The following is a 115,343-nucleotide window of genomic DNA, read 5'->3' on the forward strand; positions in this document are numbered from 1 at the left end:
ACCTGTTCAGGACTTAAGTCTTTCCAAATTAACCGTTTTATCCATTTTTTTACTTCCGGCGTTATTTTCACGGCTTTCTTAGCAAAATGACGACGAGCCAATACCTTCAAATGAGCCTGTTCAGGGCAGTATGTCTGGACTTCTTGATTTCTCTTCAATTCTCTGCTGATGGTCGATGGGCTTCGCTTAAGTGACTCAGCAATGAAAAGCTGTGAAAAACCCGCTTCTCTTAAACTGGAAATCTGGTATCTTTCTGTTTCGGTCAGTTGTGTATAGGCCATAGTGCATTTTCCTTTGGCGAGAAAGATGCCTACTATAGCAACTGACCGCCCTTCTGAAAAATTGCACTTATTAGTCGAATCTGCCAGATTATTATTTTAATAATTTAATTCATTAAATTACAATGATGAATTCGCATTTATATTTTTGATGCTTACTATTTAAAACGAGTTTTCTTTGATAAAATCTGAATTTTATATTCACACATCTCATTAAATAAAAATCGTTTAAAATCAATAAAATATCACCAAATAAATAGAATAAGAATACCGAAAAAATAATATAACCTATTCACATAAGGTTATTGCGTTCAATTTATCACACAGGATGTCAAATGAACCAAAAATAACTAAAACAATTTTATAACCTTTTGATTATAATTACTACCTTATTAAATAAAGGATTATTTAACATTATATTTAAAATTAAAAGCAGCGCTTATTATGATTAAAATCACCATAATAAAATTTTATTAAAATAGTGCGATATCCCTTTTTTCTCTCTATAATGCACTTTTTCTACCATCTATTTACGAGATACAAATATGAAACATTCTCCGTTTCGGCGTTCGTTGTTATTAGCCGGTATTACCATTCCATTGGTCAATTTTGCTTTTCCTGCCTGGGCTGGTGCCATTCCCTCATCCCTACATAAACAACTTGCCGAACTGGAAAACAGCATAAAAGGCCGCTTAGGCGTGGCGCTGATTAATACAGCGAACGGTCAGGAAATTCAGTACCGAGGGGATGAGCGTTTTCCTTTCTGTAGTACTTTCAAGCTGATACTTGTTGCAGCAGTATTGCACAAAAGCATGTCCCAATCAGAATTGTTAGCAAAACATATTCATTATCGTGAGTCCGACTTACTCTCTTATGCTCCCATTGCGCGCAAAAATATACACCAAGGTATGAGCGTCACACAATTATGTGCAGCAACAGTGCAATACAGCGACAACACCGCAGCAAACCTATTGATTAAAGAATTGGGTGGATTAGAGGCTGTGAATCGCTTTGTCCAAGGTATTGGTGATCCTGCATTTCGACTCGATCGCTGTGAACCCGATTTGAACAGTGCCATTCCCGGTGACCTCAGAGATACCACAACACCTGCCGCAATGGCGGCCAGCGTGAAGAAAATCGTGCTTGGAGAGGTGCTTGCAGCTCCACAACGTGAACAATTAATCGCCTGGCTTAAAGGAAATACCACCGGAGATGCCAGTATTCGCGCTGGTGTTCCAGCTGGTTGGGTAGTGGGTGATAAAACCGGTATGGGTGATTATGGCACCACTAATGATGTCGCGGTACTTTGGTCGCCAAAGGGGGTACCTGTAGTTCTGGCAGTTTACTTTACCCAACCTCAGCAAGATGCCGAATCACGCCGTGATGTACTTGCTTCGGCTACGCGGTTGGTGATGGCACATTTGACTTAATTTCTCTTGAAATGCTAAGAGGGTGAATGGCTAAAATTTGTACCCCTTAGCGTTATGTAGTAATGTGCCTACATAAATTAGCTGTCATATCGAGGTGTACCATGTCAATCACAACCTTATCAAGTCGGGAGCTTAATCAGGATGTCAGCAGGGCAAAGAAAGCGGCTAAAAACGGCCCTGTGTTCATCACAGATCGTGGCAAACCGGCTCATGTCCTGCTAACCATTGAGGAATATCAACGAATCACCAAGCAGCGTAGAAACATCGCTGATGCTTTAGCAATGCCCGGTGTTGAAGATATTGAATTCAATCCACCACGTGTCGCTATCAATAGCCGCCCAGCCAATTTCTCATGATGTTTGTTCTTGATACCAATGTTGTCTCCGAACCATAATCCAAGGCACATTATTGCGCTCATGGTTCAACCACCATGTAGTACCGGAATTTACTGGTCGGATCTTGCCGGTAGATACGGCTGTGGCACAGCGGTGTGCCCGGTTGCATGTTCCAGATCCACGCTCAGAGCGTGATGCCCTTATCGCCGCCGCCGCGCTGGTTCATGGTATGACTGTCGTCACACGAAATGTAATTGATTTTGAATTGACCGGTGTGCCAATACTAAATCCCTGGGTTTAAGGATGGTGAAATATTTAAATATGCATGCTGGGTAATGGGTGATAAAACCGGTAATGGTGATTATTTCTCATTAGCCGTCATTTGTCTGATTTTAATATCCGGCCTCTTTTTGATGTCGTACAGCAAAAATTGTTGCTGTTTCACCCTCAATCCGGTACAGGGCGACATAGCCACTACTTCCAAAATCAATAAGCCATTCTCGAAATGCCGGATCCATATCGTCAGCAGGGCGCCCTGCTTCAGGCTGACGTGCCAGCATTTTCACGCCAGCACGTATTGTTTTAATGGCTCGACGAGCAGTGTCTTTGTCTTTTTTAGCAAGAAAACCATAGAGCCGCTGTATATCAGCGAGAGCAGGCGGAGACCAAATCAAACGTGGCATTCAGGTAACTCCGCATCTTCTCCTGCTTCGAGCTTAGCTAACCAGTCGTCCGCTTCTTCAAGTGTCAGGTGTAGTCCATTCTCCTGATACGCTTCCCAGGCACGCAATGCATCCTGTTTGAAAGATTCACGTTTTTCTTCACGCTCTACATAGTCACGTATAGCTTCACGCATTATCCAATGAGCTGAACGATGCCGCACTTTTGCCAAATACTGGATCCGGCTTTTCAAGTTATCATCAAGTTTTACTGAGGTTGCCATTTTCTTCCACCTAAATATTAGAAGGTAATACCTTTTAATACTATATCATGAAATCTCCGCTTTACTACCAAGTAAAGAAAACCTTCGTTCTTCACTTGCTTGGTATGTTAGCTGAATTTGAACGTAATCTAACAAGGGAAAGGACTTAAAGTCGCAGGAGCTAGAGGGAGAAAAGGAGGAAGGCCAAAGGCGCTGTATATCACCGCCACCGCGCTGGTTCATAGTATATACCCGTTATCTTTCAAGTTGTTGGCTGCACTCACTCACCCCAGTCACATAGTTCGCTATGCTCCCGGGGATTCGCTCCCTTGCCGTCGCGATCCATCTTGAAATCCATAGGGTATATATTAACTAGAAAATAAACATGGATATTGATGTATTTATTGAAAATAAAATCAAAACATAATAATATTTATTCTAATCATTGTCATCTATTTTTATCCTGTTTTTATTTACATTATTTTATTCGGATAGAAAAATTTTCATATTTTAACTTTATTGTTTTATAGGTTTTATTTTCAGAGAAATAGACAGGTAATAATTCACGAAAATTAATCAGCTTACTCCCCATTTATATAAAAATAATTAACCATGTAAGTTATAAAAACAGTCCATTATTATTTTTTTGAACTAGACTATGATTGGCACCAATAGATAGAGTTACCTATACGATAATTTAATATATTGATTACATAAGAAAACAATTTAATTAAAGAGGGGTATATGAGCCAAAAAAATGATTTTAAAGCTTTTTCCATTAGTAATAATGCTAATGTAGTGAGTCAAGAAAAATATGAAGAAAATCAGAGTTTGCAGGTAGGATTCCCACCAGAAAATATCTCTACACATGTATTAAATAAGGCGTTACGCCAATCATCAACAATAGCTTCTGTGGTAGCTAATTTTATCGCGACACAATCTGGCGATGATGTTTTGGATGATGGTGATCTAGCTAAACTCACTGCCCAATTAAACCAAGCGTTAAAACAGAAAGTTACAACAGAAATTCCCAGTGCCTCATTGACACAAAAAGGCGTTGTTCAACTGACCAATGAAATTGGCAATAATGACACATTAGCAGTGACACAAAAGCTAGTTCAGGAAATTATCAATTCATTGCGTGAAAATATTGATAGCAAAGTATCCAATAGCCGGAAAATAAATGGTAAAGCATTGACTGAGGATATTAATCTGAATGCAAGTGATGTAGGGGCTTATACTCGAACAGATGTATACACTCGCTCAGAAGTATATACACGAGCAGAAGTAGATAAACTGATTAAAACAGCCAGTGAAATTCCTGTTGGTGCTCCTATTCCTTGGCCGTTAACGCATCCACCTATCGGCTATTTCACTTGTAATGGCTCCGCTTTTAATAAATTACAGTACCCGAAGTTAGCAGAAGCTTATCCTGATGGCAGATTGCCTGATTTAAGAGGCGAATTCATTCGTGGTTGGGATGATGGGCGTGGTGTGGATGCTAAGCGTATAATTTTAACATCTCAAGAGGATGCCATTCAAAAAATTACGGGAACATTTACAACTATCAGAGCTGTTGTTATTAACACCGCAGGAGCATTTTCACTTGGGGATAGTACACATAGAGGTAATACACTTGAAGGGCTCGACTATGGAAGGGTGGTCAATTTCGATTCATCCCTTGTCGCACGCGCAGCAACAGAAACCCGCCCTCGAAATATCGCCTTTAACTACATCGTAAAGGCGGAATAATGATGACCTAAAAATATAAAAGCTCATCAGGTAAGATGGGCTTGCTTATTTTCCAACCATGCTCGAAATTTGGATTGAGCATCATCGCCATATTTGGAAAACCCCAGATGGACAAGAATACGGTTCCGATGCTCTGAAAAAGTAGCTTTCCAGTTCGGTATGTTATTGATGAACAAATTCATCATCAGAACGAGGCACTTCTCCACCTGTCCGGACCAAGATATCCCTGAATGCTTTCATATCAGCAGCTTTGGCACGGTCTGAAAAAAATCGCTCAGTTTCCAGAGCAGAAATTTTTTCCGCAACCGCGATAGCAATAAACTGGTTAACGCTGGTATGATCGCGCTTTGCCACTCTGGTGACTTCCTCTCTCAGGGATTTCGGTAATCGCAGTGGATAGGTTGATGTTTCACTCATTTCTCACTCTCCTAATAGCAATGGCTGGTGTCAGAACCTCAATATTGAACGTTCTAGGTACAGTACCATAGTCGCGTAAATTAAAGGTCACAATGGCATTAGCTCTGCCATTAACCGCTGCTTCCAATACCATTTCATCATTGGGATCACGGAGCATTGGTCGCCATAAATAATGCGTTTTGACCGGCTCAATCAATGCTGCAAGCCCACCAACGAAAACATGAGCCTGCTTCTGAGTTAGGCCCGCCGCAATCCAATGTATAGGCATAGTACACTTTGCCTCATACTCAAAAAATAGCGAGACACTGGCCAGTGACACAATCTTGTTATCTAAGGCTGCCCCTAACAGAGCAGCAGATGCACCACTTGGGCTACGCATGGCAGCTACGATGACATCAGTATCTAAAACGAATCTATTCATACTCTGAAATATATGTCACATCACATACGATGTCAAACTTTCAAAAAGCATAAGTAAAAAAACCTCGTTTTATTAACCATCTCATGCAATCCCTAAAAATCAATGAGTTTGATTAAAGTTAATGGTTAATATAAGTCGGATCGATATTTCATTAGCACCAAACATTAACTGACCTAAAAAGACACAAGAATAATAGCGTTAAGACTTTACCATCATTAAATATTAATAAAGCGCTGTTTTTCAGTCAGTGCTTTGATTCAATAAAAACTCGTAAAGTATTTTGTTTTTCTTCTAAAGCTCATCCAATCCAAATTAAATTCTAATTCCATCTATATTTCTATTTTTCTGATTCGTCAGATTCTGATTATTAAAAACGGCGATATAAAAAATAAGACAAGTATGAAAATGCATTTTGACCATAATGCACTTTATCGATTTTTCACCATAAATACAATTGGTTATAAAATAACATAAATTTTCAGGTATTATATTTCACTCTAAGACTATTGCATTAAATTAATATCCATGAGAATTTATTCCCCGCCGAAATACGGTGGGTTTTGAATATCATTAAATGCATCACAGCATATTTACTTGCTATAAATAGTGTTAATTGATCTCTTCATCTATTCCTCATCTTATTCGGTTATTTACTGTCTATCTCATAATGCTTACTGAAATAGACCATTAATCAGGTTTGGTGCGGTTTAACGTAAGTTTGCACTTCCTGTCATATATAAAGGTAAAAGGTGCCATGAATACTCAACGTAAGCTTGATAAAGTCAGACCGCCCCGAGTTCAGATTACTTATGATGTTGAATTAGGTGACGCGGTCGAGAAAAAAGAATTGCCTTTGGTTATTGGCGTTATTGGGCAATTTGCTGAGCAATCTATTCCCATGCGTGAACGTCGTTTCATGCATGTTGATAAAGATAATTTTAATGCAGTGATGGAAGGTTTATCACCTTCATTGGAATTACAGGTTGAAAGCGCGCTGCCGGGTCAGAGCGGATTTATTAATGTCGATTTGCAATTTAAATCAATGGCTGACTTTAACCCTGAGAATTTAGCGAAACAGATAGAACCGCTTCATCATTTGTTAGAGGTACGCAGCAAACTCAGTGATCTGAAAGGCCGTGCATTGAGCAATGAAAAATTGCGAGACCGTCTGACGGAAATTCTGGCTGAACATGTGGATAAATTACCGCCGGTAAATGAAGAAGCGGAAACCGCCGCCACAGAGAATACAGCAGATGACGTCACCCCGGAAAATAGCAATATCCCGGAAAATAACAATGCACAGTGAGGGCAGTATGGAACAGAGCGTTGTTGAACAACAAGAATTGAAAACGACAGAGACAAGTGGTGATTTTCTTGATCAGATTATTGATAACACGCAGGCCATTCGTCGGGAAGCCGATCGTGATCGGGTAAAAAGCCAGCTCGACCAGTTTCTGGCCGAAGTCACCTCCGGTTCACTGGTGGTTTCCGGCGATTTGGTAAATAGCATTGAGGAACGTATCGCAGCGATTGATGCGCTGATGTCCGCTCAACTGAGTCTGGTATTACATCACCCGCAATTTCAGCGTCTGGAATCTTCCTGGGTAGGGCTTAAAGGATTACTTGACCAAAGCGAAACGGATAATACTCAAATCCGCATGCTGAACGCGACGAAAACTGATTTGATTAAAGATTTTAAATCGGCATCGGATTTCGATCAGTCAATGCTGTTTAAAAATGTGTATGAATATGAATACGGTACCTTTGGTGGTGAACCTTATTCAGCGTTTGTCGGTGATTTTGACTTTGATAACAGCCCGGAAGATCTTTACTTACTGGAACAGATTTCTCATGTGGCAGCAGCAGCCCATGCGCCGTTTATCAGTTCAGTCAATGCGGGCATGTTGGGGCTGAATGATTTTGGTGAACTACCACGTCCGCGTGATTTATCCAAACTGCTTGAAACATCCGACTATCTGCGCTGGAAACGCTTCCGGGAATCTGATGACTCCCGTTATGTCGGCCTGACGTTGCCGCGAGTGATTGGCCGTTTGCCTTACGGTGCAAAAACCATCCCGGTTGAACAGTTCTGTTTCGAAGAGCAGGTAAGGGAAGGAGATAGCAGCAGTTATCTGTGGATTAATGCCGCTTATGCACTAGCCGGGCGTATGGTGGCCGCATTTGAGCAGTATGGTTGGTGTGCGGCGATCCGTGGTGTAGAAGGCGGAGGATTGGTCGAGGCATTGCCAGCGTATCATTATACCTCTGTGTCCGGTGAAAATGTGCTGCAATGCCCGACTGAGGTGGCTATCTCTGATCGCCGTGAAAAAGAGTTAGCAGAATTAGGGTTCATTCCTCTGGTTTATTATAAAGGTACTGACTATGCCGCATTTTTCTCGGTACAGTCACCGAATAAACCAAGGAAATATAATTCTGACCTGGCAAATGCTAACGCGAAATTATCAACCCAATTGCAATACATTATGACAACTTCTCGTTTTGCCCATTATCTGAAAATGATTGTACGTGACAAAGTGGGCAGTTTTATGTCCCGCGGCGAATGTCAATCTTATCTGCAAAACTGGATCAACCAATATATTGTTGGCTCTGATACCGTCGGCGCAGAAATTAAAGCGAGTCACCCATTACGGGAAGCAAGAGTTGATGTCGTTGAAGTCCCCGGCTCACCGGGAACATATCGGGCTGTGGCTTATTTAAGGCCGCATTTCCAATTAGAAGGATTAAGTATGTCTTTACGGTTGGTGGCTGATTTACCACCGTCATCGGCTGCCTGATTTTTCTATTTATTAATATTTATCCTATTTATTACAACTAACTGGAGTAGTTAATTATGAGTTCTTCAATTTTTTTACAAATTGATAGTATTGACGGTGAGAGTACCGACAGCAAACATAAAAAGTGGATTGAGCTGGAACATGTCAATTTTGGTGCATTTAACCATGCACGTATTGCAGACAGTGGTAAACGTAAAATTACCGTTGGCGCAGCGGATTTCCGCACCATTGATTGTGTGAAGGTGATGGATTCCAGCTCGATTAAATTACTGTCTGCCGTGGCGCAAGGTACCGCGATTAAGAAAGTGAAATTGGAAATCTGTACGATTTTCAAAGGGGAAATGCACCCTTACGCGGAAGTGGAAATGGACGAATGTGTCATCTCCGATGTTCATGAAACGTGTTCACGTGGTGGTGAATTCCCACAAGAACAGATTTCTATCACCTATTCCAAAATTAAATGGACATTTACGCCACTCAAAGAAGATGGCACTAAAGGAGATAAGGTGGGGCCGGAAGGTTGGGATCTTATCGAGAATAAAAAACAGTAACAATTACCATTTACTGCCGGTTGAAGGCCGGCAGTTTCTACCGGAAATATATGATGATTCAGCCTTCATTTCTCCATCGTCTGAAAGATGATTATCCACAAGATGAAAAACGGGGTGTCACACTGGTTTGGTCACGTCAGGAAGTTATACAAAGCCTAATCGCCGATTTGAGTATGCTATTTTCATCAAGACCGATTTCTGAAATTTTCCCTTTATTTGGTGAGTTATCGAAATCCGTTTTAAATTATGGCGTTTCTGATGTCATTAATGTGGATATTTCGGATGATGAGCGTATTGATGCACTGAGCAATAATATTTACCAAGCTATTTCCCGATTCGAGCCTCGTTTGCAAGATGTCGTTATTACATTACAGAAAAATACGCCGGAGAATATTACCTTCTGGGTGAAGGGAATTTTCTTCAACGAACAAGTGGTGTTTTCTATCTCATGGAACAGTACCGCATATACCTACTCAATTTCATGGGATAAATAACAAGATGATGTTATTACCACAAAAAATACTGACTTATTATAACCGGGAATTGGGTTATTTAAGGCAATATGGCGCTGCTTTCTCTCAGCGTTTTCCTAAAATTGCTAAACGTCTTGGGTTCGCAGAAGGTGTTTCAGAAGATCCGCATGTAGAACGCCTGGTGGAATCTTTTGCATTCCTGACGGCAAAAATCCATCAGCGGATTGATGAAGATATGCCGGAACTTAGCAACACCATGTTGGAGGTATTAGCGCCACAGTTTCTACGTCAGGTACCGTCGGTATCGTTGGTGCAGTTTCAACAGGACCCATTAGCATCCGGTGTGACTGGGATGATGACGGTAGCGCGGCATACCCCGTTGATTTCTCAACCGGTAGGCGATGTGACCTGTCGTTTCCGCACGGTATATCCGCTGGAGATGTTGCCATTGGATTTAACGCATGCAGAACTGATACCAGACCCTTACGATCGGGACTTTATCTTAACGCTAAGTTTTACCCTGTGGCCGGGCGCCAGCTTTCAGGCGCAACATATCCGGTTGTATTTACATGGCGCACCAGTGCTGACCCATAGTTTGTATGAATTGTTGTCAGCGCAAGTTAAGCAACTGGAATGTCGGTTAGGCGAGCGTACATTCAACCTGAATAACCGGGGTGTTCAGGTAGTGGGCTTTGATCCGCAAGATAACTTATGTGCCGATGATTTATTAATAAACCCGATTCATCACTTATTTCGTGATTATTTCAGTTTCCCAGAAAAGTTTTTATTCCTGGATATTCCGTTACCGGATGCCGGTTTGATCACCCGTTCATCAGGCAAGCTGCAATACCGTTTCCAGCTTAAGGATTGTGTTGCATTGCGCCGTATTGAACGTATGAGTGATAAAGTCAGCAATGAAACCTTCCGGCTAAATTGCGTGCCGATAATTAATCTGTTTTCTCATCAGGCGGAACCCATTATTCCGCTGGAAACAGAGCATGAATATCTGGTTCAACCGGATGCTCGTCGCCCACAAAGTATGGAAGTCTATACCATCGATCAGGTCGAGATTGTCAGCCGTCAACAGGAACAATTAAGTTCCAAACCAGTGCCGTCGTTATTTGGTATTGAACATACACAGTCTGACGAACAGCTCCCATTATTTTGGCAGGCCACGTCACGTCCCTCACTCAGACATAACGATCTGGGAATGAATATGTTCATCGGTTTTTCTGATAGCAGTGGTGAACATCTGAAACCCGAAACCGATGTGGTGAGCCTGAGTTTGACCTGCACTAACCGCGATATACCGCGACAGTTGAGTAACGGTCATCCTGATGGCGATTTCGAATCAGAAAGCGCGCTGCCGGGGGTAAAAATTCTGGGATTGATCCGTCCCCGATTGCCGGTGCGTCCACAACCCAATAGTGCATTGAACTGGCGATTGGTATCGCAACTCAATTTAAACCAAATGTTACTGAGTGGTCCACAGGGTGTTCAGCACTTAAAAGAGGCGCTAGAACTCTACAACTTGCTTGGCGATCCAGCCATATCGCGGTTGATTGCACAACTACAGCAGATTGCTATTGCGCCGGTGAGCGCACGCCTAAATCCCGCCGATCCCCATTCTCTGGCGCGTGGGCTGGAAGTGACATTGACATTTCAGGCGCAAGCAGGCGAGTTTGTTGATTTTTATCTGTTTTGCAGCCTGCTAGAGCGTTTTATTGCCATGTATGCGCCGATTAACAGCTTCACGCAGACCGTAACACAGTTAGAGACGCTTAATAACAGCACTCACCGTTGGCCACGTCGCAGTGGGAGAGTGACATGGCTTTAGAAAATAAGATGCGTTTAGCTGGCGGCCGTTTTTATCAAAATGTACGTCGTTTGCTTAAACGTTGTCGCCAACGTGAAGACGCGATAATCATCCCTGATGATGTGGTGCAATTCAGCTCTGCACTGACATTAGATGCGCCGGAAAGGGAAGTCGAGTCGCTATTACCACCGCAAGAGGGGGATGAGCAGTATCGCATGGCGGTACATCACTTTGGTCTATTAGGAACCCTTGGCGCATTACCGTTGCGTTATACCGAGTGGCTGATTGATAGGCGTTACCGCTATGGCGACGAATCGGCTCAGGCATTTATTGATATTTTTACTCACCGCCTGCTTAGCCTGCGTTTTCAGGCATGGCAGAAATATCGGTTATATATCAATGCCGAATTGCAAAACCATGCAGAGTTACAAACCCATCGGGCTTTACCGGCTGTCATTCCGGCAGTTGCCGGCCAATTGATGGAGAACAAAATAGAGCGCTCTCATCCCGCTTGTGTCGGATTGCTGGCAACACCGGTCCGTTCAATGGTGAATTTGCAACATTTGTTGCAGCGGGAATTTGGTATGGCGGTCAACATCCAGCCCTTTAAAGGGCGCTGGCAATATGTTGAACAGGCGCACTGTTGCTGTTTAGGTCGCAGTTTGCTAGGCGATAACCCGATGTTGGGTCGCGCTTATTGGGATATTCAATCAGGATTTCATATTGAGTTAGGGCCGTTTGCCGCTCGGCAGCGAGCCGCCTTTATGCCGGGAAATGAACAATATCGCAAACTGACACAATGGGTATGGCAATTTGCCGGGCCGTTGCTCTCCTTTTCACTGGAATTGTTGGTACAGCATAGTGGGCAAGACAATATATTAAATGGCAGCCGTCAACTGGGGTGGGATGGTTGTTTGGGCAATACTGGCGAGAGCAATATTCAGCATATCTATCTGGCTGAATGTACAGGCCCCTACGCGGATTAAACAAGAATACAGGTAATAAAAAAATGCTGTTAGGGCAAAAGAATCGTTTTTTACAGGTTATCGGTAGCCTGTCAGACATTGTGGCACTGAGCAAAATAGAGGGTGAAGAGCACCTGTCGCGGCCTTATTCATTTTCTGCTCAGCTCTATTCCAACGCGGACTGGGATAAGCTGGAGTCTCATATCGGTAAGCCATTGGCATTTCGTCTCGGTGAAGCACCGAATCACCGCATTGTGCATGGCATATTGACTGAATTGCAGCAACAAGGTTTCAGCGACGGCCAGTTTTGTTATCAGGCACGTATTGAACCCTGGCTGAAAATGCTGACATTAACGCATAATTTACGTGTCTATCAGCGCATCAGCGTGCCGGATATGGTATGTGATATCTTCCGTAAACGTGGGTTTAACGACGTTGAACTGGCGCTAAAAAGCCGTTATCCGAAGCTTGAATATTGTATGCAATACAAGGAATCAGATTTTGACTTTGTGACACGCCAACTGGAACAAGCTGGAATTTTCTATTTCTTTCGCCATGAAGAGGGGCGTCATGTGCTGGTATTGGCAGATCATCCTTCTGCGTTTATTAACGCGCCTTTAGCGGTATTGCCATATCAATCGAAAGTGGGTGATCAGCAGGGCTATGGGCTACGCGCCTGGCATATTCATCGCACACTGATTCCAGGTACGGCGGAAATGAATGGCTATAACGTTAAAAGTGCCGCGGCAATCAGTGCCAGTGCCAAAGCGAACAGCGGCTATTCTACCAATCCAAAGCTTTCTATCTATGATGATCGACGTCAGGAGGAGCGTAATCAACTGGAAGTACAGGCAACGCTGTGCATGGAACAATGGGAATCACAGTCCTATTACGCACGTGCCGTTAACAGTTATCCCGGTTTGCAAGTAGGGCATCAGTTTACCCTGAAAGGGCACGCCAGTGCCGATGGCCGTTATGCCGTGGGCCACCAGCGATTAAAAGCGGAAAACAACCTGGAGGGAGGCGAATTATTGTTTTCGTCTCAAGTGACCTTATTCCCGGCGAATAAAGCATTTCGCCCGCGTCCTTCTGTTACGCGGCCCTACATTTCCGGCGTATTGTCCGCGCTAGTAGTGGGGCCGACGTCAGAGGAGATCCATACTGATACACAGGGACGCATCAAAATCCAGTTTCACTGGGATAAAGAACATAAAAAAAATGATGACAGTTCTTGTTGGATACGCGTCAGTCAGTTCTGGAATGGCGCAAAGTTTGGTGCGCAATTTGTGCCACGTGTGGGCAGTGAAGTATTGGTGAGTTTTATTGATGGCGACCCAGATAGCCCGCTGGTGACCGGAACGGTTTATAACGGAGTGAAGATGCCACCATTCGCGCTACCGGGGCAGAAAACCCAAAGCGGGATTACGACGCGCAGTAGTGCAAAAGGCACAGTGGAGCAAGGACATCAGTTCTGTTTTGAAGATAAGAAAGGTGAAGAGTTTATTTTGCTTCACTCACAAAAAGATATGCGCCTGAAAGTGAAAAATGATTTTTCGGCGCAGATCGATCGCAACGTGTTATGGGAAATCCAAGAAAAGCGCGATACCCAAATTAAAAAGGGCAATGACACGTTAATTTTGAGCGAAGGCAACGCCTTAACTGAGGTGAAAAAAGGTGACAAAAAACAAACACTGGATCGTGGCAATTTTACCACCACCGTCAGTGCAGGCAGTTATGAGCTTGAGGTATCCAGAGGTAACGCCAAAATCAATGTAGGTCAACAATGCACAATTACGGCAAATCAGGGCATTGAACTGAAAGTCGGTGCCAGCACATTATCGATTACCCCGGCCGGGATCACCATCAAAGCGCCATCTGTTACCGTAGAAGGATCAGGAAAACTGGCGTTGAAGAGCGGTGGCATGGCGGAACTAGCAGGAACCACGGTAAAAGTAGAAGGTAGTGCAATGGCACAATTAAAAGGCGGCATTGTTCAGGTGGATGCGACCGGCATTGCTATGGTGAAAGGCACTCTGACCAAGATTGGTTAATAGCAGGATCAACGAATAATAAGAGTTTGCAATCATGGTTAAATTACGACACTGCCAGCTTTCGCCACAGGCGGAATTGGCACTACAACAACACGCGGCACATGAACAGAATCTATCGGCGCTCAATAAAGAAATATTGTGGCAAGACGCAGTGTGCTACACCATTTTTATGTTGCCTTACACTCAGGCTCTGGAACTGGCACTGACATTTATCTCCTGCGTTTACGAACGTGATCTGATGCAAGGACAACGGGCGTTATTGCAACAAGTGCGACGCTGGCGGGTTGATGGCGGTGATCCGTTGCGTCATGAACTGTTCGAACAGGCGCAAACAGTCGGGTTCGATAATCCAATTTCATGTCTGGTGCTTTCCGTTTTTTGGAGTGAAGGCAGCATGACCACCCCGGGTTTGGAAGCGGTCTATCCACAACCGTGGCAGTCACTGGCGGCATTAGCCGATACGTTGTGCCTGATATTGCATATTTATGGCGAACAACCGGAACGACAAATGCAGTACGTTGAGCAATTTTTTCAACTGGCACATGGTCAACTAAGGCAATTACCACCGTCACAAGATCAGGGACGCAAAAACTATCTGTACTATGAAGCCACATTATCAGGAGAGCAATGATGCCAATGCCAGCCGCTCGTGTGGGTGATATGCATATTTGTCCAATGGTCTCGCCTGCGGTACCGCCGGTGCCACATGTAGGCGGACCGATTATGCCGCCAGGTGTACCGACAGTGCTGATTGGTGGATTACCCGCAGCGACAATAGGCTCAATGCTGGTGTGCGTCGGGCCGCCAGATACAGTTGTCATGGGCAGCCCAACGGTATTGATTGGCGGACGGCCTGCGGCCAGACTCGGCGATCTGTGTGCACATGGCGGCACAATTACCACGGGCTACCCGTTGGTGATTATTGCTTAAAATGGAAGCCACTGTGAACCTAGCCCAAACAGATATCGCGCGTTTTTTACAACCCATTGCTGCTGACAAACCAGCGGGGTGCGATATCGAATACGAACCTATTTTTGAACAGATAAACGCAGCACGCGAAACTGACGACGATTTTCTCCAAGACGACGCATGGGGTTATGAAACTCGTCAGGCTGATTGGATGCGAGTTTCAACGTTGTGCCAAGAGGTGCTGGAAAAACAGAGTAAAGACTTGCAAATAGCCTGCTGGTTAACCCAAGCACAAGGGGAACTGTATGGTCTGGCAGGGATTAGCGGTGGTATCACATTACTTGCCCATCTACTGGAAACTTTTTGGCCGGTACTTTACCCGCCGCTGGATGATACAGAGACAAACAGTGCAGATGCTCGTCTTGGCCGGTTAAGCTGGTTGGATAAGCAATTGGTGAAACAACTAGACAATCTGACACTGACCGATGATGGCAAATTGAGCTTAAGCGTCTGGCAACAAGTGCAATATTTTGAACAACGCGTTGCCGTTAATAGCGAATTACGCAGTGCTTTGATCAGTGATGGCTATTTCGGTATCGCTGAGTGCGACGGTAGTATTCGCGCTACGCCAGTCGAACAATTTAACCAACTACTAGTGCAGGCTGAACAGGTTAGTCAGGCATTAGCAGAACTGCAAAAAATCATGGTGGAACTATTGCCTGATACCGGTAACAGCATGAGTGCCAGTACGCAGCGATTGCAAGATCTGGTGGCCTTAATCGAACGATTTCGTGAAATGGCGGCACCGGGATCAAGCCAAGAATCCAGCAATCGCAATGAAGCAATAGCGTCAGGGGAAGATGCGCCAAACGGCATGAATACGACTTTTTTAACAGAAGATCGGGCGCACCATGAAATGCGCACTATCGCTATAGGACAAATGATCAATATCGCCAATTACTTTCGTCAAAATGAACCTACCAGTCCGGTGCCCTATTTAATTGAACGTGCAGCGCGTTGGGCAAATATGGGCATGGCCGAATGGCTGGAAGAAATGATGTCAGAAAATACCTCCGCGCTACAAGAAATTATGCGCGTGATGAAAGGACCAGAAATAAATAGAGAGCAAAATGAATAACATAAATTTTTATAGCGTCATTAAACGCCGTTTTTTAATATTGACAGTAATTCTCGTAATAAGTGGTTGCAGTCATTCTATCTCCAACGATGAAAAACGCTTACAGGCAATTGAACAAGCCAAACCAGTTTATGCCAGCAATGCCATTCGTTTAAAAATAACTGCGGTTCCGCAACTGAATGTTTTTAATAATATGTCGAACAGTTGCACAATATTAATTGCTCAAGCAGAGAAACGTGAGCAATTAGATAAATTACTGGCTAATCCGGTGTTATTACGCAATTTATTTGCCGGCACCGGTGCAACAGAGCAAATATTACAGTTGGATAATTACGTGATGATGCCGGGGCAATCGGTATCTTTACACATCGATAGAGCGGAACAGGCGCGTTATATCGCATTAATTGCCGGTTACTACCCGATGCCAGATAGTACTCATACACGAGTATTATCACTGCCGCTGCGCCTTGAGCAACACGGTTGGTGGAATAGCGCCTGGAGCGCTGAATTTGTTCCCATGCGCATTAATCTGACGCTAGGACGTTACGCCATTACCCGCAGTGATTTCTCCGCAGGCAACACCGGAGATGAGGTGGTTTTCCCCGGACAACCCGGACAAATAGATTTCCCCGGGCAAACGACAGAATCCAGCAGTAACGAAAGTGTGTTAAGGAAGTAACCCATGTTTGAACATAAACCGATATATTGGTATTCAGGATTATATTTACAACCACAGCACTTTCAAACCCATGAATTGCAACATGAATACTGGCAAGGACGTTATCAGTTACTGACACAGCCTTATGCTTTTGGTGTGGTGAAACTCGCATTCAATCTGGCCGCACTAAGTGATGAAATACTGAGTGTTCATCACGCCGCGTTTATTTTTCCCGATGGTTGTTACGTGGATTGTGATGTCAATGGCGTACTTAGTGCCCGATCATTGCGGGATTGCTGGCCGGTACGTGACAAACCGCAGCGCATCTATGTTGGCCTGCGTATGTTCAGCCACAATCAGAGTAACGTCACCGGCATCACGGATGCCAACGGTGTCGGTAATATCACCAGCCGTTGGGTAACATGGCCGCAAGAACAGCGTATGCGGGATGCTTTTGGCGAGGGGCCGGAAGCAGAAGTGCAACAACTGACCTATAACTTACGTTTTTTCCTACACGATGAGATTGCTCAGGCAACAGGTTATACATTATTACCGGTTGGCCAACTGCATTGCACCAGTGATGGTATTGCGCTGGATAATCGCTATCTACCGCCATGTTTGACGCTCTATGCTGTGCCACCACTGGGCCAGCGCATTGATCAACTGTGTCAGGAGTTAACCGGGCGCGTCCATCAATTGGAAGAGTTGAAACGCCCGCAAACACTGGAAGGGGAAATTTATACCCAAGAAAAAAGCACATTATTGCTGACATTACGAACTCTGGCACGCTATGTCGTACAGTTGCACCATTTTCAGGAAGCGAAAGATGTTCATCCCTTACAGATTTTTGGGCTATTGCGCCAACTGATCAGCGAGCTTTCCTGTTTTACCGATCGTTGCTCCTTTTTAGGTCAATGGAACGGGCAGGAAGAAGTACTGGAGAAATATCAACATCTGGATCTGGCGCTAACTCTTGATAGTTGTGAACGGACAATTGCCGATTTGCTTAATGCACTGGTGCTGGAACCCAATACCGTGATCCCTCTGCAACAGGAAAGCCGTGGTTATTATCATGCAACATTCAATACAACGGGGAGCAACGAACAGCAACGGCTCTATTTGGTGCTGCGTTCTGACAGCTTTACCCATCGCGAGCGTGAAATTCCTGATGATCGCTTAATTAAACTGGCGGCGGCAGAACAGATCGACAACATTATTAACCGCGCTTTGCCCGGTGTACGTCTGTACTACCAGGAAATAGCGCCACATGGTTTACCTAACCGAGCAAATACCTGCTATTTCCGGGTAGAAAACCGCGGTGCATTGTGGCGGCAGGTAGAAGAGAGCAAACGTGTGGCAGTGCACTGGGCAGATGCGCCAGACGATTTACAAACAGAAATCGTTATAGTGAGAGCATCATGATGCAGTTATTGGATTGTTATATTCCAGTATTCACTTGCGTATTGCGCATGATCCAGCAGCAGGTGAATCAAGCGGAAACACTGCGGCAAACCGTATTAGCTGAATTGACACAAGCGCAGAATAGGGCGCGTTTGCAGGGTTATGGGGCGCAAGATATCGAAGAAGCAAATTTCGCCGTGGTGGTTTGGGCAGACGAAGCCATTCTGTGCGCAGGTCAGAAAGAATTGAGTGTTTGGCGCCAATCATCATTGCAGGCTGAGCTTTATGATGCCGAACTGGGCGGAAATACGTTTTTTGATCGTCTTGCTGCATTAGTACCGGATAATTATCCGGTTCGATTGGTCTATGTTTTTTGCCTGCTTGCCGGATTTTATGGTCGTTATGGCAAACGCGATAATTTGGAATTACACAATATTATCCAGCAAGAATTAGATAATCTTCCTGATACGTTGCGTGGTTATCTCTCTTTAGAAAATCACCGATTAATGAATAGATACGATAATAAGTTGAAAAATAAGCGTTCCAATAATAAATGGCGCAGAAAATTAATATTATTCATATCATCTATTATATTAATTTATATTTTCATCACTGTCTATTTATTAAGTATTGGCCGATAAACTCGGAAATTAAACATGAAAAAATTACTTTATGCCATTGGCTGGCTTAGCGTGATGGTTATCCTTTTATTACTCAGTTTAACTATTGCGGTGGCATTCTCATGGCCGACAATAGGTGGCTTGTTATTATTTATTTGCCTACTCCTGCTGTTATTATTGCTGCGTGGGGCAATTACATTCATGCCGCAAATAATGAATAAACTGCTCTGGATAAATAAATTCTGGCGGAAAGGAAATAACCGTCTGGAATATTTACTCTATCAGCACTGGTGGCAGGGAGGATATTTACAAAGTTGGCGTCGATTCCGTTCATTATTACACCGTAACGGCCCTGTTCCACCGTGGTTTCTGGTGGTAGGCGAACGGGGCAATGGTAAACAGAAGTTGTTAACACGCTGCAATGTGGCGCCCATGACGGGGAAAAATCTACCGTCTCTGACAGAAAACACCTTTACCTGTCGCTGGTGGTTCTTCCGCCGGGCAATGTACATGGTCGTTTCCGGCCGTTATACCGAAGGTCAATCCCTGTACCGGCAAGCCTGGTTGTGTCTAATAAGCTGGATCGCCCAGGTCCGAAAACCTGCTGGCGTACTCGTTTGCTTGTCAGTGGAACAGTTGCTCAACAGCGACAATCGAGCGCTCTATATCGCTGCACGTCAGGTACGTGCGCAGTTGGAACCATTACAGATACGTCTGGAACGCCGTTTGCCAATCTGGTTGATCCTTACTCATAGTGAAACATTGCCGGGGTTTGACCATTGGTGCGCCCAACTGTCAGTAGAACAACGTACTGAATTGCTTGGCGATTTTATCGAGCATCATACAGTGGGTAATGTTACCAACGTGCTGGATAAGAGTATGAGCACCATTGTCAACACGTTGAAAATGATGCGCTTTAAGTTGCTCAATCAACAACGGCAGCAACCCAATGCGGAAATCTTAGCGTTACCAGAAACGGTAGCTCAACTGCAACCTGCACTGGATTGTTACTTGAATGCACTGTTTGACCGAGACCATTATCTGGAGCATGGTCTGTTGCGTGGCATGTTTTTTACTGCCGAGCATCAAACCGCTGGCGTTTTCAGCCACCGTTTGCTGGGAGAATCTCTGCCTGATCAAGTTAAACGTAATAATAGCGTACTGCTGACCGGCTGGCGGACATTAACCAAACGCGTATTGGTTAGCCTATTGATTTTGATGCTGGTGTGTGGCGCAGGCAACGCATTGATGACGACCTGGCGTGGTGTTAAGCAACTTGAAAATATCCATGAAGTAGACCCCCTTGAACGGAGTTACTTGCGCTATCAACAAGTTGAGTATTGGTCACAGGAAACTCTGTCACCTCTGCTTTTTTATCCAGTCAGCCATACGCTGGAACAACGGATGGCGCGGCAGTACCAACAACAAGCACCTGTTGACGCATTCAACCCGGAATCGGTAGCGACACACTTGCTAGCACGCTTCCGTAACGCGGGAGCACCACAAAAACAACAGTTGGCTTTACACTGGGCACGCTTTATTAACACTGAACAGGCAATGGTGCATGGCGCTACGCTGGAAACGTTACAGCATATGCCTGCTTATTCAGCCTCACTATTAAGTGGTGGAAATGATCCTTTATCAGCAGAACAACGCGTCGCACTCCGTCTGGCGCAATATCGTCAAGGCAACGCACAGCAAGAATTTGATCAGTGGCGAAATGTCTTGCAGACACTACTGCAAGATAACAATAACTGGCAATGGCTGTTAGCTGACGAACAACCGGCAGGAACACGTTCGCTGACACTGGCTGATTTCTGGCCGCTCGCCAACGATGATACGGCCACAATTAACGCACGTATCCGTGGTGTTTATACCCAAACCGGCGAGCAAGATATTCAGGCAACTTTGGGGGAACTAGCACAAGCTCTTAACAACTCGGAATTTTTTGCTCCTTTACAGCGCTCATTCTATCAACAGTATCAAAATCAGCGCCAATCAGAGTGGTTAGCATTTGCTCAGGCTATGCCTCAAGGAGAAACATTAGTACGAGGCAAGAAAAACTGGCAAGCGTTGGTATTAGCAGCAGGTCAATATGGCAGTCCCTATATCGCCTTTCTGACCCAGTTAGAACATGATTTATCCACGGTAGAAAAGGCGGATCAGCAGTCCTGGTTGCAGGCACAGCAGCGCTTATGGCAACTGCATGGTTATGTGCAAAAAAGTAGTGTGATGCAACGAGTTTCGCTAGGTAACCTCTCTTTACGCCAGCGCATCATGTCATGGCTTGGTATTTCACCGCAGATCTCGGTACGACTGGATGACACTGCGCTGACGCGCTATCGCGCCTACCGGCAAGCAGTGCAGTTAAATAGCCAACGCGAGTTGCTTAGTGATATGGAAACCGAGGTATTGGTTAAAAATGCGCTAAGTAATGAGAAAGGAGAGTTGAATGATAACGGTTTACGCGCATTGTTTAACCGTTTCACCTTGTGGCGCCATGAAACCGAAAGCAAGCAAGACGCAGGAGTAAATGAAACCTTATGGCGGCTCTATCAGGGCGATGCTCATCTGGTACTACGTTACGCCTTCTTAAGTGCCGCCAGCCGCTTGCAAACCCAGTGGGAAAGCAAAGTGATTTGGCCGATGGAAAAATTGAGCAGACAAGAACTGTTTGATGGTCGGGAATTGAACGCGCGTTTGTATGAATACAGTAACGCATTTGTACGGGATACCGCAGAGTATGCTCTGGATATTCGTCCCGAAGGGATTAAGCGTCAGGAAATGGAAGATGTGCTCTTTCCGTTTAGCGATGATTTCATTTTCTATATTAATAACCTTATTCAACCGAATGACCTACTTTCAGCGACATCGGATATTCGCCGTCGCCTGCAAGAGAAACTCGCCTTACTGGAAAGCGGGCAACAACTGGCGACGGCACAACAGGAACCGGAACAAGAACAGAAACCATCGGCGGAAGTGACGATTGTCAGTCAACCGGCGACTGCTAACCAAGGGGCAAAGGTATTGCCAATAGGAAGTTCAGTGACGTTGAGTTGTGATGATGGCGTACAGCAGCTTAAAAGTATGAATTTCAATGACAGCATGACGCTGCATTGGAGCCCAGGAACATGCGGTAAAGTCCAAATTGATGTCTATTTTCCTCGCTTTACATTAAGCAAAAGTTACGTTGGCCCCGATGGTTTGCTGCAATTTATGCACGTTTTTTCCCGCGGTGAACTGACACTGGCAGCACAAGCGTTCCAACAGCGACGCGATGAATTAAGCGCTCTGGGTATCAATAACATCACTGTGCGCTATCAAGTCAGCGGAAGCAAAGCTGTTTCAACACTGTATCAGCAATGGCAGCAACATCAGCAACAACAAACGGCGTTGTTGGAACAACGCAACCGACTGGATAGCCAGTTGTTAAATTTAAGTGAACCAACATTGGCAAAAGGGACCCTTTCTACTTTGCCATCACAGATCACCACCCATTGGAACGAATTAAGGAAACCTAAAAGTGAGTAATTATCTTAAACAGATCGTGAGTAAATTAACGATAGAAGCGCGTCAGTGCCTTGATGAGGCCGCTAATCTGGCAGTACGGCGCACCCATCATGAAGTGGAAATTGAACACCTGCTATTGGCTTTGTTTGAAAAACAGCTTCCGACGATGGAACAAGTGTGTCGCCACGGCGGGATTGATGCCATGACGTTGCTGAATGCCTGCCAGAGATCACTGACACTATTGCGCAGTGGTAATCATCGCTCGCCAGTACTGGCGACCAGCCTAACTGAATGGATGGAACAGACTTGGATGTACGCCAGTACTCATTGGGGCGCATCACAGATTACCGCTCAGGCGTTGATTGTGGCACTGATCATGAATCCGTCACTGCACCATTCGCTGACCTCAGAACTACAACAAGCGTTACAGGGTAACACTGATGGGATAGAACAATGGTTGCGTACACAAGCACATCCGAAACCGCAACAAACTACAACGCCTGTCGGAGATAATACTCAATCTGCGCTGGCACAATACACGCATCACCTGACACAGGCAGCACGTGATAACAAACTCGATCCGGTTTTAGGGCGTGAGCGGGAGATTCGCCAGTTGATTGACGTGCTGTTACGCCGTCGCCAAAACAACCCGTTGTTAACCGGTGAAGCGGGTGTCGGCAAAACCGCGCTGATCGAGGGGCTTGCTCAGCGGATTGTTGATGGCCGTGTACCGAAAGTTTTGGCACAGGCTGAACTATTTACGCTGGATATGGGGTTGCTACAAGCGAGTGCTAGCGTAAAAGGTGAGTTTGAAAGCCGTCTGCAAAAATTATTGGATGAAGTGAAAGGATATCCTACACCCGTGATTCTGTTTATCGATGAAGCGCATACGCTGATTGGCGCAGGCGGCCAAGCCGGGCAAAATGATGCAGCTAATCTGTTGAAGCCCGCGCTGTCACGGGGTGAGTTACGGGCGATTGCGGCAACTACCTGGTCTGAATATAAGAAGTACTTTGAAAAAGACGCAGCGTTAGCACGTCGTTTCCAGTTGATCAAAGTCGAAGAACCTTCGCTAGAACTGGCAATCGCCATGTTGCGCGCCATGACACCTGCAATGGAAAAACATCATGGCGTCAAAGTACTTGCAGAGGCGGTCACGGCAGCCGTTACGTTAGCCAACCGTTATATCACTGGACGTCAGTTGCCGGATAAATCGGTTAGCCTGTTAGATAGCGCCTGTGCCCGCGTTGCCGTTTCACAGACTGACGAACCAGCGCCGATTGAAGATCTGCGTGCCATGCTGACAAACATTGCTAGCGAACAGGAAGCATTGTTACGTGAAGGCGGCCATGAAACTCAGCTACAGAAATTGGCGCAGCGTCAGGCTGAATTGCAGGCATCACTAGAAGCAATTTTGCCGGAATATCATGCTCAACGTCAGTTGGTTAATGACATCCTCGCCTGTAAAGAACACGACGCGCGGCTACCTGTGTTACGTGCAGAACTGCATCAGCGCCATCATCAGCAGGCTTATGTCTTTGATTGTGTTGATGCCGCCTGTGTAGCGGACATTGTTTCCGGTTGGACAGGGATACCCCTTGGTCGAATGGTCGAAAATGAGCGTGATGTGTTGCGTCAGTTAGAAACCCGCCTCGGCCAACGGGTTATCGGGCAAGATCATGCGCTCAGCCAGATAACCCGTCAAATTCGGATTGCTAAAGCACAACTGGCCGATCCGGTCAAACCTACCGGAGTATTTATGCTCGCAGGCCCCTCCGGTGTAGGGAAAACCGAGACCGCCTTAGCGCTAGCTCATGAGTTGTATGGCGGTGAGCATCATCTGATCACGATTAACATGTCGGAATATCAGGAAGCCCATTCGGTTTCTGGCCTGAAAGGTTCTCCTCCAGGCTACGTCGGTTATGGACAAGGGGGTGTATTGACCGAAGCGGTTCGGCGTCAACCTTACAGCGTGGTGCTACTTGATGAAGTGGAGAAAGCTCACCCCGATGTACTGGAGCTGTTCTTTCAAGTGTTCGATAAAGGCATGATGGAAGATGCCGAAGGACAACAGATTAACTTTCGCAATACGTTGATTATACTGACCACGAATGCGGCATCAGATTTGGTAATGCGGGCCGCAATGCACGGAGTAAAAGAGCAGGGGGAAAACCGCACGGCCACCCTGGAAGATATTCAGGAGATTATCCGGCCAGAGCTGCAACGCATATTTACGCCAGCATTTTTAGGCCGTTTGCAGGTTATTCCTTATCTGCCGGTACATGGCGAAGTTCTGCACGCCATTGTCCGCCATAAGCTGAATAAAATTGTCACACGCTATCGTCAATCAACCCAATGTGAATTGCACTATAGCGACACGCTGGTGGATTTTATCGCTGAAGGGTGTCGAATCGCGGAAAGTGGGGCACGTGAAATTGACAACCTGTTAACACAGTTTGTCCTGCCGTTGTTATCAGATCAATTGCTATTAGGTGATGTGCCAGTCAATCAGGATGTCTGGATAGATGTTATAGACGGCCAAATACAGTTACGATCAGACCAAAAGAAATTATAACTATATAATATTATCAACTAAGGGTAGTAAACGCTTATCTCTGCTATTATTATCTTACAATGTAACATCAGTGTTACGAAATGAGATCCCGATGAAAATGAAAAAGATAGTGATCTTCTGGTTTATCTTTACATTGGTCAATTTCGCGCTGGCACTGTTAAACCTACAGGTACGGGATGTGTGGAGTCTGTCATCACTAGTGTGGTTTCCGGCAGGCTTGTTACAAGGCATTTTTTGCGCCAGGGCGCCACGGTACTGGCCTGTCTGGTTAATCACGGGCACCTTGATTTCGCTGACTGCCAGTCAGTGGTATGGAAGGCCAGTAAATGTATCGCTGACCTTTTCCAGCATCAATATGATGATGCTGGTAACAACAGCGCTGATCTGGCAGTTTTTTTACGGTGTCATGTGGGCGCCGAAACGGACAAGGGACATCATTAACCTGACCGTACTCTGTTCGTTAAGTGGAATCATTGAGCGATTTATCGCGAAATGGATACTTCATCTATTTGGTTATCCTACCGACATATCAGTTTCATTACCGATTGTCGTAGGCTCAGTGTTGAGTTATCTACCACTGACATTGTTTGTTATCTACTACATCACCCACGAGAAAAATGGGGTTGGGAACTGGAAAATCCATGGCTTATGGCTGGTGGCCCTATTTGCCATGACAGCATTGTTCATCAGTCCACCACCGGAAGCCGGGAAAATACACTGGCAAGGTATCGCACTGCTGTTTTCCTTTAGTTTGCCGATGCTGCTGGCACTCAGCGGTAATCTGCTGGTATTAAGCAGCTTTTTATCCCTATGTACGGTGGGGATCGTGAGTGCCACCATTTTTGGTCTTGGCCCATTCTCATCCCCGTTAACCAATCTCCAACAAAATGTGCAGATAGCGGCTTGGTACAGTACAGCGTTCACTTTACCCGCGTTGTTATGCTGTAGCTATTTATCTAACATAATCAATGCATTACATCGGCATAAAGCGCGTTTTCTGTTAATGAGAGCCATGCTGGATCAAGAACAGATTAATTGCTTTCGGTTAAGTGCCAACGGACATTTGTACTGGCATCATAATGGTGCTGCCTGGATGCGGTGCGGAAAAGCGCCCGTCTCTTGGTCGCAGTTGATGGCTTGGGTACATCAGGAAGATCGGCATAAAATCGAACAGCTTAAAAATTCAGTCTCGCAAATACCACAGACATTAAAAGTTCGGATTGCCGATGGTAAAGGCGAATTTAACCCCGTCCTTATCGCCTTAATCATCCATGTAGGAGAAGATGCCGGTTTTATTGAAGGAACGATACGTGAAATAAATAGTAAATAAAAAATAGTCAATAATCTGGAGAAATAACCTATGCCCAGACGAGTCATTATTGCCGACGATCATCCGGTATTTTTATTAGGACTACGTACGATACTGGCAACATTGCCGGAGAATTACCAGATTGTGGGGGAAGCCCATGATGTTACTTCACTTTTTTCTCTGCTGGAGGAAAAAGAAGCGGATATGCTGATTACGGATTTCATTATGCCGGGTAATAACCAGATCGACGGTCTGAGGATGATTAGCCGAATACGGGAACAGTATCCGAATTTGCCGATTGTGGTGATTACGATGATCAGCGACCGAAAAATAATAGCTTCATTGATTGACTACAAAGTGAAAGCGATTTTGAACAAAAACAGTTTATCCCATGAACTGGTAAAAGGGTTGTACAGTACAACCGGACGTTATGAACCCTATCTAAGTGAGCAATTTCTCGAATCACCGGACGAAGAAGTTGTAAAAACGCTAACCAGCAAAGAGTTGGAAGTGATTAAACTGTTGGGACAAGGGTTGAGTGTGAATGATATTGCTGCGCGTTTATACCGTACTAAGCAGACGATCAGCGCCCAAAAAATTAGCGCAATGAAAAAGCTCGGGTTAGATAGCGAAGCAGCGCTTTATAATTATTTGCATCAGATTGGATTGGGGCTGTAAACCATGAAGTGCCGGTGCAAAGCATGGCGATGGTTTGCCATATTGGTATTGCTGTTACCGCTATCTGGCTGGAGCCTCAACCTGTTTGAATACCGCAATGCGCAAAAGCTACCTGCAAATGGGCTACCGGTGGAGTTTTATTCAAACATCACTCAAGAATCACAAGAATTTCTGCCTTTTCCCGTTAAAGAATACGGGGGGGGGCTTCCCCCGCGTTTTCCGGCATTAAAAGTTGGTATTCTCTGCTGTATCGGCGCGCCATTGGTGATCCATCGTTGGGACGGCAAGTTGGAAGGGATTTATGCTGATTATCTGCGCTTGATCGAAACTGTGCTGAAAAGACCGGTAGAGGTACGGCTGTTTGGCAACTGGGAATCAGCTTATAAAGCTCTGCAACATGGAGATATCCAACTGTTATCAAATTCCGCTTCATCACAATCAGGAAATGAAGCAAATGACACTTACCCGATTCTGGTACAACCCCTCGCACTAATTATGCGCAAAGAACAAGTGAATATGCCATTTGCCAAAATGAATATTATGGCAGCACCAAGCAGTGATCCAAATGTCATTAAGCAATTACGTAAACATTACCATAGCATTTTGGTGGCGAAGGATCAGCAGGAGGGGATACAGGCAGTCGTGGATGGCGAAATGGATGCCTATCTGGACGGGCAAAGTCAGATTGCCTATTTGCTGGCTTTTCGTCCATTTACCGGGTTGACCTACCGCCGGGATATCTCGTTGGGGGAACGGTATGACTTTCTCGGTCACAACGGTGATGGCATGGTTGAAGCAGTAAATCTGATTCTGACATCCATTCCTCATGCTATCAGAAATAAAGTTTACGAACGTTGGATTTCTGGGCTGGCATTGGGCAGTAATAATGACGCTACAATCTTTTCAGCTCAGGAAAAAGCTTGGATTAAAAAAAATCCGGTCGTCAATGTGGCACTGACTCGTACTGCGCCACCTTATTCCTTTCTGGATAAAAACGGTCAAATCACTGGGCTGGATGTGGACATTTTGCGTCTACTGGGAGAAAAAAGTGGCATCACCTTTAATTTTATGCCAACAGATGGCGCAATCGGCATTAAAAAGTTGTTAGAAAATGGCGAAGCGCAAATGACCTCTATGATCAACACACCCGAACGTAGCCGTTGGCTCTCTTTCAGCCATCCCTATGGTACCGTGGAATGGGTGATGATCACCCGCAATGAGCGCAATACCCCCAATGAGTTTGAACAACTTAAACACCATCGGGTGGCGATTCAGCGTGGTCATGCACTTTCGTCGCTATTGAAGCAATATCCAGATATTTTCGTCGTGGAAGTTGACAGCGTGACACAAGGTATCGATATGGTGCTGGCCGGGGCGGCAGATGCCACTTTTGATAGCCTGATCAGTGCGGATTATCTACAAGCAAGCCATTATGGCGCCAATATTTCTATTCAGTCCTTTAAGGGCTCATTGCAACCGGAACAATACGCCATCATACCGGCCTATCCTCAACTGGTGGACATATTAAATAAAAGCATTGATGCACTGCCACCAAATGAACTGCGGGTATTACGGTTGAAGTGGTTATCGATGGGGAATGTCGCTTCCTATGACGATAATAACATTTCGCCTTGGGTAAAGTTGTGGGGAGGGGCGTTATTTGTGATTGCGCTAAGTTCAATTTTTTGGGGCAGTTATCTTGCTCATCAGATCAAACGACGTAAAACCGCGGAAAGCAACTTACAGAATTTGTTGGCGTACTGGGAAACACTCTTTAATAACATGCCTACGCCCATGTTTGTCTGCGATCCCACCATGTGTATCACGGCGGCTAACCTCTATTTCCAGCATGAAATGGGTTCTGTTGGATCTGAGGTGATTGGCCGTAGTCTTTTTTCCCTATGCTTTTTAAAACCGGTCGATGAGCAAGAGATCAGTCTAATTTTTCTACGCTGTTTGGAAGGTGCTCCTGTCCATTTTTCTGATCGCAACATTGTTATTCAAGGACAGGATAAAGACGTTTATTTGTGGCTCGAAAGTTATAGCAATACTGAAGGCGTTGTTCAGGGAATCATTGGTGGCTGGTTTGATGTGACCGAACGTAAATTGTTGGCGCAAGAACTACGCCAGGAACGTGATAAGGCGGAACTCGCCAGCCTGGAGAAATCAGATTTTCTGGCCCACATGAGCCATGAGATCCGCACTCCGCTACAAGCCATTATCGGTATTCTTGATCTGGAGGTAAAAAAGCAAACTCAGCCATCCACGCCATTACATATCGCTTGGCAGGCTGCCATATCCTTGCAAGGAATCATCGGTGATGTGCTGGATTTCTCCAAGATAGAATCTGGGCGGATGGTGCTGAATCTCAAGCCGGAATCATTGCAGGTGATTCTGGAAAATTGTGTGGCAACTTTTAGCCATCGGGCAAAGGAAAAAGAGTTATTCTTCACCTATCAATTTGATTTGCCGTCTGAATATTATCATCTACTGGACGCAACACGCGTAACTCAAGTCATCAACAACCTGTTGGGCAATGCTATTAAATTTACCGAACAGGGTGGTGTACAGATCAGCGCCAACTATCAGCCTATTCCAGAGAGTCACCAAGATGAAATTACGCTGGTGGTTGCTGATACTGGTTGCGGCATTCCAGAAACCATGTATGAAGCGGTTTTGCTACCCTATGTACAGGTGACACAAAATAATGGTGGTAAAACTGGTACGGGGTTGGGATTACCTATCTCTGTACAGTTAGTTGAATTAATGGGCGGCAATCTGAAAATCACGGGTGCGCCCAATGGTGGCGCACAGGTTACCGTGATGTTACCGCTTACGCGCAGTGTTATTGAAAAGGAGGCGATAAGTGAAAAAACCGAAAATATTGAGACGGAACTTCATGAATCTTTGAATATCTTAGTGGTTGATGATTTACCTGCCAATTTACAGGTGTTGTCATTACAGTTAGCGTCATCGGGCCATCGTATTGCGCTCGCTGAAAGCGGTGAACAGGCCATGAATCTGGTGGAAGAGGGCTATTTCGATATCGTGCTGACAGATTGCCAGATGCCGGTGATGAACGGTTACGAACTGGCTCAGTTGCTGAGAAAACATGAGCGATTACGGCAATTACCGCCATTTATTATTCTGGGATGCACTGCGAACGCATTTTCTACCGAACAGGCTCGTTGTTTGGAAGCGGGAATGAATGGTGTATTAATTAAGCCATTGGTGCAAAGCAAATTGCTGGCAGAAATTACCCGTTATTACCGGCAAATCAATGACAAAACAACGTTAAAATTCGATGAGATTCAAGCGTTGTCTCAACAAGATATGGCTGTAGAACGCCAATTACTCAGCGCAATACAGCAAGGGATGTCGGAAGATATTGCAGAATTGCAACAACAGGAAAACCAGCAATGTCATGAAAAAGTTGTGCATCACGCCCATCGTATGAAAGGCGCTTTTGCGCTGATGCAATATCAGCAAGGAATACGTGTCTGCCTGCGGATTGAAAAAAGCGAACATTGTGATGTGAAAATAATAGCCGTCTTATTAACTCGTGCGGAATATTTTCAACAGCAGATTGAGCAGAAATTGGGGGAATTGCAGGGTTAGAAATCAGATGAAACGACACAAGAAAACCTTGGCTTGAAAAGATAAATGCAATTTTTGTCATCTTAAAAATTGGAAAATACACCATTTTGACGTACATTGCTCTCACATTACACCTAAGGAAGGTATTTTCTATGAATACAGCTACAGTTAGTAACTTTATCCTGACCAGTACATTAACACATGCTGAAAAAACCATTCATGAATACGAAGTTATGAGTTTGAATAACCGAGACTCAGAAGTTTTCTTCAATGCATTGGCCAAACCGGTTCGCTTCAATAAAAAGCTGGCAGATGCCTTCGAAGAACATAATCAACGCATGATCAATAAATGACCGATAATTATTTAAATCTATTATTAGGACAAAATCACTGAGGATTTTGTATGCGCACTTTATATTTTTTCTCTATTTTCTTATTTTTATCTTCTTGTTCAATAAATCTCCCACCTTATGAACGGGAAGCCCGACATTATGTTTATCGCTCTAATGATGATTTTGACCCTAATTTTGGAACACATGTAAATAATTCTATTAAGCTTATGACGCCATTCTTTGAACAATTTTATCGAGAAGGAGTTAAGGATAGAATGAATAACATCAGTTCACATGAATTTGAGCAAAAAATTAATTATTTTAAGAGTGATAATTTAATTCAAGAAATCGGCATGTCTGAAATATTCATTTCACCAAAAGTACACACAAAAGAAATCAACAATAGTCAGATTTCAAATAAGAAGAAAAAAGCATTAATTAACGGAATCATCAATTCTTACGAGGCGGGTTACTATGGCAAGTAAGAAAATTAACTCATGTAGGACTTCACAATCGAAGTCCTTTAGTTGCTATTTAAAGATATGGGTAAGCAAAATTTCTAGTATTGCGATAAACAACATACTGCATCTCAGAACACCCTATGCTATTCTTTCATGTGAAATCATAACGTCCCCAAAATGACACATTAAAACTATTATTAGCTATAATGGATAATTATTAGAACATTATCAACTGAGTTGATATGAATTGCGTTGCTAATTCACTTAATAGACATAGATTTATATACAGTTTATATTATATCTTTCCATCCGTATTTAGGCTAAAACAAGACTGTCATTTAAACCTTCGTTTAACTGACACATCAAAAGTGAGAAAAAAGGTTTATGGCGCAAAAAATTGATGTCCGGGGTATAAAAGTCTCTGTTTTTTCCGACAAACAAGATGACTATATATCGCTATCTGACATCGCTAAGTACAAAGATGGCGACCGCAGTGATTACATTCTGCAAAACTGGATGAGAAACCGCAGTACCATTGAGTTTATCGGTTTGTGGGAACAGCTACATAATCCCGATTTTAATTCCATCGAATTCGATGGATTTAAACATGAAGCGGGCGCAAACAGTTTCTCTCTCACGCCAAAACGCTGGATCACAACTACCAATGCAATAGGGATCATATCGAAAGCGGGCAGATATGGCGGAACCTATGCGCATCGGGATATTGCTTTTGAGTTTGCTTCCTGGATCAGCGCAGAGTTTAAGCTCTATCTATTAAAAGAATTCCAACGGCTCAAACAAGCAGAAAATGAACAGAAAAATCTAGAATGGAATGTTTCACGCACTCTGGCCAAAGTCAACTATCATATTCATACAGAGTCAATAAAAACAAACATTATTCCCGCCTTGGTGCTTAACCCAAAAGCAAGAAACTTTACTTACGCTAATGAGGCCGATATATTGAATCTGGCTTTGTTTGGCAAGACAGCCAGTGACTGGCGTAAAGAGAACCCGGAACTAAAAGGCAATATACGGGACTATGCCACATTGGAACAGCTTGTCGTGTTATCTAATTTAGAAAGCTTCAATGCTGAACTTATCGAGCAGGGCCTCTCTGCAAACGACAGGTTCCAAAAGCTAAATCGCGTTGCGGTCAGTCAAATGAAGATCCTGATAGAAAACAAATCCATTGAAAAACTTAAACAATTAAAATAGGTTGTTCAGATGCCTGTTTGAAATGGCGATGTGTTAATGGTATGGAAGGCTCGACAGGCTTGGCCGAAGCTTAAAACACCTAGTGAATACTATCCACAATCTTGTGGATCGAAAAATAGGATTTAAAGTAGACCGGGCAAAGTACAGAAATTGATACGACGACGGCCAGTGGCAAATTGGTCTTTGGGATTTTTGCCGCGCTGGCCGATGTTCTTTTAAATCTCAGGTTTTCCTATTCCATGAAAAGTAGAAATTGTAGCGGAATCAATACATCTAATCCAAAGGACATACCCGAATAATATGACCATCGGGATCTTCAACGAGGAAAGTACGACCAAAGATTTCAGTGTGGGGTTCCTTCACAATCTTGATATCGGGTTTCTTCTGCCATTCTTCAAATAAGCGATCTACATCTTCTCCAGATGGCAACATAATACCGATCTCAGAAAACCGAGGAGTAGAGGCATCTGGCGTTGTTCCGCCTGACCAAATAGCGAATAGCGCTTCACCGCCGGCGGCAAATGCCACATAACGAGGGCTCGAAAACACCGGTTCAGAATTAAAAAGTGTCTTGTAAAAGGCTGTCGAACGTTCAATATCAGATACGTAAACAAGTTGAAGGTTGGGCTTGGGGGATACTGTCATCATATAATTCTCATCTAAGTTAGATTCAATAAGAGAGTAAAAGTAAATCGTTATATAAATCAATAGGTAACATTTGTTACCGGATTACGCTTATCATTATAATATGATGTTAATTACCTGTATATACATACACGTGTAAAGTGATATGAAAATTCTGGACGATGAAGATGTGCCTAAGATCGGATCTTGTGGAGATAATTTGTATTAGATGGAATTGTTATCATGAAATATGAAAGTTACCTCTTGTGTTTTGGTATTTAAGGATTCGACATCCATATCAAAACCGGTGACTCTCAACCTTTTACCAAAAAAATCTTCCATTCGTACATTCAGGTAGCCTTGGGGTCATTGTTAACGTGGGTCAGACGGTATTCGGTTTTTTCACCCGTTTCTACCAGGACGACTTCTATCATCCAATCACCATCCTCTAACGGACGGAGCAATTTTCCTACTTCATATTTTGGCCCAAACACACCAAAGCTTTTTATCGTGCCAACCGGTACAAACGGTGTCGTTATCATGACCGTTCCTCATTATTAAAATTCATTGATAGTGTAGTATTTTGAGAATATTGTTTCAAGAACGACTTTCGAGAATGCTAACCCCTTGAAATTGTGTACTGTAAATTGGCAGTACAGTGCTTTCTCATAATTAAGTACTATTTTCGCTAATTTAGCCGTTCCCAATACGAAACCTGTTAGCCAATAATTAATTTAATCATAAATATAGCGATTAATAAGATTTTCGAGTAATTCTTGTTGTCCACTTCGATGTTTAGGTTCCTGAACCAATGTTTCTGCATAATGAGCCACTTCATCAAGTGTCATTTTTCCTTCAAGAATATTTCTACCTAGTTCACTATTCCAACCAGAATAACGTTGAGCGACATACTCATCTAATTTACCGTCTACTAATATTTTCACCGCACTCTTTAATGATAAAGCCATAGTATCGATGGCGCCGATATGCCCATAAAATAGATCATCAATATCAATACTTTGACGACGAACTTTCGCGTCGAAATTTAAACCACCCGTCGTAAAACCACCGGCTTTTAAGATTTCATACATTACCAGAGAATTCTCCTCGACACTATTTGGAAATTGATCGGTATCCCAACCCAGTTGAGCATCCCCACGATTGGCATCAATAGAACCAAATATTCCCAATGCAATTGCTGTGGCGACTTCATGTTGAAATGAGTGTCCAGCTAATGTGGCGTGGTTAGCTTCAATATTCACCTTAATTTCATTTTCTAAGCCAAACTGTTTTAGGAAACCATAAACGGTAGCCACATCATAATCATATTGGTGTTTAGTCGGCTCTTGAGGTTTAGGTTCAATTAATAATGTTCCCTGAAAACCAATTTTGTATTTGTAATCCACAACCATTTGCATAAAACGGCCGATTTGTTCTCTTTCTTGACGTAAATCTGTATTGAGCAAACTTTCATAACCTTCACGTCCGCCCCACAGTACATAATTTTCACCACCCAGTTTTTTAGTCATTTGCATAACTTGACAGACTTGTGCTGATGCATAAGCGAAAATATTGAGATCTGGATTAGTTGACGCACCGGCAGCATAACGAGGATGTGTAAAACAGTTTGCCGTTCCCCATAACAATTTAACGCCAGTCTCTGCTTGTTTATCTGCAAGAATATCGGACATGACGTCCAAATTATAAATATATTCTTTTAAACAACAACCTTCAGGGGCAACATCAATATCATGGAAACAATAAAAAGGAATATTGAGCTTGTAGAAAAATTCAAAAGCGACATCAGCTTTAAGCTTAGCCAGTTCTAAAGCGTCACCTCCTGTTTGCCAAAAACGCTCAAATGCCCCAGAACCAAACATATCCGTACCATTCCAACAGAAACTGTGCCAATAGCAGACGGCAAAACGCAGATGATCTTTCATCTTTTTGCCTAAAATAATCTCTTCTGGGTTGTAATGACGAAAAGCTAATGGATTATTACTTTGCCTACCTTCGTAACTAATTCTATTTATTCCCTCAAAATACGGCTGCATATCTGCCTCTATCTAATAGGTATATGTGTGTATAAAATTTTGTTCATCAATGTCGCTATTTTCAATTGCGTTATTTTATTTCTTCATTAAGATTATTGTTAATTGTGTGATTTATCTCATAATTTATCATTAATTTAACCCTGAAAATAGAAAAATAATTATGATTAAGATTGTATAAATCAATAAGGAAATAAATGATGAATAGACGATACCATATAACACTATTATTTAACGCCAATAAAGCTTATGATCGTCAAGTGATAGAAGGGATAGGTGAATATTTACAGGCATTTCAATGTAATTGGGATATCTTCATTGAAGAAGATTTCACCACGAAATTAAATAGTTTGAAAACTTTGCAGAGTGATGGAATTATTGCTGATTTTGATGATATAGAAATCCAGCGTACTTTCAGTCAGTTAGACATTCCTGTTATTGGTGTCGGCGGCTCTTATCACCAAGAAAATCACTATCCTGCGGCTCATTATATTGCGACAAATAACTTCGCTTTAATAGAAAGTGCATTTAATCATTTAAAAGATAAAGGTATTAAACGTTTTGCATTTTATGGTTTACCTCAGACAAGTGGTAAACGATGGGCAATAGAGCGTGAATACGCTTTCCGACAATTAGTCGAAAAAGAAAAATATCAAGGTGTGGTGTATCAAGGAATGGAGACGACACCAGAAAATTGGTTTTACGCACAAAATAGATTAAAAAATTGGATTCAAACTTTACCCCCAAATACAGGCGTTATCGCAGTAACGGATGCCAGAGCTAGACATATTTTAGCCGCATGTGAACATTTAAATATTCCTATTCCTGATAAACTCTGTGTTATAGGCATAGATAATGAAGAAATAGCCCGTTTTCTTTCACGTACTGAGCTCTCTTCCGTTGTGCAAGGTACACAACAAATGGGTTACCAAGCAGCAAAATTGCTTCATCAGCTTTTTAAAGGTTACATTCCTAAAAAATATCATCGCCAATTAATTCCACCTTTAAAGGTTATTGCAAGGCAATCGACAGATTTTCGGGCATTAAATGATCCCGCAGTTATTCAAGCAATGCATTATATTCGTCATAACGCGTGTAAAGGGATAAGAGTTGAACAAGTTATTGATGCTATTGGTATGTCTCGTTCTAATCTTGAAAACCGTTTTAAAAGTGAATTTGGTCAAACAATTCATACTATCATTCATAATGAGAAATTAGGTAAAGTAAAAAATCTTTTAATCCACACCTCTATTTCAATCAGTGAAATTGTTACCGTTTGCGGCTACTCTTCTTTACATTATTTTTACTCCATGTTCAAACGAAATTATAATATGACACCTAAAGAGTATCGAGATAAATATAAAATTACCAAAAAGAATTAAATAAGCCATCCTCAAAAAATAGGATAGCTTTTAATTTAATTAGATATCTTCGCCGTTCATTGCTATGACTTTTTTATACCAATAAAAACTCTTTTTCTTATAACGTACAAAATCCCCATTTCCATTATCATCAACATTGACATAAATAAATCCATATCGTTTACGATATTCACCGGTCGAAAAAGAGACACAATCGATACATCCCCATGCAGTATAACCGAGGATATCAACACCATCGAATAAAATAGATTTTTTAATTTCAGATAGGTGTGATGCTAAATATTCAATACGATAATCATCATTGATAACACTATCTTGAGGTAATTTATCAACGGAACCCAACCCATTTTCAACGATAAAAATAGGTTTCTGATAACGTTCATATAATTCAGATAAACTGTATCGAATACCTATAGGATCAATTTGCCACTCCCATTCAGAGGATTTTAAATAGGGATTGAGTTTTCCTTTTTCAAAGAAGGATAGGGATTGGCTATTTTTTTCTAACATCTCTGTAGATGAAGCGACGATATTACTCATATAATAGCTTATCGCTAAATAATCAGCGCAACCTCCCCGTAACCAATTTAAATCGCCATCTTCAATATGAAGTTCTATCTTTTTTCTTTCCCATTCTTTAATAAGATAAGATGGATAATATCCACGAAGTTGAACATCACTAAAAAGATATTTCTGACGCATAGCTTGTTGTGCATATAAAACATCTTCTGGCTTACAGCTCGCTGGATATAATGGCGACATATGGATCATGCAGCCAATTTTAAAATTAGGATTTATTTCATGGCCTAATTTGACAACTTTTGCACTAGCAACAAATTGATGATGAATAGTCTGATACATAACCTGTTCTGGATTGTCGTAATCCTGATAAATCACACCTGAATTACAATAACCAAATAGTGGATATTGCCAATTTATTTGGTTATTAATTTCATTAAATGTAATCCAATATTTGACTTTATTTTTATATCTTTCCATAACCACCAGGCTAAAATTCATGAAAAAGTCTATTAATTTTCGGTTATACCAACCACCATATTCCTTAACCAAATAATAAGGCATTTCAAAGTGAGATAAGGTAATAATGAGTTCAATATTATATTTCAATAATTCATCAATAAGGCCATCGTAAAACTTTAAGCCGGCTTCGTTAGGTTGTAATTCATCACCATGAGGAAAAATTCTTGACCAAGCAATTGATGTCCTAAAACATTTGAATCCCATTTCTGCAAATAGTGCAATATCATCTTTATAATGGGAATAAAATTTCACACCTTGATGATTAGGATAGATTTTATTTTCCTCAATACCATTAGTTATGACACGATCAACACCGTGCTCTCCTTTTGTCATAACATCAGCAATGCTCATTCCTTTACCATCCTGATTCCAATGACCTTCAACTTGGTTAGCGGCAACCGCGCCGCCCCATAAAAAACCGGTAGGGAATTTATTCTTCATAGGTAACTCCTGATTATTATCTTCATCAAAAATCTATTTTCTTAATTAAAGATAATAGAATTAATTGAGTTATTCTCCAAATAAACAGACCAAATATCATTATTATAACTAATATTTATTTTTTTCTTTTCTTTATAAGAGTTATTTATATTCACCACTAGGGAACCCGATTTGTTCTCGAAAGCAACGGCATTTCCTGACATATTACCTTCTAACTCAACATGTTGCGCATCAGGTAAAATTAAACCCGAAAAATGGCGCATGACATAATACTCTGGATTATATATCACTTTATTTATTCCTTTTGGAATACTTATCATACTATTCTGTTTCCAACCCCAACTACTTTCTTCCCCTGAATGTAGCACCATATTCCAGTAAAAATAACCATTAGCACCATTAGTTAAATAATGTCTGAAAAGTGTAAATACATAATGAGCATATTCCCAACTATTATGACCATCACCACATTCATTTTCAGTTTGATAATATCTTAATTCCGGGTAGCTTTGTACCGTTCTTTGGATAGCATTTTTTCCTTGCCATTGATAACCAACGCCTTTTATATATTTATAGGCGTCTATGTCACGCAATACACAATTTGCATAATCATCATAATCCTGTCCAATTTCTTTAGAGAACTCAGGGGCATTAATAGTACCTAGCCAAATCTCAGTTTTTACATTATTTTGTTCGAATTTCGGTCCGAGATGGTTTTTTATAAAATCTCTTAATTGCTCACCGTTCCATACACAAGAAGGGAACTTTTGATCCGCAGCAACCTCATTCTGAATATGAATTTGATCAATTGAAATGCCTTCTTTCTGATACTCTTCAACAAATTTTACAAAATATAAAGCATATGCATCCTGACTTTGAGCATCACTCTTTAATCTACCAAAATTATAAACTTGATGGGTTTTAAGCCATACCGGAGGGCTCCACGGTGAAGCAGATATTTTTAAATTTGGTTGCCTTTCTAAAGCCTCTTTTATATAGGGAATGAGTAAACGTTTATCTCTTTTAATGGAGAAATTAGCCATACTATAATCATCTTCAATATCGTTTAAACTATACCAAGAAACTGCATAATCACTGGCACCAATAGGCATCCTGGCTAATGTTAATTTACACTCTCCATCCGGTGAAAATAATTTATCTAGCACTACTTTTCTATTTTCTTTATCCAAACTTAATAAAGCTTTCATCCCAAGCTCATTGAAACAACCACCAAAGCCATCTAGTTTTCGACCTCGTTTATTAGTAATAACTAAATTGGCTTTTTCATCTGTTTTTATGATCGATAATCCTTCTTTCCATTGTTCTTTATCATTTGTATAGATAAGTCTAATCATGATTTATTATTTCCCATAAAAGTATCAATTCATTACAATAAATTAAACACAATTATTTTAACATTAGTATTATGTTATTTCACAAAGGGTTTAATTTAATTGTTTTATTTGAGTTTCATCACATATACTCTACCGAAATTATTTTTTTATTATAAACCACCGTGTTAATAATATATACCCTATGGATTTCAAGATGCATCGCGACGGCAAGGGGGGTATAGATGCTTAAATTAAAGGGTGGGATATAAACTACTTTTGAGAAAATAAGCGTAACGTTATGATAGTCTTGATATATTTTCCCTGATATATTGCTAAACCACCTTCAACATCATAAAAAGGAAATTTTATGTCTCTCGTACCATTTAAGCAGGTTGATGTATTCACTCACCGGCCTTTTAAAGGAAATCCCGTTGCCGTTGTCATGGATGCCAAGGGACTCACACCAATACAGATGCAGGCCATTGCTAACTGGACCAATCTTTCCGAGACTACTTTTGTTCTTCCCGTAGAAAACCCTCTAGCAGATTACCATGTACGGATTTTCACTCCCGGCAGTGAACTTCCTTTTGCCGGTCATCCTACGATCGGTACCGCACATGCTCTGCTTGAAGCCGGTTTAATTCAGGCGAGAGAAGGGCGTATTGTGCAGGAATGTGGGGCGGGGCTGATTACATTGAACATTACTGAAATGGAAAGTGGTCATAAATCAATCACCTTCGAACTGCCGGAACCCGCCATCACATTGCTTAGTGCCGAACAGATAGATCGCCTCGAAAGTATTCTGGGTTGCCCGTTAGATCGCGCGTTAACACCGGCACTTATTGATGTCGGAGCTCGCTGGATTGTCGCTCATACTACGGGAGCAGAAGCCGTGCTAGCAGCAGAACCTGATTATGCCAAATTGTGCGAGCATGACACGCAAATGAACATCACCGGGGTTTGTCTGTATGGTGCCTACCGTGAGGGGACAGAAGCTGATATTGAAGTACGATCTTTCGCCCCATCATGCGGTGTCAATGAAGACCCTGTTTGCGGTAGTGGAAATGGTAGTGTTGCCGCATTTATGCGCCACCACAAGGTAGCAATGATTGACGATAAAATCGTTCATTCATCACAAGGCAAAAAACTTGGCCGTCAGGGAAGCATATGGCTCAGCCATTCTGACGGTAAGATTTTTGTCGGCGGTGGTGCTGTGACTTGTATCAATGGCACCATTACGATATAAATTCCGAAAGAGCACTTGCAACGTCGGAAAACATCTGTTTTCCGACAGGGTACGGGGAATGAATCATTAGTAGATCCCTAATTCTTGAGCCTGATTAGCTAGTTCCCTCATAGCCTCCATACTTTCAGCGTTACGCTGCTTTTTATATTCCATCAGATCAGCAAAACGAATATGCCGGTGTCGACCTGTTTTATGGAAAGGAAGACAACCATCTTCCAGAAGTTTAACCATATGAGGTCGCGATACATTCAATATGTTTGCAGCTTCTTGAGTTGTTTCAAGTTTTGTTGAAAGGAACGCAGCAAATTCACGCAACCCCTTTTCGGCTATTTTACTTTCGTGTTTAGCTGGAAGATTTACATCAGAGAAAGTAGAAGTAATCATGTTTAGCACCTGTTAGTCATTTCACTTTAAAAAACTAAACGAAAAACACAACAAACGAAATAAACGCAACGTGACTGTTTTAAGCAGCCTATTCCTCAGAATATTTTAGGAGCATAAATGGAATTAAATCGAATCGGTGATATTGCAGCCTTCGTTGCTGCGGTACGGGCCGGAAGTTATACGCAAGCTGCGGGTTCTATGGGACTTACCCGCTCCGCTATTGGTAAGAGCATTGTGCGCCTGGAGACCCGCTTAGGCGTAAGATTGCTAAACCGAACAACGCGGCGGCTTAGCCTGACAGATGAAGGACGCATTATGTTCGAACGCTGTCGTCAAATTCTTGAAGACCTCGAAGAGGTAGATAACACGATGGCGATGCGCAGGGTAAACCCGACCGGGACGCTGAAATTAACCGCACCGATCTCCTTAGGGAAGCGCCATATTCTTTCCTTGCTAGAAACTTTCCTGAAACGCTGGCCTGAACTACAGGCGGATATTGCCTTTACTGATCGTTATATTGACTTGATCGAGGAAGGATTCGATATTGCCATCCGCATTGGTGAACCGAAAGATGATTCTCGTATCCTTACACGTACCATCGCTACTCAGCGGATGATTACCTGTGCGTCACCGGATTATTTGGCCCGGCGAGGTGTACCTGAAACGCCACAAGCGCTGCATGAGCATGACACCATTTTCTTCCAGAGTGCGGATAGACGCCGCACCTGGCGTTTTGGGACTGCGGAAGAAACCTACGTTTTCGACGGGCCGGGACGTCTAAACATAGATAGCGCGGAAACCATGCTCGAATCAGCGCTGGCAGGGTTCGGTATCATTCATCTACCTAGCTATGTTGTTGGTCGGGATCTTAGTAACGGTAAGCTTATCCCCGTATTGGAAAATTATCATGTTGAACCTGAACCTATCCGAATCATTTATCCAAGTAAAAAGCATCTTTCCCCTCGCATTCGAGGATTTATTGACCTATTGGTAGAGAGCTGGGAAGACGGAGTGCCTTGGGAGTAGCAGGTGAAAGCGCTTTAATGGCAGTGATTATCACCGCCATTAAAGCGCACTGTATGATTACGCGCTTAACTGCTCTAAGGTAGGATAATCGATGTACCCTTCCGGGCCATTAGCATAGAAGAATTCTGGACGCGGCTCATTCAGGGGCGCATCAATTCTCAGGCGCTCAACTAAGTCAGGATTAGCGATAAAGTTTCGTCCGAATGCCACAGCATCAATTAATCCTTTTTCAATCAGTCTCTCCGCTTTCTCGGCAGTATAGGCACCTGCCGCAACAATAACACCGGGGTAAGCCTCGCGAATAGTTTGACGAAATGCTTCGCTGAAAGGTTTTCCTCCAGCCCAGTCAGGCTCAGAAATATGTAGATAAGCCAGATTGCGTCTTGCCAACTCGCGAATCAGGTAAAGTGCTGCTTTTTCCTCATCTTCATAATGACTTAGACCAGTATATGGCCCTAATGGATAGATACGGATGCCAATCCGATCAGAACTCCAACTTTCAATAGCAGCATCCACCACTTCCAAGGCAAAGCGTGCACGATTTTCAATACTGCCACCATATTCATCATCACGCTGATTAGCAGAAGGAGATAAGAACTGATGAATAAGGTAACCATGTGCAGCATGGATTTCCATCATGTCAAAGTTAGCTTCTTGTGCATTGATGGCTGCCTGACGGAAGTCATTGACAATCTGATGAATTTCATCTCTCTCCAAGGCACGCGGCTTAGAGGTGTTAATTCGAATCACATTGCCTTTAGCGTCTCGCACCGAAGTCCGCGCGTTAGCCGATATCGCAGAAGGTGCCACAGGGGCTAGTTGCTCCGGCTGGAGAGAAGAGTGAGACATTCGCCCCGTATGCCATAGTTGCACGTTGCTAAGACCGCCAGCCTGATGAATTCCTTCATTAATTTTTTTCCAGGCACTTATCTGTTCAGGAGTATGCAGCCCCGGTGCGCCTGAATAACCTTTTGCCTGAAATGAAACCTGCGTCGCCTCAGTGATGATCAACCCAGCACTGGCACGTTGACGATAATATTCAGCCATCATTGGCGTGGGAATATCGCCGGGTTCAGTATTTCGTAAGCGAGTGAGCGGCGCCATAAAAATACGATTGGGCGTAGTAATAGCACCTATTTTTAATGGATTAAACAGATGGGGAAACTTCATAAATCCTCCTTTATATGAGACTGAGAAATATCCAGACAAGAAAACGTAATTGCATTATTTTTTGGTGAGAAGAAGGGTAATTGGTAGGAAAGTTAGGTTCAATAGTTTTAATTTGATGCACAAATCCAGGTTATTCATAATGTATTGTTTTAATTGACTTTAATTTCAATTAGGGAGAGTGCGTACCTTAATATGGGAGCGATATTCCCCAAGTTACTAATAATCAAACCTCAGCATTGACTCAATGGCATTAAGTAACATCGGAAGAATTTAATATGAAATTCATCTGATTTCACTGAATAATGAAGGGAAGGGGAATTAAGAGTAGATATATTGAAATAAAGTCAAAGGCTGGCTATAAAATAAAATTACGCGCTTCTGGTTTTCGCTTGGTTTATGAGGTCATGGATAATGTGTTGATTATCGCCGTGGTAGCAGTTGGTAAGCGCGAACGGAGTGAAGCGTATGAACTGGCAAGTAATAGACTAAGATAGGTAAGGAAATGCCAGATACACTGTCGTTAGTTATGATGCAAAATTCAAATGAAGGAGATAAAGATTGTTGAATCTAGTATTAAATTCACAGTTGGCTGCACTCGCTCACCCCGGTCACATCGTTATCTATGCTCCCGGGGATTCACTCCCTTGCCGTCGCGATGCATCTTGAAATCCATAGGGTATATATGTAATTTAGTTATTTATCGTTGGCGAAAATAGGAGTGTTGAACTAAACTCAAATTTTACTTTTGTGAGAGGAAGTTAGCTATGTCTGAAACTCGTTTTTCTGAATCGTTAAACCTGCAATCTCACTGGATGCCATTCAGTGCCAACCGAAATTTCCAACGCGATCCACGCCTTATCGTTGCTGCCGAAGGGCAATGGCTAAAGGACGATAAAGGGCGCCAAATTTATGACAGTCTCTCCGGTCTTTGGACCTGTGGAGCGGGCCATACCCGGACAGAAATTCAGCAAGCTGTCGCTACCCAATTGAGCACCCTCGATTACTCACCAGGCTTTCAGTTCGGTCATCCCTTATCGTTTCAACTGGCAGAAAAAATTGCCAATTTAACACCCGGTGATCTCAACCACGTCTTTTTCACCAGCTCAGGTTCTGAATCTGTAGATACCGTGGTCAAAATGGCACGAGCTTACTGGCGAGTAAAAGGCCAACCCGAGAAAACTAAACTGATTGGCCGTGCACGTGGTTATCACGGTGTCAATATTGCGGGTACCAGTTTGGGGGGGATTGGTAACAACCGCAAAATGTTCGGACAGTTAATGGATGTAGATCACTTACCCCATACATTGCAGAGCGGTATGGCGTTTACACCGGGTATGGCGGAAACCGGCGGCGTGGAATTGGCCAACGAGATGCTCAAGTTGATCGAACTGCATGATGCCTCCAATATTGCGGCAGTTATTGTCGAGCCTGTGTCCAGTTCCGCCGGTGCGATTATTCCGCCCAAAGGGTATCTACAGCGTCTGCGTGAAATTTGTGATCAACATAATATTTTGTTGATTTTTGATGAAGTTATTACTGGTTTTGGTCGCATGGGACGCTGGACTGGCGCTGAATATTTTGGTGTGACGCCAGATCTGCTTAACTTTGCCAAACAAATTACCAATGGCGCCATTCCTCTGGGAGGCGTAGTGGCAAGCAGTGAAATTTATGAGGCCTTTATGTCCCAGCCTCTACCGGAACACTCCGTGGAGTTTAGTCATGGTTATACCTATTCAGCACATCCCGTAGCCTGTGCTGCCGGGTTAGTAACTTTAGATCTGTTGGATAAAGAACATCTTATCCAACGCTCTGCTGAACTTGCTCCTCATTTCGAAATGGCACTTCACTCTCTCACAAACTGCCCAAATGTGACCGACATCCGCAACTGTGGCTTAGTGGGAGCAATTGAATTGGCTGCCCGTGACGGTGATGCCGCTATACGTCCTTTTGATGCCAGCATGGCGCTTTGGAAAGCAGGTTTTTACGTACGCTTTAGCTGTGATACGCTGCAATTCGGGCCTATGTTCAATGCTGAACGAGCCGATTTGGATCGGCTTTTTGACGCCGTTGGGGAAGTATTGCATCACATTGGCTGAGGTGAGGGACGAATAGAAGGGTGACAATGTGCCGTTATAGAAATTTATAACTGACGTAAAATTTAACGCTCACTTGATAGGTGAGCGTTTAGAGATAATGCGAGAAATAATAATGATTCCGAACAACGAATTGGCATGTTGTGGGTGCCGCACTACGTCTGCGCTCTGGCGAAATTGTAACACTTGAGGCAAATGTTGGCCGTATTGCAGTTTGTGCAGAAGCCCATGTGGTATGTGCCGAGAACTGATTTCTGACTATACTTCCTGCTAAATATCAGCGGAATATCACAATAAATTGTAAACTTAAATAATATAATTACGTAATAGTGCAAAAGGGTATATCGACTGGTCAAAAACCAATCCCTTTCGTATTGGATCTTCATGTTCTGAATCTTAAGCCTTCGAGTTAATTTGGTATAACAAGGAGTAGTTATGAAAATATTAAATATTATAATTTTATCTCTATCGTCAGTGATAGCTTCTAATTCTTTAGCCGATGAGATTAGAGCAAGGGATTTAGGCATTCCTTTCTCTGGAGTAACTGGGAAATATAATGCGATTACAGATGTTAGTGGTGTAGAAGTTGGCTATTCAACCATAATAGAAGGCGATGGAAAGCTAGAGGTTGGAAAAGGCCCAATAAGAACAGGCGTGACAGCTATATTGCCAAGAGGAAAGAAATTTAGCCCGGTATTTTCCAGTACATTCTCTTTAAATGGAAATGGAGATATGACAGGCAATCAATGGGTCAAAGAAAGTGGTTTTCTGGAAACGCCAATATTAATAACCAACACTCATAGTGTTGGTGTTGTTAGAGACTCAACAATTAGCTGGATGTTTGATAATAATCTAACATCACCACTAAAAGATGATTTATTTTGGTTATTACCTGTGGTAGCAGAAACGTGGGATGGAATATTAAATGATATAAACGGTATGCATGTAAAAAAAGAACATGTATATCATGCGTTAAATAGTGCTAAATCAGGGCCGATAGAAGAGGGTAATGTTGGCGGCGGAACTGGAATGAACCTTTTTAAGTTTAAGGGAGGCACAGGTACTTCATCAAGAATTCTGGATAAGAAAGATGGCGGATATACTGTTGGCGTTCTCGTTCAAGGCAACTTTGGCGATAGAGATGACTTGATTATTTCTGGAATTCCGGTTGGTAAAGAAATAAAGGATCTCAACCCGATATATCATGGAGACAAGAAAAAAATAAAGGATGCCGGCTCTATAATAGCAGTGGTAGCCACAGATGCACCATTAGCTCCTCACCAATTAGAAAAAATAGCTAAAAGAGTATCTCTTGGGCTTGCAAAAGTAGGTGGGGTAGCCAGGAATACGAGCGGTGAGATATTTATTGCATTTTCAACCGCAAATAATGATGTTTTCTCTAGAAAGGATATAAGAACAATAAAAATGCTGTCAAATGACAAACTAGATCCTTTGTATGAGGCCACAATAAATGCAACAGAAGAAGCAATAATTAATGCTATGATCACCGCAAAAAAAATGGTTGGGAGAAATGGCAATACTTCGTTTTCTATTCCTAAAGATAGAGTTAAAGAGATATTGAAAAAATATAATGTCTTAGTATCACCTGAAATGTAATTTTTTAAACCTCGACTGACCATTTTATGTATATTTAACATGTGTTGGTTGAGGTTAACATGAACAAGGAAGGGTACACAAACTCCAACAAAGTCATCGGTGCCTTCATCGAGAAATGAATATTATGTTTAAAGTCAATCAACACTTTTAATACATAGCCAATAAAGGAAAAATAGGAAATATAATTATTCATGATAAAAGAAAAAACCCCGCTATTTTAAACGGGGCTTGTCAATGTGTTGGAAACATCTAACAAGATCTGTAAGATATTATCTTTTACCTAGGACGCTCATAGTAACCAGCCCATTTATCGCCGTCACACGCTGTAACGTGTCCTTTAAAATACCATGTACTTCCACTATATTTAAATACATTTGCAAAATTATTATAAGGATTAACAACCCACATGGAATTACCCACAATAAGCCTATCAGTAATATACCGATCTCCACACTTGTATGTCGCTCCAGCTGCCGATGCAGTCCCAACTCCTCCAATTAATGCTGTTGCTAATGCCCCAACTGTTAATAATTTCTTGAACATAAAACTCTCCTTAAATAGTTTCAGAATTTACATATTTAAACGTATTAATTACCAAAATCATATGTGATAATGCATGCAAAATATAAATCACCACATCGATGATGTTACAATTTTAAAATTCAAAAACTGCTTATATTTTTCATCCTAGATTGGATTAGGTTGGAAACCTAACTTCCATTTATCATAATAGTACCAGAAATCAAAAAAGCAAATCTAATCTATAAGGATAATTTATTTTCCTATAGTTTTATATGAAACTATCTTTAATGCCAGTATATTTAATTTGTTTTGTATACAATTAGTTTCACGAAAAACTTTTTTATACTTAATTGTTTTCTTATTATTTAGGAAAAATCTTCTATTGGAATATTTTAGAACAACCCATAATCCTACAGAATTAGGGCATGTTATAATGAGTTTAATTTATGAGTAGTAGAGAAAGGTGATACTTCAGGATATTCAGAAAATAATAATCAAATTGCTTAAATACCAAAACATAGTTAAAGTGAATCCGAATTGTCCACCAATTCTCGCAAATATTGAGCCAACTGACTGACAGTTTTCTCACCGGTAGCAGCTTCTACAGTTAAGTTTTCCAGAGTATTGTTGTTATCACGAATGCGAATACCATTACGCCAAAGAAAGCTCATGGTCACGAGAAATGCGGTCCGCTTATTACCGTCATTAAAGATATGACCACGAGCAATCGCTACCCAGTAAGTTGCGGCGAGTTCAAAAAGGTCAGTAACGCCTTCATAGTGAACTCGGTTTTGCACACGATAAATCAATGCCTGCGCTCTACCAGGATCTGCTATCCCGGCAATGCCGGGAAAACGTCGCAGTATGCGATCATGGAAGGCAATAACTTCTTGAGCACTTACCCAAATCATCGGTCAGTCAACGCCGCTATTGTGTGACCATGACGTTGCATCATGGCATCAAACTCGGCATCCAGCTTTGCATTCTGATACACCTCGAATTCCGCTTTACTGATCACTACGGCAGCGCTGCCATCCCGACGGGTGATTTCAACGGGCTCACCATTGACTGCGATATCCAGCACCACAGAAATATTGGCTCTGGCCTGAGTTGAAGTATAGGTTTGCATGGTTATCTCCTTAGGTAGAAGTAGGTGTACACATGCAATGTACATATAAAACGTACATCATTCAACTCACCGTAACACTGGAAAAGGGAGGGATGTCAAAAATCACCTAGTCTATGCGAAGTTGTTTATTGTCTGAGGTTATTTAACATAATATACATTATGCGCACCATGATAGCCAAATAAGAAATAAGTGATGAAAGCGCTTAACAACTAGATAAGATGAAAACGCCTGCGTCGCCGTGATGCAGCAAACTAATATTGAAGACTTTTAAACTTAGAGTAACAATCATCACCATGGACTTATTCTGGAAAATCGAATATATCAACGTCCATCGACTGGTGAATGACGCGTGAAATGAAGATATCGTCATCCTGCAACATGTAATAGATGGAATGCTTCTTGAACTCGAAGCAGCGCATTCCTGCGCATATCCAATCACATTCCCTGCCAATCCAGGGAGATGTGGCTAATAGCTCGAAAGTTCTTTTCAGTTCATCGTGATAACGCCTCGCCTGATTTTGACCAAACTGCTGTATCGTATAACGGGCAATATGAAATATGTCTTCATCAGCCAACTCAGAGAACTTATACATTTAAGTCCTTCGCGGCCATTACAAAAATATCATCCATGCTGTTTTTGCTGACAGAGGAATTCAGACCAGCCAGCACCATTTCACGAACATTCTGAATACGTTGCTCGCGAGCCTCCATCAGGCGCAAAGCATCGCGGACAACTTCGGATGTGTTGCCATAACGACCAGATTGGATCATATCACCAACGAACCCGTTGAAGTGCTCACCAAGGGTAACACTAGTTACTCGTGCCATAAAATTCGTCTCTTCATGTATTACTGAGTAATACAATTATAGCAAGGCATAATAATGATCGCCAACGGACTATGTTTGTACACTGCCCGCTAACCATGCGTGAATACATCGAAAAAAATGGAAAACCTGCCTCCGTTCCTACAGCGACAAACACGCCGGACCGGCACGACGCAGTTTGGACGGGTTTAACACCGAGTTTATCTGTACTAACAGCTCTCAGGTTGTTAAAGGTCGTCTCCGAGTATACCTTATCGTACCTGAGTGATTTTTACTCAACAGGTTTAGAAAGAGGGATCCCTTTTTGTCCCGCGTAGAAGACCACGAGAGTAGCACCCTCTTTACCTGTGTAACCGCGATGAATGCTGTCAACCATCTCCGGTACCACCTCTCCCGCCTTTATAAGGCGTTTTTCGCCACTGGATTTTTTCTCTTCCGTTAACACCCCGTCCAGCACGTAAGCTGCATTGGGTATCGGGTGCTCATGCCAGGCAAGGCTGGTATTTGGCGCAATAGTAATTTTGAGAACTGAAAGCTGAGGAGTGCTTTTAGGGTATCCCTGATAAGGCACGCCATCCCAAGATTTTTCAGTCTCAAGCAATTTTTCAACTTTAATACCAGCAGTATTGCTGCTATGTGCTTGAGTGAAAAACGGAGCAATGAGGAAAGCAAAAGATGTAAAGGCTGATAAAGTTCGAATAGATAGCCGCATATGGGATCCTTGTGCATAGTGCATACAGACGATTTACTTGACCAGTACAAAGGATACGAGTATATATTTTTTCATAATTTTTTTTTATGTATTTGTATTTTCAGCCTCATATTCATTTATCTAGATGGATACCCTAGCTTTATTAAGAAGTTGATTTTTGTTATATATCTTTGTTTTATATCATAATTTATTAAACCAGAAAATATGAATGGAGGAAAAATGAGCAACGTTATCAGAGAAATAAGTGACGCTAATATTGCATATGCAGCAACTTTTGGTGATAAAAAAACCCTTGGTTTACCTGCTGTCAGACGATTTGCCATATTGACGTGTATGGATGCTAGGTTAGATCCAGCAAAATTTGCAGGTTTATCTGAAGGTGACGCTCATATTATTCGTAATGCAGGCGGAAGGGCCAGCGATGATGCTATTCGCTCACTTATCATTTCCTATAAACTTTTTGGAACAAAAGAGTGGTTTGTAATTCACCATACTAATTGTGGGATGGAGCTTTTTACAGACAATATCATGGGCGATCTACTAGAAAGCAGCCTGGAAAGCGCGATAATGACGGAAGAGGGATTTAAAGATGTCGGCAACGGTACAGGATCATCTGAGGGAAAATATATCAAATGGCTTACCATTAACAATCAAGTTGATAGCGTAGTTGAAGATATTCATCGTATTCGTACCCACCCTCTTGTCCCCGCAAATATCTCCATATATGGGTACATATATGATGTGAGGTCAGGAAAATTAATTGAGGTCCCTGAAGCAACAAGCATTGCAGAAAGTGATTGATTTTTCAGAAAATGAGGACGTTCTGGCTAGAATGAATCTATGCTCATCTCCGTTTTTGTAACTATTGATCTGAATTTATGATGAGCTTATTTAAATCTATCGGCATCAATGTGGACAAGGATGTCCATGCCTCAATGAGTTTCCATCAGCACTAATCCTCATCCTCCGTGGGTAAAATAGCATTGGGTAAAGCACTAAAAGTTCCCCAATAGAAGGCGATTAGAGAGATCACTGCTACTGCAACAATATCCCAAGGCGCAGGAATAATGCCTTTACCGCCAAACGTTCCTAAATAGGATAGAATGATCATGGCACTGTAAAAACTAATCAACCACAGGGCCGAGGTTATTTGTTGGCGCAAACTCACTTTGCCTATAGGAACTTTATTTTTGAATAACAAGTAGATAAAGAACAAGACAATTTGTAATCCGAGCAACCAGGAAACGGTTTTCCAACCAGACCAGTAAACAATAAAAGCGGAAATAATAAAAGAAAGCGGGCCAACGAGCGCAAACCATTTAACATAAAAAGGACGTTTTATCTCCCTGGCATTACGGCGTAAGGCAGAAGCGGTTACTGGCGCTAATGCGTAGCTCAAAATTAACGCGGCAGAAACAACACTGATGAGTTTTTCCCATGAAGGAAAAGGCAATGTCCAGAAAACAGAAAGAATAAACGTCAACCAAAGTGCAGGACGTGGTATCCCCGATTTTTCATCAACATGGGTAAACACATTAAATAACGTCCCACTTTTTGCCCAACCATAAACTACACGGGGAGTGGCATTCATATAAATATTCCCGGTACCGCTTGGAGAGATCACCGCATCACATACCACCAAAAAAGCGAGCCACCCCACACCGAGGATTAAGGCTATGTCACGAAACGGCAATGAAAAATATTGCCCAATGTTATTCCAGCCACCGAAGAGTAAATCAGAGGGTATCCCGCCAAGGAAAGCTAACTGTAATAAAACATAAATAACCGTAGACAGTGAAATAGAGAGAATAAGAGCAATAGGAATTGTCTTTTGGGGTTTTTCCACTTCACCAGCGACAGAAATAATGGGCGTTAGACCAAGATAAGCAAAGATAATGCCCCCCGTTGAAACCGCCGCTTCAACACCCGATACCCCAAAAGGAGAAAATCCGTGAACTTGCAGATTACTCGGATTGAAATAATTAAACAGGACAATAATGACGAGCAGCGGAACGATAAACTTGAAAATACTAATAATATTGTTGGATTTCGCAAAGGTTTTCACGCTGTTGTAATTAAGATAAAAGAAAAATGCTAATAAAATAAATTGAACCAGCCAGCCTGTCAGTGTCGGATCACCAGAACCAGGTTGACTCAGAAATGGAAACCACGCCGCCGCATATTGTCGAGCGGCGACGACTTCGATGGCTATTAAGCTGGAAAACGCAATTAAGGTGATGGAACCCATTAAATACCCCATGAGTTCACCGTGAGAAAACACCGGATAACGGATAATGCCACCTGATTTCGGCAGTGCTGCCCCCAGTTCGCAATAAACAATACCAAGTAAGAGCACGGCGATACCGCCAATTACCCAAGAAAAAATCCCTGCCGGTCCCGCAATAACAGACACATGACTGGCCGCAAATAACCAGCCAGAGCCAAAAATAGCCCCTAATCCAATGAAGGTTAAATCCGTGAGTGTTAACTGTTTCTTAAATTTACCCTGCCCTGAACCGGATTTTGGCCGTGAAGAGGCTTCGTATAGCGCCATAATTATTCGCCCTTTTCTGTTTCTTATTTGATATACGTCAACGTGGAGTAACTGCGCGTTTTACAATACTTTCCTACTCATCACCCCATTGATTAATCGAGAAATATTTAACGGATTATGGTCTTGAAGTGCGAGTGGAAGTAAGGATTTGGGATAGTTTTGGAAACAGACCGGGCGCAGAAAACGCCAGATTGCCAGTGTGCCAACTGAAGTCCCTCTTGCATCTGAAGTCGCCGGGTAAGGCCCGCCATGAACCACGGCATCACAGACTTCAACGCCTGTTGGGTAACCATTGACAACCACCCTGCCCGCAATGTTTTGTAATCGTTGACTGAGCTCGTGTGCATTCGCTAATTCATCGTGCTCACCAATCAAGGTAGCGGTAAGCTGCCCCTGCAAACAGTCAATTGCGTGTAAAAGCTGATATTGGCTTTCGACTTCGACCACAATAGCAACAGGACCAAAAACCTCCTCTTGTAACAGGGCATTTTTATTCAACAACAAAGCAATATCTGCGTGATACAACATCGCACTTGCCTGATTTTCATGATGTTCGCCAATGGCTAACTGGGTCATTAAAGGTTCATCATCCAATTGATGAATACCTTTTTGGTAGTTGAGTAATGTGCCTTGGTTCAGCATGGACTGTGCCGGTCGAAACGTGATCTCCTGCGTCAAGTGAGTAATAAATTGATCAAATTCTGGTGAACGAATACCCAAGATTATTCCTGGCTTGGTACAAAACTGCCCGCTACCTAATGTGAATGAATTTGCCAATTCTTGGGCGATCTGTTTTCCTCGCTGTGCTAAGGCGTTTGGCAGCACAATGACCGGGTTGATACTCGACATTTCAGCAAAAACCGGAATAGGTTGTGGTCGCTGCATCACCATATCGAACAGTGCACGCCCACCAGCGAGCGAGCCGGTAAAACCAACGGCTTGAATAATGGGGTGTTTGACGAGATCTGCCCCCACGCTATTGCCATAAATCATATTGAATACACCTGCGGGCATTTGTGTGGCGATAATAGCTCGTTCTATCGCTTCTGCTATGACTTCAGCGGTAGCCATATGGCCACTATGTGCTTTAAAAACAACGGTACAGCCCGCAGCTAATGCTGACGCCGTGTCACCACCAGCAGTTGAAAAAGCCAAAGGGAAATTACTGGCGCCAAAAACCGCAATAGGACCTAGAGGAATATGGCACTGGCGAATATCAACTCTGGGAAGCGGTTTTCTCTCAGGTTGCGCAGTATCAATACGGGCAGCATGAATATCACCACGGCGTAACAGCGTGGCAAACAGCCTCATTTGCCCGCTCGTTCTCGACCGTTCACCTTGCAGTCGAGCTGGGGGCAGAGCCGTTTCTTCTGATACAAGGGTAATGAAGTCATCACTGAGAGCATCAATTTCATCGGCAATTTTATCTAAAAAAACAGCACGTTCTTCCAACGATGTTTGGCTATAACGGGTAAATGCATTGGCGGCTGCTTGGGCGGCGAGATCGACCTCATGTCGTGTAGCCTGATAAAACGCATAACCTATTGGTGAGTTATCCACCGCTCGCCGGCTGTGCAAACAGCGTTCTCCCTCTGCTTGCCTGCGACCCCCAATAAACTGCATACCTGTATGTACCAACATAACGATTCCTCCCAAGGTATCAGAAACAAGTTACAGCCCAATTCAGAGACCTACATCAGGCAATGAAGGACGATTAGCGAGAGCTTTTTCTACAATGGCGCGGACTTCTGCCAATGTTTCCCCTTCGAGTGGTAAACGCGGTGGGCGGGTAATGGCACTACCACGGCCAACCATTTCTTCACACAGTTTGATGCATTGCACCAAATCAGGGCGGAAATCCAAATGCAACAGAGGCATAAACCAGCGATACAATTCCCGAGCTTCTTCATAACGTTTCTGTTTAGCCAGACGGAATAAAGTCTCTCCTTCCCGTGGAAAGGCATTCGACATACCTGAAATCCAACCTTCTGCGCCCACTGCGACTGACTCTAAAACGACGTCATCTAAACCGGCAAAAAGAATGAAGCGATCACCTGCTTCGTTGGGAATATCACTAAAAGGACGGGTATTGCCTGATGAATCTTTAAATGCAACGATATTTTCGCAATCGGCCAGAGACGTCAGAATTTTCGGCGTAATATCATTTTTATACAGTAGAGGATTGTTATACAGCATGACGGGTAAATCGGTAGAGGTTGCAATTGTACGGAAATACGCCCTATTTTCTTTCGGTGTTGGGGTATAAATCAGAGGTGGCATGACCATTACCCCATTAGCGCCTGCCTGACGGCATTCAGAGACCATTTTACACGCATTATCAGTTGTCAATTCTGCGATACCCGAAAGAACGGGAACTTTTCCACCAGCAACATCTACTGCGAGGTCAACGATAGCACGCTTCTCCTTCATAGACAGAGATGTGTTTTCTCCCACAGAGCCATTGACGACTAAACCGGAAACCCCATCTTTAATCAAGTTCGTCATTACCTTCTGTGTGGCGTCCAAATTAATGGAAAAATCGGGGTTAAATTGTGTCGTCACTGCCGGGAAAACACCCTGCCAGCTAACCTTTCTCTTGCTCATAGCCCTATCCTTTAATCGTCATTGATTTACTTGATATTTAAAAGGCAAATTGTTTTTATTTTGTTAACAAAGTGTGACTCATTGGTTTTAGTGGAATGATGGCTATTTCACTACAGAGAAGCTTGTCATTTTTCACAGTGAACAATGACGAAATTAGCATAATGGGAATGGCAAACTTAAAGCTGAGAGGCTTTGATGGAGTCGATAATTCCTAATGACAGGTAAAAAGACCAGCTTCTCAACTATATGATTAATTAACCCAATGTCGTACAAAAAATTGGATCACAAAAGAACGGAAGTATTAGTAAAACGGTAAATTACTCCAGCCCTATTGACTGACGAAAATCACTGGGCGTGATTCCAGTTAACGCCTTAAATTGCCGGGTAAATGCGCTGTGATCCGTATAACCACATTGCAAGGCAACATCTGTAATAGGTAATTTCGTAGCCAGCAATTCCGAAGCTTTTTCAATTCTGATTTTGTGGATCATCTGCCGAGGTGTCAGGTGAAAGATGCGTTTACAGTAACGTTCCAATTGAGCAACCGAGAGACGTGTTAAATGAGTTAGCTCTTCGAGACGAATTGTTCGATCAAAATTTTCACGAATATAATCATCAACGATAGCTAACTTTTGGTACACAGGGTGATTTTCCTTAACTTCCATTAAATCATGAGAAATTCCTGCCATACCAATAACTTGATTATGTTGATTATACAATGGCAATTTATATGTCATGCACCAACCTGCCTTGCGTCCATGATAAAAATGGAGTTCCAGTTGGTTTTGGATAATTACCCCTTGATGCAGCACACGTAAATCCTGTTCGGTGTAACAACTGCCCATCTGAGCAGGAAAGATTTCGGAAGAGGTTTTACCGAGTAGCGAAGAGATCGACTTAAATCCGCAGCGTGTGGCCAGCGTAAAGTTTGCAATTAGATAACGTGCTTTGATATCTTTGATAAAGAAAACCACGCTGGGAATCGCATTTAACAATGGTGTAATTAAAGCAACCGCATTGAGAATATCTTGCAGGTTACTGGGTTTGTGATTAACTAATCCACTACAAAGCGCCGATAAAAACTCAACATTGCAAACATCATAACCATTTGTGCCAATGCCGTTTTTTTCATTGTTCTGGTATATATTCATCATCGATATCTCCAATCTATTACCATTAAAATGGGATTTTTGACTCGTGTTTAGTTATTTACCTTGATTCTTTCATTGTGCTGATTTCAGCATATTGCAGTATGAAATTCATCAAGCGACAAACGAAATACTACGCCACCATTTATTAAAAATACGTTAATTGGGTAGCTTTATGGCAGATAAGCATGATTATCAGATGGTTCGCGTCATTGATTCACATACAGGTGGAGAACCCACCCGTACAGTAATCGAGGGATTTCCATCTCTTGGCAAAGGAACCGTTGCCAAACAGCGTCAACGCTTTGAAGCCAAATTTGATCACTGGCGTAAGGCTCTCATTCTTGAACCAAAAGGGAATGATATGTTGGTCGGTGCACTTTTATGTCCGTCTACTGTACCTGACGCCGATATGGGGGTGATCTTCTTTAATAACGCGGGATATTTAGGCATGTGCGGCCACGGCACTATGGGCCTTATTGCTTCGCTCTATCATCTGGGTTGGTTGAACCCTAGCAAGTATAAAATTGAGACCCCTGTTGGGATTGTAGAGGCAGTGCTCCATAAGGATGAAACAGTGTCTGTTTATAATGTTCCCTCTTATCGTTATCAGCAAAATGTCACCGTGAACGTGCCTGGTGTGGGTGATGTTAATGGAGATATTGCTTGGGGAGGAAATTGGTTTTTTCTGATCGGTCAACATAACCTGTTTCTAACCCCTAACCATATCGATGAACTTACGCAATACAGTTGGGCAGTTAGGCAAGCGCTGGAACAAGCGGGGATAACCGGTGAAAACGGTGAGTGTATCGACCATATTGAATTGTTCGCTCCTGATAACGATACAGATAGTCGTAATTTTGTGTTATGTCCGGGGAAAGCCTATGACCGTTCACCGTGTGGCACTGGAACAAGTGCTAAATTAGCCTGCCTGGCGGCGGATGGAAAATTGCAGCCGGGTGAAATTTGGCGCCAATCCAGCATTATTGGAAGTGTTTTTGAAGCCCAATATCAGTGGGTTGGTCAAAAAGTTGCCCCAGTGATCCGGGGAACAGCGCATGTTTACGGTGATAACAAGTTAATCATTGCCAAGAACGATCCTTTTGTCTGGGGAATCAATGTATGACCCCCTCCCAAATATCGGATGTCATTATCGTTGGTGCTGGCATCATTGGAGCAGCATGTGCTTATCAGTTGGTACAAGATGGTTTGAGAGTTGCTGTAATTGATGATGGTGGTAAAGGGGCAACGCAGGCAGGGATGGGGCATCTCGTGTGTATGGACGATAATCCTGCTGAATTGGCACTGAGTAGTTACTCATTAGATATATGGCGAACATTCACCCCCCATATGCCAAAAAATTGTGCATGGCGTAGATGCGGCACACTTTGGCTGGCAGATGCAGAGGACGAAATGGAACTGGCTGAGGAAAAAAGCGCACGTCTTACCTCCTATGAAATCGAAAATATTCCGATGACAGCAACACAGATTCACCAAATGGAACCGATGGTGAGGCGTGGGATTGCCGGCGGTTTGTCTGTTCCTGCGGATGGGATTGTCTATGCACCAAATGTCGTACACTGGTTTTTTGCTAGCTGTAATCAAAAGATTCAGTTTATTACAGGACAAGTGCACGCCTTAGAGCCTCAGACCGTTGTGCTGCGTGATGGAAAGAAATATTGCGCGCCGAGAATATTGCTAGCAAATGGGCTATGGAGCACACATCTGTTACCTGAATTACCGATTGTCCCTAAAAAAGGGCAACTGGCGATTACCGATCGTTACCCTACCTGTATCACACATCAACTGGTGGAATTAGGGTATAGCGCCAGTACACATACCTTGGATGGTACGTCAATCGCTTTCAATGTTCAGGCCCGCCCTACCGGTCAGCTTGTAATTGGCTCTTCACGCCAGTTCCATAACGAACAACACACTATTGATCTCTCCCTACTCCGCTCTATGCTCCAGCGCGCACTTTATTTTTTACCTCAACTTGGTCAGATGAATATTTTACGTTGTTGGTCTGGCTTTCGTGCTGCGACTCCAGATGGCTTGCCGCTATTGGGGCAACATCCTGATTACGAATGGCTATGGCTGGCTGTGGGCCATGAAGGATTAGGTGTGACGACCGCACCGGGCAGTGCCAAAATCATCTCTGCATTGATGCTGAACAGAAAAACAGAGATTGATCCATTGCCTTACCAACCTGCACGTTTTACTGCTATGGCCTGTCAGAGGTTGCTATGACACTCAACAAACCACCATTTATTGCTCTGTTTATTGATGGCGAACTGATCACAGTTCCTACGGGGATTACTGTAGCGGCGGCGCTAGCTTATACCGGTGATGAGCATTGCCGTATATCTGTATCACATCAATTGAGAGCACCTTTTTGTGGTATGGGGATCTGTCAGGAGTGCCGTTTGATGATCAATGGTCGCCGCTGTGTAGCGTGCCAGACAGTTTGTGAAATGGGTATGAAAGTCGAGAGGATCTGAACATGGCAACATCATCTTCTTCTACAGTATTACGCTGTAATGTGCTGGTTGTTGGCGCAGGACCGGCAGGATTGGCTACCGCACAGGCTGCGATACAAGGGCAACAATCCGTTATCCTGATTGATGACAATCCCAAAGCAGGCGGACAAATTTGGCGTCAAGGGCCATTTCATACATTGCCACCGATGACGAAACGTTATTTATCGGTACTATCAGAAGATGCATTAATCTATTTACCGGGTTGTAAAGTCATTGCAGTAGACAGCCAATGTGTGATTGTTGAAACGGCAAGTCGGCACCGAATAGTTCACTACCAACGCATCATTCTTTGTACTGGAGCTAAAGAAAAATTACTTCCCTTTCCTGGATGGACATTACCGGGTGTCACGGGCGCAGGCGGATTACAGGCGTTGATAAAAAGTGGTCTCCCCATGATTGGTGAGCGTGTTGTTATTGCAGGTAGCGGTCCCCTTTTGCTCGCGGTTGCCGAAACGGTAAAAAAAGCAGGAGGGAACGTGGTCGGTATCATTGAACAGGCGCCTTTACACCGCTTATTTTCGTTTGGCTTACGACTTCTCCGCTGGCCTAACAAGTTGCATCAAGCCATCATGCTCATGCCACTTAAAAATTACTACAAAAACAGTATGGTGTTAGGCGTGGAAACCTCGGTAGAAGGCAGGTTAACTGGAGTGTATATCAGTAATAAAGGGCAGAAGCAGAAATTATCCTGTACGCGTTTAGCTTGTGGTTTTGGTTTAAGACCCAATACGGAATTGGCACAATTGCTTGGTTGCTTGCTGGACGAACAAGGAAATATCCAAGTAGATGCGTGGCAACAGACTACTATACCTGGTGTATATGCAGCGGGAGAATGCACAGGTATTGGCGGCAGTGAGCTTGCACTTTGTGAAGGATTTATTGCCGGGTTTGCAGCGAGTAGTAAATACGCACTAGCTGAAAAATGGCAACAGAAACGAAGAAAATGGCGGTGTTTTGCCACCGCAATAGCACAAACGTTTAAATTAAATAGAGAGATCACACAGGCACTTCCCCCAGATACCTTGATCTGTCGTTGTGAAGACGTAAGTTTAAACGAACTTGAACTATTTCAAGATTGGAATAGCGCAAAAATGGCAACACGGTGTGGCATGGGAGCTTGTCAGGGAAAAATCTGTTCTGCCATTCTCCACGATATCAAACATTGGGCAATACCATCCCCTCGCATTCCACTATCACCTACCCGTCTTGAAACGCTGGCAGCAGGAGACACGGAAAAGTTTGTTTAGTCACCCTTTGCTATGATTCATCTCGATAAACATTAAAACTTGTAATGTATTACTTTAAAAATCAAGGTGTGGACACATTTATGTATAAGACAAATGGAACCATTTTGGATGTACCGGGTGTTAAGGTTGGGCATGCTGAAGATAAATTGGAGCAAACCGGTTGTAGCATCATTATTTTCGACGACGGAGCTGTTTGTGGCGTTGATGTCAGAGGTTCTGCGCCGGGGACAAGGGAAACTGAGCTTTTAGATCCCATTAACACTGTTCAGAAAGTCAATGCAGTGGTGCTAAGTGGAGGGAGTGCTTTTGGATTAGATTCCGCCTCTGGCGTAATGCGCTATCTTGAAGAAAGAAAAAAAGGTTTTGATACCGGTGTCGCTATCGTACCTATCGTTCCTGCCGCAATAATTTTTGATCTAAATTTTGGTGATCCTGCTGTTCGTCCTGACGCTGAAATGGGCTACCTTGCGGCACAAAACGCTTCTGTAAACCCTTTTCCATCGGGAAATATTGGTGCCGGCGCTGGAGCAACTATAGGTAAGATGGCTGGTTTTGACAAAGCTATGAAAGGTGGACTTGGAACAGCATCGGTTAAATTACCTGGCGGGCTGACAATTGGCGCAATGGTTGTTGTAAATGCTGTTGGGGAAATCAGAGACCCTAAAAATGGTAAAACCATTGCAGGTGCATGTGATAAAAATGGTCATCTTATCGATCTCCCTTCCTACGTTTTAAAAAATTATAAAGATAATAATTTCACTCAGGGGATAAATACGACCATTGGCATAATCTGTTGTAACGCCAATATGAATAAAAGTCAGATGAAAAAAGTTTCCCAGATGGCTCATGATGGTCTTGCGAGAACGATATATCCCGTTCATACCATGAGTGACGGGGATACTATTTTTGCGGCGACAACGGGTGGTGTAGATTCATCGGTGAATATTGTTGGTATGCTTGCGGCGGAGGTCATGGCTGTTGCAGTTTTAGATGCGGTGAAATCAGCTAAATCAAAATTTGGTGTTAGAGGTTATGCCGATTTATCACTGTTAAGGTGATGCTGGTAGCCGCCATACATCAGTAGCCTTCCGAACCTGAACTACCCTACAAACCCAATAAAAAGGTTAACATTATGTCAGACATTCGCCTGTATATGCTGCAAACCGGAACCATCAAATGTAAGGTTCACTACATCAAGATGAATCAAGGCAACGGCGCCGATTATGAAATTCCAATTCCATTTTTCTTACTCACTCATCCTAACGGTCATACGCTAATTGACGGCGGCAATGCAGTTGAAGCCGCAACTGACCCCAAAGGCTACTGGGGAACTATCACCAAAGCTTACTGGCCGGTGATGCGTGAAGATGAAGGTTGTGTCGCTCAAGTGAAAAAGTTGGGTATTGATCCCGCAGATATCCGCTATGTGGTGCAATCCCATCTTCATCTCGATCATACTGGCGCAATAGGACGTTTCCCTAACGCGACACATATCGTACAGCGACGTGAGTATGAATACGCCTACACACCAGATTGGTTTTCCGCTGGCGGTTATATCCGCAAGGATTTTGATCGTCCTGGTTTGAAATGGGAGTTTCTCGATGGGGAACGCAATGACATGTTTGATGTTTACGGAGATGGCACATTAAAAACGGTATTTACTCCGGGACATTCACCAGGACACCAATCACTACTGGTGACCCTGCCGAACAGTGGTAGCCTGCTGTTAACGATTGATGCCGCTTATACCCTCGACCACTGGGAAGAACGGGCATTGCCAGGATTTCTCACCTCTACCACTGAAACCGTACGTTCGGTACAAAAACTGCGACATCTAGCCGAACGTACGAATGCAATCGTGGTAACGGGGCACGATCCAGATGCCTGGCCAACATTCCGTAAGGCACCGGAATACTACGATTAACTCTAATTTGTCAATGCAAAATATAGCCAGAAACTAGAAAGTGGATGTTTCTGGCTTGGTACTCATTTTACGAAAGTTTAATCTACCGTCCGAGAATAACCGTTATTCCTCCCCTCCCCCTCTTAACCAATCATTGACAAAAGACTGGGCATTTTCAGATTTAAACCCAATTGAAGATATGCCGGTTGGCTTCCATAAGAACTCGATAACACGCACTTTATGGTTATAATCAAGGGCATCAAACAGTTGACTTAACTGTTCATCTAAAAGCAAATCTCGATATTGAAGAAAATATTCATCATTGAATTGATCGCAACATCCAGCAAAAAGCTTATTGCCGTTTTCACGATTGAACCCACAACATCTCACACGCTTAAAACCAGCTTTATAATAAAAATCGCATATTTCATTATATCTGTATGCGTTGACGATAGGATTCAAAAATGCATCCACATTAACAGCAACCTGATCAACACTATCATCTAAATGATTAGCTGTACTATCGCCATATTGATTTTGGCTTAAGTTTTCGCACAGCTTATTCATTAAATCAGTATTTAAAAAATATTCTTCTGCATGATTTTGTTTTACAAAAATCTGCAAAAGTTCTCGCTGCCTCAATCGTTCATATTCTCCTATAGCGTTGTATAGCCAAATGAGCGCTATACCCTCTTCATTTAATGAACGTGAAGCTGCTAAAAAACCCTCTTGTGGACATTCCATATGATGGATAACACCGGTAGAAACAACAACATCAAATTGATTATCTCGTGTTAGCTGCTCAATCGTATTATTTTCTAGCGTGACGTTATCCAACTGATGATAAGATATCAGCTTATCTGCCACCTCTAACGCTTTATCCGTCATATCAATACCCACAAATTGGGTATCGGGATACATACTTGCCAGCCCTAGCAAACGATGTCCCGTTCCACACCCTAAATCGAGCACATATTTTCCCGTTAAATAATCCGGCTTAAATATAAGCCCTATCACCGTGGCCATATCATAAATAAGATTGTCTCCAATGGCGGAACTAGGATATGGATATCGGTTATACATCGCTTTGACGTCCTGATTACTCATATTTATTTCTCCGAACAAAATGACAAATCAGTAGTAATAGCCCATGATCACGAATAATAGATTACAAATAATAGTATAGAAGTCACCCTCATAAAATTCATGACAAAGAGTAATAAAATATTTCATAATTGGGAGAAAAACATATTAAATTCAATTAGAATGGAAATAATTTCATATTAATAAATATCTTAAATAGTTGAAGATCGAAACAAGATGAATATTAATTTATTCACACAAACATCATTTACTGTCATGTTATCTTGAATACGTAAAACAAACACGAAGTTAGGTTAACACATATCACTATAAAGTATTAATTTTATGAAAAAATATAAAATATAAAAATTCACTTTAACAATTTAAGCGATCAATTTTTAATTAAATATCATTTAATAAACAGACACATAACTTTTTTACCAAATATTTTTAGAAATAAAACCCCAAGCTTTCTTGCTCTATTTCTATGTACAGTATATTTTTATTTTAAATACTATAAAAAAGTCATGGCTGTGATTAGATATAATCACCACGATTTAGCCAGAATCGCTCATATCTATACCCTATGGATTTCAAGATGCATCGCGACGGCAAGGGAGCAAATCCCCGGGAGCATAGGTAACTATGTCACTGAGGTGAGTGCAGCCAACAAAGAGGCAACTTGAAAGATAACAGGTATATAACAGGAGAAATATTATGCACGTCGGTATTATTGGGGCGGGGATTGGTGGTACATGTTTAGCACATGGATTACGTAAAAATGGAATCAAAGTGACAATTTACGAACGCAATCCTATTTCATCAATCGATCTTCTTGGCTACGGAATTCATATCGATATATTAGGTCAGCAAGCAATGCAAGAGTGTCTTACTAATGAAAGCTGGCTCGCCTTTAAGCAGGCGTCAAAACCTATTGGTGGACAGTCGCGATTTTACAATGAGCGTCTGCGTCTTCTCGCTGTTCACGGCGGTATTTCTCCAATGGCAGGACGGATTATTTCTGAACGGCGTCTGTCAACTAGCAGATTTGAACTCAAGGAAATACTAAGTAAGGGACTTTCAGATATAACTCAATGGAGCAAAACATTCGTTCATTATGAACATATCGAAAATGGAGGTATTAAAATCTTCTTTGCAGATGGCAGTCATGAAAATGTCGATGTTCTTGTCGGCGCAGACGGCAGCAATTCAAAAGTACGTAAGCAGTACCTTCCTTTTATCGAAAGATTTGATGTCGGTGTTAGCATGATAATGGGTCGTTCACGCCTTACTCCGGCTCTCGCAGCTTTGCTGCCCCAAAATTTCCTGGATGGAACACCCAACAGTATCGTACCTAAAAGCTCTGATTGGTTGTTTATTACCATGTGGCGTGCCCCAGTTGATATCCATGCAGAGGCTACCTCGACAGAAATGGGTGATTTTATAATTTGGGTTTACGTAGCAGCAACAAATAGTTTTCCCAACGATATCACTGCTTTTTCCTCTGAATCCCTCTGCGATCTGGCCCTATCCCGTATGGTTTCATGGGACTCAAATTTACATGCTTTAATTAAGCACAGTGATATGGAAAACGTATCTTCGATAAATTTACGCAGCATGCCTCATCTTCCCTCTTGGAAATCCAGTAACATTACCTTACTTGGAGATGCTATTCATAACATGACGCCAATGGCAGGCTTTGGCGTCAGTACTACACTTCGAGACGCTCTTTTACTCACACAGAAACTTGCCAGTGTAGCGTTGGGCCACGAAGAGTTAGTCAAGGCAATTTCAGATTATGAGCAACAAATGCGCACATATGCTAATGAGATCGTTGGAATTTCACTACGCAGCGCTCAGAATGCTGTAGAACATTTTTCAATACCACCATTAAAACAACGGCATTTGAACATAAGAAAAAATACATCTCAAGGTTATCAGCACCGACGTTAATATTTCGAGTAAATTGTCATACCTGAGCTAATTCCATATCATTACTTTAGATATACTGATTACAACAATAAAAACGAGGTGAAGATAAAAAAGAACTGCCACCAGTATATATAATACTGGTGGCTTGGTTTAATTAATTATGCAATCTTTACCCAAGGATAAGTATCAGATGCCCCTCCACCGTCTGGCACGGTACCTCTATTCCACCATTTAGCTTCCCAATTTTGATTGTTCCAACTCACTCTATCACCGGCCTGATACACCTTATTTGCATCCCAAACAGGGTAATCACTCCCGTCATCTGGATTAACTGGATCAACCGGTTCAACATTAATACCCTTGAAATAGAATGGTTCCATATCTATCTTTTTCGTAATTAATTCACAACCAAGCCCTTCCCTAGCTGCATTGACCAATAAACCACGATCTTGATCTGCAGTCCATGTAAATATTCCTCCCAGATTCTTTTCTAGTACATATTGCGCTTTAGATTTAACCGAACGAGGGGTATCAAGAGAAATAAACAACTGACTATCCTTATTATAGAGATAATCCGCTTCTGCTATTTCATCGGTATATAAGTCAAAATTATTTCTTCCCCTCTTTTCTTCCAAATCCAGATAATTATATATCGTGTCGTACCATTCTGTGGTTCCTGATTCAAACGAACCGGTTGTTGTAATCTTCGGTTCTTTTTTCGGGACATAACCAGGATCATAACTGCCGGATAATGGAGAATAACTATCAATAACCGTATTTCTGGAATTGCGTGAATAGCCGGTGTAACCAATATTGATGGCAGATGCAGGTACACCAAGACTCAATAAATATTCAACCGCCTTTTCTACACTATTCTCACCACCAAGATAATTACGGAGATTCGTGTGATGTAACAACTTTTCAGCCCACGGAGTACCAAAGAAATCATAGGTCATAACGTTAATACCATATAGTCCAATTTGCAGTAATTCAGGTATTTTTGATTTTTCCATTTTCTCTGGTACCGCCGAACAAGCGATACTTATTTTTATATCTGAACGCCCTGCTTCTTTAAAAGCAGCAGTTAAATCTTTAATTAAACTAACATAATAATCGCCATCGTCTGGCGCATACATGTTACCTTCATTTCCAGCAACGCCCGGATACTCCCAATCAATATCAATTTCGGTAAACATAGGGAAACGTTGGAATATATCAACTAAACTCGAACAGAAATAGGATTTTAGTGTTTCGTCTCTGACCATATTATAAAAGCCATTACTCATGGTCCAACCACCAACACTAAATGACATAATAAGATCGTGGCCTTGAGCTTTTGCTGCTTGTTGAACTTTAGCCAATCCACCTAATACGCCCATACTTTTAGATTGATCAAAATCCCTTGGCATTTGGATATCTTGCCAACCAGAATAAGTACAATTCTGATAAGATTGGCAATCTCCCCAAGCATCTGTGAATGTCACTTCTCCATTATTGGTGCGGGCAAATAATGGCGCTTGCTCTTTAATTTGCTGCTTTTTTTCGCCCTCATCACCTAATATTCCACAGAAACCAATAACTAATTTATCATAAGCAAAAGGATTATCTAAAAGGTGCTGTAAATCTATTCCTCTACCTCGACGAATGGGATCTTGATTTCCTTGTAATCTACCGTCATATTGCGACCAATCTGTATAATAACCAAAAACTTTAGGTTTATTTCGGGTATCATACTTATTATAGACTGGTAATGCGGCTCTTCCAGATGTGTAACTAAAATTTATCGTTTCAGTTGATGGATTGAAATTATCTATCTGATAAGACTGTTCACTAAGAAAATCTGTCTGGATTATTTTTGACATAAATCACCTCGACTAGATATCAATTTATTTTTCGATGAACACTCCAATTGCTTTACTTGCGTGGTAACATAATTACATTCTAGTTTGTATTCTTAGGAAAACAAATAATTGTTATTTGTTTGATTGTTAATGGTCAACTCAAATTTATGTCAACGTAATTTATATTACCAACCATTTATTATCAAACGGTAAAAACAAATTATTGCAAATTGCAAATATATTAATTGTCATTATTACAATTGCCTTCTCAATTAAACTTGTAAATTAATTTTTACGAACCATTTATTTTAATTTTATTTCAAGCTGACTATTTTTTATATTTTATATCTATACTGATTTGTATCCTTAGGGTGTTCGTTTCTTCAAAATATTATTACCATCCTTATATATGGAGATTAAAATGAAAGCTAAAGATGTTCAGCCAACCATTATTATTAATAAAAATGGCCTTATCTCTTTGGAAGATATCTATGACATTGCGATAAAACAAAAAAAAGTAGGAATATCAACGGAGATCACTGAGCTTTTGACGCATGGTCGTGAAAAATTAGAGGAAAAATTAAATTCAGGAGAGGTTATATATGGAATCAATACAGGATTTGGAGGGAATGCCAATTTAGTTGTGCCATTTGAGAAGATCTCAGAGCATCAGAAAAATCTGTTAACTTTTCTTTCTGCTGGCACTGGCGACTATATGTCCAAACCTTGTATTAAAGCGTCACAATTTACTATGTTACTTTCTGTTTGCAAAGGTTGGTCTGCAACCAGACCAATTGTCGCTCAAACAATTGTTGATCATATTAATCATGACATTGTTCCTCTGGTTCCTCGCTATGGCTCAGTGGGTGCAAGCGGTGATTTAATCCCTTTATCTTATATTGCACGCGCATTATGTGGTATCGGCAAAGTTTATTATATGGGCGCAGAAATTGACGCTGCTGAAGCAATTAAACGCGCAGGATTGACACCATTATCGTTAAAAGCAAAAGAAGGTCTTGCTCTAATTAACGGCACACGGGTAATGTCCGGTATCAGTGCAATTACCGTCATTAAACTGGAAAAACTATTTAAAGCCTCAATCTCTGCGATTGCCCTTGCTGTTGAAGCATTACTTGCATCTCATGAACATTATGATGCCCGAATTCAACAAGTAAAAAATCATCCTGGTCAAAAAGCGGTGGCAAGTGCATTGCGTGATTTATTGGCAGGTTCAACTCAAGTTAATTTATTATCCGGGATTAAAGAACAAGCCAATAAAGCTTGTCGTCATCAAGAAGTTACCCAACTAAATGATACCTTACAGGAAGTTTATTCAATTCGTTGTGCACCACAAATATTAGGTATAGTGCCAGAATCTTTAGCTACCGCTCGGGAAATATTGGAACGGGAAGTTATCTCAGCTAATGATAATCCATTGATAGATCCAGAAAATGGCGATGTTCTACACGGTGGGAATTTTATGGGGCAATATGTCGCCCGAACAATGGATGCATTAAAACTGGATATTGCTTTAATTGCCAATCATCTTCACGCCATTGTGGCTCTTATGATGGATAACCGTTTCTCTCGTGGATTACCCAATTCACTTAGTCCGACACCCGGCATGTATCAAGGTTTTAAAGGCGTCCAACTTTCTCAAACCGCTTTAGTTGCTGCAATTCGCCATGATTGTTCTGCATCAGGTATTCATACCCTCGCCACAGAACAATACAATCAAGATATTGTCAGTTTAGGACTGCATGCTGCTCAAGATGTTTTAGAGATGGAGCAGAAATTACGTAATATTGTTTCAATGACAATTCTGGTAGTTTGTCAGGCCATTCATCTTCGCGGCAATATTAGTGAAATTGCGCCTGAAACCGCTAAATTTTACCATGCAGTACGCGAAATCAGTCCTCCTTTGATCACTGATCGTGCATTGGACGAAGATATAATCCGCATTGCAGATGCAATTATTAATGATCAACTTCCTCTGCCAGAAATCATTCTTGAAGAATAAAAAGAAAATCACTGAAAGTTTTTCAATCATCTCTTGACTAAAAATACAGAACCCCATTTACTGATGACAGAAACAGTACGAGTAAACAAGGGGTTTTGTATGATCGTTTTTGTGACAGGAGCAACTTCAGGTTTTGGTGAATCAATTGCCAGAAAATTCATACAAAACGGTTCTAAAGTTATTGCGACTGGACGCCGTAAAGAGCGGTTAGAAAAATTAAAAGCTGAACTGGGTGATAACTTTTACTTTGTTCAACTTGATGTCACTGATCGGGCCGCTATCAATCAGGTTGTAGAACAATTACCAGAATCACTCCGCCATATCGATATTTTAGTCAATAATGCCGGTTTAGCGCTTGGATTAGAACCCGCTCATCTGGCTAATCTGGATGATTGGGAAATAATGATTGATACCAATGTCAAAGGGCTCGTCAATATGACCCGTGCTCTACTGCCTGAAATGGTAGAAAGAAATCATGGGCATATTATTAATATCGGTTCTACCGCTGCAAGTTGGCCATATTCCGGTGGAAATGTTTATGGCGCAACTAAAGCCTTCGTCAAACAGTTTAGTTTGGGCTTACGAGCAGATTTGCAGGGAAAAAATATCCGAGTCACTGATATAGAACCCGGTTTAGTTAGTGGAACTGAATTTTCTTTAGTACGTTTTAAAGGCGACAATGATAAAGTGAATAAAACCTACGATGGCACGCAGGCATTAACCGCCGAAGATGTCACTGAAGCTGTTTTTTGGGTCGCTAATTTACCTGCTCATGTCAACATTAATACATTAGAAATGATGCCAGTTTGCCAGTCATTTGCCGGGCTTAGTGTACACAGAAATGAATAATGACACTCTTCTTGATAATTTGTTGAACATCTTAATGCTATCTTATAATTTATCTATCTGATAGTTTCTTATTGTGCTATCTAAATTGGCCCCACTTACTCTACTCTCAAGAGGATTCAAGAGGATAAAAGATGAATATTTGTAATTCTTTGATATTAAAAGCAATGCCAGCTATCGCTCTGGCAATACCATTGTTATGGCAAACGCCGGCATTGGCGGCAACTTGTACTGCCGGAAGTACCTGCGTCACAGTGAATGGCAGCGGAGATTCTGTGCTCGATAAAGAAGCCGCCCGCCAAAGTAAAGAACAATGGGATGAAACAAAGAATCTTCGCACTAAAGTTAATAAACGTGCTGAGAAAGAGTTCGACAAGTTCGATAAAGCCATTGATGCTCGTGATGCATGTATGAAAAGTACCAATATCAATGCTTATTGGGAACCCAATACCGAACGTTGTTTAGACAGCAATACAGGTATGCCCATCAGACCGTAATATAAGGTGATGACAATGAAGATGAAGAAAGCGCTTTTATTTAGCGCATTGATCTTTACCCTATCCCCATTCGCACTTGCTGCACAAGCTTCATGCGAAAGCGTGAAAGAGCAAATTGCGCAGAAAATTATCAATAATGGTGTGCCGGAATCTGGCTTTACATTGGAAATTGTTGCTAATGACCACATTGAACAAGCCGGTGGTAAAATCGTTGGGCATTGTGAAAATAATGCCAAAAAGATTGTGTATACCCGGCAAGGAAGCCAATCTCAAGCTCATCTGACCTCCAAATAAACCCGCATTATCTTTCTGAAGGAAGATACACAAAGTTCAGAGAAAATATTACGCCAATATTTTACCGTTGATGAATGATGAGATGAATAGAGGTCGAGGCTATACGCCTTCGGCCCCTTTTCACGTTATACCCGTTATCTTTCAAGTTACCTCTTTGTTGGCTGCATTCGCTCACCCCGGTCACATAGTTATCTATGCTCCCAGGGATTCGCTCCCTTGCCGTCGCGATGCATCTTGAAATCCATTGGGTATATCTCTATGTGAACAACACACGAATAATGCCCCTTGATAAGCTGACCTGAATGATAGCCTTAATATAGTTTCCTATATATACCCGTCATCTTTCAAGTTGCCTCTTTGTTGGCTGCACTCGCTCACCCCGGTCACATAGTTACCTATGCTCCCGGGGATTCGCTCCCTTGCCGCCGCGATCCATCTTGAAATCCATAGGGTATAAACCATTAGCTTTTTTAAAACTGACAATTTAAATAATTAAATCTAACATTATAACGTTTTGGAATATAAATATTTTCTGAATATCATCATATTGAAAATTTAAAATAGGAAACGTTATGGGTGATCTTATCACTAAGAAAATTCGCTTTGTCGTGGTGTTTTTTATAGCATTAGCCATATCAGGATGTAGCGCTGTCCCAGGAAATCAAACAGAAGCCCAGAATTTTAATGGCAACAGCAATGCGCAATATGTAAAAATTTATTTGCATAATAATACATCACATTCATTAGTAGCTGAAAAAACAGACTTACTTTGGGGAAGTTGGATTGAAAGACCGTCGTCATCAATATCCGCATATAGTCACGATTCATTTGCCTCAAAAGGTAAGATTTTTAGTGGCACCGAGGACAAAATTATTTATCGTTTACCCAATGGTGAAGATAAGCTAAATGTTCACTGGAACCTTTCATATTGGGGTGTTCAGAACCACAATATCCATCTCTCCGAGGCATCAACTAATTATAAACTTGAGAAAACAGTTAAAAGCTCATCTTCTTTAGGCATACAGATTGATATTTATCTCACTGAAAAAAGCATAGACAGCAATTATAAAATTGCCGTGATGTCAGATCCTCAGCCGTGGCGTTTAGATCCTGAACAAGGCGATCCTAATGCCGACAAAAAACCGTGGGAAGAATTAAATAGAAAAGTAGCAAACAGTATCAATAATATTTATGAACGCAATCATCTTGCTTTTGGCATCGTTAATGGTGATCTTACCGAATTTGGACGCGCTAGCACCAGAAGAAGCCTTGAGGAGATATATACATCAAAAATCAAATTCCCGCTATTTATGGGATTAGGAAATCATGATTATGCAAATAATGTTAATGATTGTACTTACCCCGAAGGCTTTGATTTCAGTCGTAATGCCTGCGCCAGATCCGCTGTATTTGATATGGCAGAGAGAATAAGTGGTTATAGTAAAAAATTGAATAATTTCTCCTATGACTATGACAATAAAGCATGGAAAGGCAGTTTATCTTATTCATGGGATTTCGGTGATATTCATTATGTTCAATTGCAAAACTATCCTACCTATAGTGTCAATTTGGACCACTATATCAGCCCAACCGTTTATATTACAAAATCCCTTGATTGGTTGGAAAGCGATCTCAAATCTGCTCAAACAAGAGGAAAAGCAGTAGTTTTAAACTTTCACGATGGGTATGACCATTTTATCGATAACAGCAGTTCCGATGAAAAAGAGCGATTTAGATCATTGATTGAACAGTACAATGTTATGGCCGCTTTTGTTGGGCATTCACATTACCTTAGAGAATACACCTCCTATGTATTTGGAAGCGCAAGAGTCTATGACAGTGGCGCACTATTTCAAGGTGATTTCTTTATCATTAATGTTAACAAAAAATGCATGGAAATATCTGCATATAATGGAATAGACGGTATTCCCAAGTTTGTTAAAAAAATGACGAGTGTTTGTGGTAAATAGAGAGCAAATCTATTTATTAATGTAATGATAAACCTCACTTTTTCGCCAGTGAGGTTTTTTGTTAATCGACTACAGTTCGCAATTAGGATATTTATATGTATTAGCAATATCCAGATAGCAGGATAAATCTTTCTCTTCAGGACGTAAAATATACGGAATTTCACCTAACTGTGGCGCATTAATATGACGGCGTAACCTATCCATCACTTTCGTATAGTGCGATAAACCAGGATTAATTCTGTTAGCTACCCATCCTACTAATTGCAATCCATCATTTATTATTGCCTGCGCGGTTAAAATTGAGTGATTTACACAGCCAGGCTGAATACCAACAACTAAAATGACAGGGATTTTTTCCCGAATCACCCAATCAAAATAAAAAGTTTCATCATCCAGTAATACACGCCAGCCACCGTTACCTTCAATAATAACGCGATCTGCTTTATTACTAAGATTATTTAATCCTTTTTTCATCTGTTCGAAATCAACCTGATTACCTTCATAATACCTGTTTTTCCAGATAACTGGATTAATTTCTTCATATTTAAGCGGAACGGGAGAAGATTTTTGTAGAATCACACCATCTCGATTACGCATACCTTCTTCTGTTTCATACCCTTCTGTGGCTATAGGTTTATACCCTACTGCCGTTGCTCCATCACGATTAAAAGCTTGTAATAATGCACGGGTAACAATTGTTTTACCTATGTTGGTATCTGTCCCCGTAACAAATAGGCGCGTTAACATAAATTCTGTTTTCCATAATGACAGATAGAACCCGGTTAATGAGCGCTTAAGTCTAGAGGATGCGACTATAAGGGAGATTGCGTTAGCTCAATGTTTTGTTTAATTGCTACGCCAATTTAGTGAAAAAATTTATACCTAATAGATTTCGAGTTGCAGCGAGGCGGCAAGTGAACGAATCCCCAGGAGCATAGATAACGATGTGACCGGGGTGAGTAAGTGCAGCCAACAAAGAGGCAACTTGAAAGATGACGGGTATAAAGTTAATATTACAACCAGAGAACTTCTATCAAGTATATTATCCTTTCATTAAACTGATCAATAATGAACCATCATATAAAGCTTTTTTAACTGATGCTACCGTGGATAATGTACCTGAATTATTGAATTTTGTTGCAACCAATTCAATCTGTTTACTATAGGCAGGCAAAGCGTGTTGTTGAATACATTCACTAATCACCGGATACAAAACTTGTTGTGAAGCATTAAGAGGAGAACCCATCAAAATTTTTTCTGGGTTAAATAAATTGACCATCATTGCGATAATATGCCCAATTTTTACTCCGATATCACGAATAATATCTACTGCCAAAGTATCACCGTTATTAACCGCCTGACAGAATGACTCAACGGTCAGTGGTTCACCATTTAGTAAAGAATCGGGTACCATTGCCAACTGCCGTTTTGCTCTGGATAAAATATGACTGATACCTACAACCGTTTCCAGACACCCAACATTCCCACAATAACAGCGTTCACCATCAGGTTCAGCCTGAATATGCCCTACCTCCATGACACCACGGTTGCCAGCATGCAATGTTTGCCCCGCAATAATCACGCCAACACCAACATGTTCATCAATGACCATTTGGATAACATTCTGACAATTTTTTGCTGTGCCATATAGTGATTCAGCTATCGTCCAGGCAATTATTTCATGTTGAAGAAATACCGGTAATCCGGTGCGACGATGCAGATATTCTCCTATTGGTAATTCCTGAACCTGGTAATAAGGGAAATTGTGGATTAAACCTTGGGTCGGATCAACAATCGCATTTACCGTCATGCTAATTGCCGTCAGACGCTCAAGACGAGATTGATAGCGACCAAAAAATGCATCAATCTCATCAATAATGCTATCTAAAAAGGATTTTTCCTTGTTGGCCGGTAATGGTAAAACATCTTCAACAATTAACTTGCTACTTAAATCACGCAGTCCCAATATTAAACTTCCCAAGTTAATACTAACACACAGGAAATGCCAACTTTCAGAATCAAGCTTCAGTCCAGTCGCCGGGCGCCCTCTAAATCCTAAATCCAAAAATTCCGTTTCCATGACTAAGTGTGCATCGACCAATTCACGGACAATTTTAGTAATACTGGCTGGAGCAAGTTGAGCTTTTTTGGATAGCTCAATACGGGAAATTGGACCATATTGATCAATTAACCGATAAACAGTACCAATATTAATCTGTTTTATCTGATCAATATGCCCTGGTTGTCCATCCATTATTTACCCTTTTACGTTCTAATTACTTCACGTTTCAAAATAATTGTTGGCTGATTATGTCGAGGTTTTAGGCAAAAAGTATGATTCTTTCAATAAATATGTGATATTCAGCACGAAATTTAGCTTATTTCTACTTATTTTTTCCATTCAAAATATTAGATATAAGTAGGTTTATCAGCCTGTCTGCGGCGGCCGATATTGGCCGGTTTTTGTGATTTACCAACCAGACCTCAGAATAAGAGTGGTTATCAGCTAATGGAATATACTGGACACCATCCACTTTCATGCGGGTAAAAGATTCAGTCACAACACTGACACCTAATCCAGCAGAAACCAGCCCAAGAATGGTCATCGCTTCGCCTGCTTCCTGTGAAATCATCGGCGTCACGCCTGCTTGAGCAAGTAATGTGATGATTTCATCATACAAAGCAGTCCCCACTTCGCGCTCAAAAAACACCATCGGATAGCCCGACAACATTTCGAGATTTATTCCCTGTGGAGCATATTCCAATAAAGGATGTCCATCATAAACAGCAAGCATAAAAGGTTCCCGAAATAATAGCCGATACTCAAGGTTATCGGGTAATTGGGTATTACGCATGATACCAACGTCGATCCGTCCCGTCAGTAATGGCGCAATCTGCTGTTTAGTATTCATCTGATGCATATGAATAGCGACTTCCGGGTAACGTTCCCGAAATTGCCGTAAACTCAGAGTGACCTTATTCATAAAAGGTATCGTAGAGGTGAAACCGATAGATATTTCGCCTAATTCCCCTTTTTGCATTCTTGCTGCTTTTGTTGCAGCAGCATCAACCTGAGCCAGGATCAGATAAGCTTCTTTCAGAAACATGTTACCTGCCGGCGTCAAGCTCACATTCCGGTTATTACGTTCTAACAACCGCGCATTTATACTATTTTCAAGTGATTGAATCTGTTGGCTTAATGGCGGCTGTGAAATATTAAGCCGTTCTGCCGCACGACCAAAATGTAATTCCTCTGCCACTGCAATAAAGTAGCGTAAATGCCGTAACTCGATAGCCATAATCACCTTTGAGATCTAATACATATTATTGTTAATGATTAATATATTAGACAAAATATTTTGCAATTCATATGCTTGATCTTCATAAAAGTATAAGCTAGCTAATGAGTTAAGTAAGGAAATTATGTGAGCGCCAGCCCTAGTAATAATAGTAGTAGTATCGGTAAAAATTTGACTCCCGGTAATCATCTTGTCCAACATGTTCAAAATAAGAAAAGTCACATTCAGAAAGACGATCCTCTGTATATTAGAGTGACGTTGTCACTCTTCACCGTGGGGTTAGCTGCATTTGCCCTACTCTATTTCGTTCAACCAATCTTACCCATGCTGTCGGATGATTTTGGTGTTTCTCCTGCTACCAGTAGTTTATCTTTATCCCTTTCAACCGGAATGTTGGCATTGGGCTTATTAATCACCGGTCCTCTGTCTGATGCTATTGGCCGTAAAAATGTGATGGTAACAGCGCTATTTGCCGCCGCACTTTTCACTTTACTCAGTGCATTTATCACCAGTTGGCATGGAATTTTGGTTGTACGCGCTCTGGTTGGTTTGTCTCTCAGTGGCGTAGCCGCCGTTGCAATGACTTATCTTAGTGAGGAAATCCACCCTAACTTTATTGCTTTATCAATGGGACTTTATGTTAGTGGTAATGCTATTGGTGGCATGAGCGGGCGATTAATATCAGGTGTTATCACCGATTATTTCTCATGGCGGGTTTCTGTCATCGTATTAGGTTTATTAGCATTAATTGCGGCAATGATGTTTTGGCGTATGTTACCTGAATCGCGCCATTTTAGGCCAAGTTCTCTCAAACCTAAGTCTTTATTAATCAATCTGAAATTACATTTTCGTGATAAAGGATTGCCATTACTGTTTTCTGAAGCCTTTTTACTCATGGGCGGCTTTATTACCCTATTTAATTATATAAGTTATCGTTTATTGGATTCGCCCTATCATTTCAATCAGTCAATTGTCGGTATGTTGTCTATTGTCTATCTGGCAGGAACATACGGCGCATCCAAAGTAGGCACATTAACCCACCAATATGGACTCGGAAAAGTGCTGATCGCGATGATAACTATGATGCTAATCGGTACGCTTATTACCTTATTATCATCTGTGGTGATGATTATTATTGGGATGATAGTCCTCACTTTCGGTTTCTTTGCTGCACATGCTGTTGCCAGCAGTTGGGTCGGACGCCGTGCTCGCTGGGCCAAAGCACAAGCGTCTTCCCTTTATCTGTTTTGTTATTACTTTGGTTCAAGTGTGGCTGGCACTTTGGGCGGTATATTTTGGCTCCAATTAGGTTGGTATGGTGTTGTTTTATTTATTGCCATTCTTATCCTTTTAGCTCTACTTTTAGGGTTTAAACTCGCCAAACTTCCAGAGGCAAAATAATAGAAGACCAGAATTTTTTATTATTTGGCGTTTTTTATCCATCAGGTAATGTCCTTCACTTTCTGATTTATTGAAAATTAATATGTTTTTTGCGGTGATATTAAAAAGTGTGATAATATTATTGCTCAACAAAAAACATTAATTAATATATAAGTCAGCGTTAATTATGGGTAATTCCAGATTTGAAGGTTTTACTACAGAGAAAATAAAACCGGCATATGAATTTAATATATTAAATTAATCCTCTTTTGGGTGTGTTGACATAAGTCTGCCATCCGAGAGAGGGTTTCAATCAAGGTGATAAATCTGACGCCAAAGAGAACAGTTCATGTAACCACAGCATATCTGAAACACCCACCAGCCCCCTCAGCATCATTTACGCAACAAAGCTACACAGCATGAAGCTAATTAATAATAACGTTAAAATCTGTAGAAATTAAATTTGCTAAAAAATTTGAACTAACTTTACTCTTTACAAGAAGAGCAAGATTTGGAAAGACAGCGCTCTTACCACTATAACTCAATTCCCCATTTTTTATAAAATAACAACATGGATCAATGAAATTTACGCTGTATTCTCCAGCCCCTGTATCATCGGAATATATGCCAAAATTATCAAAACCGTTTTCAACGTATTCCCCATTATTGAAAAACCAATCTTGAGTTGGTTTCTCTCTTGACATTTCAGCCACAGCATTTTTTGGCGTGAAAAACTGCGCGTTAAACGTGAATGCAAGATAGAGATTTGAAATATTTGGATAACAAAATAAGTTGCGAAACTCTGAGGTATTTCGGCCATCCAACCATATAAATCCCGGCGTAAAAATGCGAAAATTCAAATTCTCCGCATTCCACTTCTCTATTTTTCTATCGGGTGTCAATGGGAATTTCATCACGATACCATTTGGAGCATATTTGTTTACATAAATATTAGTCATCATTGTGCCTCATCTTTTAATTGATTTACTTGGCTCAATAGCCCCAACCTTGTTTATTATCTCTTTTTTACAGTATAATGCTATAAGTGGATTACCGCTAATATTCCACGGTCAAAATTACTTCACATTCATCACACTGCTAGAAAAAATAAGAAAATACCGAAATTTATTTAGGGTAAGTGCAAAATATTCACCTGCTGAAAAATTATTATCAGCACTGATATCAATATTAAAATAATATACAGTAAGATTATTCCCATATGGAAATAAACAGGAAATCTGACAACAAGAATACGCCAGATTAATACCTTAAAAACCTTTTGGAATTTTAGCTCGATATCTCTGCCTACATTGAAAAAAGATTTCCAACAACTTTTACTAACGTGTTGCATGTCACGTTTTTCCGGTTATATTATAGACATCGTTACATGTCACGAAGGTGAAGTATGAATAAGGTTGCAGATCGTGTCAAAAAACACAGACAACAGCTCAGGATGTCAGGATTAAGGCCCATTCAAATATGGGTGCCTTCGACTTCTCATAAAAGGCGACGCAAACGTCGCCCAATAGTTATTTTCATGAGACTTAAAAATTCAGCCCGCAGAATCTTTACATTGTCAAACGGCCTCGTAACACATTACGGGTTTCAATGGACGATTGACTAAATAGATTTCCGGTACTATTTCGAAATGCTTGGTTCACTTCAACGGCTCGAATAGATGGATGAACATTTATCGCTTCTGGCTCCAATTGTGCAAAACGAGACAACGTATAGGCTTCACTTCCCTCAGAAGTACCTGCTGATGAACTGAGTTCCCAAGTTTGATGATTCACTGCATAAGCTGTACGCGCAAGATTAATTAGCCCCGCCGTTGTTGATACAGCCCCAAAACCTAAAGAGATCCATCCCAAGATATTAGCGGCATTAGCATTGTTATCTCCAACGGCAGAAGCTGCTATTCCGGTAGAAAGCGACAGAGCATCTGCCCCAAATGATACCGCCGATAAAGCGATATCCCAATGTCTGCTAGAGCGGCTGGCAATTTCACCAAATTCAATAGGTACTGACCCGATAATACCCGCGCTGGCTACCTGAGAACCACTCCGTGCCGATTTTATCAGCGAAGAGGTAAAGGTTATTGCACTGATGCCAAAGCTTAAAATCCCAAACCCGGTACTAATCCAATTTAATATCCCGGCTGTTTTCGGATCTTTTTCCGATAATGCTACTGACGCAATCCCTATCGAATCAGCAGCTAATCCAATGACGGTCGCAGTAACTGCAAACGCACTGGTAGAAGCAATCGCCCCCATAGCTCCCCCCGCAGCAATGAGACCCGCACTAATTGCGGCGCCAGCCCCCAGTGACACAATCCCAACAATGATACCAATTGCCCCCAGCACAATGCCTAATATTCCTCCAGCACTAAGATGACCGTTCAGATCAATCCGATTTATGGGATCGCCCTGGCAATAAGTGTAGGGATTAACCCCTCCCCGGCCAAAGGGGCTCCAACTGTCGGGACTATGAAATCTCATGAGAACCGGATTGAAAACACGATATCCGTTACCTAAGAAATACCAGCCTGTTACTGGATCGACCTGCGCTCCATTCAAACCCGGTAATGAAGAAATTAAACTCCTAAAGCCATAAGGTGTGTAGGATAAAGCCATCAACTCGTTTTCGTTCTGACTGGCTATAACCGTACTATTATGGTCAGTGCCATATTGATAATAGACGGACTGGCCATTCTTGGTACTCTGATGACCAAGCCGTTGCTTATCGCTGTTCAACCAGGTAATGGTTTCATCACCCAATTGAACATTCGCCACGTTACCTGAAGCATAATACTGACGATTAACCGTACCATTTGCTAAAACTTGGGCGGTTAATTTGTTCAATGCATCATACTGGTAGTTGCACACCAGATTACCCAGCCGGTTTTTGACCTGTATCAGGCGATTATTCTGATCGTAAATGAGCGTTTGCCCTTTTTCGTCGCGTATTAGATTACCGTTGGCATCATAACTTAACTCTATTTGCTGTTTATCGCTGGTAATACGAATAAGTTGGGTTGGATCGGCTTGACTGAAATGATAATCCACTGTTTCTTTACCATCTCGATATGTATTATCAAGCCGTTTGATATTACCCCATTGGTCATAATGGTAAATTTGCTGATTTAACACTCGACCAGTATGATCAACCGGAGATTGTTCTCCCTCGCATTGGTACTGGCTTAAGCGCTGATTACTATCATATTGATAACGTTCATTTTTCATAACCACCCCATCGACGGAGGTGATACGTTGACTGATTTGATTATTCTTTGTATAGCTTAAGGTAATGACTTGTATTGAGAAGTCACTAATTAGCGAGCGTTTTATCTCTCGATCAAAAGCATCGTATTCAATTTTTGTGACTAATTGGGATAATGACGTTGTGTCTTTTGTCGTCGTTGTTATTAGCCGTCCAACATTGTCATATTCAAATATAGCGTATTGCGAACTCTGTTCTGTTTTAACTAATCTTCCTTGGGCATCGTAACTATAAACATGATCATGACCAAAACTATCTTTATGACGTTGAATCAAACCAGACATCGTATAACGGTAATCGCCCGATGAAATCGGTTTATTATCCCGAGAAAATGATTCGTGCTGTAATACACCCGATGGAAAATAACTGTAACTGCTCTGGGATACGCCTTCTGTCGCAGATAATAATGCCCCCGTTTTCTGATAGTAATGAAAGTTTTGTTGGCTGGTCTCTGTGGTAAATTTGGACATCACACTACCGAGAGAGTAAAGATAATCGATGTTTTGTTTATTATGCGCAGGCGTGACAGACTGAATAGGTTTGTCACCTTGAGGTCCATATAAATATTCCGTTTTGCGACCACCCACCATATCGCTGATTACCCGCCCAAGACCATCATAAGCTAATGAACCCAATTGTGTTCCATTCACGTTCAGTGCAGAAATTAATTCTTCATGGCTAAAGCTTGCATAAGCGGATTCTAATATTGTTCTGTCTGGCAACGTTTTTTTCACTATACGATCAAATAGATCGTACTCAATTTGGGTAGCGTAACCTTCCGTATCTGTTTCAGTCACCGTACGACCAAATCCATCATAACGATAGGTACGAGTGCTATATATCGCACCATCAGGATACACAACTTTAATTGAAGCAGGCTGTTCAAAGTTATTTTGCTGAATATTTAACATTCCCAACCCTTTGACCCCTTGAGTAATTGTCCTCGTAATAGGGTCATGGATTTCCAGCTCTATCCGACCATCACTGTATTCAGTGCTGTAACGGTTTCCCCAACCATCATATTGATAGGTTTTCGTTGTCACTAAAGGAGTCGTCAAGCGAGTCAAAGGATTAGCAGATAAATCCCATAACCAATCATTTGAAATCTCTTTGACCAATTGCCCCAAAACATCATATTGTCTGGCAAGAACGTTTCGATATGTGCCTTGATAAATCCCCGATGTGCCCCAAATACCATCATCATCTTGTTCTTCAATCGAACAAATACGTCCCATTCCATCGTAATGGGTTTTACGTCTGATGCCTTGAGAATCAATTTCTATCATCACCGGCCAAAAATCATTTTCGTCACCACCAGGATATTGATATATATAACTACGTTTAATTTCTTTTGTCGTACCAGGGTCAATAATTTGTCCTATAATTCGGCCGGAAAGATCATAAGACTGGTCTGTAATGACATGGTTTACATCAACTTTACGGAGTTGCCGATGTGTATAAATGGAGGTCACATTTTTCGATTCCATATATGCACCATCAAAACCCGTCACCGTAGAGTTTGTGGTCATCTCACTATCTGAATATTCATATTTAAACGTGGTAACCGTTTGTTGGTTATTCATCACCGACGTTATTTTTGCTAATGAACCATGAGATTTGTTTGTCGGTGAATTAACATAGTTAAAGGTCCTGACTATTTTACTGTCTATCGTCTCTGAGGCTTTACTGACATATTCCTTAACATAAGCGCCGGTAAAAGTGGGCAGTTTTTGATATGTGTAGTGAGTCACCCTATTCGCGACACTTTGAGCAGCATCAGGCGATCCTTTTTGCGTAACTGATTTTAAAAACCGGGAAAAGCCCAAGGGATCAGCAGGACAATTATTACCCTCACCATTCACCGGATAATAAACGTATTCTTTCTGTATCCCACTGGTATCAATAATAAGTAGAGTATTTCCCCAATCATCGCTTTTAATATTAACACTCTCTTCTCGTGAAGTATTGGTTTGTAAGTCTGTGTAACGCGTTAACACATGAGAGGGTTGTTGTAAATTTTCTGGTTGTTCGGAAAAGCTTTTTGACGGATCTTCATTGTAAGTAATTTCTGTTATGATTCTCTTATTATCTTGTGTTTTTGCTTCTTTGGTCATTAAATGAAATTTGTCAAACACCCTTTCTGTTATTGAAATAACATTTTGACCGTTTAAAACACGTTCAATGGATGAATAGGTATATTTCCCTGTAACCAGATACAAATTATCTTGACTGGAATCAAAGCTTGTTCGGCCAGAAGAATAGCCCAAGAAATTATGCACTGAGCTATATTCATAGGATTTGCTGATCGCAGGCTGCCCATTACCAGGTTGAATAGTCAGCGCAGAAGCATAAGGAATAGATTCCGTGTCCGTCACTTTATGCCCATTCTCTTTATAACTCACTAGCTCAATATAACCGGTTGGCGTACGAAAAGCGCTAATAACTGGAAATATTCCTTTTAATGTCTGATAGGTCATCTTAAATCTGGCAGAATCAATAGGACCAGAAGCATCATAAGGTACAGTCACAGTAATGAGATAATCATTGCGATAATCGAATGCGATTTTCGCAGAGATATTATTATCATCTGGGTATTCAACTGATGTACAATTATTTCCAGAGTAATTGAGTTTAAGATAAGTTTTACCCGTCACACGGTATTTTATTTCGGATAATGCAAACCTTGAATTATAAATTAAATCAAATGCTTCACCATCTGGAAATTCAAGTGCAATCGTTTTCGCAATGTCACTCGATCCAATTCGTTTAAGTGTTTCTATAATGCCATTTTTGTTATAAACATAAAAGGTATTGCTATCGAGTTTATAGACACGCAAATCTTTTAATTTTTTATCTTTAAAGCTAATATCATTATTATTAGGTGGCAATGGCTTACATTTAAATTGTTCTCCATTAGCTCGGCTAAATGTAAGTGTTTTTACATCTAACATTGTTAATGAAAATCGCCAGCCAATACCAAACCCATTATTTAATGTTGTTAATGGCGAGAATGATAAATTAAGTACCTGTTCAATATTACCGACATTATTTGGTCTCAACGTGATAATATTGATATTTGCGCTATATTGACCTGTTCTGGGATCGACACCGGTATTAATATAAGATCCAAAATTAAAAGCATTGGAATATATATCGTTAACTTTCATTTTAAAGTTCCCGTTTGATTAATATCACAGCCAAATTAAATATCCATTTAGCTATTCTTTTATATACAATAATAGAACATCTTAATTGCTGGTAAACGCACATGCGATTACCAGCATAGATAAAGATTTTTTACTAAGGAAAATCAACTTATTCTCGCTATGCTTAGCGCACGTCCAATATTAACCGAGGATATTCTAAATTTATGCTGGCAACCGTAGTTATCAATGATTGTGACATCATAATCTCCATCGAAATAACCGGTCGTCCATGAACATCCTGTTACATGGAGTACCTCAGCAGCAAGCTGTGTGTCAGGAACAGTTACATCATAAGAGTAGTCCATAACACATCCTCCACTCATATCATTCCTAGCATTTACATATGAAGTTCCTCGTTTAAATACTCTTGCTCTTGTCAAGAATCTATCATCTGATGAATTTTTACCAAGGACATATATATTATTAACAGTCCTGTCATTCCCTTCAAGAATCCTCAAATGATATGGCAATGTCCAGCGATAAAGGTTAATTGTTTGATGATGGGTATCCGATTTCGTTGGTTCTTCTGTTTTATCAAACAATATATTGGTACTTTCATGCAATTGATTTGCATTAATTGCATAAGGAGCAATGGCTTTTAATAAAATCTTGCTGTCAAAAACTTCATCACCAACCGACATATTCGTTGTTAGTGTGCGCTTCCCATTCGTATCTTCGAATGTCATTTTTGCCATTAGGTATTCTGTACTTGTCCTATTACTACTAACATAACAATAGATAATTTCAGGAACACTCTTCACACTGTTCTGATAGTTTTCATTTGTACAGCAATCTCCCGCATGATTTATTACCGGCTCCTCAGTAAAAATATCAGCACTATAAACACCATTTAATAACCCAAGATCATATTTATTTCTCGCATCTGTCGTTGTCCATCCTGAAGGCATTTTTAATTGGTCATATATGAGGCTATCACTCAATGCAGCCACCTGAATCGATCTTTTTTCAGCATCACTAAGTGCTAATTTTACCCAATCACCATTCTTATATTCTTGTTTAAGTACAGAGATTTTTACCATACATTGATGACGCCCATTAGCATAAAAATTGTCATCAGTTTTTTCAATGGTAAATGTTGTTATTTTCTTTTCCATCACACTCTCCATAATATTGTGAATTAAGCTATAATAGAAAGAATATCAAGTTCAAAGCCATAATATGGCCCTTGCAATTCAGGAATAATTCTTACACGATAACGTTTTGATAAATCATCTTCAAATTCCTTCAAGGCGTTCATGATAAATTCGCTGTATTTCCCTTGTGCAAAAAAGATAAACTGCGTGGTTGAAGGATTGATAGAAACATATTTACCAATCGCATGGCGTAATGTCTTAATAAATAGTGAACCATCTTCATTTAATTCGAATAATTTTCTGTCTGTCGTCGTCCTATCCATAAAATTGCCTTCACCTAAAAGATAAATATTTATCTCACGATGGTCTCGACGCAGTAAAAACTGTTTATTGATATCCAATTCGAATATTCTTGGTTTAATAGTTTTATCAAGTAAATGTTCTGGAATAACAAATTCAATCAAGAAACGACGCCCATTCACGATAATAGGTAAATGTTCTCGATCAATTGAGAAACAGCACAAATTTCCAACCCACGAAGAACCTTCTGTTTCCGAATATGCTGAATATAAAGCAGCAACCTTACCTTGCTCTAGAATGTTCATTATAACCTCTTAATATTAATGGTGAAAAAACAGCATTAAATCAAAACTCAGCTTACAGTTTTGATTTTACATAACCAGTAAGATCATCTAATGTTGAAATAGAATGATCTGAAAAAAGTTCAGCTTTAAGCATAATGCCATACGTTTCCAATACAAACACTTGAATTTCCACATAGTCAAGGCTGTCAAATTTAAGTGAAATAAAATAAGATTCTGGTGTTATCTCTTCCTCTTCTATATCCTTCATCATTAATATTCTATTTTTTATTGCAGTAAAGATATCACTTTGTGTTGGCATTTCGCTTTCCTTTTATTTCATCTTAGAGATAATTGAAATCTTTGATACAAAAATAGGGTTTTTATCATATAAACATCGATAATAAAAAATACGGATATAATCTTTAGGGCCATTCTTAATCAATAAAGGAGGATTTAATTCAACACAGACATCCGGAGAAGATAGTAATATTGTACTATTAACAATGTCCTCCCTGATCTTAATCGCTTGTCCGGTATGCAAAGTAAAAGATCGATTCAGATAATCCTGTAACTGGTTAAAATGGTAGTGTTCAAAATCAAGAAAACTTGTCGAATTAATAACAAGATGAAAAGCAAGCGCATCCAGAAACCATCCAATAGATGTGACACTGGGGAAATAATGTCTAAAGACAGCATATTTTTCACAAACTCCTTTCCTTGTTATCGTCAATTTCTGGCAGTTATCTTGAACAATCCAATTTTCAATTGACTCCATTGTATTTTCTACCCTGGTATTGCCAGATAACGCACTTTTTCTGCACGGATTTTCCAATTTAAACGTTTTGCTTTTAGTATCAATTCTCAACTGATGTGGCAATGCAGTATAAACATATTGACGGAATGACGTATCAATATTCAGTATTCTAGATGTAAAAGCGGAGGTTAATTGAGAGAACTGTTGCCTGACATAAAGCAGACTCAACATTCCCTGCACGGGGTACTGCTGCATATTGTGTAAAAATCCACTTTTCGCCGAATAATGGATAGGATTAAAATCCCCAGAGAAATTCGACCAATGTTCAATATCTTCCATTTCAAAAATCAACATATCAGTTACCTTATCTTAGAGATAACCAACGCAGCGTTATGTCCCCCAAAACCTGCACTGATATTAAGCGCCACTTCTGGTTGAGCGGTGTAGCAATGTTGATTAGGTAAATAATTAAGGTCGCAATCTGGATCAGCCCGATGTAAATTCAATGTTGCTGGCAAGCAATTTTCAGTTAATGCCTTTACACAGACAATAGTTTCGAAACTACCGGCGGCAGCAATAAGATGACCGGTATAAGATTTTGTGCTTGATATAGGTACCTGATAAGCATATTGGCCTAGTGCTGCTTTAATTGCCTGAGTTTCATAAAGATCATTTAACGGTGTAGAAGTACCATGAGCATTAATATAGTCAATATCTTCCAGCGAAATCTGCGCCTGCTCGATGGCTTTGGTTATCGATAATATTTTAGGTTCAATATCTTCTGTCGGCCGGGTTAAATTAGCGGCATCTGAATATTGAGCGTAACCTTTGATTTCCGCCAGAATCGTTGCCCCACGCGCGACGGCCGAATCATAATCTTCCAGACAAACCACCGCCGCTCCTTCGGCCAATACAAATCCAGAGCGATCAAGACTAAATGGACAACATGCAAGATTGGGGTCCGTTTGCTCTTTCGACAATGCATTCAGTACATCAATACTCCAAATATTACATTCTCGAGTAAGTGATTCAGCGGCCCCGGCAATCATACATTTTGCCCGCCCTGAGCGAATAATTTCAAAGGCATCACCTATCGCCATTGTACCCGTTGCGCAAGCAGCCATAATGGTATTCTGATAACCACGTAGTCCATACATGATAGAACACGCCGCCGTCATGGAACTTGGCATGGTGATAAGATTACTCATGGGATGAGCTAATTTAACTTCCTCATACTGGCAGGCATGATCTCCGGCATTATCGACAGCTCCCCAGCCACTGCCAAGTATGATCCCACATTCGTATTTATCGTAATATTCAACAGGTGATACGTTCACACCAAATGCTTGGGTAAAAGCTTGATAAGTCGCTTTCAACGCCATTTTTCCGCAGTCAGAAAGCATATGAGTCAACTTTTTTGGTAATAACTGATAACGTGATGGATTGGGTGCAAGGAAAGAAAAGAAACGTGAATTAATGAATGAGTCAGGAAATTCAATTCTGCGAAATTGATGTTGTTTCTCGATAATACTTTGCCAACATGATTCAATATCTTCACCAATTGGTGTTACGGCGCCCATACCTGTAATAACAACTCTTTGAGTTCTCTGCATATTGATTACCATTTATACATGGATTGATAATGTCAATTTTTATAGCTATAAAATAGGCTAATGAAGACATATCACCATAATCATAAATAAGTATTTTCAATACTCCTGGCTAATATAATCGTTATTTGTGAATTACATAAAACTAACTGATAGATTATTTTACCCATGTAATAAAACCGATGATAAATATCCATAAACAAATATATTATTATTTTAATATCATTATATTCAGCCTACAAAATAATTGATTACACCATATTAGACTGTATTATCATGGTAAATCCTAAAAATTTATTTACCATTAACTCATTATTCTGTTTAATAAAGCACATCATTGTATAAAAACAAAATATAAATAATGACTTTAATTATTGCACAGTTGTTTATTTCATAACATATGAATTCAATGATTATATTAATAATCTAACAATGTGATTAAAGAAAAGAGAAATAGTAAATATTTCACATCATCCCTGTGAATAAATACTGAGGTACATTGCCCAATCTTTCTCTGCATCAAATCTGCATCAAAACATATACCCTGCCCCCTTGTTTGTAATATACTACCCACAACTGGATAAATACACAGCATTATAAGTCTTCATTGTCCAGTTAATGTAATAACACCGGAGACAACATATGGCTGAAACAGGCAAGGATACAGGAGTGTTCAGTGGTAACAAAATCTGAGGCAAGCCCTGACTCAGTGATAAAGCAGCAGTTCGATACCCTCACCGTCGATAAAATTACGCAAAGTATCATTATCATCTCAGCCGGCACAGTTTTTTACCGGCTACAAGAGGGTAAACACGGAGGCAATGGAGTATTCTTTAACCGAGATGGAGGACATACCCGGTACGGGTTAACGAACGGCATAGATGGCAATTTATATCTTGCCAGTTCTCCAAGAACATCGATGAAGGAGGTGTTTCAACGTCTGCCAGCTATTACAGACCGGGAACTGGATGGGTACCATATGGCTACATTGGTGATAGAGAAAGATCTACGTATTGTAGACATTACCCGGCTTGCGCCGAAAATGCATATCACCGCCCATCAACTAACCGGCACAGACTACCGGATCACACAACAACTCGCGGCAAAGCTATCACCGCACGCGGATGGACTGACCTACATGTCTAACGTCACGCTTGAACCCTGCATCGTGCTCTGGCATGACGATCCTTCTGGCAAAAGCGTGATACGCACCGAGGAACTCAAGGTGCTCAGGGAATTTGAGTATGAAGGAGAAATTGCCGAGGATATCCTGGTGAACGACCTGGATATTCCCGTAATATGATAAAAGAGGGAGCCGGCGTGTGCCCGTTCCCTCTCTTTTTACTATGCAGCATCTTGAGTGCCAAATAACTTGGCTAAACGGATTATCTGTTGAAGCTTGTCATCCGAAACACCATCTCTCAGCAAATCAATAACAGTGAACTCTTGACCTTCTGGTAAACGGTGATCCAGTACATTACGTTTCTGCACGAAAAATCCGTACTGCATCACACCGCTAAAGTGATTAAGATGAAACAAGATCTCCGTCACCCCCTTGAACACACCTTTTTCGCCTTTGCTTTCATCATCGGTGAACTGAAAAGCCGGATAAATAAACTCACCATCGTATTCCAAGGCCAGTAATTTACCTGTGTCCTTTTTCTTTTTAACTGTTACTTTACTGACACCGAGCAAACTCGCTACCTCAGCAGAATTTAACACACCACCATTTTCACGCACGTTGTCAAAAAAGCGCGCACGGCTACGCACACGATTGAGTAACCTCTTCTTCTCCGGCGTCAGTTCAGCAAGCGCCCGTGCGGGTATCGCCAAAAACAACATATTCATCAGAAACTGATTATCCGGCAACGCTAGCTGACGCTTGATGTTAACCTTACCCTTACTGCGAATACCATCAGCCAGTTCCTTAATGATATTCACAAGGCGATCAGCCGCTATATCAGCGTCATCGTACTCATGATGAGGTGCCGCTACGTTATTACCGAGTCTGGTCTTCCTATATACAGTTTGCATAATGCACCCCAAGTTAACGATTGACAGCATAAAGAATATACATTCAATCGTTAACCAATGCAAACTTTATCCATCTGTGTCGTGTGCTATTTCTCCTCTTAGTATCAAGAACAACCTTCATCAGCGAATTGTGAATTCATTCACAAAACACGATTTTAAAAGTTAAAAACCAACTAATATCTGAAACAGATAATACTGTCGTTAAATAAATTTTTTTAATCAAAAAATTAACAATGTTCATATGGATTTTTATAAAAATAAGTCATTAAGGTTATTTTTATCACTCTTTAAACAGGGTGATTAGAAAAATAAAATTATCAGTCAACGACATCTGGAATGAAATAATACATATTTATACCCTATAGATTTCAAGATGCATCGCGACGGCAAGGGAGTGAATCCCCGGGAGCATAGGTAACTATGTGACCGGGGTGAGCGAACGCAGCCAACAAAGAGGCAACTTGAAAGATGACGGGTATAGCTATAATTACTTTTGGCTTCACGTTCAGTCGAATTACTTACCCTAGATCCGATTTCAGATGTTACAACTTGCAACATTAACCTGAAAAAAATGCGTTATTATTGGAGAAATCATGATGAAAAAAACAATAAAAAACATATCCTTATTTACAGGAATTATGCTTGGAAGCTTGACATTAGCTCATGCAGCAATTATTCCACCCAGTACACAACTGGCAACCAACCAGAATATTGTTCGTCATAATGGTTCAGAACCTGCTTCTCTTGATGTGCATAAAGTTGAAAGTGATGTTGAGTTTGATATTATAAACGACTTTTTTAGTGGATTAATCAGTATAGGAAATGATGGTAAGTTTAATCCTAATTTAGCTATCCGTTGGGAAACTAACGATAATAAAACCTGGGTATTTCATCTAAGAGAAGGAATAAAATGGTCTGACGGTTCACCTATTACCGCTCATGATGTGGTTTTTAGTTGGAGACGTTTAATTGATCCTCAAATGGCGTCCCCGTATGGCAGTTATATTGAAAACATGTATATAGTAAATGCCAAAGATATTCTTGCTGGTAAGAAAAAAGTCGATGAATTAGGCGTAAAAGCATTGGATAATTTAACGGTAGAAGTAACATTAGAGCAACCGTTATCCTATTTTTTAAATATGCTAGCACACCCCGTTATGGTTCCTATCAGCCAAAAAGCGGTTGAGAAGTATGGTGAAAAATGGACTCAACCAAATGTATTTGTCAGTAGTGGCCCATTCAAACTCTCTGAATGGATCGTCAATGAGAAAGTGATTGGCATCAGGAATCCACAATATTGGGATAATGAACACACCGTGATTAATAAAGTCACCTATCTTAACGTCACATCAGAAACAGCGGTGGTAAACCGTTATTTAGCAGGAGAAATAGATATTACAAAGGGTATTCCATCGGTTTTATTTAAATCATTAAAAACCAAGTTAGGTAATCAAGTTCATATTTCACCTAAATTAGCTGTTTATTATTACGAATTTAATACCCAAAAAGCCCCTTTTAACGATATTAGAGTCAGACAGGCATTAAATCTGGCTTTAGACAAAGATATCATAACAAATAAAGTTTTAGGGCAAGGCCAAAAGCCAGCCTATAATAATACTCCACCAAATATAGGCGGAATGAACTTAAAACAGCCTGATTATGCATCATGGACGTTGGCAAAAAGAATTGAAAAAGCCCGGCAGTTATTGAATGAAGCGGGTTATAACAGAAATAATCCATTGAAATTTAATCTTCTTTACAATACATCAGAGGATCATAAAAGGATTGCTATTGCCGTCACCTCAATGTGGAAGAAAAATCTGGGCGTGGATGCTGTTTTACAGAATCAAGAATGGAAAACAATGTTAGATACCATGCATCAAGGTAATTTTGATTTGGTAAGATACGCATGGATATCTGATTACGATAATCCTGCTTCGTTTTTAAATAATTATGTCACCAATAGTTCTAATAATACATCATTATATCATAATGATATTTATGATATAATGATCAGTAAAGCCAAAGCAACAAACAACATAGAATATTTCCAGCAAGCACAAGATATTCTTACAAAAGATGTCCCAGCAATTCCTATTTATTACTATGTTAGCGCCAGATTAATAAAACCTTATATTGGCGGATATTATATCAGCCCACTTGGTCTTATGTCATCGAAAGATCTCTATGTTATTAAGCATTAATAAGAGATGTTTGTAAGATTAAAATAAAGATTACGGTTTTTTAACCGTAATCTCAGACCGCTGATACATCCCCCGCCGGAGCCGCTCTGAATTCGATATTTTCCAGCAGGAAGCGCCGGACTCTCCCGTATTGCTCCACCATTTCATCATGAAAGTTAGTATCCGAAGGCCGGGCGATTTCGTTAATAAATGCGATGGTATCTACCAGTTTACTCCGAGGAACTTTCGTAAATATGGCAGATCTGAGAAGTAGGAGAGCATAAAAAGCTGTGGGGCATTTATGTGGTAAGGAAAACTGCCTGTTTTACGTTCAGTTATTGGGTAAAAAATAATAAATCGCCTTGCAATTTACTATAATTCGCTCTATAAATTACAGTAGTCTACATTGTGAAATATTCAGAAATTGCGAGGTGACAACATGGCTGAAACTATCGACCACGGCACCCTCTCACATCTAGTGGAGGCCGGAGCCGTTAAAGGAGCGCACATCGTAGGCCAGCCAGGTGGCTGGGCCGTGATAGTGCGCTATGGAATGCACGAACGACCACTGGCCGCACAGCGCAGCCGCAATGTGCGGCTGTTCCGCAAGTTTGAAACGCTGGTTTCCTATCTCAAAAAAATTGGTATTGCCCGCTTCGACGTGGATTCATCAAACTACGCCCCCGCTCCCCCCAATACCTCAACGCGCAGGCCAGATCGTGCCGAAGCGCTCAAGCGTACCCACGAGGCTGCTGCATATGATGCATGGTTTCGTGAGCAGGTGCAGCAAGCCATAGATGAACCCGGTCCGGGTATCCCTCACACTGATGTCAAGGCCAAATTTGCCGCCAAACGTGAAGCCTTGCGTAAACGCATTGTACAGGGTCGCGCATGAAAATCATTTGGCGAAAGATCGCGGAAGCAGATCGAGAACGTATCTTTGATTACATCGCACAAAACAACCCCAGCGCCGCACTTGAGCTTGACGCAGACTTTGATGCTAAAATCGAACTCGCTGCGCAGCGGCCTAAACTGTACCGCCCCGGCCGTGTGCACGGTACCCGTGAAATCGTCGTGCGGCCTAATTATGTGATTGTCTATCGCATCAAGGATGAAAGCGGTACGCTGGTTGTGCTGCGCGTACTCCATGCGGCCCAGCAATGGCCCCCGGCCAAGTCCTGACAGCTCATATTTCCTCAATTAGGCCGATGTGATCGCCCTCCGATGCGCCATTTTTGCCCTTGCCGTACCACATGCCCCCTTTATCCAGCAATAAAAAATAACTCAGTCACATCATCTTAAGCAACATAACGGGATCGATAGCAGATCGATAGCAGGACGGTCATTATTGCGGCAATACAACGGGGCAACTAGTTCGCGGATAAATTCGAAATCAATGGCAGCATCGACTTTACGGACCAAATGATTTTTAGGAACCAACTCGTCAAGCGAGAGCGTTTCTGGTGGGAAAGTCTGGAGAGGGGGTGTTCTTAACATGGTGGCAAGCTCCGTTGAATGAACGGAACTTAATTAAAACAAAGTACCGGATAAAAAACCAGCACTTTGTCAATAATCTGAGATTACGGTTTTTAACCGTAATCTTTCTTAGAGGCTATCAAAGTCACGCCCACTCTACGCCGGACACCACCTGCGCAGGATTAGCAAGTAATTTCCGTAAATTACGCATTTCTCTTCCCTGATTAATCGCGACAGCACCGACTAAAACTTCATTTTCTGTACCAAATAAAATGGCCTTATCTGATTGCAAATCACCCTGGATATGCCACTCTTCAGCCTGCATGTTACCAACCATTTGGATGTTAATGCCCCACTGATCGGTCCAGAACCACGGCGCGCCTGGCTGAGGGGGGTCCAACCCCATCATGGCATGCGCGGCAATGGTCGCCTGACGGTTAGCATTTTCCCAAGTTTCACGGCGCTGTAGATCACCTGTCAGCGGTTCTCTCTGAAGGCAAACATCCCCGGCAGCAAAAATATCCGGTTCAGAAGTCTGGCAACGGCTGTCAATGACGATTCCGCCATCAGTCACCAAACCGGCATCAGCGGCAAGCTGATCCCTGAATTCAGCGCCGATACCATAAATAATAATATCTCCGATCACCTTTTCACCGGTGTTCAATATAAGCACTAATTCACTCCCTTGCTTTTGTGCGGAAACAATATTGGTATCAAGGAAGAATTGTACCCCTTTTTCCTGATGACGATTCAAAAGATAATCCTGCAATAATGGAGGAGCACAACGCCCCATGATGTTATCTGCCTGTTCGATAACCGTCACGTTTGCCCCCAATTCACAAGAGGTTGCCGCCAGTTCCAGGCCAATCACACCACCACCAACAATCAAAATCCGTTTGTCTTTTTTCACCGCCTGACGTAAACGTTGCGCATCATCCAGCGTCCTCAAGGTATAAATATTTTCACCCAGCTGATCGAGCAGCGGAAATCGTCTGGCTCTTGCCCCCATAGTGAGCAGGAGTTTGTCATACCTGAGCTTGCCGCCATTTTCTAAAACAGCACAATGTTTCGATGGCATAATCTGGCTGACCAACTGGCCTATGCGCAGATCTATCTGGTTTTTCAGATAAAAATCTTCGGAGAACAGGTATTTAGGCGCTTCCTCTGGGTTGATTAAATAGTCTTTTGATAAAATTGGCCGCTCGTAAGGCGCATGATATTCCTTACCAATTAAAATAATATCGCCATCAAACTGTTGCTGCCTTAAGGTTGCGGCGGCCATAGCTCCCGCTTGCCCTGCTCCAACGATAATAAAAGTCTGATTCCGCATATTATGCTCCTATCTGAGTGACAGGTTGAGCACTGACCATTGCCATCCCTGCCAGCCACTCCTTAATAGGTCGGTAATAATGCCGTTGCGCTTTATATTCGCCATAAACAGAAAGCGCCGCAAAAGCCGCAATCCAACAGCGAATTTCCTGTCCACCTTTCCCGCCCTGAATGGCGATTCCCCCCTCTGTTAACGAAGCAAGACGCCGAATATCGCCACTACAAAAAATACGCAATAACTCGTCATCCCACTGTGGATTCAACGGAGCAACGACATTCTCGCCACGAGCCAACGATTTTCCAACCTCAATTACCCGGATTTGCCGTTTTTGACGCACTTCTTTTGTCGGATTTCTCCCGGCAATCAACCCTTCTTCAACTTCCGGCGAAACCTGTCCCATTTGTGGTATCGGAGGATCATGTGATAAGCCACCAGAACCTAACAGCAATACCCGCTGATCTGTTGTGAATAGGAATTGACCCACTGCACGACCTAACTCAACAGCACGACGGCATGTCGGTAATGGTTTAGCTGCACAGTTAATAAATATTGGGATAGCTGGATAACGCTGTAACTCCTGACAAAGCAGCATCAATGGTTGAGTAAAGCCGTGATCGACCTGCATACGCCAGGAGTGAGCCACATCAATCCCTGAATCATATAAGGCAGAAATTAAATCCTTCGCGGTGTTTTCAGGAACATTGAGTGGACCTTTACCAATATCCCAATCCCCCACTGCATTCGCTCTTACTCCAACGCAAAATGCCGGCATGAGATCATAAAAAAAACCATTAAAATGGTCAGGAGCGAAAATCACTATCAATTGTGGATCGTAGGCCTTTATCTGTTCAGCCAATTGCTGAAAAACCTGCCGAACATGCTTTTCTGTCGCCTCAGGCGGAGAACCAAAACCCATCAAAGGTGTGTGTGAAGTACAAATCAATTTAACGGTCATCTGAACTCTCCTTCTTGGTCGGAGACATCACTCCCGCTGTCGTTTGGCGAATGCCACGGATACTTAATCCGGCATCAGCCGTTATCATCACCCCCGTTAAAGTGCGATTATTGGCACGGGAAGCCAACATGACATACGGACCGGTGAAATCTTTTGGCTGAGGTATGAATTGCAAAGGCAAAATTGCACTGAGACTTTCTAATGACAGGTTATCTGTAATACATCTATCTTGCTGAGATAGTGAAGCCGCCCCACGAAGATCACTTGGCATACCACAAGGCGCAACACCATTAACCCTGATAACTGGCGCTAATTCATAAGCTAACTGGCGGATCACGCCGACCGCACCGTGCTTGCTGGCGGTATACAATACCCCTCCACCACCAGAAAACCATGACGAGTTTGACAACGTAAAAATCATGCTGCCTTCTGATGCGGTTAGCGCCGGTAACGCGGCTTTAGCCCCTAGAATATACCCTTTCAGGTTAACACCCATCAGCTCATCAAATCCTTTATCAATCTGCTCTGGTGAGGCGTCAAGCAGGCTGATTTTGTGATCCCATATCCCGGCATTACCAACAAAGCAGTCTAGTTTGCCAAAACGCCGAACAGTTTCAGCCACTGCTCGTTCATTGTCCTCAAAAGAGGCAACATCACCGTGAATAACACAGATATCGTTACCAAAACAGTGTGCCAAAGCTGTCGCTTTTTCTGCCGATAACTCCAAAACGCCCACTTTGGCGCCTTCAGCAATAAAACGCTCTATTAAAGCCAAACCTAAACCGGAGCCACCGCCTGTTAATAAAATGACTTGATCTTTGATCCAACTCATTATTGCTCCTCCGATACAGTGATATAAATGTTTCCGTCTTTAACAACAACAGGATAGGTCTTCAATGGATCTGTAGCAGGAAGGCAAAGTGCCTTCCCGGTTCTAAGACAAAAACTGGCCGTATGCAGTGGACACTCAACTGTCGCATTGTCTTCCAAATACCCTTCGGATATAGAGGCATTACCATGACTGCACCGGTCATCAACAGCAAAGAATTCGCCATCATAGTGAAACAACGCAATATCCGGTGTGTATTCAACCTTACGCGCTCCTCCGTCGGGCAATTCTTCAACAGTACATACGAATAATTGACTCATCAGAATAAGACACTCAAGTTATGGAAAGTTAAGACTGCCTGATCCAAGGTAATTTCACGTTTGCAAATCAGCCAGCTATCCGTTTTCGGATGACGGCGAACACAATCCAGACGCTTACCAACATAAAAAGCTTCATCTCGCTCTTTTTGTGAACGGTACAGCAAATAATTGGACTGAACATGAAATTGGTCAGGCAAATCCGTTTCAGTAATCACTAAGTTTGTCAGTAGATGACGTGTACGGGATGGGGGTTCCTCTGCCCATGCCATACCGGTCTCCAACCGAGCTATCCGGCGTTCAAGCTGAAATTTATTGTCATTGAACAACCAAGTAGTTGGCGGCTGGATACTCTTACGGCGATCGCGGGTTTGGGCATTAACAATAGTGCGCATGGTATAGCTGAGATCTTCTGATAACAACTCAAGCCAATCGCGAAATCTCCACTCATCCAGCAATGTAATTTCGTAATACAAGAACTGGCTTATTTCATAGTGCAGTTCCGACGATACCCTTTTTTCCTGATTAACAATTAACTCTTTCATTTGACCAACTCCTGTTGATAAACCCGGCTTTTTTCCTCTATCTCATCCCAGGTTTCACTGGTGAGTAAGTCAGCCCAACGCTGATACATGCCACGGGCAACGGTTTCGGAAAAAACATAATTGGTCACACCCGGAATTCCATCATCCCGCACTCTTTCTTGTCCCAATCTCATTTCCATACACAAGGTGCTGTTACGGGCTTTGTAACCTCTAAGTACCTTCTGAATTTCCACCCAATTTTCTGAATCATCCTGTTCGAGAAAACCTGCCGGACCAAATGCACGGGTCGCACTGTTTTCAAAAGCGGCTTTTACTTCCGGAGAAGCGGCTTTATCTGCGATGCAGAACGCCCAAACTTCCACCTGATCAGGTCCACGTGGATGCCACACCCGCATGGTTGCAGTACCGTTAAGCCAGGAAAGTGTCGGGAAAATATTGTTGTGACCGGCAAGACGCAGTGCCCTGACTTTTCCCAACCGCTGCTCTACCTCGGCATAGGTTTCACGGTAGTAACGGGCAACGGCACCATCAACCCAAACGTTGGCATCGGGTTTTTCGGTCAAGAAAAATCCACAACCGTGACCATTCTGAGCAAATTGCACGGCATCTTTTGCCGTTTCCCAAACTGGTCGTGAAGTCTGATCAGCACCTAATGCTTTTTTATCGTCGCCATCCTTTACGCTCAAAACCTGTACGGCGGAGGCATGGCTGAATAAAGCATGGTATTGATCGCCGGCAAACTGTTCAGCGGGTAATTTCCAGTTACAATTGATCACCCACTTTTGCACACCACCAATAACCTCAGTTCCTCCTTCACGGCGATCAAGCACACCATCAAGATACCAAGCCATATCACCGAGATAATCAATCAGAGAGGGGGCTGTCGTATCCCAGTTACCAAAAATCAATCCTTTATAACTTTCCACACACGGCACTTCCTGAAGTCCCCATTGCTCTTTGCAAAGCCCATGTGGATAAGCGCACGCTTCCAACGGAACGTCGATTAATCGACCGTCCACACCATATGACCAACCATGATAAGGGCAAGTAAAAGCACGGGTATTACCGCTATCTGCGTAACAAACCCGCATGGAACGATGGCGACATTGATTTAGGAAAGCTTTAACGGAACCATTTTTTTGACGGACAACAACAACACTGTCCTCTCCCATATAAGTATTGAAAAAATCACCCGGATTGGGAATTTGGCTCTGATGAGCTAGAAACAGCCAACAACGGCCAAATATTCTTTCGAGTTCTAATTGATAGAGCTCGGGATCGATATAAATCTGAGGAGTTACACGACCGGCTCGGGCATCAATCAGGCGGTAAATATCTGAATCTTTGCTCAATGTCATATTATTCAGTCCTCAAGTAAAAGAAAAGTTGACTTTTTGCCAACATGCAAAATGAATGCTATTAATAGATTAATATTTTGTGAAATACATTGTTTGTTTAAATTAAGACTTTTTTTCGATATGTGAGGAAACAGCAATGGAATTAAGACACTTACGCTATTTTATTGCGGTGGCAGAAGAATTAAACTTTACTAAGGCCGCAAAAAAATTGCATACTGCACAACCTTCGCTAAGTCAACAAATAAAAGATTTAGAAGATTATATTGGTTCTACACTATTAGAGAGAAATAAACGCAGAGTCTCTCTAACCAAAGCCGGAGAAGTTTTTTTCCAACAAGCCCGGCTTATTCTTGAAAATGCAGAGAAAGCAAAAAAAATGGCCCGCAGAGCGGCACAAGAACAAATTGTGCTAACTATCGGATTTGTCCCATCAGCAGAAGTTAAAGTATTACCTGAAGTCATCCCAATATTTCGCTTAGCTCATCCTGGAGCAAAAGTAGAACTTATTAGTTTATTTAATCCAGGACAAGAAGAGAAATTATTACAAGGTGACATTGATGTCGCTTTCATGCGCCCGCCAATAAAGAGTGATTATATTGATTTTAAAGTCATTCTTAATGAACCGCTGGTGGTTCTGATGCCTGCTAATCACAGGCTAAGATATTGTGAGAAAATTTCAGTCAACGACCTACAAGGAGAAAATTTTATTACTCCTGATCCAACACAATCTGGTGTATTACAACAGATTATAGAAAATTATTTTACTGAACATAATGTCGTACCTAATATTATTCAAACAGCTAATAATATGCTATTAATTTTAAACATGGTTAGTCTAAATTTAGGGTGTGCAATAGTACCATTCTATATTACCAGCATCATGACAGATGCCGTTATTTGCCGGCCATTATCAGGATATTCTCCCACAATAGAGTTAATAATGGCATGGCGAAAAGACAATACATCAGAATTATTATCGCACTTAATAGATGTTGTTGAAAATAAATATCTGCAAGAATAAAAATAAGCATCATCGTTTTTTTCTTTCAGACTAGACATATTAAGTATTAGTGAATATTACCCGCTATCGTTATATTAATAACGTATTAATTTAAAATAAATAAGGAAGATATCATGATGTCAATATCAGCGAATCCTCAACATAAACTTATACAACCCGAATTACGTTCGCTTTGGTCTGCTATTGCCAGCGGTGAAATCCATCTACATTATCTCGATGTAAAAGGGATAAAAACTCGTGTTCTTGAAGCGGGTAACGGACCTACTCTGATTTTCTTGCATGGTATTGCAGGTCATTTAGAAGCTTATATGCGCAACATACTGCCCCATGCTGCCCATTTTCGTGTACTGGCAATTGATATGCTGGGGCATGGCTTCACGGATAAACCTGTCCGTTCCTATGAGATTATCGATTATGTGGAACACCTACGGGATCTTATTGAAACATTAAATCTGAAGAAAATTCACCTTTCTGGCGAGTCGCTAGGCGGATGGGTTGCAGCCCGGTTTGCGGCAAAATATCCGCAATATATTCACCGTCTGGTGTTGAACACCGCAGGTGGCATGATTGCTGATCCAAATGTGATGGAACGCCTGCGCACACTGAGCTTAAATGCAGTGAAAAACCCAGATCGGGAAGCTACCCGCAAACGCCTTGAATTCCTGATGGAAGATCCTGCAATGGTGACAGAAGACTTGGTTGAAGCCCGTTTTGCCATTTATCGTCAGCCGGGTATGTTGTCCGCAATGGAAAACATCATGTGCCTGCAAGATATGGATACCCGTTTACGTAACCTTTTGACCGAAGATGAACTGGCAAAGATCCAGGCTGAAACCTTAGTGCTATGGACTACACACGATCCGACTGCTGCGGTTTCAGTAGGTCAGCGTCTTGCCGGGCTTATCGAAAATAGCCGTTTTGTCGTGATGGAAAAATGCGGTCACTGGCCTCAATATGAAGACCCGGACACATTCAACCGGCTCCATATCGATTTTTTACTAAACGGCAACAAATAATGTCCCTTTCAGACGAGTGATATTCCAGTTGGGATGTCACTTCTGTGGTTTGAGCAGGAGCAACAACAGATGAATAACGTCATAACCCATCTTGGTGAAAAATTGTTTCAATCATGGCAGAGTCATCAAGCCATCGATCCTATCTCTAGTGAATATCCAGAACTAACATTACACGACGCCTATCTCATCCAGCAAAAAGTTATTGCTTACCGGTTGGAAACAACTGGAGAACGCATTGTCGGTAAAAAAATCGGTATCACTAGTCAAGCAGTTATGGATATATTGAACGTCGATCAACCCGATTTTGGCATTCTCACCTCAGATATGCATTACAAAAACAATGCCACTGTACCCATTGAGCAATTAATTGCGCCGAAAGCTGAAGGCGAAATTGGTTTTATCCTGAAACACAATCTGCGTGGACCAGGTATCACAGCAGGAGATGTACTCAGAGCAACAGATTATGTCGTGCCCTGTATCGAAATTGTCGATTCCCGTATCCGTGACTGGAAAATAAAAATCACAGATACTGTTGCTGATAATGCCTCATCAGGGTTATTTGTCATTGGCAATGGTGCCCGTATGCCCTCAGAAATTGATTTAGCTGCCGTGACAATAACGTTGGAGAAGAACGGTAAACTGGTTGACACTGGCATTGGTGCCGCTGCACTAGGACATCCAGCCAACTCTGTTGCCTGGCTAGCGAATATGCTAGGAACACTGAATATGGCGTTACTCCGTGGAGAAATCATTCTCTCTGGCTCCCTCACCACCATGGTGCCTGTTAATACGGGTGATCAGTTGAAAATTAACTTACTCGGTGTGGGATCTGCCAAGGTAAGTTTCGCCTGAAAAATTAGCTTTAGTCTCCAAATAGGAGTTATAAAAAGCCCCACCAAAGCTATTGGCAACTTAGTGGCAGGAGCGTATGTTCATTTAAAAGAAAATAACTGGACACTAAAACAAAAGATTGCATTGACATGCCGTATACTTTTTGAAATGGGACACGATTCTGGATTGGCCGGGCAAATAACAACAAGGGGTTCTGCGCAATATTGTCAGGAAAAGAAGTAGCTGGCCTTTTATATCCATGGTTAAACTTTTATGTTCATGCTCTGGAGACTGCACTCTAAGTGTCAGAAAGATACCCACTAAGCAGAGCGGCACATTTACCAAGAAAATCGATCTCCACGACAGATATTCGGTCAGCCACCCTCCTATGACAGGCCCCGCCACCAGCGCGATACCTCCCCAGCTTGCCCAGCTGGCAATGGCACGGGTTCGTTCTGTTTTATCTGTGTAGGTATGAGTGATCAAAGCAAGCGAACCTGGTACGAGTATGGCGGCGGAAATACCCTGAAGTACGCGACCGGTTAATAAAATAGCGGCTTCACTGCTAATTCCACACAAAGCGGAGGCGAGAGTGAATAATCCAAGCCCTGTAATGTAAACACTTTTTGAACCATAACGATCACAAAGGACTCCCCCTGACAGTAACAAACTTGCAAATAAAACCAGATAGGCATTTACAACCCATTGTAACGTTGTTACACCAAGTGAAAGACTCTCTTTAATAGTCGGTAAAGCTACATTAACTATGGACGAATCCAGAATGACGAGTATGTAACTTATATTAGCTGCGAGCAGAACATTACGCTTGTTACGCTTCATGTTGTCCATAAACATTCCCCCGATTCTGTATATTCGATTCCTTCGGAATTAAGAGCTGCCAGACAAGGTTCTACAATTTGGGTAATAATAGCATCATGCTGTGCAGAGGACAGTACTGGGGAATAAGCTCCCATACCACCAGTGTTAGGGCCTTTATCCCCATCAAGCAGCTTTTTATAATCTCGGCTTTCAGCCAGTGGTAGATAGTTTTTTCCGTCAAAGAGGATGGTGTAAGAGACTTCTTCACCTTCAATGAATTCTTCAACCAGCACTGGTCCGACATTTCTTGTGAAAAACTCTTCCAGAGTGTTTTTAACACGCTGGCGATCCTGGGCTATCACTACACCCGTTCCCCCATGTACCATACCGTCTGCTTTGATAACCACAGGTAAAGGTAATGTGTCAGCAAATTTCTGGGCCTGTTCCTGTGATTCACAAATTGCACTGTAAGGTGTAGGTATTTGATATTTTTTCATGAATTTTTTGGAAAAGCCTTTCGACCATTCAAGTCGGGAGGCTTCACGAGTTGGGGCAATGATGGGTAACCCACGAGATTTAAAGTAGTCGGCTACCCCAGCTGCCAAAGTTTGGGTCGGTGTGATAAGCGTAAAGTCTGCTTTTAGTTCCAGAGCAGCCCTAGCCAGCCCCTCAACATCTCCTGAAGACACTGGAATATCTTCCATTCCGGGTGCGCATGACGTAGCCGGATTACCTGGGGCTAACCATACTTTTTCTACTACAGAATCCTATAATAATTTCCATGCCAGCGCCTGTGCGCCGGCGCCTGAACCTGCTATAAGGATTTTCATTATAGTCTTCTCTCAAAACACAGGGTTAAAAGGAATCTTATCAGTTTTGCCACCGGACTAAATCATCAATCCAGTCGGCAAAATGTTCAATTCGTTCAGTAAGTTGTACATCACTGTTGCCGGTAATGATGGCGCTAACAACGTCATCGGTATAAGATGTTGCCTGTTGATAAATTTGCCCGACTCTCCCTGATAAGCAGAGTGTGGATATCCAGTCATAAGGAACTGAATCTGGCAAAGAAATCAGATATGCCGGACGAACAGGAACGCGAATTGATGCTGCGAATTCTCTTGGTTCAGTCCAGACTTTCAGTACGTCATTGATACCTGCACAACTCTGTATCCAAGCTTTATGTATATTTATCCCCCAGGTGTGTTCTATTAACTCCCCCGTAAGTGAACCCACAGTACGGGCCGCGATCTCGCATAAAATTAATCGGTCATCGGCGGTGTGGAATATTTCGGCATGAAACTCGAGGGTAGGCGCAGCAGGCAACGCTGATATAGTTCGATAGGTAATACTGTTCAGTCGCTCTGCCAAGGGGGTAGCAGGATCAATAGTACGGCTGCCAAATATACCTGCATGCTGGTAGTCAAGAGCATTATTGATATAAGCGCAGGGAGCAAAAAATGAGTCTCCTGCTTCATTAATTACACCGTTAACATGATACATATTTCCAGAGATGAACTTTTCTACCATCCAGCCATCAACGGTTCTGTCGCGGAAAAAATCGGATACTTCTCTGAGACTCCTACATACCTTAACGTATTTCGAGTTGCATCCATCCACCGGTTTTATCACAACCGGGAAATTATGCTCTTCACTGAAAGTTAGAACATATAGTTGTTGAGAAAAAGGATTTCTCCAAGCTCAAGCATAAATTCGAGTCTGAACTCTGGGCGGTTACATATTTCATAAAATGCGTGGAGTCCAGCATCAAGTGCGTCAGGGAGAGCTAGTCCCTGAAGTTTTGCTGCTGCTCGCATATAAGCACCGAGACACATAGAGCTCACCCTACCTGACATTTTTGAGAAAATCGGAATTTTGTATGACGTGCAGGGAAGTTTACTAGAAGAGCGTTCAGCTGTAGCGTAATAATATCCTTCAAAAAGGGCGTCAAGTAGTTCTGGTTTTTCCCTTAACATTTGATTGTAGATGGCTAGGCCACTTACGATTTGAGTCAATCCCCCTGAAGCAGCCCCCCCTCAAACACATAAGCCCAACAATTTCAAAGGTATCCGAATGAAACCCAAGCTCCCTATTAGACATATAGCCTCGATTATTTGGATTATTTTTCTCATTTCTTACATGCCCTATCCTGTGACCTTGTGAGTTTTGTACGACTGGACGTCAAAGACCTGTTCCAATTCCCCAGGTTTCATTAAAACAAGAGACATGGGAAGTCCATATCCTGAAACAGACTTTGCAAGGCAGATGATATCCGGTTTTATTCCTGCTTCTTCGAAACTGAAGAAAGTGCCTGTACGACCACAACCAGCCTGAATATCATCAACAATAAGCAAGATATTGTTTGCAGCTGCGATCTCTGCTACACTCCGTAACCATTCTACGCTCGCCACATTGACTCCACCCTCTGCCTGAATAGTTTCCAGAATAATTGCTGCAGGCAAGTCAATACCGGAACCCGGAGAAACTAGCATTTTCTCCAAAATGTCCAGTGACGTGTCATTCTGACCAAGGAAATTTTCGAAAGGAAGGCGTACTATATTGTTCAGGGAAACACCTGCCGCATTTCGTTTTTTCTCTCTGGCTGTGGCTGCAAGAGCACCCAGAGACATTCCGTAAAACGCATTGGTGAATGCGACAATGTCGCTACGTCCCGTCATTTTACGTGCGATTTTCATTGCAGCTTCAACTGCATTGGTTCCTGTCGGCCCGGTAAACTGAAAACCCCGTTCAGCAATACCTAAGTGTATAAGAGCATGCAATACGGGCTTGTAGATCATTGGAACAATTGCTTCGGCCCCCAAGCAAAGTGCAGCTAAACCATCAGCAATTTCTCCTGAGCGGCAATAATTCAGGACACACGAAGCAAAATAAGAGGTTTCTTCAAGTATAGGAACAGAACTGACCTGTGCACCTATTTCCATCAATGAACGCTGAAACAACTCAGCATGAGTGACTTTTCCCTCTCCATTTATCCCCATCTCTTCACGTAAATTTTCCATCAGATGATGAATATCATTGAAGTTATCAATATGGCTGATCAGAGCACACAAAAAGCGAGTGAAATTACGTGAATAATGATGATGTTGAATCAAGAAATAACGCATTCCGGACAGAGTGATTCGTTCTTCATTCATTGCGATGAGTAACGGGTGATTAACCAGTTTTTTCACCGCATCTATATCCAGCCAATTATCCCAGAGTCCTTCTTCAGTCAGTAATCCTATTTTTTATCAGGTAAAGTTACAGTTTGATTTTGTTGTTCACTCACCTTGCCTCTCCTGTTTTTGAAATAAAACGCATCTCTGCTCTCTATCCCTCTATAACAAATAGTTCTTTACTAGCAGCAACAGAATAAGTACTGCGGTGCTTATAACTTCTTAGCAACCAAACAATGCCAACGAAAATAAACATTTCATTGATTAAACCATAAATTATCTTAACAAGCATTTCAATAAACTATTAATCACGCAAAGCAATAAATATTCAACCATTTGAAAAATAAAATTAATATCTTTATGGGAGTATGGTAAGTACCAATATCGACTAATTTTTTATGAAATAATTTCAAATTGAAATAATTACTCATTGATATTACGTAATGTATATAAATAGATACATGGACACCGACTCGATTCAAGTAGATGAATAAATCTTCTGGCAACGAAGTCGCAAACATATATTCAGCTTCAATGAGCCCGGATGAAAATCCGTACTCTCTTCTGCCCTCATTATTTCAATTGATGCTATAGGGTTAATTCTTATCGCATTAAGTTACGTTTTAACAGTAATTAAAGACGGATTACTGTCTATTGTCGATATTGGTTCGCCATCGAAGGACTAGCAAATCTACTTTCAGCAATATCATTCACACTGCAATTGATATTTCGCAAAACATAATAATCAGGTTGCTGTAGCTGTGCTGGTTGAGCAGGAAAAGGATCTTTTAATGTTTTGTCATTTATCAGTAATATTATCGATAATATCATAAATATTAATGAAAAATTACAACCCCTTAGCCTTGAGATGGCAATAGCAGAACATCAGCTTTATACATACAACGCAATAATTTCTTATGGATAGAATAAACAGGTAATACATTTTCCTAAATAAATTGCAGAAAGCTATTATAGCTCTTACCAGAATCATCAAGAAATGCTAAAGTTGAAGGATATGAATATTTCAAATGAGCATGCCATAATGATCCAGGAAAAACGTGTTATTCGTCGAATCCAGTCTGGTGGTTGTGCGATCCACTGCCAGGATTGTAGCATTAGCCAACTGTGTATTCCTTTTACCTTGAATGAGCACGAGCTTGACCAGCTTGATAATATTATTGAGCGTAAGAAACCTATCCAGAAAGGGCAAACGTTATTTAAAGCAGGTGATGAGTTGAAATCTCTTTATGCTATCCGTTCTGGCACAATTAAAAGCTATACCATTACTGAAGAAGGTGATGAGCAGATTACAGGTTTCCACCTCGCAGGGGATTTAGTCGGTTTTGACGCCATCCTCAATACTCAGCATCCAAGTTTTGCTCAAGCTCTGGAAACATCAATGGTCTGTGAAATTCCGTTTGAAACACTCGATGATCTGTCCGGCAAAATGCCTAATCTCCGCCAGCAAATGATGCGCTTGATGAGTGGAGAAATTAAAGGCGACCAAGAAATGATATTGTTGTTATCTAAGAAAAACGCTGAAGAACGGTTAGCCGCATTTATTTATAATCTCTCTCGTCGTTTCGCTCAGCGTGGTTTCTCACCAAAAGAATTCCGTTTAACCATGACCCGCAGTGATATTGGTAATTACCTGGGTTTAACGGTTGAAACTATTAGTCGTCTGCTTGGGCGTTTCCAGAAAAACCAAACTCTCGGTGTAAAAGGTAAATACATCACGATTGAAAACATGGATAAGTTGTCTGAGTTAGTCGGAAAAAAATCTGTTTCAATTACCTGATCTTAAAACCAGATCATCTTATTTTGTTGATCTGGTTCTCCTCTGACCTGTTCGGTTTGCTTATATTGGTTTATCTTTAGTATTGAAGCGTGTTTTGTCTAGCCTCTGTGAGGATACTATTATGGCAAACTATCAAAACCTTTTAGTTGCAATTGACCCAAGTCAGGACGATCAACCGGCATTAAGACGTGCAGTTTATATAGTGCAACGTAACGGTGGCCGGATTAAAGCTTTCTTGCCCATTTATGATCTCTCTTATGAGATGACCACCTTACTCTCCCCAGAAGAAGGTAGTGCTATGCGTAAAGGTGTTACCAGCCAACGCACTGCCTGGCTTAAACAACAAGCGTACTACTATCTGGAAGCCGGTATTGATATTGAAATAAAAGTGGTATGGCATAATCGACCTTATGAAGCGATTATCCAGGAGGTCATTACAGGTGATCACGATTTACTTCTGAAAATGACGCATAAACATGACAAGCTTGGCTCCTTGATTTTTACCCCACTTGACTGGCAGTTACTCCGCAAATGCCCATGTCCAGTATGGATGGTAAAAGATCAGATATGGCCGGACCAAGGCTCCGTTGTCGTCGCGGTCAATTTATCTAATGAAGAATCATACCACCATGAACTGAACCTGAAACTGGTTAAGGAAACTCAAGAACTGGCAAATCAAGTAATGAAAAATCCGGAAATTCATTTGGTCAGCGCTTATCCTGTTGCGCCACTGAATATCGCTATTGAGCTACCCGATTTCGATCCAAGTGTTTATAACCATGCTCTACGTGGCCAACACCTTATTGCCATGAAAGAATTACGCCAAAAATTCTGCATTGATGAAAAATATACTCATACCCATGAAGGACTACCAGAGAGTGTTATTCCCAAAATGTGCGATGAGATGAATGCGGGCATTATCGTTCTTGGTATCCTCGGCAGAACTGGGCTGTCCGCTGCTTTTCTGGGAAATACCGCAGAACATGTGATCGACCATCTTAAATGTGACCTTCTAACGATAAAACCTGATGGTTTTGAATGTCCAATTAAAGCCGTTAAAGAGTGATAGTAATAGCATGACAACCATCCATTTGGCGATAAAACCCGAAACAGATTCTTATCCTAGGTTTTATCGCCAGATAAACGGCTCAGGCAGTGTAACACCCAAGATCTCCTCACGGGCTATACGCCAGAAAAGGCGAACACCCGCTTTAACTTGATAAGTTTCTTTTCCCAATACCTTAAAGATTAAACCACATTGATTAGGTAAACGACTGGTACCACTCGCTATACCCGTTTCAGCATCGTACTGAGGCGTCATGCGCGCCAGAATACGATCGTGGTGAACTTGAGGCGTGAGCAAGATCACATTGCCGAATACATGAAACGGCCCCATCACCCCTACGCTGTTCAACGGTTGTTTTTTCGGCTCCAGTACATAACGTTCCGCAAACAATATCTTGCCATCAAAATCAGTTGCCGTAATTCGTGATGAGTAAACATCAAATTTAAACCCTTGATCAGCAGGGTGGTATTTGCGACCGGACATAATAATTTCAGAATAAATCAATGTGGCAGTCGAGTGAATGGTTATTTGAGTGTCTGTGATAAACCGAGAACCACTGTGGGGTATAACCGGATCGGGCATCATTTCCAGATAGCCTCCCTGCTCTATCTGGATAGTTTGCACTTGCGCCGCATAGTTATTCACCATCGAATGAATCTTAGTAGCCGATTGGGTAGTAACATGACCAAACGCCTCTGGAGCAACATGAATGTCCAGCGCCAATCTATCTCCTTGTAAGATACATCCCGACGTGGAGATCATAAATACACACGGCATCTGCGGCAGTGCCTCATCCCAATACAGCGCCCGCTGCACCAAATAAGGAACCCGGCGTTTCATTTGCGCCAAAATGCTACGATCACCACGCCGGGCAAATCCCAACTGTAGATAGCCACTTTTACCGACATCACCGCTTGCCATCTGAGGCGGTTCATCCTGAAATAGTGCAAATTCCGGCGCGTTGGCACCAAGATTATTTGCCCGTTGATACACTTCGCCAATATTTTGCGGCGAGCTGGTGGAAGTCATTGTGTCGCCTGTAATGAATGGGTAAACAGGAAGTCACGCATGATCATATTTACCAGCGTTTCAACACCCTCACCTGTTTTGCAATTGGTAAGGATATAAGGGCGCTGACCACGCACAACTTGAGTGTCATGCTCCATCACCGCCAGGCTGGCGCCAACATAAGGTGCTAAATCAATTTTGTTGATCACCAGAATATCCGCCTGTACCAGACCCGGTCCGTTCTTGCGCGGAATTTTCTCCCCTTCGGCGACATCAATCACATAAATATAAAAATCTGCCAGCGCCGGACTAAAAGTGAGTGTCAGGTTATCACCACCACTTTCAATTAACACAACATCGCTGTCAGGAAAACGCGCCTCCATCTCCTCTACCGCCGCAATATTCATACTGGGATCTTCGCGCACCGCTGTATGAGGGCAAGCACCGGTTTCCACACCAAGTATCTTTTCTTCATCTAAAATGCCTTTCAAGGTACGTTTAACCTGTTTAGCATCCTCGGTGGTAACAATATCATTGGTGATAATCAGAGGTTTTATTCCGCGTTGAATCAAAATAGGTGTGATCACTTCAATAACGGCAGTTTTGCCTGAACCCACCGGACCGCCAATACCAATTCGAGTAATTTTTTTCACAGAGATTTCCTCACATGATTAAGAGGTGGTTAAAAGCAATATCAGGATTAAGTTAGTTACTGAACAGCCGGGTGAACGCGCTAACATGTAGTGCCGCTAGAACATCAGTCATAGGTGCATAAGATGTCATTTGGTCAATTCCCCCCTTTTCCGCCTCATCACAAAACAGTTCAATATCCTGATTTAATGAGAACAAGATACGTTGAATTTCAATATGGGTAACACGCATCAGGCGTATAGCCGCACTGAGTATCGTCATTGCAACGCCATATTGATGTATGACGATCACTTCACGTGGAGAAGCACCCAATGCGCTCATGACGACCGCCAAAGTAATCGGATAGGTACCTGCGGCAATATCGCTCTTTATTTGTGCTAACCACCATGCAATTAACGACTCACCGGTGACTTCAACTGCCATTTCCGCTAACTTTTTCCCCATCCGCGTAACCATGGTGCGACTTTCTTCATTTAATTTACGGTTAAGTACCGCCCAATCGTGGGAAATAGCAGCGTCATGCTGCCCACAATTCAGCGCCCGACACGCGGCTACGACTGCGCGGCCATCACTACTCACTGCCTGTAACAGCGCTGTCCGCGTAAACTCGCTTAACGTTGCCACGTCATACACGATTTTGCTCTGAATGGCTGATTCCAAACCGTTTGAGAAAGAAAATGCGCCAACAGGCAATACTGAATCCGCAAATTGCATGATTCTGATTAAGCGGAGAGCGTTCATTTTAGTTTAATCACATGCTGGTTCAGAAACGTATTATCGACATGAACGTGTGTTGCAGAATCCTCTGCGCCACCGAATAATAAACGAGCTTCGGCGTTACTAAGAGAAGGCAATATCTCTTCGCCTTTAACAAAGGAGTAAGGCAATGCGTGAAAACCATGGGTTTTCATGACTGAATCCATGACCTTAGTTGATACTGTTAGCGGAATATAAATCTGGTGATTTTTAATCACTGACTTCCAATGCTGGTTACCTAGGGCATGACCAAGTTCAAAGCTGGTTTTCATTACCGTCTCTGAATCTAGTGACAGCAATGATTTCAAATGAATAACCATCACATCACGCAAGCTCATCTGGACAATAACCGCCAGTCCTTTAGCTTCATCCCACAATAAAACATCGCCGTCAGACAATACCTGATGACGGTCAAGGGAAATACCTAAATCCAATCCGTTAAGGGTGGATTTACGACAACGGCTTTTTTGCGCTTCCCATTGCGAAAGCACCAAGATATCCGGCGAGATCCCTTGCAAGCGATCTCGCCAGAAAACATCTTTTTTGGCATTACCAAGAATCTGTTCAATAACAATCATAAGATAACTCCTCTGAACGCATGGATCGGTTAATCCAGCCAGAAAAAACACGCTCTGACCGGCAGCAAAAAATAGACTAACTAAAGAAATAGCGCTGATTGAGCGCGACTGTCCTGACCGGTTTTACTGTGGCATATTCACCATTCACCTTGACGGCAAAGGTTTCAGCATCCACTTCAATGGTGGGCGTTTCAGCATTACGCACCATATCTTTCTTAGAGATAGCCCGGCAGTTGCGAACCGCCATCACCTGACGTTCCAAACCAAGACTCTCTTTTACCCCCAGTTCCATTGCCGCCTGAGATACAAAAGTGACACAGGTTTCCTGAAGGGTTTTGCCTAATGCGCCAAACATCGGACGATAAAATGTCGGCTGAGGTGTCGGCAGTGAAGCATTTGGGTCCCCCATCACCGCCCAATTAATCATACCGCCTTTGATGACTAACTTAGGTTTTACGCCAAAGAAACGTGGCTCCCACAGCACAAGATCAGCCATTTTGCCCACTTCAACCGAACCGAGCACATGACTTATTCCCTGAGCAATCGCCGGGTTAATCGTAATTTTGGCAACGTAACGTAATACACGGAAGTTATCGTTATGTGCTGCATCTTCCGGCAACTTGCCACGAGCCGCTTTCATGGCATGAGCAGTTTGCATCACGCGCAGCCAATTTTCTCCCACTCGTCCCATTGCCTGAGAATCACTGGAAAACATCGACAGTACACCCATATCGTGTAAAACATTCTCCGCCGCAATGGTCTCCGGGCGTACACGGCTTTCCGAAAATGCAACATCAGCCGGCACTTTGGGATTAAGGTTATGGCAAACCATAATCATATCAAATAGTTCTGCCTGACTATTGATTCCGTAAGGCAATGTGGGATTAGTCGAGCTAGGCAACACATTCATCTGGCTGGCAACTTTAATGATATCCGGTGCATGTCCACCACCGGCGCCTTCAGTGTGGAAAGTATGAATAGTGCGACCTTCAAAAGCATCAATGGTATCCTCAACATAACCTCCCTCATTCAGGCTATCGGTATGTACCGCGACTTGAATGTCCATTTCATCCGCTACACGTAAGGCATTACGCAATGCAGAATTAGTTGCGCCCCAATCCTCGTGCACTTTCAGACCGGCAACGCCAGCTTTGATCTGTTCAACCAGCGGCGTTGCTACCGCAGCATGGCCTTTTCCCAAAATACCTACGTTAACCGGTAAACCTTCAAAAGCACGCAACATACGGTGGATATGCCACGGGCCGGCGGTAACAGTAGTGCCGTTAGTGCCATCAGTGGGGCCAACACCACCGCCAAAGAAAGTTGTCACACCATTGGATAAAGCATGTTCAGCCTGTTGAGGAGAAATAAAATGAATATGGGTATCGATGCCAGCGGCCGTGAGGATGAGATGTTCTCCGGATATAGCATCAGTACTGACACCAACCACCATACCGGGCGTAACGCCATTCATCATGTTGGGGTTACCGCTTTTACCTATCCCGACAATGCGCCCCCCTTTTAGGCCGACATCCGCTTTAATGACTCCTTGTCGGGCATCCAAAATCGTGACACTGGTAATCACCAAATCCAACACGTTTTCGCTGGTCATACGGTTATCCGCACCCATACCATCACGCAGTGATTTACCTCCGCCATAGACCGATTCATCACCATAGCCACGCAGATCTTTCTCAATTTCAATAAATAGATTGGTATCACCCAAGCGGATCTTATCGCCGGTCGTTGGGCCAAAAAGACCTACATATTCCTGTCGGGAAATGGTTGGCATAGTTTATTCCTTTGTTCGAAAGATTTTCCAACGTTCGTCAACTCTACCTTGAATTTATTCGATAACTTTATAACTCAATTCTACTACCCGGCATGCAACCAGGTTTTTTCCACAGGTTCATCAATAGCAACTGCCCAACCATCGACTAAATTATTAAATCCATAAACGTTTTGTTTCCCACCAATCGGGATTAATGACACTTCAATTTCATCACCAGGTTCAATACGGATAGCGGTTGTTGCCGTGATATTAAGTCGTTTACCAAACGCCGCCGCACGATTAAATTGTAAAGCTTTATTTACCTCAAAAAAATGGAAATGAGATCCCACTTGAATAGGACGATCACCAGAATTACGAACTTTTAATTGAATAACCGGACAATCTTCATTAAAGGAGATCGGGTCTTTAGCCAGAATATATCCCCCCAACGGAGTAATATCTTCTTTATTATTTTTTTCCATCGGAAAATCTCTACGTTAAGACGTGAGTCAAGGCATAAGTTAATATTTTGTCTAGATAATTTTTCCTGCTATTTACAATTTGTTTCAGCAATCATTGAATGGGATCATGCACCGTGACCAAACGACTACCATCAGTAAATATTGCTTCAACCTGTACATGCGGAATAAGATCAGCAACGCCATCCATCACATCCTCTTTAGTCAGAACATGCCTGGAATCATCCATTACCTCTTCCAATGTTTTCCCCTCTCTGGCGCCTTCCAATGCAGCCGCAGTAATAATCGCAACGGCTTCAGGATAATTGAGTTTTAAACCACGAGACTTACGCTTTAATGCGACATCAGCCAGTGTATATACCATGAGTTTTTCGATTTCCCTTGGTGTTAATTGCATAAAACCCCCTAATCATTGGTTATTCCATACGGTCACACTGCTATGTCAATATATAACTTAATACGATTTTTCCAACAAACTTTATTCAAAAGCTGCTGTCCCTATCCAAATATTGATTGAGATAATCTTTTAGTAAAAAATCTTTGACACAAAGACCATAATATGTCAATTAAGATCATTCTTCTCAACACAGGTTAGTCCTCTTACCTCTTATTTAAGTTTATCCAAGGTAATATTACAAGCTGATTAGTATGCCTACTTAGTGAAAAAATTATAGGTCATGAAGTCAGAAAATACTTACTGTTTTTTTGACTTCTAACAATCACCCGTAAGGCGGGTTTTACATTTACAGATTTACAGGTATTCCATATATGAATAATTTAACGGATAAAAAACGTGCTGTATCTCTTCTTGTTGTTTTGATTGCCGCCAACGTACTGGCTTGGGTTTGGGCATTTATCGCTTTCCATCATCATGCGGTTATGATGGGAGCAGCCCTGCTGGCTTACGGTTATGGACTGCGCCATGCGGTCGATGCTGATCATATCGCAGCAATTGATAACGTCACCCGTAAATTGATGCAACAGGGTAAATCACCCATTGCCGTCGGCGCTTTCTTTTCTCTTGGACACTCTACCATTGTTATTCTAGCCTGCTTCGCCATCGTCCTGACCTCTATGGCGTTTAAAGATCAAATGGGCTGGGTTCACGACTATGGCGGTATTGTTGGCACCTTAGTTTCTGCCTGCTTTCTGCTAGCAATAGCACTGATTAATTTGCTGATATTAAAAAGCGTCTATCAAAAGTTTCAGGAGCTCAAACGTGGAAGAGATCTAGCTAAAAGTGATTTTACCGAACTGGCAACAATGCCAGGGGGAATCATGACGCGCCTGTTCCACACGGTTTTCCGACTGGTAAGCAAAAGCTGGCATATGTATTTGGTCGGTTTTCTGTTTGGATTGGGTTTCGACACCGCTACCGAAGTTGGGCTATTAAGCATATCTGCCGCCGGTTCTCTCAGTGGACTTCCTCTGTGGTCGTTGATGGTATTCCCGGC

At 41.9% G+C, this 115,343-nt stretch carries 106 protein-coding genes and 7 pseudogenes (1 of these 113 running past the window's edge); 57 read left to right on the top strand and 56 right to left on the bottom strand.

Annotation, left to right across the window (positions count from 1 at the left end):
- The coding region (locus AACQ83_RS01195; RefSeq protein WP_146748304.1) for a helix-turn-helix domain-containing protein at positions 1–281 on the bottom strand (281 nt) is incomplete at its 3' end.
- 542 nt (positions 282–823) lie between these two features.
- On the opposite strand from AACQ83_RS01195, the gene bla reads away from it, so the two are divergent.
- The 3 genes and pseudogenes from bla to AACQ83_RS01210 all read left to right on the top strand — a co-directional run.
- Positions 824–1,708 carry a class A beta-lactamase gene (gene bla, locus AACQ83_RS01200; RefSeq protein ID WP_112875910.1) on the top strand — a complete coding sequence of 295 codons (885 nt, stop codon included), beginning with the start codon at positions 824–826 and terminating at the stop codon, positions 1,706–1,708.
- Between the two features lie 101 nt (positions 1,709–1,809).
- Positions 1,810–2,064: a type II toxin-antitoxin system Phd/YefM family antitoxin gene (locus AACQ83_RS01205; protein WP_112875911.1), complete on the top strand. Its 255-nt coding sequence runs from the start codon at positions 1,810–1,812 to the stop codon at positions 2,062–2,064.
- A gap of 40 nt (positions 2,065–2,104) precedes the next feature.
- Positions 2,105–2,344: pseudogene (locus AACQ83_RS01210) on the top strand (PIN domain-containing protein); the annotation flags it as partial.
- 91 nt (positions 2,345–2,435) lie between these two features.
- Here the strand turns inward: AACQ83_RS01210 and AACQ83_RS01215 are convergent.
- The gene (locus AACQ83_RS01215; protein ID WP_112875912.1) at positions 2,436–2,726 is read right to left on the bottom strand and encodes a type II toxin-antitoxin system RelE/ParE family toxin; all 291 of its coding nucleotides are present in this window, start codon (positions 2,724–2,726) and stop codon (positions 2,436–2,438) included.
- A complete protein-coding gene (locus AACQ83_RS01220; protein WP_074020760.1) occupies positions 2,714–2,986 on the bottom strand; it encodes a CopG family ribbon-helix-helix protein in 273 nt (90 codons plus the stop codon). The genes AACQ83_RS01215 and AACQ83_RS01220 overlap by 13 nt, the downstream gene beginning before the upstream one ends.
- A 723-nt stretch (positions 2,987–3,709) precedes the next feature.
- On the opposite strand from AACQ83_RS01220, the gene AACQ83_RS01225 reads away from it, so the two are divergent.
- Positions 3,710–4,717 carry a tail fiber protein gene (locus AACQ83_RS01225; protein WP_112875913.1) on the top strand — a complete coding sequence of 336 codons (1,008 nt, stop codon included), beginning with the start codon at positions 3,710–3,712 and terminating at the stop codon, positions 4,715–4,717.
- Between the two features lie 162 nt (positions 4,718–4,879).
- On the opposite strand, the gene AACQ83_RS01230 is transcribed toward AACQ83_RS01225, so the two are convergent.
- On the bottom strand, positions 4,880–5,134 hold the full coding sequence (locus AACQ83_RS01230) for an Arc family DNA-binding protein (protein ID WP_112875914.1): 255 nt from the start codon (positions 5,132–5,134) through the stop codon (positions 4,880–4,882).
- Positions 5,127–5,555 (bottom strand): putative toxin-antitoxin system toxin component, PIN family, encoded by a 429-nt coding sequence (locus AACQ83_RS01235; RefSeq protein ID WP_112875915.1) that lies wholly within the window; start codon positions 5,553–5,555, stop codon positions 5,127–5,129. Before AACQ83_RS01235 ends, AACQ83_RS01230 begins: the two co-directional genes overlap by 8 nt.
- A 754-nt stretch (positions 5,556–6,309) precedes the next feature.
- On the opposite strand from AACQ83_RS01235, the gene tssB reads away from it, so the two are divergent.
- The 22 genes and pseudogenes from tssB to AACQ83_RS01345 all read left to right on the top strand — a co-directional run.
- Entirely contained in the window at positions 6,310–6,861 is a 552-nt protein-coding gene (tssB, locus tag AACQ83_RS01240) for a type VI secretion system contractile sheath small subunit (protein ID WP_112875916.1), read from the top strand.
- Positions 6,862–6,868: 7 nt separating this feature from the next.
- The gene (gene tssC, locus AACQ83_RS01245) at positions 6,869–8,350 is read left to right on the top strand and encodes a type VI secretion system contractile sheath large subunit (RefSeq protein ID WP_112876093.1); all 1,482 of its coding nucleotides are present in this window, start codon (positions 6,869–6,871) and stop codon (positions 8,348–8,350) included.
- A 56-nt stretch (positions 8,351–8,406) separates the two neighbouring features.
- On the top strand, positions 8,407–8,901 hold the full coding sequence (locus tag AACQ83_RS01250; protein WP_112875917.1) for an Hcp family type VI secretion system effector: 495 nt from the start codon (positions 8,407–8,409) through the stop codon (positions 8,899–8,901).
- A gap of 50 nt (positions 8,902–8,951) precedes the next feature.
- Positions 8,952–9,395, top strand: a complete 444-nt coding sequence (tssE, locus tag AACQ83_RS01255) for a type VI secretion system baseplate subunit TssE (protein WP_112875918.1) — start codon at positions 8,952–8,954, stop codon at positions 9,393–9,395.
- 4 nt (positions 9,396–9,399) lie between these two features.
- The gene (gene tssF, locus AACQ83_RS01260; RefSeq protein ID WP_112875919.1) at positions 9,400–11,211 is read left to right on the top strand and encodes a type VI secretion system baseplate subunit TssF; all 1,812 of its coding nucleotides are present in this window, start codon (positions 9,400–9,402) and stop codon (positions 11,209–11,211) included.
- Positions 11,202–12,176, top strand: coding sequence for a type VI secretion system baseplate subunit TssG (tssG, locus tag AACQ83_RS01265; RefSeq protein ID WP_112875920.1), 975 nt, complete (start codon positions 11,202–11,204; stop codon positions 12,174–12,176). The genes tssF and tssG overlap by 10 nt, the downstream gene beginning before the upstream one ends.
- A gap of 23 nt (positions 12,177–12,199) precedes the next feature.
- Positions 12,200–14,206 carry a type VI secretion system Vgr family protein gene (locus AACQ83_RS01270; RefSeq protein WP_112875921.1) on the top strand — a complete coding sequence of 669 codons (2,007 nt, stop codon included), beginning with the start codon at positions 12,200–12,202 and terminating at the stop codon, positions 14,204–14,206.
- A 34-nt stretch (positions 14,207–14,240) separates the two neighbouring features.
- The gene (locus AACQ83_RS01275) at positions 14,241–14,837 is read left to right on the top strand and encodes a DUF6931 family protein (RefSeq protein ID WP_112875922.1); all 597 of its coding nucleotides are present in this window, start codon (positions 14,241–14,243) and stop codon (positions 14,835–14,837) included.
- On the top strand, positions 14,837–15,136 hold the full coding sequence (locus AACQ83_RS01280) for a PAAR domain-containing protein (RefSeq protein WP_192880957.1): 300 nt from the start codon (positions 14,837–14,839) through the stop codon (positions 15,134–15,136). The genes AACQ83_RS01275 and AACQ83_RS01280 overlap by 1 nt, the downstream gene beginning before the upstream one ends.
- A 13-nt stretch (positions 15,137–15,149) precedes the next feature.
- Complete coding sequence (gene tssA / locus AACQ83_RS01285) at positions 15,150–16,253, top strand: type VI secretion system protein TssA (RefSeq protein ID WP_112876094.1); 1,104 nt, start codon at positions 15,150–15,152, stop codon at positions 16,251–16,253.
- Positions 16,246–16,932: a type VI secretion lipoprotein TssJ gene (locus tag AACQ83_RS01290; protein WP_112875924.1), complete on the top strand. Its 687-nt coding sequence runs from the start codon at positions 16,246–16,248 to the stop codon at positions 16,930–16,932. The genes tssA and AACQ83_RS01290 overlap by 8 nt, the downstream gene beginning before the upstream one ends.
- Positions 16,933–16,935: 3 nt before the next feature.
- Complete coding sequence (tssK, locus tag AACQ83_RS01295; RefSeq protein ID WP_112875925.1) at positions 16,936–18,333, top strand: type VI secretion system baseplate subunit TssK; 1,398 nt, start codon at positions 16,936–16,938, stop codon at positions 18,331–18,333.
- Positions 18,330–18,953, top strand: a complete 624-nt coding sequence (locus AACQ83_RS01300) for a DotU family type IV/VI secretion system protein (protein ID WP_240000667.1) — start codon at positions 18,330–18,332, stop codon at positions 18,951–18,953. The genes tssK and AACQ83_RS01300 overlap by 4 nt, the downstream gene beginning before the upstream one ends.
- Positions 18,954–18,968: 15 nt before the next feature.
- Positions 18,969–22,463 (top strand): type VI secretion protein IcmF/TssM N-terminal domain-containing protein, encoded by a 3,495-nt coding sequence (locus AACQ83_RS01305; RefSeq protein WP_112875926.1) that lies wholly within the window; start codon positions 18,969–18,971, stop codon positions 22,461–22,463.
- The gene (gene tssH, locus AACQ83_RS01310) at positions 22,456–25,017 is read left to right on the top strand and encodes a type VI secretion system ATPase TssH (RefSeq protein ID WP_112875927.1); all 2,562 of its coding nucleotides are present in this window, start codon (positions 22,456–22,458) and stop codon (positions 25,015–25,017) included. The genes AACQ83_RS01305 and tssH overlap by 8 nt, the downstream gene beginning before the upstream one ends.
- 91 nt (positions 25,018–25,108) lie before the next feature.
- Positions 25,109–26,347, top strand: coding sequence for a hypothetical protein (locus AACQ83_RS01315; RefSeq protein ID WP_240000668.1), 1,239 nt, complete (start codon positions 25,109–25,111; stop codon positions 26,345–26,347).
- A gap of 30 nt (positions 26,348–26,377) precedes the next feature.
- A complete protein-coding gene (locus AACQ83_RS01320; RefSeq protein ID WP_112875929.1) occupies positions 26,378–27,004 on the top strand; it encodes a response regulator transcription factor in 627 nt (208 codons plus the stop codon).
- Positions 27,005–27,007: 3 nt separating this feature from the next.
- Complete coding sequence (locus AACQ83_RS01325; protein WP_112875930.1) at positions 27,008–30,622, top strand: transporter substrate-binding domain-containing protein; 3,615 nt, start codon at positions 27,008–27,010, stop codon at positions 30,620–30,622.
- A 131-nt stretch (positions 30,623–30,753) separates the two neighbouring features.
- Complete coding sequence (locus tag AACQ83_RS01330; RefSeq protein WP_112875931.1) at positions 30,754–30,954, top strand: type II toxin-antitoxin system TacA family antitoxin; 201 nt, start codon at positions 30,754–30,756, stop codon at positions 30,952–30,954.
- A gap of 50 nt (positions 30,955–31,004) precedes the next feature.
- On the top strand, positions 31,005–31,418 hold the full coding sequence (locus tag AACQ83_RS01335) for an Exc2 family lipoprotein (RefSeq protein ID WP_112875932.1): 414 nt from the start codon (positions 31,005–31,007) through the stop codon (positions 31,416–31,418).
- Between the two features lie 360 nt (positions 31,419–31,778).
- Positions 31,779–32,609, top strand: coding sequence for a KilA-N domain-containing protein (locus tag AACQ83_RS01340; RefSeq protein WP_088372935.1), 831 nt, complete (start codon positions 31,779–31,781; stop codon positions 32,607–32,609).
- Between the two features lie 21 nt (positions 32,610–32,630).
- Positions 32,631–32,818, top strand: a pseudogene (locus AACQ83_RS01345) (recombinase family protein); the annotation flags it as partial.
- A 64-nt stretch (positions 32,819–32,882) separates the two neighbouring features.
- On the opposite strand, the gene AACQ83_RS01350 reads toward AACQ83_RS01345, so the two are convergent.
- The 3 genes from AACQ83_RS01350 to xylA form a co-directional block, all read right to left on the bottom strand.
- Positions 32,883–33,257: a VOC family protein gene (locus AACQ83_RS01350; protein WP_112875933.1), complete on the bottom strand. Its 375-nt coding sequence runs from the start codon at positions 33,255–33,257 to the stop codon at positions 32,883–32,885.
- Positions 33,258–33,583: 326 nt separating this feature from the next.
- On the bottom strand, positions 33,584–33,775 hold the full coding sequence (locus tag AACQ83_RS01355; RefSeq protein ID WP_112875934.1) for a DUF5397 family protein: 192 nt from the start codon (positions 33,773–33,775) through the stop codon (positions 33,584–33,586).
- A 192-nt stretch (positions 33,776–33,967) separates the two neighbouring features.
- Complete coding sequence (xylA, locus tag AACQ83_RS01360) at positions 33,968–35,287, bottom strand: xylose isomerase (protein WP_112875935.1); 1,320 nt, start codon at positions 35,285–35,287, stop codon at positions 33,968–33,970.
- Positions 35,288–35,481: 194 nt separating this feature from the next.
- On the opposite strand from xylA, the gene AACQ83_RS01365 reads away from it, so the two are divergent.
- Positions 35,482–36,666 (top strand): XylR family transcriptional regulator, encoded by a 1,185-nt coding sequence (locus AACQ83_RS01365; RefSeq protein WP_112875936.1) that lies wholly within the window; start codon positions 35,482–35,484, stop codon positions 36,664–36,666.
- 39 nt (positions 36,667–36,705) lie between these two features.
- Here AACQ83_RS01365 and AACQ83_RS01370 read toward each other — a convergent pair whose 3' ends face one another.
- Positions 36,706–38,148, bottom strand: coding sequence for a 6-phospho-beta-glucosidase (locus AACQ83_RS01370; protein ID WP_112875937.1), 1,443 nt, complete (start codon positions 38,146–38,148; stop codon positions 36,706–36,708).
- A 41-nt stretch (positions 38,149–38,189) separates the two neighbouring features.
- Entirely contained in the window at positions 38,190–39,503 is a 1,314-nt protein-coding gene (locus tag AACQ83_RS01375; protein ID WP_112875938.1) for a glycoside hydrolase family 30 protein, read from the bottom strand.
- Positions 39,504–39,849: 346 nt separating this feature from the next.
- Here AACQ83_RS01375 and AACQ83_RS01380 point away from each other — a divergent pair, with 346 nt between their 5' ends.
- A complete protein-coding gene (locus tag AACQ83_RS01380; protein WP_112875939.1) occupies positions 39,850–40,728 on the top strand; it encodes a PhzF family phenazine biosynthesis protein in 879 nt (292 codons plus the stop codon).
- A 66-nt stretch (positions 40,729–40,794) separates the two neighbouring features.
- Here the strand turns inward: AACQ83_RS01380 and AACQ83_RS01385 are convergent, their stop codons facing one another.
- Positions 40,795–41,112 (bottom strand): helix-turn-helix domain-containing protein, encoded by a 318-nt coding sequence (locus AACQ83_RS01385; protein ID WP_112875940.1) that lies wholly within the window; start codon positions 41,110–41,112, stop codon positions 40,795–40,797.
- A 117-nt stretch (positions 41,113–41,229) separates the two neighbouring features.
- Between AACQ83_RS01385 and AACQ83_RS01390 the strand changes: the two genes are divergently transcribed.
- Positions 41,230–42,138, top strand: coding sequence for a LysR family transcriptional regulator (locus tag AACQ83_RS01390; RefSeq protein ID WP_112875941.1), 909 nt, complete (start codon positions 41,230–41,232; stop codon positions 42,136–42,138).
- A 57-nt stretch (positions 42,139–42,195) separates the two neighbouring features.
- On the opposite strand, the gene AACQ83_RS01395 is transcribed toward AACQ83_RS01390, so the two are convergent.
- A complete protein-coding gene (locus tag AACQ83_RS01395; RefSeq protein WP_112875942.1) occupies positions 42,196–43,308 on the bottom strand; it encodes an alkene reductase in 1,113 nt (370 codons plus the stop codon).
- 356 nt (positions 43,309–43,664) lie between these two features.
- On the opposite strand from AACQ83_RS01395, the pseudogene AACQ83_RS01400 reads away from it, so the two are divergent.
- The 3 genes and pseudogenes from AACQ83_RS01400 to AACQ83_RS01410 form a co-directional block, all read left to right on the top strand.
- A pseudogene (locus AACQ83_RS01400) lies at positions 43,665–43,802 on the top strand (type II toxin-antitoxin system RelE family toxin); the annotation flags it as partial.
- Between the two features lie 270 nt (positions 43,803–44,072).
- The gene (locus AACQ83_RS01405) at positions 44,073–45,404 is read left to right on the top strand and encodes an aspartate aminotransferase family protein (RefSeq protein WP_112875943.1); all 1,332 of its coding nucleotides are present in this window, start codon (positions 44,073–44,075) and stop codon (positions 45,402–45,404) included.
- Between the two features lie 432 nt (positions 45,405–45,836).
- Entirely contained in the window at positions 45,837–47,018 is a 1,182-nt protein-coding gene (locus AACQ83_RS01410) for a DmpA family aminopeptidase (RefSeq protein WP_112875944.1), read from the top strand.
- 276 nt (positions 47,019–47,294) lie between these two features.
- On the opposite strand, the gene AACQ83_RS01415 is transcribed toward AACQ83_RS01410, so the two are convergent.
- The 6 genes from AACQ83_RS01415 to AACQ83_RS01440 form a co-directional block, all read right to left on the bottom strand.
- Positions 47,295–47,561, bottom strand: coding sequence for an LCI fold-containing protein (locus tag AACQ83_RS01415; RefSeq protein WP_112875945.1), 267 nt, complete (start codon positions 47,559–47,561; stop codon positions 47,295–47,297).
- 500 nt (positions 47,562–48,061) lie between these two features.
- Entirely contained in the window at positions 48,062–48,451 is a 390-nt protein-coding gene (locus AACQ83_RS01420; RefSeq protein ID WP_112875946.1) for a type II toxin-antitoxin system death-on-curing family toxin, read from the bottom strand.
- Complete coding sequence (locus AACQ83_RS01425; RefSeq protein WP_112875947.1) at positions 48,448–48,669, bottom strand: type II toxin-antitoxin system Phd/YefM family antitoxin; 222 nt, start codon at positions 48,667–48,669, stop codon at positions 48,448–48,450. The genes AACQ83_RS01420 and AACQ83_RS01425 overlap by 4 nt, the downstream gene beginning before the upstream one ends.
- A gap of 300 nt (positions 48,670–48,969) precedes the next feature.
- Positions 48,970–49,263: a type II toxin-antitoxin system RelE/ParE family toxin gene (locus tag AACQ83_RS01430; protein ID WP_112875948.1), complete on the bottom strand. Its 294-nt coding sequence runs from the start codon at positions 49,261–49,263 to the stop codon at positions 48,970–48,972.
- Positions 49,256–49,498: a type II toxin-antitoxin system ParD family antitoxin gene (locus AACQ83_RS01435; protein WP_112875949.1), complete on the bottom strand. Its 243-nt coding sequence runs from the start codon at positions 49,496–49,498 to the stop codon at positions 49,256–49,258. Before AACQ83_RS01435 ends, AACQ83_RS01430 begins: the two co-directional genes overlap by 8 nt.
- A 268-nt stretch (positions 49,499–49,766) precedes the next feature.
- Positions 49,767–50,207, bottom strand: coding sequence for a cupin domain-containing protein (locus tag AACQ83_RS01440; RefSeq protein ID WP_112875950.1), 441 nt, complete (start codon positions 50,205–50,207; stop codon positions 49,767–49,769).
- A 219-nt stretch (positions 50,208–50,426) separates the two neighbouring features.
- On the opposite strand from AACQ83_RS01440, the gene AACQ83_RS01445 reads away from it, so the two are divergent.
- Entirely contained in the window at positions 50,427–51,008 is a 582-nt protein-coding gene (locus tag AACQ83_RS01445) for a beta-class carbonic anhydrase (protein ID WP_112875951.1), read from the top strand.
- A gap of 151 nt (positions 51,009–51,159) precedes the next feature.
- On the opposite strand, the gene AACQ83_RS01450 is transcribed toward AACQ83_RS01445, so the two are convergent.
- From AACQ83_RS01450 to AACQ83_RS01465, 4 genes are all read right to left on the bottom strand, one after another.
- Complete coding sequence (locus AACQ83_RS01450) at positions 51,160–52,761, bottom strand: APC family permease (protein ID WP_112875952.1); 1,602 nt, start codon at positions 52,759–52,761, stop codon at positions 51,160–51,162.
- 60 nt (positions 52,762–52,821) lie between these two features.
- Positions 52,822–54,402: an aldehyde dehydrogenase (NADP(+)) gene (locus AACQ83_RS01455; protein ID WP_112875953.1), complete on the bottom strand. Its 1,581-nt coding sequence runs from the start codon at positions 54,400–54,402 to the stop codon at positions 52,822–52,824.
- A 42-nt stretch (positions 54,403–54,444) separates the two neighbouring features.
- Positions 54,445–55,365 (bottom strand): dihydrodipicolinate synthase family protein, encoded by a 921-nt coding sequence (locus tag AACQ83_RS01460; protein WP_112875954.1) that lies wholly within the window; start codon positions 55,363–55,365, stop codon positions 54,445–54,447.
- Between the two features lie 317 nt (positions 55,366–55,682).
- Positions 55,683–56,519: an AraC family transcriptional regulator gene (locus AACQ83_RS01465; protein WP_112875955.1), complete on the bottom strand. Its 837-nt coding sequence runs from the start codon at positions 56,517–56,519 to the stop codon at positions 55,683–55,685.
- Between the two features lie 169 nt (positions 56,520–56,688).
- Here AACQ83_RS01465 and AACQ83_RS01470 point away from each other — a divergent pair, with 169 nt between their 5' ends.
- The 6 genes from AACQ83_RS01470 to attM all read left to right on the top strand — a co-directional run bounded on the left by AACQ83_RS01470 (position 56,689) and on the right by attM (position 62,224).
- Positions 56,689–57,639 (top strand): 4-hydroxyproline epimerase, encoded by a 951-nt coding sequence (locus AACQ83_RS01470; RefSeq protein WP_112875956.1) that lies wholly within the window; start codon positions 56,689–56,691, stop codon positions 57,637–57,639.
- Complete coding sequence (locus AACQ83_RS01475; protein ID WP_112875957.1) at positions 57,636–58,763, top strand: NAD(P)/FAD-dependent oxidoreductase; 1,128 nt, start codon at positions 57,636–57,638, stop codon at positions 58,761–58,763. Before AACQ83_RS01470 ends, AACQ83_RS01475 begins: the two co-directional genes overlap by 4 nt.
- Positions 58,760–59,014, top strand: a complete 255-nt coding sequence (locus AACQ83_RS01480) for a (2Fe-2S)-binding protein (RefSeq protein WP_112875958.1) — start codon at positions 58,760–58,762, stop codon at positions 59,012–59,014. Before AACQ83_RS01475 ends, AACQ83_RS01480 begins: the two co-directional genes overlap by 4 nt.
- Positions 59,015–59,016: 2 nt before the next feature.
- Positions 59,017–60,300: an FAD-dependent oxidoreductase gene (locus tag AACQ83_RS01485; RefSeq protein WP_112875959.1), complete on the top strand. Its 1,284-nt coding sequence runs from the start codon at positions 59,017–59,019 to the stop codon at positions 60,298–60,300.
- 80 nt (positions 60,301–60,380) lie between these two features.
- Positions 60,381–61,358 carry a P1 family peptidase gene (locus tag AACQ83_RS01490; protein ID WP_112875960.1) on the top strand — a complete coding sequence of 326 codons (978 nt, stop codon included), beginning with the start codon at positions 60,381–60,383 and terminating at the stop codon, positions 61,356–61,358.
- A 74-nt stretch (positions 61,359–61,432) separates the two neighbouring features.
- Entirely contained in the window at positions 61,433–62,224 is a 792-nt protein-coding gene (gene attM, locus AACQ83_RS01495) for an AttM family quorum-quenching N-acyl homoserine lactonase (protein ID WP_192880958.1), read from the top strand.
- A 102-nt stretch (positions 62,225–62,326) separates the two neighbouring features.
- On the opposite strand, the gene AACQ83_RS01500 is transcribed toward attM, so the two are convergent.
- Positions 62,327–63,310 (bottom strand): class I SAM-dependent methyltransferase, encoded by a 984-nt coding sequence (locus AACQ83_RS01500; RefSeq protein ID WP_240000669.1) that lies wholly within the window; start codon positions 63,308–63,310, stop codon positions 62,327–62,329.
- 693 nt (positions 63,311–64,003) lie between these two features.
- On the opposite strand from AACQ83_RS01500, the gene AACQ83_RS01505 reads away from it, so the two are divergent.
- Positions 64,004–65,239, top strand: a complete 1,236-nt coding sequence (locus tag AACQ83_RS01505; RefSeq protein WP_112875961.1) for an FAD-dependent oxidoreductase — start codon at positions 64,004–64,006, stop codon at positions 65,237–65,239.
- Positions 65,240–65,376: 137 nt separating this feature from the next.
- On the opposite strand, the gene AACQ83_RS01510 is transcribed toward AACQ83_RS01505, so the two are convergent.
- Positions 65,377–67,080, bottom strand: a complete 1,704-nt coding sequence (locus AACQ83_RS01510) for a glycosyl hydrolase family 18 protein (RefSeq protein ID WP_112875962.1) — start codon at positions 67,078–67,080, stop codon at positions 65,377–65,379.
- 400 nt (positions 67,081–67,480) lie between these two features.
- On the opposite strand from AACQ83_RS01510, the gene stlA reads away from it, so the two are divergent.
- The 5 genes from stlA (at position 67,481) to AACQ83_RS01535 (ending at position 72,686) form a co-directional block, all read left to right on the top strand.
- Positions 67,481–69,079 carry a phenylalanine ammonia-lyase StlA gene (gene stlA / locus AACQ83_RS01515; protein WP_112875963.1) on the top strand — a complete coding sequence of 533 codons (1,599 nt, stop codon included), beginning with the start codon at positions 67,481–67,483 and terminating at the stop codon, positions 69,077–69,079.
- A gap of 99 nt (positions 69,080–69,178) precedes the next feature.
- Entirely contained in the window at positions 69,179–69,928 is a 750-nt protein-coding gene (ydfG, locus tag AACQ83_RS01520) for a bifunctional NADP-dependent 3-hydroxy acid dehydrogenase/3-hydroxypropionate dehydrogenase YdfG (protein WP_112875964.1), read from the top strand.
- A 131-nt stretch (positions 69,929–70,059) separates the two neighbouring features.
- A complete protein-coding gene (locus AACQ83_RS01525; RefSeq protein WP_112875965.1) occupies positions 70,060–70,422 on the top strand; it encodes a DUF1283 family protein in 363 nt (120 codons plus the stop codon).
- Positions 70,423–70,443: 21 nt separating this feature from the next.
- Positions 70,444–70,716 (top strand): DUF1161 domain-containing protein, encoded by a 273-nt coding sequence (locus AACQ83_RS01530; protein WP_162119937.1) that lies wholly within the window; start codon positions 70,444–70,446, stop codon positions 70,714–70,716.
- Between the two features lie 572 nt (positions 70,717–71,288).
- Complete coding sequence (locus AACQ83_RS01535; protein ID WP_112875967.1) at positions 71,289–72,686, top strand: metallophosphoesterase; 1,398 nt, start codon at positions 71,289–71,291, stop codon at positions 72,684–72,686.
- A 69-nt stretch (positions 72,687–72,755) separates the two neighbouring features.
- Here the strand turns inward: AACQ83_RS01535 and bioD are convergent, their stop codons facing one another.
- The 3 genes from bioD to AACQ83_RS01550 all read right to left on the bottom strand — a co-directional run bounded on the left by bioD (position 72,756) and on the right by AACQ83_RS01550 (position 75,985).
- Entirely contained in the window at positions 72,756–73,433 is a 678-nt protein-coding gene (bioD, locus tag AACQ83_RS01540; RefSeq protein WP_112875968.1) for a dethiobiotin synthase, read from the bottom strand.
- A gap of 295 nt (positions 73,434–73,728) precedes the next feature.
- A complete protein-coding gene (gene mlc / locus AACQ83_RS01545; RefSeq protein WP_112875969.1) occupies positions 73,729–74,940 on the bottom strand; it encodes a sugar metabolism global transcriptional regulator Mlc in 1,212 nt (403 codons plus the stop codon).
- Between the two features lie 130 nt (positions 74,941–75,070).
- Entirely contained in the window at positions 75,071–75,985 is a 915-nt protein-coding gene (locus AACQ83_RS01550; protein WP_112875970.1) for a LysR family transcriptional regulator, read from the bottom strand.
- Positions 75,986–76,156: 171 nt separating this feature from the next.
- On the opposite strand from AACQ83_RS01550, the gene AACQ83_RS01555 reads away from it, so the two are divergent.
- Positions 76,157–77,386: an MFS transporter gene (locus AACQ83_RS01555; protein ID WP_240000677.1), complete on the top strand. Its 1,230-nt coding sequence runs from the start codon at positions 76,157–76,159 to the stop codon at positions 77,384–77,386.
- A gap of 404 nt (positions 77,387–77,790) precedes the next feature.
- On the opposite strand, the gene AACQ83_RS01560 is transcribed toward AACQ83_RS01555, so the two are convergent.
- Complete coding sequence (locus tag AACQ83_RS01560) at positions 77,791–78,327, bottom strand: hypothetical protein (protein WP_112875972.1); 537 nt, start codon at positions 78,325–78,327, stop codon at positions 77,791–77,793.
- A gap of 443 nt (positions 78,328–78,770) precedes the next feature.
- Between AACQ83_RS01560 and AACQ83_RS24500 the strand changes: the two genes are divergently transcribed.
- Positions 78,771–78,989, top strand: coding sequence for an antitoxin MazE-like protein (locus tag AACQ83_RS24500; RefSeq protein ID WP_112875974.1), 219 nt, complete (start codon positions 78,771–78,773; stop codon positions 78,987–78,989).
- Here the strand turns inward: AACQ83_RS24500 and AACQ83_RS01565 are convergent.
- From AACQ83_RS01565 to AACQ83_RS01590, 6 genes are all read right to left on the bottom strand, one after another.
- Complete coding sequence (locus AACQ83_RS01565; protein WP_112875975.1) at positions 78,934–83,811, bottom strand: RHS repeat-associated core domain-containing protein; 4,878 nt, start codon at positions 83,809–83,811, stop codon at positions 78,934–78,936. The genes AACQ83_RS24500 and AACQ83_RS01565 overlap by 56 nt on opposite strands.
- A gap of 143 nt (positions 83,812–83,954) precedes the next feature.
- Positions 83,955–84,965, bottom strand: a complete 1,011-nt coding sequence (locus tag AACQ83_RS01570) for a hypothetical protein (protein ID WP_112875976.1) — start codon at positions 84,963–84,965, stop codon at positions 83,955–83,957.
- A 23-nt stretch (positions 84,966–84,988) separates the two neighbouring features.
- The gene (locus AACQ83_RS01575) at positions 84,989–85,549 is read right to left on the bottom strand and encodes a hypothetical protein (RefSeq protein ID WP_112875977.1); all 561 of its coding nucleotides are present in this window, start codon (positions 85,547–85,549) and stop codon (positions 84,989–84,991) included.
- A 52-nt stretch (positions 85,550–85,601) separates the two neighbouring features.
- The gene (locus tag AACQ83_RS01580; protein ID WP_112875978.1) at positions 85,602–85,847 is read right to left on the bottom strand and encodes an acyl carrier protein; all 246 of its coding nucleotides are present in this window, start codon (positions 85,845–85,847) and stop codon (positions 85,602–85,604) included.
- Between the two features lie 12 nt (positions 85,848–85,859).
- Positions 85,860–86,636 (bottom strand): hypothetical protein, encoded by a 777-nt coding sequence (locus AACQ83_RS01585; protein WP_112875979.1) that lies wholly within the window; start codon positions 86,634–86,636, stop codon positions 85,860–85,862.
- Between the two features lie 5 nt (positions 86,637–86,641).
- The gene (locus AACQ83_RS01590) at positions 86,642–87,895 is read right to left on the bottom strand and encodes a beta-ketoacyl-[acyl-carrier-protein] synthase family protein (RefSeq protein ID WP_240000670.1); all 1,254 of its coding nucleotides are present in this window, start codon (positions 87,893–87,895) and stop codon (positions 86,642–86,644) included.
- Positions 87,896–88,568: 673 nt separating this feature from the next.
- On the opposite strand from AACQ83_RS01590, the gene AACQ83_RS01595 reads away from it, so the two are divergent.
- Positions 88,569–89,195, top strand: coding sequence for an RES family NAD+ phosphorylase (locus AACQ83_RS01595; protein WP_112875981.1), 627 nt, complete (start codon positions 88,569–88,571; stop codon positions 89,193–89,195).
- A gap of 41 nt (positions 89,196–89,236) precedes the next feature.
- Here the strand turns inward: AACQ83_RS01595 and AACQ83_RS01600 are convergent, their stop codons facing one another.
- On the bottom strand, positions 89,237–89,926 hold the full coding sequence (locus AACQ83_RS01600; protein ID WP_240000671.1) for a hypothetical protein: 690 nt from the start codon (positions 89,924–89,926) through the stop codon (positions 89,237–89,239).
- A 593-nt stretch (positions 89,927–90,519) separates the two neighbouring features.
- Between AACQ83_RS01600 and AACQ83_RS01605 the strand changes: the two genes are divergently transcribed.
- Positions 90,520–92,130, top strand: a complete 1,611-nt coding sequence (locus AACQ83_RS01605) for an ABC transporter substrate-binding protein (RefSeq protein WP_112875983.1) — start codon at positions 90,520–90,522, stop codon at positions 92,128–92,130.
- Between the two features lie 67 nt (positions 92,131–92,197).
- Here the strand turns inward: AACQ83_RS01605 and AACQ83_RS01610 are convergent.
- Positions 92,198–92,377: pseudogene (locus tag AACQ83_RS01610) on the bottom strand (hypothetical protein); the annotation flags it as partial.
- 171 nt (positions 92,378–92,548) lie between these two features.
- On the opposite strand from AACQ83_RS01610, the gene AACQ83_RS01615 reads away from it, so the two are divergent.
- Together AACQ83_RS01615 and AACQ83_RS01620 are read left to right on the top strand one after the other, a co-directional pair.
- Positions 92,549–93,004 (top strand): antitoxin PaaA2 family protein, encoded by a 456-nt coding sequence (locus AACQ83_RS01615; protein ID WP_112875984.1) that lies wholly within the window; start codon positions 92,549–92,551, stop codon positions 93,002–93,004.
- Positions 93,001–93,291 carry a type II toxin-antitoxin system RelE/ParE family toxin gene (locus AACQ83_RS01620; protein WP_112875985.1) on the top strand — a complete coding sequence of 97 codons (291 nt, stop codon included), beginning with the start codon at positions 93,001–93,003 and terminating at the stop codon, positions 93,289–93,291. Before AACQ83_RS01615 ends, AACQ83_RS01620 begins: the two co-directional genes overlap by 4 nt.
- Before the next feature lie 144 nt (positions 93,292–93,435).
- Here AACQ83_RS01620 and AACQ83_RS01625 read toward each other — a convergent pair.
- The 7 genes and pseudogenes from AACQ83_RS01625 to hcaE form a co-directional block, all read right to left on the bottom strand.
- A pseudogene (locus tag AACQ83_RS01625) lies at positions 93,436–93,606 on the bottom strand (IS5/IS1182 family transposase); the annotation flags it as partial.
- A gap of 124 nt (positions 93,607–93,730) precedes the next feature.
- Positions 93,731–94,915, bottom strand: coding sequence for a phenylpropionate dioxygenase ferredoxin reductase subunit (gene hcaD / locus AACQ83_RS01630; protein WP_112875986.1), 1,185 nt, complete (start codon positions 94,913–94,915; stop codon positions 93,731–93,733).
- A gap of 1 nt (position 94,916) precedes the next feature.
- Positions 94,917–95,870 (bottom strand): 3-carboxyethylcatechol 2,3-dioxygenase, encoded by a 954-nt coding sequence (locus tag AACQ83_RS01635; RefSeq protein ID WP_112875987.1) that lies wholly within the window; start codon positions 95,868–95,870, stop codon positions 94,917–94,919.
- On the bottom strand, positions 95,860–96,702 hold the full coding sequence (gene hcaB, locus AACQ83_RS01640) for a 3-phenylpropionate-dihydrodiol/cinnamic acid-dihydrodiol dehydrogenase (protein WP_112875988.1): 843 nt from the start codon (positions 96,700–96,702) through the stop codon (positions 95,860–95,862). Before hcaB ends, AACQ83_RS01635 begins: the two co-directional genes overlap by 11 nt.
- A complete protein-coding gene (hcaC, locus tag AACQ83_RS01645; RefSeq protein WP_011146458.1) occupies positions 96,702–97,019 on the bottom strand; it encodes a 3-phenylpropionate/cinnamic acid dioxygenase ferredoxin subunit in 318 nt (105 codons plus the stop codon). Before hcaC ends, hcaB begins: the two co-directional genes overlap by 1 nt.
- Positions 97,019–97,561, bottom strand: a complete 543-nt coding sequence (hcaF, locus tag AACQ83_RS01650) for a 3-phenylpropionate/cinnamic acid dioxygenase subunit beta (RefSeq protein WP_112875989.1) — start codon at positions 97,559–97,561, stop codon at positions 97,019–97,021. Before hcaF ends, hcaC begins: the two co-directional genes overlap by 1 nt.
- A complete protein-coding gene (hcaE, locus tag AACQ83_RS01655) occupies positions 97,558–98,919 on the bottom strand; it encodes a 3-phenylpropionate/cinnamic acid dioxygenase subunit alpha (RefSeq protein ID WP_112875990.1) in 1,362 nt (453 codons plus the stop codon). The genes hcaF and hcaE overlap by 4 nt, the downstream gene beginning before the upstream one ends.
- A 136-nt stretch (positions 98,920–99,055) precedes the next feature.
- Between hcaE and hcaR the strand changes: the two genes are divergently transcribed.
- The 3 genes from hcaR to AACQ83_RS01670 all read left to right on the top strand — a co-directional run bounded on the left by hcaR (position 99,056) and on the right by AACQ83_RS01670 (position 101,808).
- Positions 99,056–99,940, top strand: coding sequence for a DNA-binding transcriptional regulator HcaR (gene hcaR, locus AACQ83_RS01660; protein WP_112875991.1), 885 nt, complete (start codon positions 99,056–99,058; stop codon positions 99,938–99,940).
- 113 nt (positions 99,941–100,053) lie between these two features.
- Positions 100,054–100,956, top strand: coding sequence for an alpha/beta fold hydrolase (locus AACQ83_RS01665; protein WP_240000672.1), 903 nt, complete (start codon positions 100,054–100,056; stop codon positions 100,954–100,956).
- Positions 100,957–101,025: 69 nt separating this feature from the next.
- A complete protein-coding gene (locus tag AACQ83_RS01670; protein ID WP_112875992.1) occupies positions 101,026–101,808 on the top strand; it encodes a fumarylacetoacetate hydrolase family protein in 783 nt (260 codons plus the stop codon).
- 105 nt (positions 101,809–101,913) lie between these two features.
- On the opposite strand, the gene AACQ83_RS01675 is transcribed toward AACQ83_RS01670, so the two are convergent.
- The 6 genes and pseudogenes from AACQ83_RS01675 to AACQ83_RS01700 form a co-directional block, all read right to left on the bottom strand.
- Complete coding sequence (locus tag AACQ83_RS01675; protein WP_158537744.1) at positions 101,914–102,636, bottom strand: MFS transporter; 723 nt, start codon at positions 102,634–102,636, stop codon at positions 101,914–101,916.
- Positions 102,624–103,166: an ATP-binding protein gene (locus AACQ83_RS01680; protein ID WP_255566830.1), complete on the bottom strand. Its 543-nt coding sequence runs from the start codon at positions 103,164–103,166 to the stop codon at positions 102,624–102,626. The genes AACQ83_RS01675 and AACQ83_RS01680 overlap by 13 nt, the downstream gene beginning before the upstream one ends.
- Positions 103,143–103,355, bottom strand: a pseudogene (locus AACQ83_RS01685) (phosphoribosylamine--glycine ligase N-terminal domain-containing protein); the annotation flags it as partial. The pseudogene AACQ83_RS01685 and the gene AACQ83_RS01680, both read right to left, overlap by 24 nt.
- A 121-nt stretch (positions 103,356–103,476) precedes the next feature.
- Entirely contained in the window at positions 103,477–104,238 is a 762-nt protein-coding gene (locus tag AACQ83_RS01690; protein ID WP_158539347.1) for an ATP-grasp domain-containing protein, read from the bottom strand.
- A gap of 29 nt (positions 104,239–104,267) precedes the next feature.
- Positions 104,268–104,624, bottom strand: a pseudogene (locus AACQ83_RS01695) (TauD/TfdA family dioxygenase); the annotation flags it as partial.
- 126 nt (positions 104,625–104,750) lie between these two features.
- Entirely contained in the window at positions 104,751–105,797 is a 1,047-nt protein-coding gene (locus AACQ83_RS01700; RefSeq protein WP_192880959.1) for an aminotransferase class III-fold pyridoxal phosphate-dependent enzyme, read from the bottom strand.
- A 1,027-nt stretch (positions 105,798–106,824) separates the two neighbouring features.
- Between AACQ83_RS01700 and AACQ83_RS01705 the strand changes: the two genes are divergently transcribed.
- Together AACQ83_RS01705 and uspE are read left to right on the top strand one after the other, a co-directional pair.
- Positions 106,825–107,580 (top strand): FNR family transcription factor, encoded by a 756-nt coding sequence (locus AACQ83_RS01705; RefSeq protein WP_011146433.1) that lies wholly within the window; start codon positions 106,825–106,827, stop codon positions 107,578–107,580.
- A 121-nt stretch (positions 107,581–107,701) separates the two neighbouring features.
- Complete coding sequence (uspE, locus tag AACQ83_RS01710) at positions 107,702–108,646, top strand: universal stress protein UspE (RefSeq protein WP_112875998.1); 945 nt, start codon at positions 107,702–107,704, stop codon at positions 108,644–108,646.
- A gap of 63 nt (positions 108,647–108,709) precedes the next feature.
- Here the strand turns inward: uspE and AACQ83_RS01715 are convergent, their stop codons facing one another.
- From AACQ83_RS01715 to AACQ83_RS01745, 7 genes are all read right to left on the bottom strand, one after another.
- The gene (locus tag AACQ83_RS01715; RefSeq protein ID WP_112875999.1) at positions 108,710–109,675 is read right to left on the bottom strand and encodes an urease accessory protein UreD; all 966 of its coding nucleotides are present in this window, start codon (positions 109,673–109,675) and stop codon (positions 108,710–108,712) included.
- A complete protein-coding gene (gene ureG / locus AACQ83_RS01720; RefSeq protein ID WP_011146430.1) occupies positions 109,672–110,307 on the bottom strand; it encodes an urease accessory protein UreG in 636 nt (211 codons plus the stop codon). Before ureG ends, AACQ83_RS01715 begins: the two co-directional genes overlap by 4 nt.
- Before the next feature lie 52 nt (positions 110,308–110,359).
- Positions 110,360–111,046 carry an urease accessory protein UreF gene (locus AACQ83_RS01725; RefSeq protein WP_112876000.1) on the bottom strand — a complete coding sequence of 229 codons (687 nt, stop codon included), beginning with the start codon at positions 111,044–111,046 and terminating at the stop codon, positions 110,360–110,362.
- Positions 111,043–111,639: an urease accessory protein UreE gene (gene ureE, locus AACQ83_RS01730; protein WP_112876001.1), complete on the bottom strand. Its 597-nt coding sequence runs from the start codon at positions 111,637–111,639 to the stop codon at positions 111,043–111,045. The genes AACQ83_RS01725 and ureE overlap by 4 nt, the downstream gene beginning before the upstream one ends.
- Positions 111,640–111,715: 76 nt before the next feature.
- Positions 111,716–113,431: an urease subunit alpha gene (locus AACQ83_RS01735; RefSeq protein ID WP_112876002.1), complete on the bottom strand. Its 1,716-nt coding sequence runs from the start codon at positions 113,429–113,431 to the stop codon at positions 111,716–111,718.
- Positions 113,432–113,514: 83 nt separating this feature from the next.
- Complete coding sequence (locus tag AACQ83_RS01740) at positions 113,515–113,892, bottom strand: urease subunit beta (protein WP_112876003.1); 378 nt, start codon at positions 113,890–113,892, stop codon at positions 113,515–113,517.
- A gap of 91 nt (positions 113,893–113,983) precedes the next feature.
- Positions 113,984–114,286: an urease subunit gamma gene (locus tag AACQ83_RS01745; RefSeq protein WP_011146425.1), complete on the bottom strand. Its 303-nt coding sequence runs from the start codon at positions 114,284–114,286 to the stop codon at positions 113,984–113,986.
- Between the two features lie 371 nt (positions 114,287–114,657).
- On the opposite strand from AACQ83_RS01745, the gene AACQ83_RS01750 reads away from it, so the two are divergent.
- Positions 114,658–115,343: the 5' portion of a HoxN/HupN/NixA family nickel/cobalt transporter gene (locus AACQ83_RS01750; RefSeq protein ID WP_112876004.1), read on the top strand. 340 nt of this gene lie beyond the right edge of the window; 686 of the gene's 1,026 nt are visible here — the first part of the coding sequence; its start codon is at positions 114,658–114,660; its stop codon lies off the right edge, out of view.

Origin of the sequence: Photorhabdus sp. S10-54, assembly GCF_963878145.1 — a bacterium.
Classification (GTDB): domain Bacteria; phylum Pseudomonadota; class Gammaproteobacteria; order Enterobacterales; family Enterobacteriaceae; genus Photorhabdus; species Photorhabdus kayaii.

Coding starts and splice junctions, on each gene's coding strand:
- bla (WP_112875910.1), top strand. CDS start 824: ATGAAACATTCTCCGTTTCGGCGTTCGTTGTTATTAGCCGGTATTACC.
- AACQ83_RS01205 (WP_112875911.1), top strand. CDS start 1,810: ATGTCAATCACAACCTTATCAAGTCGGGAGCTTAATCAGGATGTCAGC.
- AACQ83_RS01215 (WP_112875912.1), bottom strand. CDS start 2,726: ATGCCACGTTTGATTTGGTCTCCGCCTGCTCTCGCTGATATACAGCGG.
- AACQ83_RS01220 (WP_074020760.1), bottom strand. CDS start 2,986: ATGGCAACCTCAGTAAAACTTGATGATAACTTGAAAAGCCGGATCCAG.
- AACQ83_RS01225 (WP_112875913.1), top strand. CDS start 3,710: ATGAGCCAAAAAAATGATTTTAAAGCTTTTTCCATTAGTAATAATGCT.
- AACQ83_RS01230 (WP_112875914.1), bottom strand. CDS start 5,134: ATGAGTGAAACATCAACCTATCCACTGCGATTACCGAAATCCCTGAGA.
- AACQ83_RS01235 (WP_112875915.1), bottom strand. CDS start 5,555: ATGAATAGATTCGTTTTAGATACTGATGTCATCGTAGCTGCCATGCGT.
- tssB (WP_112875916.1), top strand. CDS start 6,310: ATGAATACTCAACGTAAGCTTGATAAAGTCAGACCGCCCCGAGTTCAG.
- tssC (WP_112876093.1), top strand. CDS start 6,869: ATGGAACAGAGCGTTGTTGAACAACAAGAATTGAAAACGACAGAGACA.
- AACQ83_RS01250 (WP_112875917.1), top strand. CDS start 8,407: ATGAGTTCTTCAATTTTTTTACAAATTGATAGTATTGACGGTGAGAGT.
- tssE (WP_112875918.1), top strand. CDS start 8,952: ATGATGATTCAGCCTTCATTTCTCCATCGTCTGAAAGATGATTATCCA.
- tssF (WP_112875919.1), top strand. CDS start 9,400: ATGATGTTATTACCACAAAAAATACTGACTTATTATAACCGGGAATTG.
- tssG (WP_112875920.1), top strand. CDS start 11,202: ATGGCTTTAGAAAATAAGATGCGTTTAGCTGGCGGCCGTTTTTATCAA.
- AACQ83_RS01270 (WP_112875921.1), top strand. CDS start 12,200: ATGCTGTTAGGGCAAAAGAATCGTTTTTTACAGGTTATCGGTAGCCTG.
- AACQ83_RS01275 (WP_112875922.1), top strand. CDS start 14,241: ATGGTTAAATTACGACACTGCCAGCTTTCGCCACAGGCGGAATTGGCA.
- AACQ83_RS01280 (WP_192880957.1), top strand. CDS start 14,837: ATGCCAATGCCAGCCGCTCGTGTGGGTGATATGCATATTTGTCCAATG.
- AACQ83_RS01290 (WP_112875924.1), top strand. CDS start 16,246: ATGAATAACATAAATTTTTATAGCGTCATTAAACGCCGTTTTTTAATA.
- tssK (WP_112875925.1), top strand. CDS start 16,936: ATGTTTGAACATAAACCGATATATTGGTATTCAGGATTATATTTACAA.
- AACQ83_RS01300 (WP_240000667.1), top strand. CDS start 18,330: ATGATGCAGTTATTGGATTGTTATATTCCAGTATTCACTTGCGTATTG.
- AACQ83_RS01305 (WP_112875926.1), top strand. CDS start 18,969: ATGAAAAAATTACTTTATGCCATTGGCTGGCTTAGCGTGATGGTTATC.
- AACQ83_RS01315 (WP_240000668.1), top strand. CDS start 25,109: ATGAAAATGAAAAAGATAGTGATCTTCTGGTTTATCTTTACATTGGTC.
- AACQ83_RS01320 (WP_112875929.1), top strand. CDS start 26,378: ATGCCCAGACGAGTCATTATTGCCGACGATCATCCGGTATTTTTATTA.
- AACQ83_RS01325 (WP_112875930.1), top strand. CDS start 27,008: ATGAAGTGCCGGTGCAAAGCATGGCGATGGTTTGCCATATTGGTATTG.
- AACQ83_RS01330 (WP_112875931.1), top strand. CDS start 30,754: ATGAATACAGCTACAGTTAGTAACTTTATCCTGACCAGTACATTAACA.
- AACQ83_RS01335 (WP_112875932.1), top strand. CDS start 31,005: ATGCGCACTTTATATTTTTTCTCTATTTTCTTATTTTTATCTTCTTGT.
- AACQ83_RS01340 (WP_088372935.1), top strand. CDS start 31,779: ATGGCGCAAAAAATTGATGTCCGGGGTATAAAAGTCTCTGTTTTTTCC.
- AACQ83_RS01350 (WP_112875933.1), bottom strand. CDS start 33,257: ATGATGACAGTATCCCCCAAGCCCAACCTTCAACTTGTTTACGTATCT.
- AACQ83_RS01355 (WP_112875934.1), bottom strand. CDS start 33,775: ATGATAACGACACCGTTTGTACCGGTTGGCACGATAAAAAGCTTTGGT.
- xylA (WP_112875935.1), bottom strand. CDS start 35,287: ATGCAGCCGTATTTTGAGGGAATAAATAGAATTAGTTACGAAGGTAGG.
- AACQ83_RS01365 (WP_112875936.1), top strand. CDS start 35,482: ATGATGAATAGACGATACCATATAACACTATTATTTAACGCCAATAAA.
- AACQ83_RS01370 (WP_112875937.1), bottom strand. CDS start 38,148: ATGAAGAATAAATTCCCTACCGGTTTTTTATGGGGCGGCGCGGTTGCC.
- AACQ83_RS01375 (WP_112875938.1), bottom strand. CDS start 39,503: ATGATTAGACTTATCTATACAAATGATAAAGAACAATGGAAAGAAGGA.
- AACQ83_RS01380 (WP_112875939.1), top strand. CDS start 39,850: ATGTCTCTCGTACCATTTAAGCAGGTTGATGTATTCACTCACCGGCCT.
- AACQ83_RS01385 (WP_112875940.1), bottom strand. CDS start 41,112: ATGATTACTTCTACTTTCTCTGATGTAAATCTTCCAGCTAAACACGAA.
- AACQ83_RS01390 (WP_112875941.1), top strand. CDS start 41,230: ATGGAATTAAATCGAATCGGTGATATTGCAGCCTTCGTTGCTGCGGTA.
- AACQ83_RS01395 (WP_112875942.1), bottom strand. CDS start 43,308: ATGAAGTTTCCCCATCTGTTTAATCCATTAAAAATAGGTGCTATTACT.
- AACQ83_RS01405 (WP_112875943.1), top strand. CDS start 44,073: ATGTCTGAAACTCGTTTTTCTGAATCGTTAAACCTGCAATCTCACTGG.
- AACQ83_RS01410 (WP_112875944.1), top strand. CDS start 45,837: ATGAAAATATTAAATATTATAATTTTATCTCTATCGTCAGTGATAGCT.
- AACQ83_RS01415 (WP_112875945.1), bottom strand. CDS start 47,561: ATGTTCAAGAAATTATTAACAGTTGGGGCATTAGCAACAGCATTAATT.
- AACQ83_RS01420 (WP_112875946.1), bottom strand. CDS start 48,451: ATGATTTGGGTAAGTGCTCAAGAAGTTATTGCCTTCCATGATCGCATA.
- AACQ83_RS01425 (WP_112875947.1), bottom strand. CDS start 48,669: ATGCAAACCTATACTTCAACTCAGGCCAGAGCCAATATTTCTGTGGTG.
- AACQ83_RS01430 (WP_112875948.1), bottom strand. CDS start 49,263: ATGTATAAGTTCTCTGAGTTGGCTGATGAAGACATATTTCATATTGCC.
- AACQ83_RS01435 (WP_112875949.1), bottom strand. CDS start 49,498: ATGGCACGAGTAACTAGTGTTACCCTTGGTGAGCACTTCAACGGGTTC.
- AACQ83_RS01440 (WP_112875950.1), bottom strand. CDS start 50,207: ATGCGGCTATCTATTCGAACTTTATCAGCCTTTACATCTTTTGCTTTC.
- AACQ83_RS01445 (WP_112875951.1), top strand. CDS start 50,427: ATGAGCAACGTTATCAGAGAAATAAGTGACGCTAATATTGCATATGCA.
- AACQ83_RS01450 (WP_112875952.1), bottom strand. CDS start 52,761: ATGGCGCTATACGAAGCCTCTTCACGGCCAAAATCCGGTTCAGGGCAG.
- AACQ83_RS01455 (WP_112875953.1), bottom strand. CDS start 54,402: ATGTTGGTACATACAGGTATGCAGTTTATTGGGGGTCGCAGGCAAGCA.
- AACQ83_RS01460 (WP_112875954.1), bottom strand. CDS start 55,365: ATGAGCAAGAGAAAGGTTAGCTGGCAGGGTGTTTTCCCGGCAGTGACG.
- AACQ83_RS01465 (WP_112875955.1), bottom strand. CDS start 56,519: ATGATGAATATATACCAGAACAATGAAAAAAACGGCATTGGCACAAAT.
- AACQ83_RS01470 (WP_112875956.1), top strand. CDS start 56,689: ATGGCAGATAAGCATGATTATCAGATGGTTCGCGTCATTGATTCACAT.
- AACQ83_RS01475 (WP_112875957.1), top strand. CDS start 57,636: ATGACCCCCTCCCAAATATCGGATGTCATTATCGTTGGTGCTGGCATC.
- AACQ83_RS01480 (WP_112875958.1), top strand. CDS start 58,760: ATGACACTCAACAAACCACCATTTATTGCTCTGTTTATTGATGGCGAA.
- AACQ83_RS01485 (WP_112875959.1), top strand. CDS start 59,017: ATGGCAACATCATCTTCTTCTACAGTATTACGCTGTAATGTGCTGGTT.
- AACQ83_RS01490 (WP_112875960.1), top strand. CDS start 60,381: ATGTATAAGACAAATGGAACCATTTTGGATGTACCGGGTGTTAAGGTT.
- attM (WP_192880958.1), top strand. CDS start 61,433: ATGTCAGACATTCGCCTGTATATGCTGCAAACCGGAACCATCAAATGT.
- AACQ83_RS01500 (WP_240000669.1), bottom strand. CDS start 63,310: ATGAGTAATCAGGACGTCAAAGCGATGTATAACCGATATCCATATCCT.
- AACQ83_RS01505 (WP_112875961.1), top strand. CDS start 64,004: ATGCACGTCGGTATTATTGGGGCGGGGATTGGTGGTACATGTTTAGCA.
- AACQ83_RS01510 (WP_112875962.1), bottom strand. CDS start 67,080: ATGTCAAAAATAATCCAGACAGATTTTCTTAGTGAACAGTCTTATCAG.
- stlA (WP_112875963.1), top strand. CDS start 67,481: ATGAAAGCTAAAGATGTTCAGCCAACCATTATTATTAATAAAAATGGC.
- ydfG (WP_112875964.1), top strand. CDS start 69,179: ATGATCGTTTTTGTGACAGGAGCAACTTCAGGTTTTGGTGAATCAATT.
- AACQ83_RS01525 (WP_112875965.1), top strand. CDS start 70,060: ATGAATATTTGTAATTCTTTGATATTAAAAGCAATGCCAGCTATCGCT.
- AACQ83_RS01530 (WP_162119937.1), top strand. CDS start 70,444: ATGAAGAAAGCGCTTTTATTTAGCGCATTGATCTTTACCCTATCCCCA.
- AACQ83_RS01535 (WP_112875967.1), top strand. CDS start 71,289: ATGGGTGATCTTATCACTAAGAAAATTCGCTTTGTCGTGGTGTTTTTT.
- bioD (WP_112875968.1), bottom strand. CDS start 73,433: ATGTTAACGCGCCTATTTGTTACGGGGACAGATACCAACATAGGTAAA.
- mlc (WP_112875969.1), bottom strand. CDS start 74,940: ATGGATGGACAACCAGGGCATATTGATCAGATAAAACAGATTAATATT.
- AACQ83_RS01550 (WP_112875970.1), bottom strand. CDS start 75,985: ATGGCTATCGAGTTACGGCATTTACGCTACTTTATTGCAGTGGCAGAG.
- AACQ83_RS01560 (WP_112875972.1), bottom strand. CDS start 78,327: ATGATGACTAATATTTATGTAAACAAATATGCTCCAAATGGTATCGTG.
- AACQ83_RS24500 (WP_112875974.1), top strand. CDS start 78,771: ATGAATAAGGTTGCAGATCGTGTCAAAAAACACAGACAACAGCTCAGG.
- AACQ83_RS01565 (WP_112875975.1), bottom strand. CDS start 83,811: ATGAAAGTTAACGATATATATTCCAATGCTTTTAATTTTGGATCTTAT.
- AACQ83_RS01570 (WP_112875976.1), bottom strand. CDS start 84,965: ATGGAAAAGAAAATAACAACATTTACCATTGAAAAAACTGATGACAAT.
- AACQ83_RS01575 (WP_112875977.1), bottom strand. CDS start 85,549: ATGAACATTCTAGAGCAAGGTAAGGTTGCTGCTTTATATTCAGCATAT.
- AACQ83_RS01580 (WP_112875978.1), bottom strand. CDS start 85,847: ATGCCAACACAAAGTGATATCTTTACTGCAATAAAAAATAGAATATTA.
- AACQ83_RS01585 (WP_112875979.1), bottom strand. CDS start 86,636: ATGTTGATTTTTGAAATGGAAGATATTGAACATTGGTCGAATTTCTCT.
- AACQ83_RS01590 (WP_240000670.1), bottom strand. CDS start 87,895: ATGCAGAGAACTCAAAGAGTTGTTATTACAGGTATGGGCGCCGTAACA.
- AACQ83_RS01600 (WP_240000671.1), bottom strand. CDS start 89,926: ATGCAAACTGTATATAGGAAGACCAGACTCGGTAATAACGTAGCGGCA.
- AACQ83_RS01605 (WP_112875983.1), top strand. CDS start 90,520: ATGATGAAAAAAACAATAAAAAACATATCCTTATTTACAGGAATTATG.
- AACQ83_RS01615 (WP_112875984.1), top strand. CDS start 92,549: ATGGCTGAAACTATCGACCACGGCACCCTCTCACATCTAGTGGAGGCC.
- AACQ83_RS01620 (WP_112875985.1), top strand. CDS start 93,001: ATGAAAATCATTTGGCGAAAGATCGCGGAAGCAGATCGAGAACGTATC.
- hcaD (WP_112875986.1), bottom strand. CDS start 94,915: ATGCGGAATCAGACTTTTATTATCGTTGGAGCAGGGCAAGCGGGAGCT.
- AACQ83_RS01635 (WP_112875987.1), bottom strand. CDS start 95,870: ATGACCGTTAAATTGATTTGTACTTCACACACACCTTTGATGGGTTTT.
- hcaB (WP_112875988.1), bottom strand. CDS start 96,702: ATGAGTTGGATCAAAGATCAAGTCATTTTATTAACAGGCGGTGGCTCC.
- hcaC (WP_011146458.1), bottom strand. CDS start 97,019: ATGAGTCAATTATTCGTATGTACTGTTGAAGAATTGCCCGACGGAGGA.
- hcaF (WP_112875989.1), bottom strand. CDS start 97,561: ATGAAAGAGTTAATTGTTAATCAGGAAAAAAGGGTATCGTCGGAACTG.
- hcaE (WP_112875990.1), bottom strand. CDS start 98,919: ATGACATTGAGCAAAGATTCAGATATTTACCGCCTGATTGATGCCCGA.
- hcaR (WP_112875991.1), top strand. CDS start 99,056: ATGGAATTAAGACACTTACGCTATTTTATTGCGGTGGCAGAAGAATTA.
- AACQ83_RS01665 (WP_240000672.1), top strand. CDS start 100,054: ATGATGTCAATATCAGCGAATCCTCAACATAAACTTATACAACCCGAA.
- AACQ83_RS01670 (WP_112875992.1), top strand. CDS start 101,026: ATGAATAACGTCATAACCCATCTTGGTGAAAAATTGTTTCAATCATGG.
- AACQ83_RS01675 (WP_158537744.1), bottom strand. CDS start 102,636: ATGGACAACATGAAGCGTAACAAGCGTAATGTTCTGCTCGCAGCTAAT.
- AACQ83_RS01705 (WP_011146433.1), top strand. CDS start 106,825: ATGATCCAGGAAAAACGTGTTATTCGTCGAATCCAGTCTGGTGGTTGT.
- uspE (WP_112875998.1), top strand. CDS start 107,702: ATGGCAAACTATCAAAACCTTTTAGTTGCAATTGACCCAAGTCAGGAC.
- AACQ83_RS01715 (WP_112875999.1), bottom strand. CDS start 109,675: ATGACTTCCACCAGCTCGCCGCAAAATATTGGCGAAGTGTATCAACGG.
- AACQ83_RS01725 (WP_112876000.1), bottom strand. CDS start 111,046: ATGAACGCTCTCCGCTTAATCAGAATCATGCAATTTGCGGATTCAGTA.
- ureE (WP_112876001.1), bottom strand. CDS start 111,639: ATGATTGTTATTGAACAGATTCTTGGTAATGCCAAAAAAGATGTTTTC.
- AACQ83_RS01735 (WP_112876002.1), bottom strand. CDS start 113,431: ATGCCAACCATTTCCCGACAGGAATATGTAGGTCTTTTTGGCCCAACG.
- AACQ83_RS01740 (WP_112876003.1), bottom strand. CDS start 113,892: ATGGAAAAAAATAATAAAGAAGATATTACTCCGTTGGGGGGATATATT.
- AACQ83_RS01745 (WP_011146425.1), bottom strand. CDS start 114,286: ATGCAATTAACACCAAGGGAAATCGAAAAACTCATGGTATATACACTG.